The organism is Aliiroseovarius sp. xm-d-517, from assembly GCF_013283135.1.
Taxonomy (GTDB): Bacteria; Pseudomonadota; Alphaproteobacteria; order Rhodobacterales; family Rhodobacteraceae; genus Aliiroseovarius; species Aliiroseovarius crassostreae.
Window position 1 is genome coordinate 450,873 of the sequence record NZ_WBXT01000001.1, and the last position, 115,343, is coordinate 566,215.

Genomic DNA, 115,343 nt, shown 5'->3' on the forward strand with positions numbered 1-115,343 from the left:
ACGCTGATAATCCCAGCCCGCTGCCGCCATTTCATTCAGCAAATCGGACATGGCCAGGGCAAACCGATCTTCGGATGTTTTGACACCTTTGGCTTTCTTGCCCCGTGAGGGCGCGGGGATGACGCGGTATTCGTACATGGAACCTGTCTCGCTGTGTTTGGGTTCGTGGGATGTAGCATTTTGGCGGGGTTCTGACCAGCCGCCAAACAGGCGACCAGTCATCATATGGCCAAATTTTGCCAGCATCTGCATCAGCGCAGAATCGGCACGTCGCTTTGGGGCAGATCTGCAAATGTGGGATCCGCAGGGGCAAACGGGGCTGCGGCCAGACGGAGTTCGTTTGCTTCGGCCCGGGTCAGCTGTTCACCCTGCTTGCGCTTAAGCAAAACCTCGCGCGCCTTGGCATATTGGTCGCCCTGCCAGAAGATCAGGCAGCCGTTGCAGCCCTTGCCACAGCAACCATCGGTGCCGACCCGGTTGGTTTTATAGCGCATCTCACGCCCATCTTCGGCAATCGCCTCGGACAGGGCATCGCGGCGTTTTTCATAGGCTTTGGGGTTTTCTTTTCCAGTGATCTCAAGCCCTTGGGTGAGCTTATCAAAGCGGATCCGTTTCCACTGTTCATCCGTCAGCGCCTTTTCCTTGCGCATCACGGTGAAGGCCGGGAACTGCGCCTTGAGGTGGTCCAGGTCCTCATGATCAAACAGCGCAAAAGGCACGCGGATGGTGGTTCTGGTGCCGCCCTGCACCACCTCTTTCACCTCACCCGTTTCGGCATCCTCAAAATCATACATCCGCAGCAAAACGGTTTCGCGTGCGATGGGAGAGATGAACTCCAGCACTTCGCCCGCTTCGAGCTTGTTTTTCACCTCGATCAGGAAAGCGTCCTGGGTGACCTCTTTCACAACCCCGGCATATTCCCACTGCGCCAAGGACGCGGTGTGTTCGTAGTCATGTGAATAATTGGTCAGTCGGCCATTGTGGAAAGCCAGCGTGTAGCCGCGGTTCCCCACCGCCTCGAGCTCGCGCATATAGGGTTTCGGATCCCAGTTCTCGGGATCGGCGTAATAATCGTCGATGGCCATGCGATAGGCGCGGGCGACAATGGCACAGTAATATTCCGACTTGCCGCGCCCTTCGACCTTTAGGCTGTCCACACCGATTTTCAGGTATTCATCCAGCTTGGGCATGATGCACAGGTCACGCGAGTTGAGGATATAGGAGCCGCGCCCATCCTCCTCGATTGGCATGAATTCCCCGGGGCGCACGCCCTCTTCAAGTAGGAATTCAAACATATCGGCGTTGTCTTCAGTGATGTTCAGATCTTCGATCGTGCCATCCTTCAGGCGCATCCGCACGCCGTAATTCCAGCGGCAGGAATTGGCGCAATTGCCCTGGTTCGCCCCGCGTTCGGCCATGAAATTCGACAATAGGCAGCGACCGGAATAGGTCATGCACATGGCGCCGTGGACGAACGCCTCTAGCTTTACATCCGGGCATTGTTCGCGGATTTCCACCAGCTCCGGGTAAGACACTTCGCGCGCCAGCACCACAAGCTCCGCCCCCTGATCCTCCCAGAATTTCACTGACAGCCAGGAACAGACATTGGCCTGGGTCGAAATATGCAGCGGCAGTTCAGGCGCGCGGGTGCGCACGTATTGAAACACGCCGGGATCCGCAATGATCAGCCCGTCGGGCTTCACCTTGCGCACCGTGTCGATATATTCGTCGAGCTTCGGGATGTCCTTGTTGTGGCTGAACAGGTTCAGGGTCAGATAGGCGCGGCGCCCATGCTGGTGGCAGAATTCGACCCCTTCGATCACATCTTCCAGCGAGAACTGCGACTTGGTGCGCAGCGACATGTCCGGCGTGCCCAGATAGACCGCGTCAGCGCCATAAAGCACCGCCATTTTCAGCTTTCGCAGATTGCCCGCAGGCATCAGGAGTTCAGAGCGTCGTTCAGTCATATCATCATCCGTATGTTCGCGCAGTCGGCTGATTGGAAGAAATGGCAAAGGCCCCGCAGCGGGGGCCTTATACCAGAAATGTCGACAAAATCAGAGGCCCAGCTTGGCCGTCACGATGTCATTCACGGCTTTCGGGTTGGCCTTGCCGCCGGTGGCTTTCATCACTTGCCCCACGAAGAAGCCGACCAGTTTCGGGTTTTGCTTGGCCTTTTCGACCTGAGCGGGGTTGGCGGCGATCACCTCGTCCACGGCCGCTTCGATGGCGCCGGTATCCGTCACCTGCTTCATGCCGCGGGCTTCGACAATCTCGGCCGGGTCACCGCCTTCGGTATAGACGATTTCAAACAGATCCTTGGCGATCTTGCCGGAAATATCGCCCTTGGTGATGAGCGCGATGATGCCCCCCAGTTGCTCGGGAGAGACCGGGCTGTCGGTGATCGAATGATCTTCTTTTTTCAGGCGACCAAAGAGTTCATTGATCACCCAGTTTGCGGCCAGCTTGCCGTCACGCCCCTCGGCCACTTTCTCGAAAAAGGCGGCGTTTTCCGCTTCGGCGGTCAAAACGCCCGCGTCATATTCCGACAGGCCGAAATCGGTGACAAAACGCGCTTTTTTCTCATCCGGCAGTTCCGGCAGGGTGTCGGCAATCCCGTCTACCCAGTCCTGTTCGATCTCGAGCGGCAGCAGGTCAGGGCAGGGGAAGTAGCGATAATCATGCGCTTCTTCCTTTGACCGCATCGAGCGGGTTTCGTTCTTGTCCGGGTCGTACAGGCGGGTTTCCTGCACCACTTCGCCCCCGTCTTCGACAATGGCGATCTGACGGCGGGCCTCATACTCAATCGCGGCCTGAATGAAGCGCATCGAGTTCATGTTCTTGATTTCGCAGCGGGTGCCGAGATGCGAGAAATCCTGCGTCTCCATGTATTTCTCATATTGCCCCGGACGACAGACCGAGACGTTCACGTCCGCGCGCAGGTTGCCGTTTTGCATGTTTCCATCACAGGTGCCGAGATACCGCAGGATCTGGCGCAGCTTGGTGACATAGGCCGCGGCCTCTTCCGGGCCACGAATATCCGGGCGTGAGACGATTTCCATCAGCGCAACACCGGTGCGGTTCAGGTCCACGAAAGACATGTTGGGATCCATGTCATGCACCGATTTGCCGGCATCCTGTTCCAGGTGGATACGCTCGATCCGAACCTTGCGCGCGACACCCGGTGCCATGTCGACAATCACTTCGCCTTCGCCCACGATCGGGTGATACAGCTGCGAAATCTGATAGCCCTGCGGCAGGTCCGGGTAGAAATAGTTCTTGCGGTCAAAGGCCGAGAACAGGTTGATATCCGCCTTCAGTCCCAACCCGGTGCGCACCGCCTGCTCTACGCAATATTCATTGATGACCGGCAACATGCCCGGCATGGCGGCATCCACGAAAGCCACGTTGGAGTTGGGCTCGGCGCCGAACTTGGTTGATGCGCCGGAAAACAGTTTGGCGTTGGAGCTGACCTGGGCGTGGATTTCCATCCCGATAACCAGTTCCCAATCTTCCTTTGCCCCGGCAATGACTTTTGGTTTCGGGGTTTCATAGGCGAGATGATCCAACATATGTGCTTTCCCATGATTTCGTTTCCCCTGCCTTCTAGGGCAGGGCGCGAGCCGGGGCAAGGGGGCTGGCGATTGGTCTGTCGGTGGTGCGTGGCGTGGGATCAGGGCGGGGATCATCAAGGGGCGCTGCCCCTCGCGCGACAAGCGCGCTCACCCCGGGATATTTGAAACAAGAAAAAAGGGCGGCGGAACAGGCCGCCACCCTTCAGGGATTGGAAAAAGGGGTGGGTCAGCCGTTCAGAATGCGGCTGACCATTTCCTGCGTGTCCGAGGACAGATCCGGGGAGGCAAGGATCCGTTCCAGCGCCGTTTTCATCAGCGCCTGCCGGTCCACATCCCAGCGTTTCCAGGTTTCAAAGCCTGAGCTCATGCGGGCGGTGATCTGCGGGTTGACCGGATCAAGCCGGATCAGCCAGTCGGCAAAGAGCGCATAGCCCTTGCCCGAGGCGTCGTGGAAACCCGGTTGGTTCATCATCAGGGCGCCGAAGAGGGCGCGGAAGCGGTTGGGGTTTTTCCAGTTGAAATCCGCGTCTTTCGTCAGCTCAGCGGCGATTTCGGCCGCACGATCCGGGGTGCCATGGGCCACCTGCATGGCAAACCACTTGTCCATGACCAGGGCGTCGCCCTCAAACCGGTTGCGGAAATCTGCAAGCGCTGCTTCGCCTTTCTGCACGTCGAGCAGGCAGCCAAGTGCGCCCAGGCGCAGGGTCATGTTGTCGGCCTGATCATATTGTGCCTGTGCCGCAAGGCCGCCGTCCAGCCGGTTGGTGAGCTTCAGCACCTCCAGCCCAAGGGCACGTTTGCCAGCTTGTTCTGCATTGGGTTGAAACGCGTCGGTCACGGTCATTTCCGCGCTCAGCCTTGGCAGCAGGTCCTGCAGGTGTTCGGCCATTTGCTGGCGAAGGGTCTGATGGGCGTTGTATATCGCCATCGGATCGGGGGTCATTCCCGCATCTGCCAGCGTCTGTGCCAGATCATCTTGCCCCGGCAGCCCCATTGCAAGCGCCCGGAAGGCGGGATCGAGGCTGTCATCACGCAGCATCGCGGCCACGGCATCAAGATAGGCCCCGCCGGGGGTGCTCTCGCCAGTGATCATCCCGATCAGGACATCTTTTGCCAGGGTCCGCCCGGCTTCCCATTTGTTGAACGGATCGGTGTCATGGGCGAGCAGGAAGGCGCGCTCTTCGGCAGAGCTTTCGCGCTCCAAGATCACCGGGGCCGAGAAATGGCGCAGGATCGAGGGGGTGGGTTTCGCGACCAGCCCGCTGAAGCTGAAGCTTTGCGCGGCGTCTGTCACTTCGAGGATTTGCGTGCCGAGCACTTCATCCCCATTGGCGCCAAGCAGCCCAACCGCCACGGGAATATGCTGTGGCAGCTTTTCAGCCTGACCAGGTGTCGGCGGAGTTTTTTGTTCAAAATGAAGGGTATAGGTGCCATCCTCAAACCGATCTGTCACCTTCAGGCGCGGGGCGCCGGCCTGTTTGTACCAGCGACGGAACTGGGTCAGGTCACGCCCGGTGCTGCCTTCAAAGACCCGCACCCAATCTTCGATGGTCGCGGCCTCGCCATCATGGCGGGCAAAGTAAAGATCCAGCGCCTTGTAATATTCCTCATGCCCCACCAGCGTCTTCATCATGCGAATGAGTTCGGCACCTTTTTCATAGATCGTCGCCGTGTAGAAATTGTTGATTTCAACAAAACTGTCGGGCTGGACCTGATGGGCAAGCGGGCCGTTATCTTCGCGGAACTGTCGACCGCGTAGGGCGATGACATCATTGATCCGGCACACGGCCTCGGATCGCATGTCGCCGGAAAACTGCTGATCGCGGAACACGGTCAGCCCTTCCTTGAGGCTGAGCTGGAACCAATCCCGGCAGGTGATCCGGTTTCCGGTCCAGTTGTGGAAATACTCATGCGCGATGATCGCTTCGATCCGCTCGAAATTCGCATCTGTCGAGGTGTCGGGTGAGGCGAGCACGGCGGAGGTGTTGAAGATGTTCAGCCCCTTGTTCTCCATCGCGCCCATATTGAAATCGCTCACGGCAACAATCTGGAAAATATCGAGATCATATTCACGCCCATAGACCTCTTCATCCCATTTCATGCTGTCTTTCAGCGCCTGCATGCCAAAAGCGGTCTTGCCCTCGTCTCCGGGGCGCACCCAGAGTTTCAGATCGACCTCTTTGCCCGACATGGTGGTGAACCTGTCGTCGCGCGCCACCAGATCGCCTGCCACAAGGGCAAAGAGATAAGCGGGTTTTGGCCAAGGGTCATTCCATTCTGCCCAGCCATCGCCCGCGGCCACCGGGTTGCCGTTCGACAGCATCACCGGCTGGTCCCCTTCGATGCGCACCTTGAAAGGGGCCATGACATCCGGGCGATCAGGGTAATAGGTGATGCGGCGGAACCCTTCGGCCTCACATTGGGTGCAATACATGCCGTTTGACATGTAAAGCCCTTCCAGCGCGGTGTTGGCCTCGGGATTGATATCGACCTCAGCTTCCCAGACGAACGCAGCATCCGGCACGTCGCAGCGCAGGCCACCGTCAACCAGCTCCGGGGTGACGTCCTTGCCGTCGATCCTTGCGGAAATCAGGGTCAGATACTCTCCGTGCAGGAAAAATTCCCTGCTTGCGGCAGCCGGATTGGGTTTGAAGCGGATTTTCGAAGAGACACGCGTGGCGGTGGGGGCAAGCTTGAAGCTCAGCGCCACCTCCTCCACCAGATAGGCCGGTGGGGTGTAGTCGGAAAGGTGGATTTTCTGCGGTGCCTGGTTCTGGGCCTGTTCGGTCATGTCGGGGAGCCTTTGATATGTTTGGCGCTAACGTAATTCGCCCGGTGAGGGGCTGCAAGCAGAACGAATGGTGAGAGGGCGGGGCGGATTGTCAGGGCTCGCGACGGAAAAACTCACCTGTCGGTTCAGTTTCCCTTAACTGACCTGCCGAGGATTTCAATTGCCTGCCAACGCTGTTTGGGGGAGTTTGCCTGTAACAGATCGCAAAGAGAGGTGCCCCATGACCGACTATACCAACCGTGCCGGACTGTCCGTCGCTGCCGAGCTGGCCGCATTCCTTGAAGATCGGGCATTGCCGGGAACCGGGGTGGACGCGGGGACGTTCTGGTCGGGATTTGCGGATCTGGTGGCAGACCTCATGCCCAAAAACCGCGCCCTGCTGGAGCGGCGGAGCGCGCTGCAAAAGCAGTTGGATACATGGCATATCGCCCATCGTGGGCAACCACACGATCCCGTGGCCTATCGGTCTTTCCTTGAGGAAATCGGATATCTGGTGCCGGAAGGCCCGGATTTTGAGATCGGGACGGAAAATGTCGACCCGGAAATCGCCCTGATCCCGGGACCGCAGCTGGTTGTGCCGATCATGAATGCGCGTTTTGCACTCAATGCGGCCAATGCGCGTTGGGGCAGCCTGTATGACGCGCTTTACGGCACCGACGCAATGGGGGATCTGCCCGAGGCTGGGGGCTATGATGCTGCGCGCGGCGCGCGGGTGATCGACTGGGCCAAGGGGTTTCTGGACAAGGCTGTTGCGCTGGAGGGGGGCAATTGGTCGGACGTGCGTGGATTGCGTATCGAAGACGGGCTGGTGATCTCGACCGCAGGGGGCGAGGCGCGCCTTGCCACGCCGAAAAACTTCGTTGGGGCGGCGGAAGATGGGTCCGAATTTGTCTTCAAGCATAACGGATTGCATGTGGTTGTTTGTGTGGATGCCTCTCACCCGATTGGCAAGGATGACCCGGCAAATATCTCGGATGTCATCCTGGAAAGCGCCATGTCCACCATCATGGATTGCGAAGACAGTGTCGCCGCGGTGGATGCCGAAGACAAGGTGCTGGCCTATTCCAACTGGCTGGGCCTGATGCGGGGGGATCTGGAAGAAAGCTTTGAAAAATCGGGCAAGACCATCACCCGCAAGATGAACCCGGACCGCACCTATATCGACAGCGACGGGCAGCCGATCACCCTGAAGGGCCGGTCGTTGATGCTCGTGCGGAATGTGGGCCATTTGATGAGCAACCCCGCGATCCTGACCTCTGAGGGAGAAGAGATCGGCGAGGGGCTGATGGACGCAATGATCACCACGCTCATCGCCATGCATGACCTGTCGCGCACCGGCGGGAACTCGGTGACCGGGTCGGTTTACGTGGTGAAGCCCAAGATGCATGGGCCGGAAGAGGTTGCCTTCTCGGATGAGATCTTTAGCCGGGTCGAAGCGGTGCTGGGCCTGCCACGGTATACGGTCAAGCTGGGCATCATGGATGAGGAGCGCCGCACGTCTGTGAACCTCAAGGAATGCATTCGCGCGGCCAAATTTCGTGTGGCCTTTATCAATACCGGCTTCCTGGATCGCACCGGGGATGAAATTCATTCCTCGATGGAGGCGGGCCCCATGATCCGCAAGGGGGATATGAAAGGGTCGAAATGGATTGCCTCATACGAGGATCGAAATGTGGATATCGGGCTGGCTTGTGGTCTGAAGGGCAGGGCGCAGATCGGCAAAGGTATGTGGGCGATGCCCGACAGGATGGGTCAGATGCTCGCAGACAAGATCGGTCACCCGAAAGCGGGTGCCACCTGCGCCTGGGTGCCCAGCCCAACCGCTGCCACCCTGCATGCCACGCATTACCACGACATCAATGTGCTGGCCCGTCAGGAGGCGCTGCGCAAAGGTGGCGCGCGTGGGCGCCTTGATGATCTGTTGACCATTCCGGTGGCAGATGGGGTGAACTGGTCTGGCGAGGATATCCGCCAGGAGGTGGAAAACAACGCGCAGGGAATTCTTGGCTATGTGGTGCGTTGGGTCGATCAGGGGGTGGGGTGCTCAAAAGTGCCGGACATTCATGATGTGGGCCTGATGGAAGACCGCGCCACCTGTCGGATCAGTTCCCAGGCCCTCGCGAACTGGCTGCACCATGGTGTGGTCAGCGAGGAGGAGGTGATGGCAGCTCTGAAAAAGATGGCGGCGATTGTGGATGCGCAGAACGCGGAGGACCCGGCCTATCGCCCGATGGCGCCCGATTTTGAGGGTCAGGCGTTTCAGGCCGCTTGTGATCTTGTGTTCAAGGGACGGGTGCAACCGTCCGGCTATACCGAACCGGTGCTGCATGCGCGGCGCCTTGCATTGAAGGCCGCATTGGCCGGGTGAAAAAGGAAAAGTGATGACACTCACAGTGGAACAGGCGCGCGAAATCATTCGTGTGGCCAAGGAAAAGGGCCGGGATGAGGGGATGAAGCCCCTGTCGGTTGTGGTGGTGGATGCGGGCGGTCATGTGATTGCGTTTGAACGCGGCGAAGGCGCCCCTCCGGGCCGGTTCGATATTGCCCAGGGCAAGGCTTATGGCTCGATCATGCTGGGGATTGGTGGCACGGCCCAGCGCGACCGGGCTGAAGCGCAGAGCTATTTCATCCTCGCCGCCAATGGCGCCTATAACGGGCGTCTGGTGCCGGTGCCGGGGGGCATACTGGTGCGAAATGAAACCGGTGCGGTGATCGGTGCGGTTGGTGTCACCGGGGATACGTCGGAAAATGACCTGCTCGCAGGGGCTGCAGGCATTGACGCGGTGGGGCTCACCGCCGAGGGGTAAGCCCCGTTTCAGCTTCGGGTCAGGCGGTTGCCTTCAGGCACCGGCTGGCCCCAACCAGCTGATAGACCGCCGAGACGCCCACCAGCAGATAGACAATGCGCGACAGGATTGACATGTCGCCCAGCAGCGCCGCAACAAGATCAAAATTGGCAAGGCCGACAAGGCCCCAGTTCACCCCGCCGATACAGACGAGGATCAGGGTGGTGAGATGGGTATAAGTCATAACATTTCCTTTCCGTGTTTAAGAGTGGCCGCGCCATTTCTGGCGCGACCGGCCTGATATACTCGGGCCTCAATTCGCAGGGATCAGCACCTTGTCGATCACGTGGATCACGCCGTTGCTGGCGCCCACATCTGCGGTGGTGACCTTGGCGTCATTGATCATCACGCTGCCATCCATGACTTTCACGGACACGTCGCTGCCATTGACGGTGGTGGCAGAGGTCAGTTGCACCACATCGCCGGACATCACTTTTCCGGGCACCACGTGATAGGTGAGGATCGCGGTCAGTTGGTCCTTGTTTTCAGGCTTCAGCAGCGTCTCCACAGTGCCTTCCGGCAGGGCGGCAAAGGCTTCGTCCGTGGGGGCAAAGACAGTGAACGGGCCGTCGCCTTTCAGGGTTTCGACAAGGTCGGCAGCATCAAGAGCAGCCGCCAGTGTATTGAAGCTCCCGGCTGAGACCGCGGTGTCCACGATATCAGGGCCGCTTCCCGCATATGAGGTTCAGGCCGCAAGCGGGGCCATCGCAAGGGCCAGTACAAGAGTGGTGTTTTTCAGGTTCAGCGTCTTGAACGACATTGTAACGCTCCTTTTTTGGTTTGAATTTGGAGAACAATAGTTTCATGATGTGAAAGTTACTTGCGTCACAACCCACTTTTTCGTGATGTGAATAATTCTGTAATATGAGTAAAATAATCTATACCTTCTTTCCGGAGGGGCAAAAGAAACCGAAAAGGAAAGGGACATCCCCATGTTGTCAGACACGCTGATCGAGCAGATCGACGCCTATCGAATCGGCCCGAAAATCCATCAGTTGCGCACCGACAAGCGGCTGGGGCTGGCGCAGTTGGGGGAACATACCGGCCTCTCTGCCGGGATGCTGTCCAAGATTGAACGCGGTGTGGTGGTGCCCACATTGCCAACTCTTGTGCGCATCTCTCTTGTGTTCGGCGTCGGGCTGGATCACTTTTTCACGCCGGAAGATGCCCGACCGACAGCCGTGCATGTGCGCGCTGAGGACCGGATCAAATTGCCGATCGACGGGCAGGAGGGCGTGTCCTACCTGTTCGAAAGCCTGGATTTCCCGGTGCCTGATCGCCTGCTCGAAGCGTATCTGGCCGAGTTTCCTGAAATAGGACGCCCTTCAAAGCCCCATGCCCATAAAGGGGTTGAACTGGTCTATGTGATCGAGGGGCAGATCGCACTGACCATTCATGGTCGGCGCCATCTGCTTGTTCAGGGAGATGCCTTTTATTTTGATGCGGATTATGACCACCAATATGAAAATGCGACATCCGACGGCGAGCGGGCGCGGGCCCTCGTCGCGGTTGCGCCGCATTTGCCAAGTTCGGCGCGCGGGTTGTAAACTTCCTCGGGTCGAAACTCAATCAAGGCTTCGCCCGCCCTTCCTGATCTGCTATCACGCCTAAAGCGTTTCGAGATTAACTTGAGATACAAATTGATTTCGAAACGCCCGCAACATCAGTAGGTTTCGAGTGTTTCGACTCATTATTGTGTCTCAATAATAAGTCGAAACACTTTAGAAAGACGCATTAAACCGGAGCACATATGACCCGCCCCGTCATTGGTATCATCGGCAATTTCTACACCTTGAATGATCAATACCCCACCCATGCGGGCGGAACGATGAATTCAGAGGCGATCAGTCAGGTGGCGCATTGCCTGCCCCTGATCGTGCCCAGCCACCCGGATTTTGTCTGCGTGAACGAATTGCTGGATGTCTGCGACGGTTTTCTGTTCACCGGTGGGCGTCCCAACGTGCATCCCGAGGAATATGGCGAAGATCCCACCGAAGCACATGGCGAGTTTGACCGTTGCCGGGATGCGATTACCCTGCCGCTGATCCGGGCCTGCGTCGACCGCGGCCAGCCCTTCTTTGGTATCTGTCGCGGGTTTCAAGAGGTGAATGTGGCGATGGGCGGCACGCTCTATCCGGAAATCCGTGAACTTCCCGGCCGGATGAACCACCGGATGCCCCCGGATGGCACGCTCGATGAAAAGTTTGAAATCCGGCATGATGTGCATTTCACCCAAGGGGGGGCGTTTCACAAATTGCTGGGCAAAACCACGGTGCGCACCAACACGCTGCACGGACAGGGGATCAAAACCGCAGGCCCTCGTGTGGTGATCGAAGGCCATGCGGATGACGAGACGCCCGAAGCAATTGTCATCCGGGACGCGCCGGGGTTCACGCTGTCGGTGCAATGGCACCCGGAATATAAGGCGGCCGAAGACCCGGTGTCCCGCCCCCTGTTCGAAGCTTTCGGCGACGCGGCCCGCGCCTGGAAGGCGGCCAAGGTCTGAGTGTGAAACCCGTTATGGGGCGTCACCCCGCCAGCAAGAGGCGCGTTTCGTAACGGCGCAGCACGCTGCGGGCTGTCTTGCCATAGCCGGTGTTTGAGCAGCGCAGCGCGGGAAACAGGGCAAGCACCTCCTCCCTTGTTTGGGTGTCCAGGCCAGCAAGTGTGGGCCAGGCCGGGTGAAAGCTCTCGGTCGGGACCCCTTCGGAATAGATCACTTCGTGCTGATCAAACAGAAGGTGATAATAGGTCACCTCTGATGCCTCCTCGCGGTAGATGGTTTCGCCATTGATCATGTGACAGGCCGGAACAAGGACTTCGGGCGTGTCAAACAGAAGGGTCGCCTTGGGGGACTTCAATAAGATCCGGTGCTGTGGGCTGACAAGAAGCGGGCGGGAGTTTCCAATCGCGTCTTTGCAAAAGCGAATGGGGGCCAGCCTGCCTTGGGCCGCGACATGGCTCTTCCCGATCCAGAGCAGGGGCTGCAACCCATTGTCACGGGTGATGATCAGATCCCCCGGGCGCAGATCCTGAACGGGGCGCGGCCCGAATGGGGTTTCAATCTGCGTACTGCCCGCAAAACATATGATAATCTGTTCGAAATTCGTGAAGGTCACCACGGTGCCATCCGACAATGTGGCGGTGCCGGCCTCCGGGTCTGTTTCGCTGATCACCACGTCGGACCAGTCATTGACCAGGCCGTTCAGGTCCAACACGTCGATATCGCTGTTGTCGCCGTCTTCGCCGCCATCCAGGGTGATGGTCGGGCCGGAACCATCCAGCGCATCTGTCGGGTCCAGTTCAAACCGGTCCGACCCGGTCCCACCCGAAGCGGTGTCGCCCGCCCCAACATGGATCAGATCCTCTCCGTCTCCTCCATGAAGCGTGTCGGATCCCGACCCGCCGGTCAGCGTGTCATCCCCTCCGTTGCCATCGATGAAATCATCCCCGGCGCCACCTGAAAGGCTGTCATTCCCGGCAATCGGGTCGACTGGGACCGGGGTGAAACTGACCGAGGTCAGGTGATAGTCCGATCCATCCGTTCCGTCAGTCTGGGGAAGGGCGGTAAAGACGATCTGGTCAAAGTTTCCGTGGCCGGAGATGTCCACCGTGCCACTGCCTGTGCCTGCGCCCTGTTCGGTAAAGTCGCCTTCCGCAACCAAAACACCATCATTGTAGATCGCCCAGTGACCGGCCTCTGCATAGGTTGAGGTGTAGAGATTGGCAAAGCTGAAGCTTGCTTCACTTGCCTCCCCATCAAGTGTGACCGTCACGTTTTCGGACAGGCCCGAAGCAAGGTCATAGCCGATTTGCGAGGTGACCGAGCTGTCGCTGTCAGAGACAGTGCCGCTTGCCCCGAACCCGCCGCCGGAATAGGTGGCAATGTTGCTGCTGCTCGCGGTTGTCAGCGACCCGCCAACAACATTCTGCGCGGTGACCGTATATCCATTTGTGGTGTCGGTGAAATTGCCTTCGTTGATCGTGATCGGATCAGGCACGCCAGCAGAGAGGTCGTCATCGCCATAAATGCTGTCGTTGCCATCGCCCCCTTCAATCGTGTCGGATCCTGTGCCGCCATAGATCGTATCGTCGCCATAACCGGCGTCCACGTAATCGTCGCCTGCTCCGGCATCGACCACATCTGCATTGTTCCCGGCCGCGCCATCCCCCCCGTCGACCTTTTCCCCGTCTTCATCGGTGAAACTCGCGTCGATCACATCCGCGCCATCCCCTCCGGTCAGCACGTCATCTGTTGTGGAATAGCTTGGCGCAGAGGTGGCGGATGCGGATGAAATTGTATCAACCGGGCCATAGTCCGAGGTGAAATAGACATTCCCATCCGAGCCCAGATAATATGTTCCCGTCTCGGTTTCATTGGTATAGGTGGTGCCGCCATATGTGCCGCTCCAGGTCCAGCTTCCGCTGCCAAGGATTGTATCGACGTTAAAACTGGTCGTGGGGCCGACGATTGTGTCGCCACTGTCCAGTGAACCATCACCAAGTTGTACCAGATACCCCGTTGCCATAGGTTCCCCCACCATACGCGCAGATTTCGGCAGCTTGCCTGTTGCGGCTTAGATTGGGTGTGAGAAGGAAAAAAAGACTGAAAATTTTGCGAATTATCAGTGTTTCGCGGCGCTTTTTGTTTCGGATTTGAAGCGAATTCAACCGATCACGCGACCAGGTTCAGTGTGCGGGCCTCGTGATGGCGCAAGACCATGCGCGCGGTTTGGCCATAGCTGTTTGGCGCAGACCGCAGCTCTGGGAAAAGGGTAAACAACTCCTCACGCGCCGCGGGGCTGATAGCGGCCAGGCCCTGATGGCCGGGGTGAAAGCTCTCACTTGCGGTGCCTTCGCTATACACCACCTCATGCTGATCGAAGAGCAGGTGATAATACGTCACCTCGTGGCGGTCTTCTTGAAAGATCGTGCGCCCGTTGATCAGGTGCTTGGCGGGGATCATGACTTCGCTCTGGTCAAATAACAAATTTGCATCCGCCCCACGGTAGAGCATCCTGTGTTGCGGGCTGACCAGCAGGGCGCGGCTGTTGCCAAAGGCCCCCTTTGCAAAGCGAACCGGGGCAAGATCCCCCTGTCCCTTTACAGTCTTGGATCCAATCCAGCGCAGGGGCTGGACCCCGTTATCACGGGTGAGGACCAGATCGCCGGGGCGCAGATCCTGAACCGGACGGGGGCCATAGGGGGTTTCAATCCGGGTGCCACGGGTAAAGCAGATGATCAGGTTTTCGATATTGGAAAAAGTGACCACCGTGCCATCGGTCAGGGTGGCGGTGCCGTTTTCGGCGTTGCCCGGATCGAACACCACATCAGACCAGTCATTGACCAGCCCTTTGAGGTCGAGCGTATCAATGTCGCTGTCATCTGCGTCTTCGCCGCCATCCACGGTAATTGTCGGGCCAGAGCCATCCAGAGCGGCGGTCAGGTCGAGGTTGAAGATATCAGAATGGGCCCCACCTTCGGCCACGTCACCTGCGCCCAAAAGGAACTCTTCAGTGCCATCCCCGCCATAAAGATGGTCCTGACCGGCATCCCCGACCAGCGTGTCATCCCCGTCTTCCCCATAGATCGTGTCATTGCCCGCCCCGCCGCTCAGGCTGTCATCGCCGGAGATCGGGATCGGCGTGAAGTGAATGTCGGTAATGTCGACCGCATGGGTGACCGTATCGCCATTTGCATATTCAATGATGATTTGTGACACCGGGCCGGGGATCTCGACCAGCAGCGAGGCTTCCGGATTGAAGGTGTCGTAGCTGCCGTTGCCCGTTGCGGTGTTGCCGCTGACCAGAATGCCGCTGCCCGCCGTAAGGTTGACCGCCACCGGGTTCCCATCCGCATCAAAGGCGGTGATTGTGACCTGATCGATATGGTTGCCCGCAACCGCGTCAAGGTCGTTGATGCGGAAGGAAACATCAGAAACTTCTCCGGTGACATTCGCACCGGTGGCCGCCGCAAAATCAACGGTCAGGACCGCCGTTTCCGCATCGCCGTTTCCATATAGGCGGCCGGCTGAGTTGGTATCGTATCCACCAGAACCAACATATTGGGTGTTTCCGGTTTCAACCGTGAAGGTTGTGGCGTTGTTGCCCGGATCGGAAAACCCGATTGTGACATCAATCTCGCCTGTGTTTTGGGTAAACCCCCCGGTCAGATCGGTGCCTTGCGTGCCCTGATCCGTCCAGTCGAGCACCTCTTCTGCAGCAAGGGGGGTGTCGGGATGGCCGAAATCCCCATAGATCAGATCATCGCCATCCCCGGCGAGAACGGTGTCATTCCCGCCGCCTGCCTCAACCTCGTCGCCCTGACCGGAGGGGCCGGACCCGTGCCCATCGTCAATGGCGTCCCCTTCCGGGTCGCCCGCATAGCCTGCGTCGATGACTTCATTCCCGCTGGTGCCGTCAACCAGATCATCCCCCAGAAACTGGTCGGAATAGGTGAAGGCAATATCACCAGAGGAGACATCGGGCGAGCTGTCAAACTCCACCACCTCGTAAGAACGCCCCGGCACAAGCGGCACTTCGGACAGGGTGTAATATCCTGCGGCGCCCCCGGACAGGACGTGGAAGGTGGCAACCTGAAATTCCTCGCCGGTGACGGTGTCGCGCAGCGTCCACATTTCTTCGGCTTCAACCGATGCCCCGGTTGAGCTGCCCGTGCCAAGGGTGACATCTGCCGTGGCCGTCTCTCCGCCACCATCGTCACCGTCAAGTGTCAGACCTTCGATGCCGGCTTCATTGTCAGTGATGATGGCAACACCGGCAGCGGTGGCTGAACCGGACCAGGACACGGTGGCCCCAACCGTCTGTCCAAGAATGAACAGCGGGTCCGTATCATAGAACTCTAGCGTATACGTTGCCATTTTGTGTTTGCTCAGCCGTCAATTGGGGGCTGTTTCACGGACGAACCCCTCGATTGTCCCCATTTTTCGGACAATTCAGCCGAAATTTAGGCAAAATTGGCGCAAACTACGGTAAAGCTGCGATTTTTTGGCAAGAAACCGTGTGTTTCTAAAGATCTCCCATTTGGAAACAATCTGGTGGAGGGCAGCGGTTCAGCTGGAAAACTGGAACTGCTCCATCAGGGGCAGATGGCGTGCGCGGGTGCCGGTCAGGTCAAACAGGGCATTGGCCAGCGCAGGCGCGGCAGGGGGGGTGCCCGGTTCGCCAACCCCGCCCATCCGCTCCATGTTTTGCAAAAGCTTGACATGAAACCGGGGCGTGACCCCCATGCGCAGCGCGTCATAATCCGGGAAGTTTTCCTGTTGCGCCATTCCGTCAGAAAAGGTGATCTGTCCGTGGATGGCCGCTGACAGGCCGAAAACGGCGCCCCCGGTCAGTTGGGCTTCTGCGTTGAGCGGATCAAGCACCGTGCCAAGATCTGCCGCGATCCACATGTCGTTCAGGCGGATCAGCCCCTCTGCATCGCGTTCCACTTCCACCACCTGGGCCACCGCGGTGCCGAAGGTAAACCCAAATGCCACGCCACGCCCGATATTGTCCGCGGTCTTGCCGGTCCAGCCGGACATGTCGCGCACGGTTTCCAGAACCGTAGCGGAGGGGGCGTGTTGTGGGCGGATGTGGCGCAGGCGGAAGTCCAGCGGGTCCACAGCTGCCTCATGGGCCAGTTCGTCGATAAAGCTCTCGTGGAAAAAAACGTTCTGACTGGAGCCGACCGAGCGCCAAAACCCGACCGGGATCGCAACATCCGCCGCGTATCCTCTGAACCGCTGATTGGGAATGTCATAGGGCTGGTCATGCGCCCCTTCGGTAAGGGTGTTGTCCGACGGGTTCATTTCGACCCCGAGCATGTTGGTCAGAAGCTGTTTCATGATTGATGGTGCGGCCATCTGGCCGTCCAGCGCAGCAATCCGGCCGTTTTCCAGCACCCCGCGCATCCGGGCGATGGCCCCGGGGCGATAGTGATCATGGCGCATGTCTTCTTCGCGCGACCAGGTGGTCTGCACCGGGGTGCCGGGCAAGGCCAGGGCGACCCGCGTGGCGATCTCGGCAAAATCCACCATGGCGCGCCGACCAAACCCGCCACCAAGAAACGTGGTGTGCACTTCAACATTCTCGGCATCCAGCCCGGCAGCGGCTGCGCATGTGTCGCGCACCAGAACCGGGGCCTGGTTGGGGGACCAGACCTCTAGCTTGCCATCGGTGTAAAGCGCGGTGGAGTTCATCGGTTCCATCGTCGCATGGGCCAGATATGGCACGCGATATTCCGCGGTCAGGGCATCGCCTGCAAAGGCGATGTCGGCGTTCCCTTCATCGCGCAAGGTGCAGTTGGCGGGCTGATCGAAAGCGGTCTCGATCTTTTCAAAAATCGCATCGTTTTCAGCGGGGTAGGGGGTGTCTCCCCATGTGACGTCAATTGCATTCACCGCCTCGATCGCCAGCCATGTGTTGCGTGCAATCACTGCCACACCATTGCCCAGATCGACCACTTTCTCGACCCCTGGCATGGTTTCGGTAGTGCTGGCATCAAATGAGAGCATTTCGCCCCCCAGCCGCGGGGACATGCGAACGGAGGCAAACCTCATGCCGGGCAGGCGGACATCCATGCCAAATGTCGCGGTGCCGGTTGCTTTCAGGGGTTGGTCCTTGCGCGGCTGGCTTTTGCCCAGATAGCGCCATTCGGAAGGGGATTTCAGGCGGGGGCTCTGTTCCGGGTCAAGTGTGGCGGCACGTGGGGCCAGCTCTGAATAGCTGAGGCGTGTGCCATCCGGCGCAATCACATGGCCGTCTTCGGTGCGCAGACGATCCAGCCCGACATTCAATTGCTGCGACGCCGCCATGAGCAACGTGGCGCGGGCAGAGGCCCCCGCCATGCGCATCTGTTGCATTCCGTCCAGTGCGGAGGTTGATCCGCCGGTGATCTGTAGCGACAGAAGTTTCGGAAAGGCCTGCGTGAGTGAGGCCGCCCAGCCATTGGGGGCAGGGTCCTGGCTTGCTTTGTAGTGGCGATCGGTTGCCAGGGCGCTGTTGTAATAGGCCTGGGCTGCGGGGCCGTGCAGGACCGTCACGGCGTCCAGATCCACGTCCAGCTCTTCCGCCACCATTGCGGCAAGCGTGGTCATCACGCCTTGGCCCATTTCGGAATGCGGCACCACGGCGCTCACCCCGTCTTGATTGATCACCACCCATGGGTTCAATGCGCCGTCCCTTTCCGACAAGGGATTGTCAGGGGTCTTGGCCAATTGATACGCGCCAAAGGCAACGCCCCCCGCCACGGCGGTTGAGGTGACGAGAAAGGCGCGCCGGGTGAAAGTCTTCAACTTGCCCATGTCAGGAGACCTCCATCATTCTGGCCGCATCATGGATGGCGGCCCGGATCCGGGGATAGGTGCCGCAGCGACACAGGTTGCCGGACATCGCGTCGTTGATGTCGTCATCTGTCGGGGCAGGGTTTTCTGCCAGAAGAGCGGCCGCCTGCATGATCTGTCCCGACTGGCAATACCCACATTGCGCCACCTGGTTGAGCACCCACGCCTCCTGCAGGGCGCTGAGTGCTTCCGGTGTTCCGATCCCTTCGATTGTGGTTACCGGCCCGTCGATATCTTCCAGCAGCACCTGGCAAGAGCGCACCGCTTCGCCGTCAATATGCACGGTGCAGGCGCCACAGGCCGCAACACCACAGCCGTATTTCGTGCCGGTCAGGCCAAGTTCATCGCGCAACACCCATAAAAGGGGCACGTCACCGGGCAAAGTGACCTGATGAGGGGTGTTGTTGATAACAAGGGTTCGGGTCGTGGGCTGAGACATCGGGATCCTCCGCAGCGAGTAATTGCGTAATGACAAAATGAGCCTAAAGTGTCAGTAAGTCAATTGACAAAATTTGACGAAAATGTCAGATTGGCGCTTCAGACCTCTTGCCGGATTGAAAGCCAGAACATGCCCGAAACCCCTGCAGACATAACCGTCGACGACAAGCAGATGGCCATTTTGATGGCCGCGCTGGAGGTGTTCCGGCTATATGGGTTTCGCCGCTCGTCGATGGAGGATATCGCCAAGACCGCGGGCATGTCGCGGGCGGCGCTGTATCTTCACTTTCGCAACAAACAGGATCTGTTTCGCCGCCTTGTTGTGGTGTTTTTCGCCCAGGCCGTCTGTGATCTGCGCGGGGAACTGCTGCGCGATCCCTCGCGTGCGGTGACGGATACGCTGGTTGCCGGGTTGCTGGCCAAGGGGGGGGCGGGGATGGAAGCCCTGTTCAATTCGCCTCATGGGCATGAGATGATGGAAGTGAAAACCTCCGCTGCAGAGGAGGAGGTGGCCGAAGGCATGGCGCAGCTTTCCTCGGTGCTGGCGGATTGGTTCGAAGATCAGGCCGCGCTGGGGCGTGTGGTGCTGGATGTCCCGGCGAGCGAAATGGCCAGGACCCTTTTGGATGGGCTGGATGGGGTCAAAGCCAATGCGACCAGCTATCAGCAATATCTGGACGGGGTCAGCCGACTGGGGCGTGTTTTTGGAAAAGCCCTGTCGGCCTGAGGCGCCGGGATATGATTTTCTTGCCCCGCAAGCCGTCCTGTCTGCCGCCCGAATCTTCTGTCGGAAACCAGGGCGGCGAAGGGTTAAATGTCTGCCTTCCGCCCGGCCATGAACGTTGCCAGACGTGCCACCCCTTCTTTGATATCCGCCGTTGAGCGGGCATATGAAAAGCGCAGGGTCTGAGCGCCACGGCGCGGGTCGAAATCCAAACCGGGCGTGACGGCGACGCCAGCCTTCTCCAGAATTTCGGCAGCAAAGGCCCGACTGTCGTTGGTATGTTCACTGACATCGCAATAGATGTAAAACGCACCATCCGCCGGCGCAAATTTGCCAAATCCGATCTTGGGGAGTTCTTCCGTCAGAATTTGACGATTTATTGCGTAAGTATCTAGGTTTGCGTCCAACTCCTCACGTGACTTCAGTGCCGCAATTGCCGCCACCTGACTGGCATGAGGGGCGCAAATAAACATATTCTGCGCGATACGTTCAACGTGGCGGATGTGATCCTCGGGCACGACCATCCACCCTACGCGCCAACCGGTCATCGAGAAATATTTCGAGAAGGAGTTGATCACGTAAATGTCGTCAGACACTTCCAGTGCCGAAATTGCCCGACCACCATATTGCAGCCCGTGATAGATTTCGTCCGAGATGAAGCTGGTGCCCTGCGCGTGACATTTCCCGATCAACGCCTCAAGCGCACCATGGTCCAGCATTGTGCCAGAGGGGTTGGCGGGGGAGGCGGTCAACATGCCCTGAAGGCCTTCGGGAATGTCTGATGGGACCGGTTGATAACGGTTTTCGGGGGCAGTCTGCAGCCCGACAGCTTCGATGCTCATGGCTTTGAGGATCTGCCGATAAGACGGGTATCCGGGTTCGCCCAGCCCCACTTTATCGCCCGCATCAAACAAGGCGGAAAAAGCAAGGATAAACGCCCCTGAGCTGCCCGGTGTGATCACCACACGCGCAGGGTTCAGGTCAAGATTATACCAATCTTTATAAAGCGTTGCGATGCCTTCCCGAAGTTCTGGAAGCCCCAGGGAAACCGTGTATCCCAACGCGTCTTTTTCCATCTCGCGCAGCAATGCCTCACGGGCTGCCCGCGGCGCGGGCGTTGACGGCTGGCCCACTTCCATATGGATGATATGTCGCCCGGCGGCTTCGGCGGCGCGGGCGGCTTCCATGACGTCCATCACGATAAAGGGGGCCACCTGGCCGCGGGTAGATTTGCGCATGTCGGTCCTCGAATTCTGATCCGGTTTGCCGGACAGGTGCCGCGCAAATGGCGTAAAGTCAACCTGCGGTAAGGGAGGAAGGGGGCAGGCTGGGACCATCTGCCGCGCGACCTCGCGCGGGTTTGATCGGATCAGGCTTGGCGCATCGGCTGCAATCGCATATGTCGAAAGGGATTTGTCTTTTTCGGAACGAGAACCCCATGAAACGTTTTTCCCGCGCAAAACACACCCTTCTGAGCACCGCTTTGATGATTGGCACCGCCTTGCCTGCCGCCGCATTTGATCTGAGCAACATGAGCGAGGCCGAGCGAGAAGCGTTTCGCAATGAGGTGCGCGCTTATCTGCTGGAAAACCCCGAAGTGATCATGGAAGCGGTCAGCGTTCTGGAAGAGCGTCAGGCAGCGCAGGCCGCGATGGATGATCTGGCCTTGGTGCGGGTCAATGCAGAAGCTCTGTTCAACGATGGCTATTCGCATGTGGCTGGCAATCCCGACGGGGATGTGACGATTGTCGAGTTTGTTGACTACCGTTGTGGCTATTGTCGCAAGGCCTATGACGAAGTCACGGAGCTGCTGGAGAAAGACAAGGGCATCCGCCTGATCCTGAAAGAATACCCGATCCTGGGCGAAGACAGCCTGAACTCGTCGCGGTTTGCGATCTCGGCGCAACTTCTGTTTGGCGAGGATGCATATGAAAAACTGCACCCGGCGCTGATCACCCTGCGGGGATCGGCCAGCATTGGCAATCTGATCGCTTTGGCGGATGATCTCGGGCTGGATGGCAAAGCGATTGCAAAGGGGATGACGGCGGATCGTGTCGACGAAATCCTTGGCGAGAACCACGCCCTTGCGCGCCGTCTGCAGATCACCGGAACGCCTGCCTTCGTGATGGGGGAACAGCTTGCGCGCGGGTATATGCCGCTGGCGCAGATGGAGGCTTTTGTCTCGGACATCCGGTCCGCCCAATAACGCCGCGCAATACCTCCGGTGCCCCCATAACCCGGTACCATTGAGCCGGGGCAAAACAGGTGTTCAGGGGAGGGCGGTTTGCTATGATCGCCCAAACCCGCCCCTCGGCCCCAATCCTGAACGGAGCAGCCCCTTGCGTTCAATTTGTCGTTTCACCAGCTTTTTCAACTGTCTTGTGGTCTGTTTCGGTCTGCTGCTCACCCCTGCGCTGGCAGAGGGGCAGTCGACACCGGACCAAGCAGGGAAACTGTCCGCGCTGGCCCGTCTGGCGGGTGATGGGGTGACGTTGGAGGCAAACTGGCGCAGCCTTGAGCTTCAGATTGAAATGACACGCGCCGTGCCCTGGCGCGTTTTCACGCTGACACAGCCCCGACGTCTGGTGATTGATTTTTCAGAGCTGGACTGGACCGGGCTTGACCGTGAGGCAGTGCTTTATGAAAGCGACCGGATCTCGGATCTGCGGGCCGGGTTGTATCGACCGGGATGGACGCGGCTTGTGCTGGATCTGGCAGAGCCGCTGAAAATCAAGACATCACAAATGACCACGGGGGATCAGGGCGCGCGATTGCACCTGCGTCTCGTGCCGGTCTCGGACGAGGAATTTGCGCAGACCGCCGGGGCACCGGATCTGGGCGCAACCCGCCCTGCGTTCGTTTCGGGATCCGGCGATGCAGTTGGCAAACCTCACCAGCGTGGGCAAGCCGCGTTGCGGGTGGTTCTGGACCCCGGTCATGGGGGAATTGATCCGGGCGCGGAACGCGATGGTGTGGTTGAGGCGGATCTGGTGCTGACATTTGCGCGTGAGTTGCGGGATGTTCTGCGTCGGGCCGGTGGGTTTGATGTTGTGCTGACCCGTGATGACAACAGCTTCGTTTCATTGGAGGAACGTGTGACCATTGCCCGCCATGCCGGGGCTGATGTGTTCATCTCGCTGCATGCGGATGCTTTGGCACAAGGGCGTGCCACCGGGGCCACGGTCTATACCCTGTCCAAGGAGGCCACGGATCTTGCGTCCCAGAAACTGGCGGAACGTCATGACCGGGGGGACCTGCTGGCCGGGGTGAATCTGCGGGAACAGGATGATGAGGTGGCGCTTGTGCTGATGGATCTGGCGCGCAGGGAAACCACCCCCCGTTCGAGCGCCTTGGCTGATGCGCTGGTTGAAGGCATCCATTCCGCAACGGGATCGATTTACAAAACCCCCCGGATGGAGGCAGGGTTCTCTGTTTTGAAAGCACCGGACATTCCGTCGGTGTTGCTGGAACTTGGCTTTATGTCTTCGCCCAAGGATCTTGAGCGGATGACCTCGGCGAAATGGCGGTCGCAGGCTGCGGAAGGGATCCGTGACGCGTTGCAATACTGGGCCATTCAGGATGCAGCGCAGGCGGATCGTTTGCGCAAGTAATCCCCCACTGGCGTCTGTATCTTCGGATAAAAAAAGGCCACGCATATCGCGCGGCCTTTTCTTTTGATTGGCGATAAAAGCTCAGAGGCCCTTGGCGCGATAGCTTTTGGCGATCCGGTCAATTGCCACCAGATAGGCGGCCATGCGCAGATCGGGCACATCGTCGCGTGAATGCCACACGTCCCGCATGGCCTGATAGGCGGTGCGCATCGTGTCATCCAGCCCCGAGCGCACAAGTTCGAGCTCGTCTGCGCCGCGCAGATATTTCTCTTTGAACTCCGGCGTCATCGACCAGGCGTCCCCCAGGTAGCGGTCAAGCCGTTCCAGCTCGTCGATCACAAGCTGGTGACGTGCCTCTTCCTGGCGACGCTGCATCCGGCCGAACCGGATATGGCTGAGGTTCTTGACCCATTCGAAATAGGAAACGGTCACGCCGCCTGCGTTGGCATACATATCGGGGATGATCACACAGCCCTTTTTACGAAGGATATCATCGGCGCCAGCGGTGAGGGGGCCGTTGGCAGCTTCGATGATCAGCGGTGCCTTGATCCGATCGGCGTTGGTCAGATCGATCACGGCCTCCAGGGCCGCCGGGATCAGAATGTCACACTCATTTTCCAGCACCGCACGCCCGTTTTCGACATAGGTCGCGTCCGGGAAACCGGAAACCCCGCCATTGGCGCCGATCCAGTTGCGCACCGCTTCCACATCCAGCCCGTTCTCGTCGACCAGCGCGCCGTCGCGTTCAATGATGCCGGTGATCAGGGCGTGATCTTCCTCTGACAGGAATTTGGCAGCGTGATAGCCCACATTGCCAAGGCCCTGAACGATGACACGTTTCCCTTCAAGCTTACCGGACAGGCCGGCCATTGCCTTGTCTTTCTCGTGACGGAAGAACTCTCTCAGCGCGTATTGGACCCCACGCCCGGTTGCTTCGACCCGGCCCGAGATCCCGCCTGCGTGTGTGGGTTTCCCGGTGACACAGGCCTTGGCGTTGATGTCGGTGGTGTTCATGCGGGCATATTGGTCCGCGATCCAGGCCATTTCGCGTTCGCCGGTGCCCATATCGGGGGCGGGAACGTTTTGCGAGGGGTTGATCAGGTCGCGTTTGGCCAGTTCATAGGCAAACCGACGGGTGATCAGTTCCAGCTCATGCTCTTCATATTCGCGCGGATCAATGCACAGCCCGCCTTTTGAACCGCCAAAAGGCGTTTCGACCAGCGCGCATTTATAGGTCATCAGGGCGGCCAAGGCTTCGACCTCGTCCTGGTTCACGGCACTGGCGTAACGGATGCCCCCTTTCACCGGTTCCATATGTTCGGAATGCACGGCGCGATACCCAACAAAGGTGCGGATTTCGCCGCGCAACCGCACGCCGAACCGCACGGTATATGTGGCGTTACACACACGGATTTTTTCCTTCAGTCCGGGGGGGAGGTCCATGATCTCGACCGCACGGTCGAACATGATATCCACGGATTCACGGAATGAAGGTTCTTGTGTTCGGGTCATTTGATGCTCCTGACTGCTGACCGGTGACACACGCAGGGCGAATCGCACCCTGCGTCACTTTCACGCACAACCTAGGCTGCTTTGGTTAACAACACATCCCGAAAATGAGAAATGTGAACGGCTATCATTGACCTATGGGAAACAAGAAGGTGAGTGGAAACAAATGCTTGATCAGGTGTGATTGGGCCGATTTGAAGAATGAGAATGCCCTAATTTCGCCACAAGGATAAGGTTAACTCTCTCCAAGTAGGGTTTGGGTGGCGTTGGTGTCGGCGTATTTGTCGGGACCAATTTGACCTGTTTGTATTGAGGAAAGGGGATTTCATGATGCGCTTTGCAGAATGGAAAACTCGTAAAACGCGTATCGGTTCGAAGCTTGTTGATCATGTCCTGCGCTTCCAGCGGGACGAAGATGGCGCGCTTGTCGTATTCATGCTGTTCATGATCGTGGGCATGCTGATCATTGCCGGGCTTGGCGTGGATTTCATGCATTACGAAGCGCAGCGCACCCGCCTTCAGGCCACCCTGGATCGTGCCATCCTGGCCGGTGCCCATCCCGATCAGACAACAGACCGAGCGGCGGTTGTGAAATCCTATTTCGATTCCGCCGGGTTGGGGAACTACATTGATCCTGCGGATATCGTGGTGGATGCCAGTGCAACCCATAGTGAGGTCAGCGCGACTGCAAAAATGCATGTCGAGCCATTGTTGCTGCAATTGATTGACTTTAAGGGGCTGGATGCCGTTGCCGTCAGTGGTGCCCGACAAGCTGTGAAACATCTTGAGGTTTCGCTTGTTGTCGATGTTTCGGGATCCATGGGATATCAGTCCGCCAGCGGCAATACGAAGCTTTACGAGCTGAAGCAGGCGGCAAAGAAATTCTCCAACCAACTGCTGTGCAACCCGGAAGACACCAGCACCTCAACCAATTGTACCTACACGGAAAAGAATACCTCGCTGTCGCTGGTGCCTTATTCATCGCAGGTCTCGGTCGGAAAGGACCTGTTGAAACGGTACAATCTTGTGGATCAGCAGGATGACAGCCATTGCGCGACCTTCATGGATGGGGATTTTTCTGTTGCCGGGATCGACCCGAGCGCGCCCCTGCGTCAGGCTGCCAAGTATTACGGTCTGACCTATCGCAGTTGGGTGGATCCCAACGGGTGGGTTGAACCGTCAGGCTCTGCGGCCACATCCAAGGACACTTGGTGGAGCTGTTTCACGGCGCCGTGGCGGGAAATCGCCCCGCTTGAGGATTCCGCAGAGGATCTGGTTCAGGATATCGAGGCGCTGGATGCGCTTGGCGGAACCGCAATCCATATCGGGATGAAATGGGGTGTTGCGCTTTTGATGAAAGATGCAAACAGCGTCGTTCAGGGATTGATTGACGACAACATCGTCTATTCGGGTTTTGCCAGCCGCCCCTATGACCCTTCGATTGTTGAGACATCCAAGATTGTTGTGTTGATGACGGATGGATTGAACTCCTCCTATCGTCGTTTGAAAGACGGGCGGCGCACAGGTCCGTCCCCGTTCTGGCGAAACAACTCTCAGTCTTATGACAATCTGTCTGATCAAAGTATCATGTCGATCTATGATGCAAAGACGGGTCTGTATCACTGGCGCAATGTGCCGGCATCCGCCCCGCGTACCGCTGACCATCCCTATGGCAGTGGGTCTTACCGCGCCTGCGAAACGCGATACAGCTGGTCCAGTGGATATTACAATTACTGCTGGGATCAGGATGAACCCGGTTCTGCCGTGCAGCTGCGCTATGAAGAATTCTGGAAAGCAGGGTTCACGACCAAATATTTTGATCAGTTCAGTTTCCTGAGCGCACCGGGAACCAGCCTGTCGAATGCGGATCCTGACAAAGCGGTGGATCAATTGCTGCTGGACCAATGTGACGCGGCAAAAATCCAGGGGATCAAGGTCTATACGATTGAGCTTGAGACAGCCGGGGGCAGCGATGGGGGCAGCGTTCTCGAACGATGCTCCTCTGGGGCCGGATATTATTTCAAGGTTGATGGTTCCGGATTGGAACAAGCCTTTTCCGCAATCGGGCAGGACATTTCCCGTCTGCGATTGACACAATGATCCGGGTGAAGGTTTCGGGAGAGTGATGATGGCTTGGTGCAAAGGTTTGAAACGGCGGCTGAAGCGGGAAAACGGCAACGCGACCATTGAGTTCGTGATCTTTTTTCCGTTGTTCATGACAATTTTCTTCACCGCGTTCGAAATCGGGTTTTTCACCTTTCGCACCGTTCTTTTGGAACGTGCGCTGGATCTGAGCATCCGGTCTTTGCGCCTCGGAACCATGCTGCCGGCGACACCCGAAGAGATGAAGCGCAGAATGTGCAGCGAAATGATCTATTTCCCCACCTGCACAACCGATCTGTCGATTGATGTGCGCGCCCTTGACAGTTCCTGGAAACTGCCCACGGGCAAGATCGCCTGCCGAGACCGTGTGAATGGTGTTGATCCGGCGGATCTGCGGTTTGCCCCGGGCGCTGACAAGGTGCCAACCCTGGTGCGGGCCTGCCTGGTGATGGACCCGTTCTTTGCACCAACCCCCTTCGTTCTGGACTTGCCGCGGGATGCGTCGGGTGGGTCGGTCATGTCGTCCTGGTCCACTTACGTTGCGGAGCCGAAATGATGAAAAAAACGGTTCAATATCACCTGCGGTCTTTTCTGGCGCGGCATGATGGCTCGATTACGGTTGAATCCGTCATCCTCATCCCGCTTGTGTTCACCGTCTTCATGATTGGCTTTACCTTTTTTGATGTCTTCCGTGAAAAAAGTCTGACCCTGAAAGCAAACTACGCCATTTCCGATCTGATTTCGCGTGACGACAATGTGACCGAAGCGGATTTGCAGGGTTATCACAAGCTGTTTCGCTATCTGACAAACAACAATCCGGGGGCCTGGATCAGGGTGACCGAGGTTAAATGTCGTTCCGCCTGCGGCAAAGAAAGCCGGGTTCTGAGAAAGGTCTGGTCCAAATCTTATCCAGCCGCAAGTGTTCCGGAACTGACGACAACGGATATTCAGGAACGTTACAGAGAGGCGATCCCGTTGATGTATCTGGGGGAGTTTCTGATGATTGTGGAAACAAACGCAGTTTATCTGCCGATTTTTTCGGGGGAATGGACTGGCATCTTCTCACGCAACATGACGGATCTGGTTGTGACAAAGCCCCGGAACGGACCCAAGATCTGTTTTGAGAACGAAAACTGCAACCCATAAGCGGGCCAAGAGCAAGGCCGGGATCTGTGCTTTTCTGTTTTCGAGGTGAGCATTTGTGCGCAATTGCGAAGTGACCGGGCCACCCCATATCATGGACACAGCCTGATCAAGGAGGTTTCCATGTCACTTCGCCCTGTTCTGTCCCAAAATATCGCCCAGCCTACGCTTGAAGGCGCAGGCGTTCATCTGCATCGGGCTTTTGGGTTTCATGATCCGAAATCCTTTGACCCGTTTCTGCTCTTTGATGATTTCCGTTCGGATGATCCTGCGCTTTACGGGCAGGGTTTCCCCTGGCACCCCCATCGCGGCATTGAGACCATCACCTATGTGCTGGCAGGAGAGGTCGAACACGAAGACAGCCTGGGCAACAAGGGACGCCTCGGGGCGGGTGACATCCAATGGATGACAGCCGGGTCGGGCATCATGCATCAGGAAATGCCGAGCGCCAACCCGCAAGGGCAGATGCATGGGTTTCAGCTCTGGGCCAATCTTCCCAGAGAGCTGAAAATGACCACCCCCAACTATCAGGACGTGCCCGCCGCTGAAATCCCGGTGATCGAAGAAGATGACGGCACAGTGGTGCGCGTTGTTGTGGGCAGGTTCTGGGGCCGTACAGGTCCGGTAGACGGGATTGCCGCTGACCCGCTTTACCTTGATGTATCCATCCCCGCCGGTGTTACGAAATCCCTGCCGATTGATACCCGCCGTCAGGCCTTTGCCTATGTGTTTGAGGGGGCCGGAGCTTTCGCAGATGCCGCTGCCCCCCAGGGGATTTTGCTTGAAAAGGAAGTGGGGGGACGTGAGGTGAATATTCGGGATCTGTCCGGAAATCGCACCGTGGTCCGGTTCGGGGCCGGTGATGAGGTCCGGGTGCAGGCTGGTCCCGACGGACTGCGGTTTCTTCTGGTGGCAGGGGCACCGATCCGCGAGCCGGTGGCCTGGCACGGCCCGATTGTGATGAACACCAAAGACGAGCTTCGCCAGGCCATGTCTGACCTCAGGAACGGGACCTTTATCGCTCCCCGCAGTTAAACCTCCGAAGGGAAAAGCTACGCAGCGGTGCGCACCGGAGAGGGGGGGCGAACAGAAGCGATTGCTAAACCTTTCGGAAATGTTACTAATGGTCGGAAATTCGCCGAAAAGAGTCGTGAAACAGACGATGCAACTGCTTGATCTCCCGCCCGTGTGGTTGTTGGGCCTGCTGGCCGGGACCTATGCGTTGCATCTTGCTTTGCCCCAGGTCGGGTTTGGCCCATTGGCACTCCCGGAACTGGGGGCGGTGTTCATCATGCTTGGGATTGGTTTGATGCTGTGCGCCATGTGGGAGTTTCTTCGCGCGCGCACAACCATCATGCCACGCGCAACCCCGACCGCATTTCTGCAGCGCGGCATCTACCGTTTCTCTCGTAACCCGATCTATCTGGGGGATGCGCTGGTGTTGCTGGGGGCAGTTCTGTGGTGGAACATCGCCCCTGCCATCCTCTTTGTTCCTCTGTTTATCTTTTTGATAAATAAACGATTTATTGAAGGGGAAGAGGCTGGGTTGCGGGCGCTTTACGGGGCTGAATTTGAGGAATGGAGCAGAAAGGTTCGTCGCTGGATTTGACAGGTTTTTGAAACAAAATTGTCGCAGCGCGGCAAAAAACGTTAGGATGTTACGCTGCGTCTGCGTATCTTTGCCAAGATTACAGCGTAGATTGCATGAATAACTAGGGATGTCCGGCGGCATGGACCGGTGGGCCATCGCTAAGATGGGAGAAGAGGAAAAGACACGTGAAGATTGGTGTTCCCAAGGAAATATTTGAGGGCGAAAACCGGGTCGCGATGACCCCTGAAAGCGCCAGAATGCTGCAGAAGCTCGGCTATGAATGCCTGATTGAAACCAAGGCAGGGCTTGCTGCCGGGTTTTCAGATGAGCTTTACAGGGAGGCTGGTGTAGAGATTGCCAAAACCGCGGCAAGCCTCTGGAAAGAAGCAGATATCATCGCCAAAGTGCGCCAGCCGAATGATACGGAACTGAAGCGTCTCACCAAGGACAAGACGCTGATCTCCTTCTTCAATCCCGGCGGAAACGAAGATGGGATGGAGAAGGCGAAAAAATCTGGTGCCAATGTGATTGCGATGGAGATGGTTCCACGTATTTCGCGTGCCCAGAAAATGGACGCTCTGTCATCCATGGCGAATATCGCGGGCTATCGCGCGGTGATCGAGGCGGGCAACAACTTTGGCCGTTTCTTCACCGGTCAGGTGACCGCTGCCGGTAAGGTTCCGCCCGCCAAGGTTCTGGTTGTGGGCGCCGGTGTGGCTGGTCTGGCCGCAATCGGCACCTCGACCTCGTTGGGGGCAATCACCTATGCGTTCGACGTGCGCCCGGAAGTGGCCGAACAGGTTGAATCGATGGGGGCGGAATTCGTCTATCTCGATTTCGAAGAAGAACAGCAGGATGGTGCTGCCACCGGTGGTTATGCGTCCGTGTCGAGCCCTGAGTTCCGCGAAGCGCAGCTCGCGAAGTTCCGTGAACTGGCGCCCGAGGTGGACATCGTGATCACCACCGCGCTCATTCCGAACCGCGAAGCGCCCAAGCTGTGGCTTGAGGACATGATCAAGGCGATGAAACCCGGCTCGGTGATCGTTGACCTTGCAGCCGAGAAGGGCGGCAACGCCGAAGGTACCGTGATGGACGAGAAGATTGTCACCGACAATGGTGTGACGATCGTCGGCTATACCGATTTCCCCTCACGCATGGCCACGCAATCCTCATCGCTTTACGCCAACAACATCCGCCACATGATGGCTGACCTGACCCCTGAAAAGGACGGGCAGATCAACCACAATATGGAAGATGACGTGATCCGCGGTGCAACCGTGACCTTTGAGGGGGAGATCACCTTCCCGCCACCGCCGCCCAAGGTGCAGGCGATTGCCGCCAAGCCGAAAGAGGTGGTTCCGGAGTTGACACCGGAAGAGAAGAGAGTGTTGGAAGTTGCTGAATTCAAACAGCAAACCAAAAATCAGGTCACGCTTCTGGCCATTGGTGGCGCACTCCTCCTCGGGGTTGGTCTTGTGGCTCCGGCCAGCTTCATGCAGCACTTCATCGTGTTTGTTCTGGCCGTGTTCGTGGGCTTCCAGGTGATCTGGAATGTGGCGCATTCGCTGCACACACCGCTGATGGCGGTGACCAATGCGATCTCGTCGATCATCATCCTGGGGGCGCTGATGCAGATCGGCACCAGCTCGGCCCTGGTGGTCATCCTTGCCGCGCTTTCGGTCTTCATGGCCGGGATCAACATTTTCGGCGGCTTCCTTGTGACACGGCGCATGCTCGCCATGTTCCAGAAATCTTAAGGGGGTAGGGATCATGGAATTTGGTTTCACCACAGCTGCATATGTTGTTGCAGCAGTTCTGTTCATCCTCTCCCTTGGCGGTCTGTCGGGGCAGGAAAGCGCAAAACGCGCGGTTTGGTATGGTATTGTCGGCATGGCGCTGGCGGTGTTTGCCACGCTTATCGGTCCCGGTGCGGGCTTTTGGTGGCTGTCGATCATCCTGATCGCCATTGGCGGCGTGATCGGCACCTATGTGGCACAGCGCGTGCAGATGACCGAGATGCCGCAGCTTGTGGCCGCGATGCACTCTCTGGTGGGTCTGGCCGCAGTGTTTGTGGGCTTCAATGCGCATATCGAACTGGTCAATGTGCTGGGCATGGAGGAGGCCGCCAAGAAAGGCCTCGAAGGGTTTGCGGCGCTCATTGCCAAGAAGGACATCGTTGAACAGAACATCCTGCGGGTTGAGCTGTTTCTGGGGGTCTTCATTGGGGCCGTGACCTTTACGGGATCTGTGATTGCCTATGGCAAGCTGGCGGGCAAAGTGACCTCGGCCGCCGAAAAGCTGCCCGGTGGGCATGCGCTCAATGCCGGGGCTGCGATCCTGTCGCTGGTCTGTCTTGTCTGGTATTTCAATTCCGGTGGCATCCTGCCGCTGATCATCATGACGCTGGCAGCGTTCTTCATCGGCTACCACCTGATCATGGGGATCGGTGGTGCGGACATGCCGGTGGTTGTGTCGATGCTGAACAGCTACTCGGGCTGGGCCGCGGCCGCAATCGGCTTCTCGCTGGGCAATGACCTTCTGATCGTGGTCGGCGCGCTGGTGGGCTCCTCTGGTGCGATCCTGTCCTACATCATGTGTAAGGCGATGAACCGGTCCTTCATTTCGGTGATCCTGGGCGGTTTCGGTGGCACCACCGGTCCGGCGATGGAGATCGAGGGCGAACAGATCGCGATCGACGCTGACGGCGTGGCCGCAGCGCTTGAGGATGCCGATAGCGTTGTGATCATTCCCGGCTACGGTATGGCTGTGGCACAAGCCCAGCAGAACGTGGCGGAACTGACCCGTCGTCTGCGCGCCAAGGGCAAGAACGTTCGCTTTGCCATTCACCCGGTTGCGGGTCGTCTGCCCGGGCATATGAACGTGCTCTTGGCAGAGGCCAAGGTGCCGTATGACATCGTGCTGGAAATGGACGAGATCAATGATGACTTCCCGGAAACGGATGTGGCCATCGTGATCGGGTCAAACGACATCGTGAACCCAGCCGCCCAGGAGGATCCGAACAGCCCGATCGCCGGGATGCCGGTTCTGGAATGCTGGAAAGCCAAACAGGTGTTTGTCTCGAAACGCGGGCAGGGCACCGGGTATTCCGGCATCGAGAACCCGCTGTTCTTCAAAGAGAACACGCGCATGTTCTATGGCGACGCAAAGCAGTCGCTTGATACGCTGCTGACGATGATCTCCTGACCGGTTATGAAATCAACACAGCGGGCGCCTTCGGGCGCCCGTTCGCATTTCAAAGCTCTTGCCCGGCCCCGGAACGGGCGCTAAGGCAATTGAGGTCAGGTTGATGGGTTTCTCTTTGGTGAAGCGCGCCCACCACCCAAACAGCTTTAGGCAAACACATGTCACAAGGTTTTGGTCTTTTTCTTAAACTCGCCTCCGTGGGTTTCATCCTGTCGATGCAAAGCCTGATCAAGACGCTGGAGGGGGCGTTGCCGCCGACCGAGGTTGTGTTTTTCCGCGCATTTCTGTCGATCCCCTTTCTGCTTGTCTGGATCGGAGGGCAAGGGCGGCTGCATGTTGTGCTGAAGACGGAAAACCTGCGCGGCAATCTGATGCGGGGCCTGATGGGGGCCTGCGCAATGAGCCTGACCTTTGCCGCCATCACCTACTTGCCTTTGCCCGAAGCCACAGCACTTTTTTTCGTTGCCCCGATCCTGACCACGATTTTCGCGGCGATCTTTTTGAAAGAGCAGGTGCGGCTTATTCGGGTGAGTGCAGTGGGGGCGGGGCTGATCGGCGTGCTGGTGATCCTTTGGCCCCAGCTGGGTGGGGTGGCAGGCGCCAGCGATGAGGCGGCAGCGCAGCGCAGTCTGGGGGCGATGCTGGCCCTGGGCGCGGCCTGTTTCATAGCGGGCGCCAAGATCCTCGTGCGTCGCCTTGTCGGGCGGGATCACCCGTCGACTGTTGTTCTCTATGCTGCTTTGACCGCATCGGCGGCGGCGCTTTTGACGCTTCCCTTCGGATGGCTCTGGCCCACCGGCCCGCAATGGACCGTGCTGTTTGGTGCGGGATGTCTTGGGGCTGCGGGGCAGGCGCTTTTGACCACCGCATATAAATATGCGGATGCGTCGACAATTGCGCCTTTTGACTATTCGTCGATGATCTTTGCGATCCTGTTTGGCTATCTGTTCTTTTCGGAACTGCCCAGTCTGCAGACCCTGATCGGTGCGGGGATTGTGATTGCGGCAGGCGGGGTGATCTTGTGGCGCGAAGCACAGGTTCGCGGCTCTGCCCCGTCCTGAGTGGCGCGCGCGGATCTTTGCGCATGGCATGGTGAAAGCCAGATAAAGTGCTGGCAGCAAAGGGAAATCTGCGCTATGATTTTCACAATCCTCCGCAAGCAGACGGGGACCTCCGGTTGGGCCGCAGAGCCTGAAGTCAATAAAAAGCCGGGGAAATCAAAAGAGAACGAGCGGTTTTTAAAGCAGTGACAGGCGGCGATCATGACTGAAATGGTATATGGTGCGATCCCGAAGCGGGATGGCGATCCAATTCTTCCCCGTTGGTGGCGGACAGTGGATCGGTGGTCCGTGACCTGTGTTCTGGCGCTGTTTGGTTTGGGCATCCTGTTGGGGCTGGCCGCATCTCCGCCGCTGGCCGAGCGCAACGGGCTGGACCATTTCCACTATGTCGAACGGCAATTGGTGTTCGGGGTCGTGGCGCTGGTTGCGATGTTTGCCACCACGATGATGAGCCCGATAATGGTGCGCCGTCTGGGGGTGATCGGGTTCGCCTTTGCCATGGTTGCGGTGATGATGTTGCCGGTGCTGGGCACGGATTTCGGCAAAGGGGCGGTGCGCTGGTATTCGCTGGGCTTTGCCTCGGTGCAGCCGTCCGAGTTTCTCAAGCCCGGTTTTGTGATCGTGGCCGCCTGGCTGATGGCCGCCAGTTACGAATTGAACGGACCGCCGGGAAAGGCAATGTCACTGGGGCTTTTGATGGTGATCGTGGCTTTTCTGGTCACCCAGCCGGATTACGGCCAGACCGCGCTGATCGCCTTTGCCTGGGGGGTGATGTATTTCCTTGCCGGTGCGCCCATTCTGGTGCTGGTTTCCCTTGTGGGGCTGACTGTGCTGGGCATGAGCGTCGCGTATAACAACTCAGAACATGTTGCCCGCCGTATTGACGGGTTCCTGAACCCGGAGGTCGATCCGACCACCCAGCTGGGCTATGCCACCAATGCCATCCGCGAAGGCGGGTTCTTTGGCGTGGGCGTGGGCGAGGGGCAGGTGAAATGGTCCCTGCCGGATGCCCATACGGATTTCATCATCGCGGTCGCGGCCGAGGAATATGGCCTTCTTCTGGTGCTGGTCATTATCGCGCTTTATGCCACCATCGTGGTGCGCAGCTTTATGCGACTCATTCAGGAACGCGATACGTTCATCCGCCTGGCGGGGGCTGGACTGGCCTCGATTTTCGGGGTTCAGGCGCTGATCAATATGGGGGTCGCAGTGCGCCTTCTACCGGCCAAAGGCATGACTTTGCCCTTCGTGAGCTACGGCGGATCATCGCTTATTGCAGGCGGCGTGGCTTTGGGTATGCTCCTGGCTTTCACCCGCACACGGCCGCAGGGCCGGATGCAGGATGTCTTTAACCACCGTCACTGAGCAGGCCGAAAACATGTCAGACACGCAACCTCTTCTTGTGATCGCCGCCGGAGGGACCGGGGGGCATATGTTTCCCGCGCAGGCCCTGGCTGAAGCCATGTTGCGCAAGGGATGGCGGGTCAAGCTGTCCACGGACGCCCGCGGCGCCCGCTATACAGGCGGATTTCCCCATGTGGTTGAGGTGGAAGAGGTCAGCTCGGCCACATTTGCCCGTGGCGGTATCGTGGCAAAAGCACTGGTGCCGTTGAAAATTGCCGGGGGCGTTCTGTCCATGGCCCTGCGTCTGCGGCGCGATCGCCCTGCGGCGGTGGTGGGCTTTGGCGGCTATCCCTCCATTCCCGCGATCGGGGCCGCCTGGATGCTGGGCCTGCCTCGGATGATCCATGAACAGAACGGCGTTCTCGGGCGGGTGAACAAACGCTTTGCCACCCGGGTTGATGTGGTTGCCTGCGGCACATGGCCCTCCGCTTTGCCCGAGGGGGCGGGGGCGGAGCACACGGGAAACCCGGTGCGTGCTGCGGTTCTGGAACGCGCTGGCGCGCCTTATATCGCGCCTGGCGATTACCCGATGTCGATCCTGGTCATGGGCGGAAGTCAGGGCGCGCGGGCATTGTCGGACACTGTCCCGGCTGCGATTGCCGCTTTGCCGGGGCATCTGCTCCGGCATGTCTCGGTCAGCCATCAGGCGCGGGACGAAGATCATGACCGGGTGGTCGCCTTTTATAACGAACATGGTATCCGCGCCGATGTGCAGCCGTTCTTCACCGATATCCCCCGCCGCATGTCCGAAGCGCAGCTTGTGATCAGCCGGGCGGGGGCCTCCTCGGTGGCAGATATTTCGGTCATCGGGCGCCCGTCGATCCTGATCCCCTATCCCCATGCCACCGAAGATCACCAGACCGCCAATGCGCGCGGGCTGGTGGATGCGCAGGCGGCGATCCTCATTCCCGAAAGCAAACTGGATCCGGGTCTTCTTTCGGTCCAGATTGCCAATGTATTGGAACACCCCGAGGGCGCCAGCCAAATGGCGCGCGCCGCGCTTTCGCAGGGAATTCCCGATGCCACCGCGCGCCTTGTTGCGCTGGTTGAAACGCTTACAGGACAAACACAATGAACGCAGCCGCTACCAAACTGCCCACCGAAATGGGTGCAATTCACTTCGTCGGTATCGGCGGTATCGGCATGTCGGGCATTGCCGAGGTCTTGCTTAACCATGGTTATCGGGTGCAGGGGTCGGACCTGAAATCAACCAAGATCACCAAGCGGCTGGAGGATCTGGGGGCTGAGGTCTTTATCGGACAGAAAGCAGAAAATCTGGAACATGCCGAGGTTGTGGTGATTTCCTCGGCGATCAAACCGGGCAATCCCGAACTGGACACCGCCCGTGCCCGTGGCCTGCCGGTGGTGCGCCGGGCTGAAATGCTGGCTGAACTGATGCGCCTGAAATCCAATATTGCGGTGGCCGGAACTCACGGCAAAACCACAACCACCACCATGGTGGCCGAGCTTCTGGTTCACGGCCATATCGACCCCACGGTGATCAATGGCGGCATCATCCATGCCTATGGATCCAACGCCCGCATGGGGCAGGGCGAATGGATGGTGGTTGAGGCTGATGAAAGTGACGGGACCTTCAACCGCCTGCCCGCGACCATCGCCATCGTCACCAATATCGACCCGGAGCATATGGAGCACTGGGGTGATTTCGATACGCTGCGCCGGGGCTTTCTGGAATTTGTGTCCAACATCCCGTTCTACGGGCTGGCGGTCTGTTGCACCGATCACCCCGAGGTGCAGGCGCTGGTGGGGAAAGTCACCGACCGGCGGGTTGTGACCTATGGGTTCAACGCGCAGGCAGATGTGCGGGCCGTGAACCTTCATTACAAAGGTGGCATTGCGCATTTCGACATCGAACTGCATTCCGAAGGCAGCCGGATCGAAGGCTGCACCCTGCCGATGCCCGGCGATCATAACGTGTCAAACGCCCTGTCCGCCGTGGCCGTGGCCCGCCATCTGGGCATGAAACGAGATGAAATCCGCGCAGCTCTCGCGGCCTTTGGGGGCGTGAACCGGCGCTTTACCAAGGTAGGAGAGGTGAACGGGGTCACCATTATCGACGACTACGGCCACCATCCGGTGGAAATTGCCGCCGTCCTGAAAGCGGCCCGTCAGGCCAGCGAAGGGCGGGTCATCGCGGTGCATCAGCCGCACCGCTACACGCGGCTTCATGATCTGTTCGAAGATTTCTGCGCCTGTTTCAACGAAGCGGATGTGGTGGGTATTGCGGATGTATTTGCCGCAGGTGAAGAGCCGATTGTAGGCGCGTCCCGTGACGATCTGGTGGCGGGCCTCGTGCGTCATGGCCATCGCCACGCCCGTGCGATTTCCTGCGAAGAGGATCTGATTGACCTGGTCCGGGATGAGGCGAAACCCGGTGATATGGTGGTCTGTCTAGGCGCCGGCACGATCAGCGCCTGGGCCAACGCCCTGCCGGGCAAGCTGAATGCATAACCCGGCCGGACAGCACCGCGCATGAGCCTGCCGCTGATCCTTGCCTGCCTTTGGGTGGTGATTGCAACCTTGGTGGCCTTTTTGCCGATGAGGGCGCAATTTGCACCGGGTGCGGCGCTCTTGCTGGCGGGTCCGGTGCTGATTGTTTGGATCGGCGCCACCCATGGCTGGCTCTGGACCGTGCCCGCGACTTTTGCCATCCTGTCGTTGTTTCGCCGCCCGCTCTCTTACCTGCTTCGTAAAGTGGTGACAAAATCATGAGCTGGACCCTGCTTCTTGCCTGCCTCTGGATCATCGGTGCTAAGCTTGCCTCGATGCGGCCATCTGCGCGCAAACACTGGCCGTTGGCCTATGCGCTGATGCCTCTGGGCGCACCCATTGTGGCGCTTGCCTGGTGGGAGCACGGGGCCGGTGCTGCTCTGTTTGTTCTGGCCATCGGCATGGTTGTCTTACGCTGGCCCGTGATTTATCTGGGGCGACGGATTGTGAAACTCATCAAAGGGGCAGGGGATGGCGCGGCCTGATCAGATTGATATTCGAGGGCAGTTGATGGCCGAGCGCGAATTGGCCGGGCTGACCTGGCTGCGTGTTGGCGGTCCGGCTGAGTGGCTGTTCATGCCGGCAGATGAGGATGATCTGGCCCAGTTTCTGACCCAGCTCGACGCGGATATCCCCGTCTTTCCGATGGGGGTCGGGTCGAACCTGATCGTGCGCGACGGTGGCATTCGCGGCGTGGTGATCCGCATGGGACGCGGGTTCAATGAGATTTCCATCGACGGGGCGCGTGTCACCGCTGGCGTTGCGGCCCTTGATGCACATGTGGCGCGCAAGGCGGCTGCAGCAGGGCGGGACCTGACCTTTCTGCGCACCATCCCCGGAGCGATTGGCGGGGCCGTGCGGATGAATGCGGGCTGTTATGGCGCATATGTGGCGGATGTCTTTTTCAGCGCGCAGGCCCTTACCCGGATGGGGGAGCGGGTCACGCTCACCGCGGAAGATCTGAACTTCCAGTATCGCCAGACCGATCTGCCCGATGGGTGGGTGATCACCAGCGCCACCTTTGAGGCCCCCGAGGGCGACCCGGAGGAGCTGGCCGCCCATATGGATGCTCAGCTGAAAAAGCGTGACGAAACGCAACCGACCAAAGATCGCACTGCCGGCAGCACTTTTCGCAATCCGGCAGGGTTCAGCTCAACCGGGCGCGCTGACGACAGCCATGAGCTTAAGGCTTGGAAAGTGATTGATGAGGCGGGCCTGCGGGGCGCCACCCTGGGGGGGGCACAGATGAACCAGATGCATTCCAACTTCCTGACCAATATTGGCAATGCCACCGCTGCCGACCTTGAAGGCTTGGGCGAAGCGGTGCGAAAAAAGGTTTACGATCATAGCGGGATACAGCTAGAATGGGAAATCATGCGCGTAGGCGAACCGGCACAAAAATAATCGGGCCACGCGCGTGGGAAAAGCACGGCTTTTCCGATATTTGAAGAGGCAGAGCAGCCTCCTGAAAATTCATTGGGCATTGCTTCCGGGCAGGGGGTAACTGTCTGAATAACAGGGTCAATTTGGCCCGGGACAGAGGCATTATGACGGGCAAGGCAAAACAGGCAGCCCCAAAGGTCGTGGTCTTGATGGGTGGCCCCTCGGCGGAACGCGAGGTGTCGCTGACCAGTGGGCGTGAATGCGCCGAGGCCATGCGGGGGGAAGGCATTGAGGTGATCGAGCTGGATGCCGGCCCCGATCTGGTGGAGCGCCTGAAAGATCTCAAGCCCGACGTGGTATTCAACGCGCTGCATGGACGCTGGGGCGAAGATGGCTGCGTGCAGGGGATCTTGGAATGGATGGGGCTTCCCTATACCCATTCCGGGGTGCTGGCTTCTGCCCTTGCGATGGACAAGGAACGCGCGAAAGAAGTGTTCCGTGCTGCGGGTCTTCCGGTCATGACCTCGGTTCTGGCGGACCGGGACGAGGTGAAGTCGCGTCATGTGATGGCGCCGCCCTATGTGGTCAAACCCTATAATGAAGGCAGCTCGGTCGGGATTTATATCGTCAGTGATGGCGCGAATACCCCGCCGCAACTTGCCGATAGCATGCCGCAGACCGTGATGGTGGAAACCTATGCACCGGGGCGCGAACTGACCACCACCGTCATGGATGGCAGGGCGCTGGCCGTGACCGATATCATCACCGATGGCTGGTATGATTACGACGCAAAATATGCCGAGGGGGGCTCGCGTCACGAAATCCCCGCCAACATCCCTGCCGAGATTGAAGCCGCGTGCCTCGACTACGCGCTGCGGGCCCATGAGGCGCTTGGATGCAAGGGGGTCAGTCGCACCGATTTCCGTTGGGACGAGGCGCGCGGGCTTGAGGGGCTGGTTCTGCTTGAGACCAATACCCAACCGGGTATGACCCCGACCTCGCTCGTCCCTGAACAGGCCGCCCATTGCGGTATGAGCTTTGGCCAGCTGTGCGCCTGGATGCTGGAGGACGCGTCATGCAATCGTTGACGCACAGGTCGAAACCGCCGGTGTCCCCGTCCGGGCATGGGGGGGCGCCAGCGCGCCGCGACCCCGCGCCGTCCCGCATCGCCTACAAGATCAATCGCCTGTGGCTGACGCCGCTCTTTCGCGCCACCCTGCGGGTGGGGCTGCCGGTGTTTCTGATCCTGCTGATGGCGGGGTGGTATTTCTCAAACCCCACCAATCGTTACGCGATTGGTGAAAAAATCACCGATATCAAAAGGTCCGTGCAGGAGCGCCCGGAATTCATGGTCAAGCTGATGGCCGTGGAAGGGGCGAGCCCGATAGTGGATGACGCGGTGCGCGTGCTTCTGCCAATCGACTTCCCGATCTCCTCGTTCGATCTTGATCTTGAGGTGATGCGCGAAGAGATCATGAAGCTGGATGTGGTGGCCAATGCGGAGCTGCGCATTCGTCCCGGGGGGGTGCTTGAAGTTGTGATCAGCGAACGCGACCCCGTTGTGGTGTGGCGATCACAGGGGCAGCTTGAGCTGCTGGACCGGTCCGGTCACCGGGTCGCCAGCCTGACAGCTCGCGCCGCCCGCGCCGACCTGCCGATGGTCGCAGGGGCTGGCGCGGACAAGGCGGTGGACGAAGCGCTTCGTATCATTGCGACCGCAGGACCGCTTGCCGACCGGCTGCGGGGCCTCGTGCGCGTGGGGGAACGGCGCTGGGATCTGATGCTGACCAAGGATCAGCGGATCATGCTGCCGGAAAATCAGCCGGTTTTTGCGCTGGAACAGGTCTTGGCTCTTGATCAGGCCCAGGACCTTCTGGCGCGCAATGTGACTGCCATAGATATGCGAACCCCTCTGCGCCCGACGCTGCGTCTTGGATCCGACGCAACCGAAGAGCTGCGCCGGATCAGGGGATTTGAAACAGAAGAGGCCACCGAATGACCGATCTTTACGTTCAGCAGCGCGCCATGCGATCCATGCGCGAAGCAGCGATGCAGCGCGGTGTGATTGCCATTCTCGATGTGGGAACCTCCAAAATTGGCTGCCTTGTCTTGCGGTTTGACGGCAGCGAGCAGTTTCGCGAAGGGGACGGTGTCGGCAGCCTGGCCGGGCAAAGCGCCTTTCGGGTGATCGGAGCGGCCACAACCCGCTCACGCGGTGTGCGCTTTGGTGAGATCGACGCCATGGCCGAAACCGAACGCGCCATCCGTACCGCAGTGCAGGCCGCGCAGAAAATGGCCAATGTGCGGGTGGATCACGTCATTGCCTGTTTCTCCGGGGCCAATCCGCGCTCTTACGGGCTGGCGGGGGCCGTGGATCTGGGCGAACGCGCGGTCAGTGAAGATGATGTGGCGCGCGTGCTGGCCTCTTGTGATGTGCCGGATTTTGGATCCGGGCGAGAGGTGCTGCATGCCCAACCGGTCAATTTTGCACTCGATCATCGCTCTGGCCTGTCCGATCCGCGCGGGCAGGTGGGCAGCCGCCTTGCGGTGGACATGCATCTGCTGACGGTTGACAGCGCCGTGGTGCAGAACCTGTGTTACTGCATCAAACGTTGTGATCTGGAAGTGGCCGGTCTGGCCAGTTCGGCCTATGTCTCGGGCATCTCAGCCCTTGTTGAAGACGAACGAGAGCTGGGGGCGGCCTGTATTGATCTGGGCGGTGGGGCCACGGGGGTCTCGATTTTCATGAAAAAGCACATGATCTATGCCGACAGCGTGCGGCTGGGCGGAGATCATGTGACCTCTGACATTTCAAAAGGACTTCAAGTATCCCTCGCAACTGCCGAAAGAATAAAGTCTTTTTACGGTGGCGTTGTGGCGACGGGCATGGATGACCGCGAGATGATCGAGATCGGTGGGGACACCGGGGACTGGGAACATGATCGGCGCACCGTCAGCCGGGCCGAACTTATTGGCATCATGCGCCCGCGGGTTGAAGAGATCCTGGAAGAGGTGCGCGCCTGTCTGGATGCCGCCGGGTTTGACCATTTGCCCAGTCAGCAGATTGTTCTGACCGGCGGGGGCAGCCAAATTCCCGGCCTGGATGGCCTCGCGCCGAAAATCCTCGGTCAGCAAGTGCGCATTGGGCGCCCGCTCCGGGTGCAGGGGCTGCCGCAGGCGGCAACGGGGGCCGGATTTGCCTCTGCCGTGGGTCTGTGCCTGTTTGCGGCGCACCCGCAGGACGAGTGGTGGGATTTCGAAATTCCCGCAGAGAGTTATCCCGCCCGCAGCCTGAAGCGCGCGATGAAGTGGTTCAAGGACAACTGGTAATCCCAAAATCTTGTGTGAGTGGCGAAATCCTGCTGATAAAACAGCGGGTTTTCCCACATTTTGCGTCTTTCACTTCAATTGGGGCGTGACGACCATACTGCTTTTGCGGTATTGTGGCTGAAAAGAGGCAGTCACCGGCGATTCACGCCGACAAGAACACACCATGCTGACGCAGGACAAAGACGCCGCGCAGCACGCAGATTAACAGGCGGACAGATCATGACATTGAACCTTACCATGCCTGGTCAGGAAGAATTGAAACCTCGGATCACGGTGTTTGGCGTGGGCGGTGCTGGTGGCAACGCGGTCAACAACATGATCGAGAAAGAGCTTGAGGGCGTCGAGTTTGTCGTCGCCAATACCGACGCTCAGGCGCTGCAACATTCGCGCGCCAAGGACCGCATCCAGATGGGTGTGAAAGTGACCGAAGGGCTGGGCGCTGGCGCCCGTGCCACGGTTGGGGCGGCGGCAGCCGAAGAAAGCATCGAACAGATCGTGGATCATCTGGCCGGGGCACATATGTGCTTCATCACGGCTGGTATGGGCGGTGGCACCGGGACCGGGGCTGCGCCGATCATTGCGCAAGCCGCGCGGGAACTGGGTGTTCTCACCGTTGGTGTTGTCACCAAACCGTTCCAGTTCGAAGGCGCCAAGCGGATGAAACAGGCCGAAGACGGTGTGGAGCAGCTGCAGAAGATGGTCGATACGCTGATCATCATCCCCAACCAGAACCTGTTCCGTCTGGCCAATGAAAAGACCACCTTCACCGAAGCCTTCTCGATGGCTGATGACGTTCTGTATCAGGGCGTGAAAGGCGTGACCGACCTGATGGTCCGCCCGGGCCTGATCAACCTCGACTTTGCCGATGTGCGCGCCGTGATGGACGAAATGGGCAAGGCGATGATGGGCACCGGTGAGGCGACCGGCGAAGATCGCGCGGTTCAGGCAGCCGAGAAGGCGATTGCCAACCCGCTCCTGGATGAGATTTCGCTGCGTGGCGCCAAAGGTGTGCTGATCAATATCACCGGCGGTTATGACCTGACCCTGTTCGAACTGGACGAAGCTGCCAACCGTATCCGCGAAGAAGTGGATCAGGATGCCAATATCATCGTGGGCTCGACCCTCGACAACGATATGGAAGGCGGGATGCGCGTTTCGGTTGTTGCCACCGGTATCGACGCTGTTGAGGCACCGCAGGAAGTGCCGGTGCCACGTCGTCGTCTGGCTGAACCGCTGCAAACGCCGCTGGCCGTGGAAGAAAAGTTCGAGGCTCCGGTTGAAGCCGCTGCAGCCCCGGCTGAGCCGTCGCTGTTCGGAAACGACCTGAATGCAACCGAAGCTGCTGCAGAAGAGCAGGCGGAAAACGTCTTCCCGGCAGAAAGCGCCGGGGGTGATTTGCCGCCGCCGGCCTACCAGCCGCAACCGGCTGTTGCGCAGGCGCCTACTCAGGCACCGGTCCAGTCCGCACCGGTTGAGCATTACTACGAAGACGAACCTGCCGTGGCGCAGTTCACCGCCCCCAAACCCCCGGCACCGGGCACTCCGTCACCGGAAGCATTGGCCCGTCTGCAGGCTGCGGTTCAGAACCAGCCGCGCGCCGCTGCCCAGCCGCAACCGGACGCTCGCCCCACGGCGCAGCCGCACTCTGCTGAAAAGCCGCGCTTTGGTATCAACTCGCTGATCAACCGGATGACCGGAGCGGGTGCTGCTGAGGGTGCTGCCGCCCGTCCCGAGCCTGCGGTGGAAGCGCCTATCGCACGTCCGGCCCAGCAACCGCAGATGGATGCGGAACAGGAAAAAGTGGAAATTCCCGCTTTCCTGCGTCGTCAGGCCAACTGAGCCCTGTTTCTGGTTCGGCAATTCCTTGCCGATCTGGGATGTGAATGCGAAATGCGGCCGCCACAGTGCGGCCGTTTTTTATTTTATTAACAATATGATAGCTTGATCCGATTTGAGGCGAGGACCGGAGGTTTACCAATAGGTCATCATGTTTCAAACCGTTACAAATGATTGAATTGTTGTTCGTCGCGTGAAGCTTTACCCAAAAGGCGCGGAATGGGGTCACTCCCCGACAGGAGCCGCAAAGCCAATCTAAGAGGTGCTTCGTGCAAACCACGCTTACCAGCTCTGTTACCTTTTCGGGCACCGGTCTTCACTCCGGGCGCCCCGTGCGCATGACTGTGCGACCGGCTTCGGCGGAATACGGGATCTGGTTCAAACGCGTTGATATTCACGACCAGGACAATCTGATCCCGGCCCATTGGGCATCGGTGGTTCCGTCGCGCCTGTGCACCCTGATCCGCAATGATGCGGGGACCGAAGTGTCGACCATCGAACATATCATGGCCGCACTGGCGGGCTGTGGAATTCATAACGCCCTGGTGGAGATTGATGGACCGGAAGTGCCGATTCTCGACGGCAGCTCGTCCCGCTTCGTTGAGGGGCTGATCCGCGCTGGTGTGCGTGAGCTGAATGCCCCTGTCCGTGTGATCAAGATCCTGTCACCGGTCGAATATCGTGAAGGGGACGCCTGGGCCAGACTGGTTCCCGCCGAAGGGTTCGAGATGGATTTCCATATTTCCTTCCCCGATGCTGCCATTGGCACACAGGACAAATCCCTGAACCTGTCCAATGGCAATTTCGTGCGCGAGCTGTCCGATTGCCGGACTTTCTGTCGTCAGGCAGATGTCGATGCGATGCGCGCCGCCGGGCTTGCCCTTGGGGGCACCTATGAAAACGCTGTTGTGGTGGATGGGGATGATGTTCTCTCTCCGGGGGGGCTGCGTCGCAAGGACGAAGCTGTGCGCCACAAAATGCTGGACGCTCTGGGGGATCTGTATCTCGCAGGGGCGCCGTTGATGGGGCGCTATATCGGTCACAAAGCGGGCCACGCCATGACCAACAAACTGCTGCGCGCCCTGTTTGATCAACCCGAAGCCTGGCAGCTTGTGATGCTCGGCCATGAGGCTGCGCAATTGTTGCCGGGGGTAGGGGTGGTGAAATCCGACCTGCCGATGACCGCCTGAACCCCGCGCTTCGGGCCTTTCTGTTCAACCCGTCCGGAACCGCCAAGAGGCCGATCGGCGACAAGTCGCGAAAAACCCGCGTAAGGCCATTTTGCACCGCAAAATTCTGTGCTAGGACATGCCAGTAGCGGGGAATTTTCCGATCTTCGAATTGAGTTACGGGGTAGGCGCCTATTATGATCAGTGTCCATCTGATGAAAGCCGTTTCTGCGGTTGTTGTGACCGGGGTTTTGCTGTCCGCCTGTTCGGGAGGCGGCAGTGCCAGCTCGGCCGGGGGCGGTGGATGGTTCACGGGTATTTTTGGCGAATCCCAACGACCCGTTGAAAAACCGATCGAGGAATGGACCGCTGAAGAGATCTTCAAGCGCGGCGAATATGATCTGGAACGCGGTAAACCCAAGCTTTCCGCCAAATGGTTTGGCGAGGTAGAGCGCCTTTACCCCTATTCCCAATGGGCCAAGCGCGCGCTGATCATGCAGGCCTTCTCCTATCACAAGAACAAGGAATATGAACTGTCCCGCGCCACTGCGCAGCGGTTCATTGACACTTATCCGGCGGATGATGACGCCGCCTATGCACAGTATCTTCTGGCGCTCAGCTATTACGACCAGATTGATGAAGTGGGGCGCGACCAGGGCCTGACCTTCCAGGCGCTGCAGGCCCTGCGCGCGGTGATCGAGATCTACCCGGACACGGAATATGCAAAATCGGCCATTTTGAAATTTGATCTCGCCTTTGATCACCTTGCTGCCAAGGAAATGGAAATCGGTCGGTATTATCTCAAGCGCAAGCATTATGTGGCGTCGATCAACCGGTTCCGGGTTGTGGTGGAAAAATTCCAGACCACCACGCAGGTGGCCGAGGCTCTGCACCGCTTGGTGGAAAGCTACCTTGCCCTTGGTCTGACAGATGAAGCACAGACCGCAGGGGCCATTCTCGGGCACAACTTCCAGTCCACCGAATGGTATGAAAGCAGTTATCGCCTGCTGACACAGTCCGGGCTGGAGGCCGCACCGAAAGGTGACAATTGGCTGACCGCGATCCATCGCCAACTGATCCAGGGCAAATGGCTCTGATAGCGGCGAATGGGGGCATCCGCATGAAAGGCATGGCCTGATGCTGCGCGGTCTGGATATCCGCGACATTCTGATCATCGACCGGCTGGAGCTTGAGTTTCAGCCGGGTTTGAACGTGCTGACCGGGGAAACCGGGGCGGGAAAATCCATCCTGCTCGACAGTCTTGGCTTTGTTCTGGGCTGGCGTGGGCGTGCGGATCTTGTGCGCTCCGGGGCGGATCAGGGTGAGGTGACGGCCGAGTTCGACCTGCCGCAAGATCATCCCGCCCGTGCCGTCTTGGCCGAGGCCGGTATCGAGGCCGATGACGAGGTGATCCTGCGCCGGGTCAATCGCGCCGATGGGCGCAAAACGGCTTGGGTCAATGATCGCAGGGTCTCAGGCGATGTGTTGCGCGCGCTCTCCGACTGTTTGATCGAATTGCATGGCCAGCAGGATGATCGGGGCCTTCTGAACCCGCGCGTGCACCGCCAGCTTCTGGATGCCTTTGGTGGGTTGGAGGGAATGCTTTCTGACACCCGCAGCGCCTGGCGCAATCTGTCCTCCGTGCAGACCGCTCTGGTAAAGGCCCGCGCTGCGCTGGAGGCGGCTCAGGCGGAAGAGGATTTCCTGCGCCATGCGGTTGAGGAACTCGACAAACTCGACCCGCAACCCGGCGAAGATGCCGAACTGGATCAGCGCCGCCGCATGATGCAGGCGTCCGAAAAAATTGGCGAGGATATCCAGCGTGCCCATCAGGCCATGGGGACAATGGGAGAGGGGGCCGAGGCCCGGATGGGGGATGCGCTGCGCTGGCTCGAAGGGGTGATCGATCAGGCCGGGGGCAGTCTGGATGAACCGATTCAGTCACTTGGCCGTGCCATGGCGGAACTGGCCGATGCCATTGCGGGTGTCGAAACAACGCTTGACCAGCTGACCTTCAACCCCCATGAGCTTGAAGAGATCGAAGAGCGCCTTTTTGCAATCCGCGGTCTTGCCCGTAAGTATCAGGTGCAACCCGATGAACTGGGCGCCCATGCCGAGGTGCTGCGTGAGCGTCTGAACGCGCTTGACGCCGGGGTCGATCAGATTGCCGCCCTGGAACGCGCGGTGGCCGAGGCCCAGGAAAGCTATGACCTTGCGGCGACGGCCCTGCATGCCGCGCGACAGAAGGCGGCCCGTTCTCTTGACAGCGCCATGGGCACGGAACTCGCTCCGTTGAAAATGGAACGCGCCGTGTTCGCCACCCAACTGACACAGACAGATCCGGGACCGGAGGGGACAGATGTCGTCACCTTCACCGTGGCCACCAATCCGGGGGCACCGTCCGGCCCTCTGAACAAAATCGCCTCCGGTGGCGAACTGAGCCGTTTCCTGCTGGCGCTCAAAGTTTGCCTGACCCGCGACGCCGATGGGCTGACAATGATCTTTGACGAAATTGACCGTGGGGTCGGGGGCGCCACTGCTGATGCGGTGGGCCGTCGCCTGAAATCCCTGTCTGACGGAGGGCAGGTGCTGGTGGTAACGCACTCACCGCAAGTGGCTGCCCTCGGTGATCATCACTGGCGGGTGCAAAAGTCGGTGACAGATGGCATGACCCTGTCCACCGTGGTGCCGCTTTGCGCAAAAGATCGCGTGGATGAAGTCGCCCGGATGATTTCAGGCGATACGATCACCCCCGCTGCCAAAGCCGCGGCACAGGAACTCCTGAACGGATAAGCTGCCGCCCTTATTTTCTGGTTAGAAATATCCCGGGGTGAGCCTCAAAGAGGCGAGGGGCAGAGCCCCTTGGTGCGGCAGTCCCGAAGCGCGAGTGACAGATGAGGGGGCTACAGCATTTCGGGATAAATCTGACACGGAGGTTCGTTGCGAAAGCCCACGACTTTGATACCTCTTGCTGCGGTTCGGCCTTTCCCGTCTCAGGTTGACGCCGAAACGCGTCAGGTTACCCGTGAACCGGTGGAACCAGTTTCCCCGGGTTCAGAATGCCCTTCGGATCAAGCGCCTGTTTCAGCGTCCCCATGACCCCCCAGGCCGGTCCATGTTCCGCTTCCATCAGGCCCAGTTTGCCCATGCCAACCCCATGTTCCCCCGTGATCGTTCCGCCAAGGGAAATCGCCCGGTCCGCCATGCGTTTCACAAGGCCCTTTGCCGTTGTCCAATCCTCCTTGTTGCCCTCTTCCAACAACAAAATTGCATGGAAATTCCCGTCCCCCACATGCCCTAAAATGGGGCCGGGCATATGTGAGGCCGCAATATCCTGCCGGGTTTCCTCAACCGCCTGCGCAAGTTTCGAGATCGGCACACAGATATCCGTTACCATCGCCTTGGCGCCGGGTTTCAGTGCTGTCAGGGCATAAAAGGCGTTGTGGCGGATCTTCCACAGCCGGTTGCGGTCCTCTGTGCGCGTGGCACTTTCAAATCCGGTGGCCCCAAAATCGCTGGCAATATCCGAGAAATCCTGCACCGCGTCTGCCACGGCATTGTCACTGCCATGAAATTCAACAAAAAGATGCGGGCAGAGCGGCAGGTCGAGACCGGCATAGCGATTGATGGCACCGGTGCTGGCTTCGTCCAGAAACTCGATCCGGGCCACAGGAATGCCCATCTGGATCACCTGCTGCACGGTGGCGACAGCTGACGCCAGATCGGGAAAGGCGCACACGCCCGCGCTGATCGCCTCAGGTGTGCCATGCAGGCGCAATGTCAGCTCGGTGATCACGCCCAGGGTGCCTTCTGCGCCCAGCATCAGGGCGGTCAGGTCATAGCCTGCGGCTGATTTGGCCGCGCGCGAGCCGGTTTTGATCACCTGACCATCCGCCAGCACAACGGTCAGGCCAAGGACATTGTCACGCATGGAGCCATAGCGCACGGTTGTGGTTCCCGAGGCACGGGTTGAGGCCATGCCGCCCAATGTGGCATTTGCGCCGGGGTCGACGGGGAAAAACAAACCCGTCGCCCGCAGCTCTTCATTCAGCGCTTCGCGGGTCAGCCCTGGTTCCACCACGGCCACCATGTCGCCCGGGTCCGCCTGGATCAGACGGTTCATCCGCGACAGGTCAATGACCACCCCGCCTTTCAACGGAATGGTATGCCCCTCAAGCGAGGTTCCGACCCCGAAAGGGGTCACGGCGATGTCGTGTTTGTGACAGAGGGTCATGATCCGGGACACTTCGTCGGTGCTGATTGGCCAGACGACCAGATCAGGCAGAACCATCTCGAAATGCGTTTCAGAACGCCCGTGTTCCATCAGATCGGGCTTGGAGCGGCTCATCCGATCGCCTAGAAACGAAGTAAGCTCGGTCAAAACGGCGTCGATGGACATCCATCCTCTCCCAATTAGCAGCCGAGACAGACTAGCCTGCTTGGGCGAACGGGAAAAGGGTCGGGTAAAGTTTTGGTAAAGTTTAATCAAATAAAAGGGTTAATTCTCAAAACACTACAGCGGCAAATTCAAGCATTGTCAACGGGTTGGAAACTGTTGCTGGAAAAAGGCCCGTCTCAGGTGCAATTCTGGCTTATCGCGCTGGTGATTGGCGTGGTCTCCGGGGCCGCGGCACTTGGGTTCCGAAAGGGAATCGAATGGCTGCAGGCCACGCTTTATGGCACGGATGACCTTGCCCATCTGCACAGCTTTGCATCGACCCTGCCATGGTACTGGATCCTGATCCTGCCCGCGCTCGGTGGATTTGCAGTTGGGATCATTCTGAACTGGTTCACCCATGATGGCCGGGTGCGTTCGGTGGCGGATGTGATCGAGGGGGCAGCCCTTTGGGAGGGGCGGGTGGAAAAGCGCGCGGGGATCGGCTCGGCCCTGGCCTCGTTCATCACGCTCTCAACCGGGGGATCCACCGGACGTGAGGGGCCGGTTGTGCATATGGCCGGTGTTGTCTCAAGCTGGATTGCCAACCGGATCAAGGCAGATGGCGTCACGGGCCGTGACCTTTTGGGCTGCGCCGTGGCCGCCGCCGTTTCTGCCAGTTTCAATGCCCCCATTGCGGGGGCCCTGTTTGCGCTTGAAGTGGTGTTGCGCCATTTTGCCATGCATGCCTTTGCGCCGATTGCCATTGCTGCGGTGGCCGGGACGGTGATCAACCGGCTGGAATATGGTGGGATGACCGAATTTGTGCTGCCTTTGGAAGGGAGCCTCGCTTTTTATGTAGAACTGCCGGCTTTTCTGATCCTGGGCATCCTGTCTGGCTTTGTCGCCGTTGTCTTCATGCGGGCGATCTTTATGGCGGATGATGTTGGAAATGACCTGCAGAAATGGCTGCGCCTGCCAAATGTCCTGCGTCCGGCGCTGTCCGGCCTGATCCTGGGGATAATAGCGATTTTCTTCCCGCATATCATTGGTGTGGGCTATGAGACCACCTCACTTGCCCTGACCGGTCAGATGGTCTGGCATGAAGCGGTGGTGCTGGCGGTGGTCAAGGTGTTTGCGGTGGCGGTCACCATGGCCGGACGGATGGGGGGCGGGGTGTTCTCGCCGGCGCTTATGATGGGCGCGCTGACCGGGCTTGCTTTTGGCATTATTGCCACGGCCATTTTCCCGGACGTCTCCGGGTCGGAAACGCTTTATGCCCTTGCTGGGATGGGGGCGGTGGCGGCCGCGGTGCTGGGTGCGCCGATTTCCACCACGATGATTGTCTTTGAACTGACAGGCGACTGGCAGACCGGGATCGCTGTGATGTGTGCGGTGTCTCTCTCCACCGCGCTGTCCAGTCGTCTGGTGGACCAGTCTTTCTTTCTGACCCAGTTGGAGCGACGCAATATCCACCTTGCCGCCGGGCCGCAGGCCTATCTTTTGTCCATGGTGCGCGTGGCTGCGGTCATGCGCGAGCTTGATCACAAGCGATCACCGGACGAGGCCGATTGCTGGGAATTGATCGAGCAGGGGGTCTATGTGGATGGCAATGCAACGCTGGAGGCGGTGATGCCGGTTTTTGAGGCAACGGGGGCCGTATTTGTGCCGGTTGTGACCCTTGGCGGAGAGGGGGACGCGCCGGATCTTTGGGGCACGATCCACCATGTGGATGCGCTCAAAGCCTATAACAGGGTGCTTGCACAAACCGCGCAGGAGGAACATTCCTGAGGGAGTTCAGCGCGTTTCCGCAACGGTGGAACTGTCGTCGAAGGATGTGCAGGAAGGGGCGCTGCCCCTCGCCTCTTTGAGGCTCACCCCGAGGTATTTTTAGCAAGAAAAACGATGGAGGCCGTTGACGTTTCACAGGTTTTCCAGCCGAAGGTCAGGTTGCTGCAGATTGCGGTGGCTTCGGGGTCATGTCTTGGTCAGGGCGCGGGTCAGGGCGCAAAACGCCTCGAGGTCGATCTCTTCGGCCCTGGATGTGGGTTTGATCCCCACCGAAGTCAGGATGTCTTCGATCTCCGGATGCAGCCCTTTGAGCGAGGCGCGCAGCATCTTGCGGCGTTGGTTGAAGGCGGTGGCCACCACTTTCTGCAGCTTGTCGGCATCCGCCTCGAAGCGGGGCTGCGGCAGGGCTGCCAGATGCACTACGGCGGAGCGGATTTTCGGCGGTGGGGTGAAGGCCTCGGGCGGCAGCTCCATGACAATTCGGGCATCGGTGCGCCACTGGGCCAGAACCGCAAGGCGGCCATAGGCCTTGGAGCCGGGCTGGGCGACGATGCGCTGCGCCACTTCTTTTTGGAACATCAAGGTCAGGCTGGACCAGGCAGGGGGCCAGGTTTTGGGGGTCAGCCAGCGCACCAGAAGTTCTGTTCCGACATTGTAGGGCAGGTTGGCCACAACGCGGATTGGCGGGGTGAGATGTTCCAACGGATCCAGTTCCAGCGCATCCGCATTGATCACGTCCAGCCGACCTGGATAGGCGGCCTGGATCTCTCCCAACGGGCCAAGGGCGCGGCTGTCTTTTTCAACGGCAAGCACTTTGCGCGCGCCTTCAGCGAGAAGTCCGCGGGTCAGCCCGCCGGGGCCGGGCCCCACTTCCAGAACGTCACAGGATGTCAGATCCCCCGCCTGTCGGGCGATTTTCGAGGTCAGGTTCAGATCAAGGAGGAAATTCTGCCCGAGCGATTTTTTGGCGGTCATGCCATGGGTGGCGATCACTTCGCGCAGCGGGGGCAGCCCGTCGATCTGGGTCATCAGCGTGTTCCGTCCTTGTGGTTGGTGTTGCGAAGGCCCACCTTGCGGGCGTTTGCCATGGTCCAGCCCATCCGCAATGCTGCAATCAACGAACTGGGGTCGGCTTTTCCCTGTCCGGCGATGTCAAATGCCGTTCCATGATCAGGAGAGGTGCGCACAAAGGGCAGACCCAGTGTCACGTTCACTCCTCCGGCGAAATCAATGGTTTTGATCGGGATCAGGGCCTGATCGTGATACATGCAGATCGCGGCATCATAGCCTTTGCGGGCCGCAGCATGAAACATCGTGTCTGCCGAGCGCGGGCCGGACAGATCCAGCCCTTCGCTACGAAGCTCATCCAACAAAGGCGAGATCATCGTGATCTCTTCCATCCCCATTGCGCCCCCTTCACCGGCATGCGGGTTCAGCCCGGCCACCGCAATCCGCGGTGTTGCAAGGCCGAAATCCCGGATCAGGGCATCATGGGTTGTGCGAATAACCTGGGCAAGCCTGTCCCGGCTGAGGGTGGAGGGCACCTCGCTGAGGGGAATGTGAATGGTCGCAGGCACGACGCGCAGCCCCTCACAGGCCAGCATCATCACCACTTCGGCCCCACCCGCCAGATCCGCAAGGAATTCGGTGTGCCCCGGAAAACGGAACCCGGCGCCATCCTTGAGCGCTTTCTTGTGGATGGGGTTGGTGCAGATTGCCGATGCTTCACCTTCCTGCACCAGACGGACCGCCCGGGCGATCACGTCGACGACGTGTTGCGCATGTGCACCCGAAGGGGTGCCGGGGGTGCGGTCGGGTCCGAAATCATGGCGCATGACCGGCAGATCTTGGGTGTCATGAGCCTCGGCCGGCGTGCTGATCTCCGTGAATTTGCAGCCTGCAGGCAAATGGTTCGGGTCACCTATCAGAAAAAACGGGACCTCCCCCCTGAGCGTCTCAAATGCCGCTGGGGCCAGCTCCGGGCCGATGCCCGCTGGCTCACCCATCGTCAGGGCAATGGGGGCCAGACGGGAAAGATCAGAGGTCATTTCTGTGCAAGATCCTCAATATAGGCTTCTGCCCGCAATTCTTCCAGATAACCGGTGGCAAGGGCACCCAGACGCTGGTTTTGCAACTGGGTGCGAATGTCGTCACGGCTGAGTTCTTCTGGAAGTTCCCGTGTGCGGCTGCACAGCATCAGGAAAATCTGGTTCTGGCCTGACGGTGTGGTCAGCGCAAAAGAGCTTTCACCTTCGTCCAGCTTCGCCAGTTCAATCGCGTAATCGGCTGGAAGCTCCGAGACCAGTTTCGTATCGCGCACGAGCTGTTCTTCCGGTTGACCCTGGGCCACTTTGTAAAGGTCGTTGCAGCTGTCAACGCGGGTGCGAATCTCGGCGGCGCTCGCCAGCGCTTCCGGGGTTCCGGCACCCGGGATCAGGTAAGCGGCGTAATCAATCAGCACATCTTTCGGGGCAGGGGCTTCGATTTCTTCGATGGCACGCATCTGAAACAGAGCAATGCCGTTCTGGATTGGCAGCGGTGCTGTCACTTCCCCCGGGGCCAGAGGCAGGATCTGGGCTGCAAGGGCAGGGGGAAGGTTGGACAGGTCCATCCAGTCCAGCCGACCTGAACGCCCTTTTGAGGGGGCTGCGGAATAGCGTCGTGCAGCGGCCGCAAAGGCGGGCAGGGTGTCAATTTCCGCAAGCTGCAATGCGCGCGCGCCGGATGCCTCTTGGCTTTGTGGTGTATTGGCGGGAAGGATGATTTCGGACAGCAGCACCCGCACCCCGGCCTCAGGGCCGGTTTGTGCCAGACGGCGGTCGATATCTTCCTCGGTGATCCTTACCTCGCGGCGAAACCGTTCACGGGCGAACTTCCGCCACACCAGCCCGGCCGAGACAAAATCGCGGAAGGTTTCCATGGCCACGCCGCCCTGCGCGATGGCCAGTTCGAATTTTTCCAAGGGCATGTTGAACCGCTTGACGAATTCTTCCATCCCTTCGGTGAGCTCCGCATCGCTGAGGGCCACGCCCGCACGGGCGGCAGCTTCGCGTTGCAGCGCTTCGGTGAGCAGCTGTTCACGGGCAAGTTCAGCCCTGTCGCCGGGCGCACGCAGCAAGGTCAGATAAGCGATCCGCTGGGACATCTCATAGGTGGTGATCACCCGGTCATTGACCTGCAAAGCGGGCGCAAACAGGTTCTGGGCATGGGCGACAGTGACCGGTGTCATTGCGGGCAGGGGCGAGAGCATCGCTGCCATGACCAAAGGGGTTGTCAGAGCGCGGCGCAGGCGTTTGATGCGGCCGTTTTTTCCATGCGTTGCCATGGGAAAACCCGATGAAATAGCGTGTGTCATGTCTTGTCTGCTCTTCCGGTTATTCATCGTTAACAAGGGGCTTGGCCGCGAACATCTTGCGGGTCTGCGGGTATATTGCCCAAAGCGGCCTCAGGATGCCAGCCCGATCTGCCCCCTGACAGGGAGAGGCGGATGATTGTCGCCGCTTGAGGGGGCAGGGTCACTGCAGGCATCTGCGCGCGGCTCCCTTCGGGGCCCCACCAAACCCCAACAGCTCGACCTGAAGGCCAAGTTCCGTGGTGGGTGTAATGGTTTGTGAGGCGGTGAACCGGCGCGAGACGGCCAGATCGACCTGCAGGCATTCATTGCGATATTGCAGCCCAAGCTGGCCCTTGGTGACCTGATTGGCCGAAAGGTCAACATCGCCTTCCGCGCTGATGCGCCAGCCATCGGTCAGTTGATACCCGCCTGTCAGGCGCAGCTCGTGGATCGAGGCGTCACGGTTTTCATCGGGATCCGCGACAACCCAGAGATGGGCTGCACTCAGGTTCCAGTCTTCCTGGATATAGGCAAAGCGGCTTTCGGTCTTGGCAACTTCGAACTGGTCATTGATCAGCGCACGGCCCTGTAGGGCAAGGTTTGCCCCGAATTGCAGCTGCGCTGCGATCAACCAGTCCGAACTGTCGCCGGACAGGCCGGAGGCGTTGGAGAACGAATTATTCCCGTCAAACCGGAAAACACGCCCGATGCCGATTGTCGAGGCCCAGCCGGTTGGGGAAAAGCGGCTCCATTTCACGCCAATATTGGCCCGTGTGCCCTCTTCTCGCCGGTCAAACCCAGGATACCGGGACATGTCGAACAGGTTGTTTTCGTCAAATTCGACATAGGTGCTGTCTTCATTGGGCAAGGTGGCGCCGATCCGATCACTCCAGACCAGCTGCAGCACCGGTTCGATCACATCGACGCTTCCATTGGCGGAGACCCGCGACAAAGGCCAGCGCAGCGTGGCGGCGACGGAGGGGGTGGCAAAACTTTGGTTGGGATCAAAGCTGCTGTCTTGGTTGATCCAGTAATTTCCCCAGTCAATCCCGGTTTCCAGGGACGTGATCATCCCGCCCCTGAGCATCCAGTCGCGTTTCCAGTGAAAGGACGCTCCGACATGGGTCACATCGCGCCCCTTTGGGCCGTCCAGGGTGCTTTCCCGGAAATAGGACCGCGCGGAGAGCTTATATTCGGCGACGCCCCCAAGAAGAACCGGATCAAAGCGGCGTTGATACAGAAACTCCAGCTGGGCGAAGGGGAGTTGATCTGAAATGGCCCGTTCCGAGGCGCGCAGGCTTTCATGTCGGGTGATGCCGGCAAAGATGAACTCATCCCGACGCCCACGCGACACTTCAAGCGCGTTGCGCAGCCGGTCGGCACTGGAGTAGTCGTAGTCGTTCAGATAGCCGGGGTCCGAGACCTCCTGAAGGGTGAAATCAAGTTTGAAATCCTGCGGAAGGTCAAACGATCCCTCTCCGAACACATAGAACCGGGTCTGCTCTCTCCGAATGTCGTCATTGCTGACCGCACCGTTGAAAGACAGGTTGCCGTTGTGAAACGCCTGGCGATAGCGCCATTCCAGAGTTCTGGATCTGGTGGCGATGAACGGGGCCAGCGTCAGGTCCGCATGATCGCCCAGCCGAATGAAATAAGGCAGCCTGACCCCGGTGCCGAAACTGCTTCGCGTGCGCAGTTTTGGGGCCAGAAAGCCGGTTGCGCGCTTGAGGGTCGGATCGGGAAGGCGCAGGCGTGGCAGGAACAGGATCGGAACATCCGCAACACGCAGCTGGGCATTGTGGAAGTAAAGCTGGCGCTCCTGTTCGTCATGCACGACCTTTTCGGCCCGGATCTGCCACAGCGGCACCGGCGATTTGGCGCAGACCTGACAAGAGGAGGCCACGATCTTGTTCAGCTGGGTATAGCGGCCCTGCACGCGGTTGATTTCGACGGCGGCAATTTGCAGCTGCTGGTTCAGAACCAGGCGTGCAGATCGCAATATCCCGTTGCGTAGATCGGAGGATAGCTCGGCCGCACTGGCCAGGATCAGCTGGTCTTCACCGTTTTGCAACACGATCGGGCCGCTGATGGTCAGCCGGTCGGTGGTCTTGTCAAAGGAAATGCTGGCCGCGGTCAGCGTGGTGCCCGCGAAGTGGACCATCACATTGCCTTCGGCCAAAAGCCCGCTATTGCCCTGAACCGTGATACGGTCTGCCACCAACAGGGCAGGGGCAGAGCTGTCCGCGACGGGGCGGGGCTGCGCAAAGGTTGTCGGAGGGGTTGCAAGGCCAATGGCCGTGGCCAGACCGGCAATCAGGGCCAGCTTGCTGATACGGCCAGACCACAGGTCGGATATGGTGAACATTACCCATCCTCCAGATGCAGCAGAAATCCGAGCGACAGAAGGATCCCCGAAATAGGGGTGGTCCAGGCGGCAAAAATCACCGGGATCTGTCCGTTCTCGCCCAGGATCTGCGCGAAATTACGAATGAAATAAAAGCCAAACCCAAGAACAAGCGCCGACACAACCATGATGCCGGTGCGTCCGAACCGGGTGTGACGCATGGTGAACGAGGCGCCGATCAGCACCATGGCCACCAGAAACAGCGGGGTGGAAAGCTCGATCTGCAACCAGACCTGATGCAGGCGGGGGGAAAACCCTGCCTCTTTCAACCGGGTGATAAAGCTGGGCAGATCCCAGATTGAGATATTGGAGGGCTTGCCGAAACTGTCGCGAATCTGTTCCTCGGTCAGGTTTGTGGCGATCCAATAGGCGGGCAGCACCAGTGCCTCACCTTCGGGGTTGTCGGACAGGTCAAAATTCCAGACCTTGGCCGCGCGCAGCGCCCAGCGGCCCGGTTCCAACGTGGCCTGTCGGGCGGACACGCGTTTGGTCGGCACGCCATCGGAAGAAAACGAATAAAACGTCACATCCTGCAAGCGGGTTCCGTCATTGTTTGACTGGCTGGCACGGATCACGATCTGCCCTTGCTTGTTGCCTTGCCGCAACCAGACCCCGCCTTTTGAAACAGAGGAAATGGACCGGCTTCCGCCGGAATATTCTGCCGACAGGCGCTCATATTTCTTTTGGGTTGCCGCAGAAATCGGGTTGAAAACCAGCAGCGCCACAACCCCGATCAGGAAAACCGTGACCACAGGGGAAATCAGGGTGATCATGGCCGATCGCCCCGACGCGCGCGTCACCACCAGCTCGGAGCTGCGCGCAAGGCTCAGGAACATCCAGATGGTTGCCAGAATAGTCACCAGGGGCAGGATGCGATACATCCACATGGGCATGTTCAGAAGTGTCAGCCCCAGAACCTCGGTGAAGCCGACCTGGCTTGCGTCGAATTTGCGCATGCCCTCAACCATATCCAGCAGCACAAACACCAGCCCCAGCACCACCAGCATGGTGACAAAGGAAAACAGGAAACGGCGGGCGAAATAGAGGTGCAGCCTCATGCGGGCCCCTCCTGTGCGGTGGTCCGGGCCAAAAGCCTGGCCGCTTTCCGGCGTTTGCGGATGGCCAGGAATGAGGGGCGCGTGGCGCTCCATAATACCATGAAATTGAACAGCAGCCCGCCAATGGACGCCAGATAGATCAGCGGCAGGGCGCCGTCGGTCCGGCGGGCGATATCAAGCATCGTGTTGTCGAGTGTTTGGAAACTGGCCACCACGCCGATGGAAATCACCACCTGACGCCACATGCCAAACCGGCTGAAGCCGCCTGCAATCAGCATGGAATAGCCAGTCAGGGCAGCGACAATGACATAAAGCGCCTGAGCATTGCGGAAATGCGCCTCGGCGCGAAGAGCGGTTGCGCTTTGGCGGGTTTCGGCAATCAGGGCTTCGGTGGGAAACAGCATTTCATGGGTGTAAAGCTGGCGGATCTTGCGTTTGCCAGCAATCGGATCGGAAATCAGCGCAGAAATGTCATAGGTGAATTCTTCGAACCCGGTGGTGGTCAGTCGGCCATCGGGCGACAGGATCTGCGCCAAACCGTCAAACATCAAAAGGCGCGGGCCTTCGGCGGTGTTCAGGACAAGCGCCCGCTGGGCGGTATAGGTGGCCAGGGTCCCGCCCTCAGATTTCTCGCGCTCATCGGATAGGAACAGGTCCAACAGCTCCCCCTCGGCCGTAATTTCGCGCACATACAGGGTGATCCCGGAGGTAGGGTGCACGAAACTGCCTTCGATCAGGAAGCGCGATGTCACATCAGACGAGATTTCCGCCTGCCTCTGGGCAAAGCTCAGCTGGCTTTTGGGGGAAAGGTAATGGGTCAGCACCAGCATGAACGCAGCCCCCATGACCCCGAAGATCAGCACCGGGCGCGCCAGTCGGAACGGGCCGAACCCGGTGGCCTGTGCGACCACCAGTTCGCTTTCGGAATTCAGCCGGTTGATCACCACAACCGAGGCCGTAAAGGCGGCAATCGGCAGCACAAACACGATCACGCTGGGCAGAATCATGGTCGAGATTTCAAGAAACACCAACGCCGTTTCGCCGGAAGAGATGATATAGTCGAACAGGCGCACCGCCCGGTTGATCCAGAAGATCAGAACCAGGACCAGACCGGCCAGCCCGAACAGCACCAAGAGCTGTGACAAGATATATCGATCCAGCCTGGCCAAATTTCCCCCAACTCTTCCCAATTGCCACATGCGATAGATTACAACATCTTCAAGCGGTTCTAGCGGATTGGTGCGGGCGGGAAAACTGCTATCTGGCCTTTGTTTGCTCTGACAGGTAGGAATGGCAAAAGAATGCCGCCCCCGGATGAAAAACCGGAAGGATTTGCAAGCGGAGAATGCCCCCTTCGAATCGCGGCGGTTTTGATCAATAGTCACGGTGGCGCGAACCGGTTGCAGGTTCAGTTGCGCCTCATTTGTTGCCCTTTGGAAGGAGTTCCCATGGCCACCCCGATCACCCCCCGCTTCATTGCCACCGACCTTGATGCCATTGCGACCCATGGCGGACGAATCGTGGTGATCGTTTCCGAGCCCGGAAAGCTCGACCCGGCCGCCCGCCGGGTGAACAAGCTCATGCGCGGTGCGCTGGCGCGATTTGCCTCAAGCGAGCGGTTTGAAAAGATGAAAGAGGGGGAAGCAGCGGAGCTGGCCTGGCCCACAGGTCTTGCCGCCGAGGCGGTTCAGGTGCTGCGCCTGTCAAAACGGTCCAAGGGCAATGCCATGCGCAAGGCTGGTGCGGTCATTGGTAAATCCCTGCTGGGCAAGGAGGTTCTGGTGCTCGCTGGCAATCGTCGGTTTGCTGACGAACTTGCGCTTGGGGCCTGCCTTCGCGCCTATGAATTCGTGGACCACATGTCCAAAGACGCCCAAGAAGGCGGCGCGTTGACCGTGATGGTCTCTAAGCCGGAAACCTTTGACGGCAAGGCAGAGCTGGCAGCCGCCCTGACTGATGGTGTGTTCTTCACCCGCGATCTGGTCAACGAACCCTCAAACATCCTGACCACCACCGAATTTGCCGACCGTCTGGTGGCGTTGAAAGAGCTTGGGGTTGAGGTCTCGGTCCTGGACGAGCCAGAGCTGGAAAAACTCGGTATGCGGGCGCTGCTGGGGGTCGGGCAGGGATCGGAAAGCCCGTCCAAGGTTGTGGTGATGAAATGGAATGGCGGTGAGAAAGACGCAGCCCCGCTGGCGCTGATCGGCAAAGGCGTGGTCTTTGACACCGGCGGGATCAGCTTGAAACCTGCGGCTGGCATGGAAGATATGACCATGGATATGGGCGGTGCGGGCACCGTCGCGGGCGCAATGAAAGCAATTGCCGGGCGCAAGGCCAAGGCAAATGTTGTCGGTGTTGTGGGGCTTGTGGAGAACATGCCTGATGGTCGTGCCCAACGCCCCGGTGACATCGTGACATCCATGAAGGGGGACACGATCGAAGTGATCAACACCGATGCCGAAGGGCGTTTGGTTCTGTGTGACATCATGTGGTATGCGCAGGAAACGTTCAGCCCGATGGGGATGATCGACCTGGCCACCCTGACCGGCGCGATCATCATCGGCCTTGGGCATGAAAATACCGGTGTGTTCTCAAACGATGACCCGCTTTGCAACGCGATGTTGAAGGCGGCGCAATCCGAAGGCGAAGGTGCTTGGCGCATGCCGCTGGGGGATGCCTATGACAAGCTGCTGAAATCGAACAAGGCGGATATGAAAAACGTCGGAGGCCGCGCCGCAGGGTCGATCACCGCAGCCCAGTTCCTGCAACGTTTCGTCAAAGAGGGCACCCCCTGGATTCACCTCGATATCGCCGGCACGGCGCAGACCGCAGGGGACACCACCTACGCGCCCAAAGGTGCCACCGGTTGGGGCGTTCTGGCCCTGAACCGTCTGGTGTCAGACCTGTTCGAAGGCTGATCCCATGTCTCAGGCGGCGGAGAATTCGGAGGGAAAAGACATCGCGCCAACAGGTGGCGAGGTCTTTTTCTACCACATGACCCTGACGCCGCTTGAGGCCACGCTGCCCGTGCTTCTCACCCGTTCGCTGCAAAATGGCTGGCGGGTGCTGGTGCGGGGGCGCAACCCGGAACAGCTGACCTGGCTGGATGAGAAACTCTGGCTGTCCCCGGAGGACGGGTTCTTGCCTCATGGGCGCGCCGGGGGGACGCATGATGCAGACCAGCCGGTGCTGCTGACCGAGGGGCAGGACAACCCAAACGGGGCCAACACGCTGATTTCAGTGGACGGGGCCGCGGTGAGCCCCGAAGAAATGACCGGGATGGAGCGTGTTTCCATCCTGTTTGATGGCAATGACCCGGACGCGGTCGCACATGCCCGCACCCAGTGGAAAGCGGTTGTGGCGGCGGGGTGCATTGCAAAATACTGGTCCCAGGACAGTGGACGATGGGAGCTGAAAGCAAGCTCCTGATTGGCGGCCCCCCCGTTATTTTCATCCGGTCCATTTCACCCCGGTTGCGTTTCGGCTGCGGGCACGGGTGGGCCGGGGCCCGTGAACCGGGCCCTGTGAACAGGAACGGTGAAGCTGGATGGAAGGGGGCCAAGCGGGACCGAATGCGCCCACTTGCCGAAGGCCAGCGGTTCAGCGCGTCAGCACCAGCTGGTCGCGGCGGATCTCGATCTTGTCAAAGCGTTGCAGATAGCTGTTTCCAAGAAGAGATTGCGGCATCTCACCTTCATTGACCCAGACCTCAACCCCGTAATCGGTGATCCCTTCCAACTCAACCCGGGCAATATTGGCCGGGGCCGTCCGGGTGGTTCCATTGGCGGTCAGCGCGCGGCCAAAATAGCGCAGGCTGGATGGATCAACCCCGGCGCGCTCGGCATCCTCTTTGGTCAATACGACATTGCTCGCGCCCGTATCAACAATGAAATCAATCGGTTGCCCGTTCATCTTGAGCTGAATGTAGAAATGTCCATCAAAGGCTCGGGGCAACACAACCTGCCCGGAGGTCTCAATAAAGCTTTGTTTGGGGGAAATGTCATTTCTGATGTCATTCCACAACCCAACCCCAGCCATGGCGCCAATGAAGATGAACACCCAGATCAGGGCATGGCGCAGGGTTTGTCCGAGGTTGAACCGGTTTTCGGAGATGAAATACCCGGCCACCGCTGTCAGCAGCAGCGCGAGATAGGCCAGACGTCCAATGTCATCAGCGGTCATTGCATTCCTCCGTCCCCGAAATATAGGAACGGTGCGTGGAATTGTCATCGGGGCGGGGCAAAATTGTCGCCTCGTGCCGTGTTTTGCTGTCTCGGTCACAGGCCAAAGACGCAATCTTTTCCATACGGTTGTCTGATCTCAGTCAGCCCATGCCAAACAGGCCAAAATCCTTCAGCCCGTCCAGCACAAACTGCACCGCCAACGCGGCAAGAAGCATGCCAAGCAGGCGCGTCAGCACCGTGATCCCGGTTTCACGCAACACCCGTTCAAGCAGGTTGGCGGCAAAGAAAAAGACCAATGTGATCAACAGCACCATCGCCATGACCACCAGGGCAAGCATCACACCGGAATACCCGTCCCCTTCGCCGGATAACAGGATCATGGTGGCGATCGCCCCCGGACCTGCCATCAACGGCATGGCAAGGGGAAAGACCGACGGGTCATCTTCGGCATCAATGGTTTTCTCGGACGTGTCCTTGCGCCGTTTGGTGCGCCGCTCAAACAGCATATCGAGCGCGGTCAGCAGCAATAGGATCCCACCGGAAATACGAAAAGCGGCCATGGAAATGCCCAAAAACCCAAGCACATTGTCGCCAAGAAAGGCAAAGAGGGTGAGCAATACACCAGCCACCCCCGCCGCCCGCAACGCAATCACCCGGCGCTGGTGCGTGTTCATCCCTTGCGTCAGCGCAAGGAACAGCGGTGTCAGACCAATGGGGTCCATGACCACAAATAATGTCACGAAGGCCGGTAGGAAATACTGAAGATCGACCATCAAGCCTCTGCTTTCTCAAGGTTTTCCTGCGCCACCATCCACAGCTCCTCTGCGCGGTCCAGCCCGTTCATCACCTCGGCGTGTTTTTTCTGCCAAAGGGCGATTTCATCGGCTTTGCTGCCATCATAGAGGGTCGGATCCGCCAGTTTCTGATCGAGTTTATCTCGCATTTCCAAAAGCTTGTCCACGCGTGCCTCGCATTTGCGCGCCTCGGCTCTCAGGGCCAGCAAGGTATCCCGATCCGCGCGCTTGGCTTTTTCAGGTGCAGGTTTGGCGGGTTTCTTGGGGGTGTCCGAGGTCAGAAGGAGCTTGCGATAATCCTCCAGATCACCGTCAAACGGGGTGACGCGCCCTTTGCTCACAAGCCACAGACGATCCGCCACCAGCGACAGAAGATGCATGTCGTGACTGACCAGGACCACCGCGCCGGAATAGGCGGTCAGCGCCTCGACCAGGGCTTCGCGGCTTTCGATATCAAGGTGGTTGGTGGGCTCGTCAAGGATCAGAAGATGTGGCGCGTCCAGCGTGGCCAGAAGCAGGGTCAGCCGTGCTTTTTGTCCCCCCGACAGGCGCCGCACCTCGGTTTCGGCCTGTTCTGCGCCCAGGCCAAATCCCGACAGACGCGCGCGATGCTTTCCGGGCAATTCATCCGGGCGCAGGCGGCGCAGGTGCTCAATCGGCGTTTCATCGGGGTAAAGTTCGTCCATCTGATGCTGGGCAAAATAGCCGATCCGCAGCTTGGCGGATTTCACCATGCGGCCCGATTTCAGTTCCAGCCGGTCGGACAGGAGTTTCGACAGGGTGGATTTGCCCTGACCATTCTTGCCCAGAAGCGCGATCCGGTCATCCTGATCAATGCGCAGGCTCATCCGTGACAGAATGGTGGTCTCCCCATAGCCGGTTTCCGCGCCCTCCATGTTGATGATCGGAGGAGAGAGCTCTTCAGGTTCGGGGAAGCTGAACGCTTTCAAAGCCGCCTCTTGCGGCGTGGTGATCGGTTTCAGCTTTTCGATCATCTTCAGGCGCGACTGGGCCTGAACGGCTTTTGATGCCTTATAGCGGAAGCGGTCCACATAAGATTGCAGATGGGCCTTGCGTGCGGCGATCTTCTTGTTTTCGCTTTCCGCCGCCGCAATCCGCGCAGCCCGGGTTTCCGCGAATGTGTCATAGGGGCCGGAATAATAGGTCAGCTTGCGATCTTCGAGATGCAGGATGCCGCCCACCGCGCGGTTCAGAAGGCCCCGGTCATGGCTGACGATGATCACCGTATGGGGATATTTCGCCAGATATTGCTCCAGCCACAGCGCGCCTTCAAGATCGAGATAGTTGGTCGGTTCATCGAGCAGCAACAGATCGGGCTGGGAAAACAGCACGGCGGCCAATGCCACCCGCATCCGCCAGCCGCCGGAGAAATCGGCGCAGGGCAGGGCGTGCTGGTGGTCGTCAAACCCAAGCCCTTTCAGGATGGAAGAGGCGCGTGCTTCGGCGCTCCAGGCGTCAATATCTGCCAGGCGGGTCTGAATCTCGGCAATGCGTGTGGGATCGGTTGCAGTCTCGGCCTCCTGCATCAAGGTCGCACGCTCGGTGTCGGCCGCCAGAACCGTGTCCAGAAGTGAGGTGTCGCTGGCCGGAACCTCTTGGGCAACGCCGCCAATCCGTGCGCCTTTGGGCACCGAAATTTCACCGGTTTCCAGCGTCAGCTCGCCCCGGATCAGCCGAAATAGCGTGGTTTTCCCGGTGCCATTGCGCCCGACAAGACCCACCTTGTGGCCGTCGGGGATGGTGGCCGAGGCATGTTCGATCAGCGGGCGACCTTCGACCGCATAGGAGATATCAGAAATCTTCAACATGTTTCCCATGTGCCTGACCGCAGGCAAGGCGTCAATCGGCTCTTTTCAGACCGGCTTAGGCATGTTACGGGGGCGACCAAAGACATTGCCGATCCCGGCACCCGTGAAACATGCAGATAAATGAGGACCGACATGGCCATTCAACGCACCTTCTCGATCATCAAACCCGATGCCACCAAACGCAACCTGACCGGCGCCATCAACGCCAAGATTGAAGCCGCTGGTCTGCGCATCATCGCGCAAAAGCGTATCCACATGACCCAGAAACAAGCCGAAACCTTCTATGGTGTGCACAAAGAGCGCCCCTTCTTCGGTGAACTGGTCGAGTTCATGATCTCGGAACCGGTTGTTGTGCAGGTTCTGGAAGGCGAAGACGCGATCAAAGCCTACCGCACCGTGATGGGCGCCACCAACCCGGCTGACGCTGACGAAGGCACCATCCGCAAAGAGTTCGCCCAGTCGGTTGGCGAGAACTCGGTGCACGGTTCGGACGCTCCGGAAACCGCCGCAGAAGAAATCGCTTACTTCTTCTCGGGTCTGGAACTGGTGGGCTAAGCCACAGGTTCGATCCAGGTGATCAGCCCGGCCCCGGTAAGGGGTCGGGTTTTTTTGTGCGTGGCCCAGTTCATATCGCGTGTCAGCGCCGGGCGCGGACACCAATCTCGTCGAGGATCCGTTCAAAAGCCGCGTCATGGGCCAGATCGCTGATGGCCCCATTTTCCACCCGCGCCTTGATCTTGTCGAACCGCTTGCGCAGCTTGGCTTTCTCAGCACCCTGACAATCGTTCCATGGCCGACCCTGAAGTCCCATCACCATGGCGTAATATCCGATGAAATGTGGGGTGTGCCCGCTGTCGAGCAGCCGGAAATAGGCTTCATCCGGCCCAAGAGAGCGCAGCTCCTCCGCGCTGGTGATCCCGGCGCCGGCAAAGGCGTCATCGGAGGCGGGGCCGAGATTTCGAATGCTGGAAACAGGGTTGCTCATAGCCCGCAGATTAGCCTGAAATTCCGGCGGGAAAAAGGATCAGATACTGGCCCAGTCGGTGAAAACCACATCTGTTTCTTTGTCCTGAGGCGTGAGTTTCGCCTTGTCGCGTTTCGATGGCGGGGTAGGGTCGGATTTGTGCATCCGGCGCTCAGTTGCACCTTTTGGGTCAGGGGTACGGATCTTGGTCATGCTGCCTCTTCCTCCCCCCGGATCACTGTTTTTGCACAGGTTAAGGTTAACGCGGAAATGAGGCGGAAATGTGGCAAATATCTTGCGGTACCCCATTGCAATGTCTGGTTGCGGCGGGGCAAACCCGTCTTCCCGAGGTCATTCAGGGCGTTGAGTTCAAAGACGGGATCAAGCAACTTCAAACTATTGCCTGACGACGGCTGTCACCAACTTTTGGGTATTCCTCCAGTTCAACGACGCCTCTGTTTGTCTCATGCTCGAATGTAACTGTTACCATAGCTTTCACTCTCGCGTTGATTGCCTACTGTTTTCTGCGACCGTCTGAAATTTTAATGGTATCAAAATAAACACCGTCACGTTCTACTGCGTTGCTGGTCAAGAATTTGTTGCTTGAAATGAAAAGAAGCTCATCATTTCCGCGGCACTCAAGCATCTCACCAAAGACTTGGTTTAACATTTGTTCGTTATGATAACGTCGCACTAAGCTGGGCATTAATGGGCTATCAAGCAGATAATACTCGTGATCCTCTGCGCATCTGGCTAAGATTTTTGCAGCAGAATTCCAAAATTCCTTCTCAGGGCATCCCTCAAACTCCAAACAGGTCGAAACGAGGTCAACAGCTCTTTTCAGAAGCGCTTCAGGCCTTTTATCGGAATCGAATTTCTGGGCGCGCGGCGTCACGCCAGTACCGCCACCCACGGTTGGTATAAAGACGTCAAGTTGGTCATCAAAGGTTAGCTGAAGGATGTCGCGTTGGTCTTTTTGGGCGGTGGAGACCACGACGGGTTGTTGAACGCAAATTGACTTCACTTCAGATCCCGCAAAACCGGTGACGACGCAGCTCATCCCCCCTTCGGCAGGCTCACCAGCGGCGACAGATACTCCTACCAATAGGATTGCAGCCCCATGTCTGACGTCAGACAGCATACGTCGCTGTTACAGCATTGCTGTAGACACTGTTTTCTTCTTCAGCCATAAATCAGCTCTCTTCAATTCACTTTTGATCAACTAAAGTTAGGATCCCCCAAAGATAGGCGACCGGAATGACAATAGGGACAAGCCGTGTCGTCCAAACAGAATATCTTATTGATTCCACCCACCAATCCGGATTTTCAATCAAAAGATAAAGAGCATAGCTTTCAACAACCGCGCATAACAATGTCCATTTCAGCACATTCTTTCGCTTCTCTCGCCATGCCCATCGAATTCGATCAAGAAATGACATTCCACTTTTCATGACAGTCCACCTTTTTGCCGCATATTCTATTATCCTGAGACATTTCCCCCATCAACGCTTCTGCCAAATACAGAGATCGCCTAAGTCGCTGTTGCAGCATTGCTGTAGACACCGTTCTCTTCGTTCAGCCATAAACTAACTCTCTTCAATTCGTTTTTGATCAACGAGGGTAAGAACACCCCAGATATAAGTGAGCGGGAGTATTAGCGGGAGCAACCTTATTATCCAAACAGAGTAAAGTCGTCCTTCCACCCACCATTCTGGATGCACAAACAGAACGTAGAGCGCAAAAATTTCCAAAATTCCATAGACTAGCGTTATCCGAGCTACCAAACGTGGTTTTTCTCTGAGAGCCCATTTCAGTCGGTCGATAAGTGACATTTTTTGCTCATATATATTTATCCATTCCCAATATTTTCGCCCATCTAAAGCTTCCGCCGACGAATTAATACGTCACCCTGTTTTGAAACATCAGCGCATGGCGTGTCTCATCAGAAATCGCCCGCTCCACAATCTTGCGCACTTTGTCTGAGCTACCCCCTGACATTCGGACACTGACGTAAGCTACGATTTGTTGTCTGCTGGTCTTCGATGAGAAGGAGATCAGAGATGTCGAAACGGAAGAACCATTCGCCGGAATTCAAGGCGAAGGTGGCGCTTGAGGCGCTGAAGGGTGAACAGACGGTCGCTGAGTTGGCGAGCCGGTTTGGCGTCCACCCGACGATGATCCACAGTTGGAAGCGGGCGCTCTTGGAAGGTGCGTCCGGCGTCTTTGAGCGCGGCGGCAAGAAAGCCCCTGAGATTGACGAGGAGCAGGTCAAGGAACTGCACGCGAAGATCGGGGAGCTGGCCGTGGCCAACGATTTTTTGTCACGAAAGCTCAAGCCGTGGATCGGCAAGTGAGACGGAAGATGGTTGAGCCTGCCAATCCCGACCTGTCCATCGGCAGGCAGTGCAAGCTGCTGTCGATCTCGCGCTCGTCGTTCTACTACCAGCCCAAGGGCGAGACGGCGCTGAATCTGATGCTGATGCGTCAGATCGACGAGCAGTTCCTGGAAACGCCGTTCTTTGGTGTCCGGCAGATGACCTGGCACCTGCGCAATGAGGGCCATCTGGTGAACGAGAAGCGCATCCGGCGGCTCATGCGGCTGATGGGCCTGATGCCGATCTACCAGAAACCCAACACCAGCAAGGCAGCGAAGGGGCACAAGACATATCCTTATCTGCTGCGAGCTTTGCGAGTGGGTCGGCCCAATCAGGTCTGGGCAGCAGACATCACCTACCTGCCGATGCGGCGCGGGTTCCTGTATCTGGTGGCGATCATCGACTGGCACACCCGCAAGGTGTTGGCCTGGCGCATATCGAACACACTGGAGGCGGACTTCTGCGTCGAAGCGTTGAACGAGGCCATCGCCAGGTTTGGCCCACCCGAGATCATGAACACCGACCAGGGCAGCCAGTTCACGTCCTGCGCCTGGACCGACAGCTTGCGGCGATCAGGTGTCCGCATATCGATGGACGGCAAAGGGCGCTTCCTCGACAACATCTTCGTGGAACGCCTCTGGCGGAGCATGAAATACGAGTGCGTCTATCTGCACGCCTGGGAAACCGGATCAGAGGCGAAAGCCGGCGTCGGTAAGTGGATCGAGTTCTACAACCGCAAGCGCCCCCATTCCGCCCTTGGCGGCAAACCCCCAGCCGTGGTCTATTGGCTGAGAAAAAACAAAACCAAACCCGATCAGCAGGAGCAGAGAGTAGCTTAACTTACGCCCGACACTGTCCAAACTTCGGGGAGTAGCTCAGTCGCCGCTAAACGGAATATAGCCAAACCGACTTTCCGCATGTGTTTCGCGGGCAAGGTCAACGATTTTCGGATTGTCAGCATGATCCCGCAGCACAGGAAAACGAAGCGGCTGGCTTGGCGGGCTTTCAGGTTCGGGAACGTTCAAAACGCTGGAAATGGGCTGCACGGATCACCTAACACAAACTTCGCGCATAGATTGAATGGCTTTCCGGGACGATGTCAATGTCGCTTGAGTGATGATCGCTCATCTCGAAACCGGGGACATAATCGCGCTGACCAGGGAAATTCACCTATCGCAATAGTGCCACAGGCGAACCTGCTTCCAAATGCGTCCCATGAGTTTTGGCGCCTGAATTGATCAACCCGATGCAAGATACAAAAAAGCCCTCAAGCTGTTGAGCTTAAGGGCTTTTCTTGGCTCCGGCGGTAGGGATCGAACCTACGACCAATTGATTAACAGTCAACTGCTCTACCGCTGAGCTACGCCGGAACTGAGCCGGTGTATAGCTTTCGCCGTTTCCCGCTGCAAGAGGGGAAATTCACTTTATTTCGAAAATTATTCAAGCCCGAGATTGAGCCCCGCCGGTGAAAGGGGAACCGGGATTTGGGTGATATTGTCAGTGGTTATCAGCTTGATTTCCGGGCCAATCACATCCGTGCGAAACAGGCCCGGCTTGGCGATAAGGGCCAGGCGGATCCCGAGACGCCCTTGTGCGACGGGATCGTCAAAGGCCACCGCCTGCACCGTTCCGTTTTGAAGACCCCGGCGCACGGAATGGCTGATATAGGTTGCGATCAGCTCTGGAAAAGTGCTGTTTGTCACGGCGGCCAGCCCCATGGCGCCTTCAATGGCGGGGGCGCTGCCGATGATCATGTTGGCGTCGGGAGTGGTCGCAAGCGCCGCTTCGGTGGCACGAAGCTGTTCGCGTGCGCCTGTGTCCGAGCGTCCGATCCGTGCGATCTTTACAGCCGAAGCGGCCATCGCTTCTGCCAGACCCTTTTCCAGCAGGGGGGACCAGCCCGACGCGGCCGGACCGGTGATCAGAAGGGCGGTTCGGGTGGGGCCGCCCGCCGGGTATCGCGCCGAAAGGTGGCGCCCGATGGCCCGGCCCATATCGGTCCAGTCGACACCGACGCTGCCGCTGAGGGCAGGGGAATGCAGGGCGTTGACCAGGGCAATGACCGGCACGTCCCGCGCGGTGCGGTCTACCGCCTCCAACAGGCGCGGATCGTCAGCGGACACGGCCCCCAGCAGGATGGCGCGTGCCCCGGAGCGCACGCAGCTGTCCAATAGGTCGATCTGGCGGATCAAGGCGTGATAGCCACCACTTTCAAAGGTCAGCAAGCCGACATTCTGCGCGCGGGCTTCCTCGATCAGCCCATGTCCCACGCTCAGCCAGTATTCGTCTTTGAAATGAGGGACCACCACGCAGATCTGCGCGGCCTCGGTCGGGGGTGGAGCCTCTGACACCGGGGATTGTGCCCGGATCGGATCCGCGACAGAGAGTGCCATGACGGACAGGGCCATGATCACGATTGCGGCTCTCAATTTTGCGCCATAAGCTTGCCCCATGAAGCCTACCCGTTTTGACCAGCAATTGCTGCGTGCGTTTTCGTTTATTGTTGGCCTGTCATTTCTGGCCAGCCTGATTGCGATTGCGTCAAATGTCTATCTGTCCACTCAGCAAAGATCCTTGATACAGGACAATATGCCCGCCGGGGCGCTGGCGCGAAAGATCGTTGATGCGTCCAGTTTCATCACCGCTCTGGCCCCGTCCTTTTCAGATGTGCAGTCCCAGACGGATCTGGATCGTCTGGTTGGCGCGCTTGAAAATGAACTTGCCGGGATTGAAGGTGATTTGTCAGAGCTGGAGGACCTGTTTCCGAAAGCGGCCCGCACCGAAGATCTGGCTGTGCTCGATGGGGTGCGCGATACGGTCAAGGCCCTCACCGCGATCAGCCATCGTCGGTTGCTGGCGCGTGACCTGCTTGAGCAGCGTCAGGCGCAGACCCAGGAGCGCATGGCCCGTCTGGGTGAAATCCTCGCGGGGCAGACCGATATTGCGCGGGTTGGGGTGACCACTACCATTGCCGATCTTTTCAACACGGGGAACGGCACGTCCCAGGACTGGCGAACCAGGCTCAATCATCTCGCTGATGTGGATTTCTTTTCCTATGACCGCCATGTCGAGCTGAGCGATGCGATTGAAAAAGCCCGTATTCTGATGTTGCAGGTGCCCTTTCAGATCAGTCCGAACGGGCTGCAGCTCCTGTCTGAACAGATCGGCAGGGAAATCGCGTTTTCGCAAAACAGGATCCGTTTTGTCACCTCACGCACCGCGCGCACGGATATGGCGCTTCTGCTCGATCAGCTGCAACAGGAGTTGCGCGATGGCGGCAGTGTTGCGTTGCAGTCCGAGGTGATCCGGGCGCGCGGGGATCTGGCCAACCAGGTTCAGGTCCTGCGCGGCCAGACCAGCGCGGTGGGGCAGATCACCGATACGCTGATGCAGGCGGTGCAGAGCCGGGTGCTGTCTGCGCAGAAAGAGGCGCAGGCGCTCAGTCGTGACATCGCCTTTGGGCTGATCCTCCTGATGGGGGGGCTTGCGGTGGCTGCGGTCTTTTCCTGGCGTTTTGCCCGCAACAACGTTGTGCGCAGGCTGCGTGTGGTGGCGGAACACATCGACGCCCTGGCGCATGAGGATTACGGGCGGGATATCCCGGTATCCGGGCCGGATGAGATTGGCAATATGGAACGGTCGTTGCACGTCCTGCGCGGGCGGGCCGCGCGGGCGCGGGCCCTTCGTGACGAGCTGGAAACAACCGTTCAGGAACGCACCGGGCAGATCGTGACGGAGATGAAAGCCCATGATGCGGCGCGGGCCGAGGCCGAAGCTGCCAACCGCGCCAAATCCGAATTCATGGCAATGATGAGCCATGAGATCCGCACCCCGCTCAATGGGGTGATAGGCATGCTGCGCCTGTTGGAAAGCGAGATGCCGAATGAGCGGCAGGGCGGCAAGCTGACAACAGCCCGTGTCTCTGCAGAACATTTGCTGACCCTGACCAATGACATTCTGGACTATGCCAGCACGGAAAGCCGGCGCTTGCAGCTTCAGGATGTGCATTTTGCGCTGAGCGACCTGATGGGGCAGTTCGCCACCTATCTTTCCGCCGGGTGCGAGGCGAAAGGTCTGGGATCCGGCGTGGTCCTGTCACCGGCTGCGCCAGAGTTTCTGAAAGGGGATCTGGCCAAGATCCGGCAGGTGGTTGTGAACCTTCTGTCCAATGCGATCAAATACACGCCCGAGGGGCGGGTGGATCTGCTTGTGGATTATGCGCAGGACGTTGAACGTGGTGGATATGTTCTCAGTTTTCAGGTGGTGGATACCGGGATCGGCATCGCCGCGTCGGATCTGGATTATATTTTCGACGCCTATGGACGTGGGCAGGTTCGGGATGTGGGCAATATCCAGGGCATGGGGCTGGGCCTGTCAATCTCGCGCCGCCTGACCGAGATTCTGGGCGGGTTGCTCAGTGTCGAAAGCGAACCGGGGCAGGGCGCCCGCTTTACCCTGACCGTGCCGCTTCAGACCGGGGATGCGGCCGAGGTTGACCAGCACCTCGAAACTGCCTTGCGGGCGAAGCTTGGTAAAACCGTGCTGCTGGTCGAAGACAATGCGGTCAACCGGATGGTGGCGCGCGGATATCTGGATCGGTTGGGCTGTCAGGTGATCGAGGCTGAAGACGGGGGGCAGGCGTTTGATCTGGCGGCCAAGAATAGGGTCGATCTGGTGCTGCTTGACCTCGACCTGCCTGATATGCCGGGGCAGGAGGTTGCCTCCGGGCTGCGCGCGGATCTGCACCCTTGTCCGCCGATTGTCGCCCTGACCGCCCATAATATCACGGACACGCAGGAGGAGCGGGAGCGACTGGGAGTCGACGGTATTTTGACCAAACCTGTCTCCCCTCGGGCACTGGTCGCTTTGCTGGATAAAGCCGCTGCGGATGAGGCAGAGCCGCACTCGGCCGACGCGGTGCACCAGAGTTTGCCAGACGAAAACGCCACCCTGACGGGTCTGAGGGAAGATGTGCAGGAATTGGGACAAGAGCTTGTCGAAGACATTCTGTCGGAGTTTTTTTCTCGTGCGGAAGACGCCCGTGAAAGCATTTTCTTGGCGCTGGGGGAGAATGACCATGAGGCCGCGCGCAAGGCAGCCCATCGCCTCAGGGGGGCGGCGTCGAATTTTCACCTGACCCACCTGTGCCGTCTCCTGACTGACATCGAAGAGCGGTCGCGCGATCAGGCGGAGATATCCGATTTGCGGTCCCGTTTTACCGATGTGTTTCAAACATCCATGGCGCAGATTTCTGCGGCCGCAGGGGCCTTGAACCTACGCTCTGACACTCAGTCGTCGCCGGGGACAAACAGGTAACCTTCGCCATGCACCGTCAGGATGAATTCGGGCTGTGAGGGATCCGTTTCGATCTTCTTGCGCAGCCGCCCGACCAGGACGTCAATGGTGCGGTTGTCCGGCGCCCATTGGCGGTGCTGTATCAGATCCAGCAGCCGGTCCCGTGACAACACCACGCCCGGATGCCGTGTGAAGGCGTGCAGCAGCTCGAATTCCGCGCGGGTCAGGGGCTCGTTTGTGCCATCTTTCCCGACCAGCCTTCGACGCATATGGTCAAATCGCCATGGCCCGATTTGGGCCACCGGTTCAGGGGGCGGGGTGACTTGGCTAAGGTCGCTGATCCGAACCAGAAGGTTCTTGATCCGGGCAAACAGCTCTCGTTTGTCGAACGGTTTGGTGACGTAATCATCTGCCCCCATTTCCAAACCGATGATCCGGTCGATCTGATCATCACGCGCGGTCAACAGGATGATCCCTGCCTTGGATTTCGCGCGCTGTTCGCGGGTAATGGTCAGTCCATCTTTGCCATCAAGGTTGATATCGACAAGCAGCAGGTCCGCCGGGTCGCGCGCAAGGATCTCTTCCATCTGCGCTGCGTCTTCGGCTTCTGAGACGCGATACATCTGTTTGCGCAACTGGGCGCCAAGGCGGCGACGGGTCACGCTGTCGTCTTCAACGATGAGGATATGCTGGGCCATATCTTTTGTTAGCCAATAAAACAGCAGCTTCCCAGCCAAATTTACATTCTTTAACATCTTCGCACCGCCTGTTTACCGGCCTTGGAAGACCGGTTCACACGGGCTTTCTAAGGTGGGGGCAATCGGAATTTCCTGAAGACAGGAGGTCAAAATGTCTTATTCCACCCCGACCCGCCGCGCGTTCCTGCAAGGCAGCGCCGCCGCCTTTGGTGCCACCAGCCTGATGGGGTCCACCGCCCTGGCGTCGATCGACCCGAACAGTTTTTCGGACCGCGTCTTTCACGCCAGCCATTTTGGCCCGTTCGAAGCTGTTGTGCGTGACGGCAAGCTTGTCGGCATCAACACGATGATGGAGCTGGATGCCCGGCCCACCGAAATGCTGACCTATGGTGTGATGGACCGCACCTATGACAAGACCCGGATCAACTATCCCATGGTGCGCAAATCCTATCTGGAAGGATGGGAGACAGGCGACATCAAGCCCGAACTGCGCGGGCGCGAAGAATGGGTGCGTGTCGATTGGGACACCGCCTGGTCGCTGGCGGCCAAGGCGTTGCTGGACACCGCCTCCAACCACGGAAACGAAGCCATTTTCAGCTCGTCTTACGGCGGTTGGTCAAACGCGGGCGTGTTCCGCCCCAACGTGCTGCAGGGCCGTCTGCTGAACCTGATGGGCGGTTGCACCAACACTGCAGGGGACTGGTCCGCCGGTGCCGGTCAGGTTGTCATGCCACATATCATTGGCGACATGGAGGTCTATTCGGCGCAGTCCGCATGGGAAACCATTCGCGACAACACTCAGGTCTTCGTTCTGGTCGGCTGTGACCCGATCAAGAACAACCGGATCGAATATCGCGTGGCCGACCACGGAATGTATGCCCATTGGGAAGAAATCCGCGACAATGGCGTGAAATTCATCTCGATCAACCCGCAACACACCGCAACAGATACGTTCCTGGGCGCCGAGCGCACCGCGATCATCCCCAACACCGACACCGCGCTGTTCCTGTCCATGGCGTATCACGCGCTGGAAAACGGCTGGGATGACCAGGAATACATGGCGAAATACACGGTCGGTGCCGACAAGTGGATTGCCTATGTGAAAGGGGAAACGGACGGTGTGCCAAAAACACCCGCCTGGGCCTCGGCAATCACCGGTATTGATGAACAGCAGATCAAGGATCTCTGTGAAACGATTGCCACCAACAACACCTGCATCGCGGGATCCTGGGCCATTCAACGTGCCCAGCACGGTGAGATGGCCTATTGGTCCATCGTCAACTTCCAGGCGCTGCTTGGGAAAATCGGTAAACCGGGGCAGGGTGTTGGCTTCAGCTGGCACTATGGCAATGGCGGTATGCCGCAAGGGGGCAATGCCACACCCGTTGGCATGAGCCAGGGCCGCAACTTCGTCAAGAAGATCGTGCCCGCCTCGCGCATCACCGAAGCGCTGGAAAATCCGGGAATGGAGTTCTTCTATAACGGACAGACCAACCAGTATCCCGACATCAAGATGATCTTCAACGCCGGCAACAACTTCATGTCGCACCAGCAGGACACCAACCGGTTGATCCGTGCGCTGCAGAAGGTGGAAACGATCGTGTCCGTGGATGTCTGGTGGACCGCGGCCACCCGTTGGGCCGATATCGTGTTCCCGGCGTCCTCGACGCTGGAACAAGATGACATCACCTCGGGCGGCACCTATTCGAATGACCGCGTCTACGCGATGAAGAAGGTGATCGAACCCATCGCCGACAGCAAACCGGATTATGAGATCTTCGAAGGTCTGGCCGACAAGCTGGGGCTGTGGGCACAATTCACCGACAGCGAAGACAAGATGTATCACATCAAGCTCGCCTATGAAGCCTCGGGTGCTGCAAAAGACCTGCCGTTTGAGGAGTTCTGGGAAAAAGGCTATGCCCGTATGCCGGTGCCCGCCGAGGCCCGTAAATGGACCCGCCACGGCGCCTTCTACGACGACCCGGAGGCGAACCCGCTGCATACCTCGTCTGGCAAGATCGAAATGTTCTGCGACACCATCGCCAGTTTCGAGCTGGAAGACTGCCCCGGCATGCCGATGTGGATGGAGAAACACGAATATCTTGGCAATGCCAAAAAAGGCCAGCTGCATGTCGTGTCACCCCACCCGTGGTTCCGCCTGCACAGCCAGATGGCCAACTCGGAACGTCTGCGTGACCTTTACATGGTGCAGGGGCGTGAGCCGGTGCGCATCAATGCTCAGGACGCAGCGGAACGTGGCATCGAAGACGGGGATCTGGTCGAGCTTTACAACAAGCGCGGCACGGTCATCGCGGGCGCCGTGGTGTCGGATGACATCATGCCCGGCGTGGTCTCGATCTACGAAGGCGGCTGGCCGCAACTGGACAGCAAGGGCCGCGACAACTCGGGTCTCGCCAACTTCCTGACCTCGACCCAGCGTGCATCGGGCCTGTCGGAAGCGACCACTGCCAACACGGCCCTGATCGAGATGCGCAAATGTGAGGACCCGGAAGGGCCGAACCGCGCCTATGAGCCGCCGGCCATCATCGACGATATGGACGTGGCAGAGATCGACAGTGACAAGCTGGGCCTGGAACGGCTGGAAGCCCTGACCTCTGCGCTTTACGCCGACATGACCCCCGGCGAAAAGATGTTCTTCGAACGCTGCACCGTCTGCCATGCGCCGCGTGAAGTGACCCACTACACCCAGCAGCAGTGGAAAGGCATCGTGCCCTCGATGTTTGAACGCGCCGGTCTGGATGACGGGGAACGCGCGCTGGTGATGGAATATCTGATGACCAATGCGGCAGATGCCAAGTGATTGATGATCAAAACTAAAACGGACAGGGGCGCGGTTCCTCACGCCCCTGTTCATCGGTCAGACAATCCCTGTGTTGCTCTGACCCCAGGCTTTCGGAGCACACTCTCCTCCCCGAAAGCAAAGCTCCGCCCTCGTCCCGGGCGGAGCTTTTTTCATAAGCGGGGGGTGGACAGCGTTTCGTCCGGACCAAAGGGGTGTGTCCCGCGCCGCCGCCTGTGGTAAACCGACCGTCAATCGAATCACGCCCAAGGATATCGCTGAGGATGGCGCAGATGACCTCCGGACGGGCGGACATGAAAACGGAGCTAACGCTTTGACACATAACGCACAAAAGGCTGCGCGTTTAAGCGTGGCGCCGATGATGGATTGGACCGATCGCCATTGTCGTTACTTTCATCGGCTGATGAGCCGCGAGGTTCTGCTGTATACCGAGATGGTGACATCCCCGGCGCTGGTGCGAGGGGGGGCGCTGCACCTGCTGGATCATGATGACACCGAACATCCGGTTGCCTTGCAGCTGGGAGGATCTGATCCAAAAGAGCTTGCCGCCGCGACAACACTTTGCGTTGAGCGCGGCTATGACGAGGTGAACCTGAATGTGGGTTGCCCGTCCGACCGGGTGCAATCGGGAACATTTGGGGCGGTTCTGATGCGCAATGCACCTTTGGTTGCTGATTGCGTTTCGGCCATGTTGGATGCATCTCAAGGCGTTGATATCACGGTGAAATGCCGAATTGGGGTGGATGATCAGACCCCCGAAGAGGTGCTGCCGGATTTCCTCGAAAAGATCTCGGCCACCGGGGTGACACGGATCACGATCCACGCGCGCAAGGCCTGGCTGAAGGGGCTCAGCCCCAAGGAAAACCGAGATATCCCGCCGCTGGACTACCCGCTGGTCCATCGGATGAAGCAACAATTTCCGCATCTGCATCTTTCGATCAACGGCGGGATCACCACGCTGGAAGAGGCGCAGGACCACCTGACGCGGATGGATGGGGTGATGATTGGCCGCGCGGCGTATCACAGCCCGGGTGAGGTGCTCTTGACCGCCGACCGAGATATCTATCATGCTGATGTAAAACCGAAATCCGGGCATCAGGTGGTTGAGGAGATGTATCCCTATATCGAACGCCAATTGGCGCAGGGCCTGCGGCTGAACGCGATTACCCGCCATATGCTGGGGCTGTTCAGCGGGCGCCCCGGTGCGCGTATGTGGCGGCGCAGCTTGTCTGAAGAAGCACATAAATCTGGGGCCGGGATTGACGTGGTGCAAAAGGCCCTGTCCTATGTGCCTGAAACCTAAAGCGTTTCCGAGTGAATGAGGGAGCATATCTTCCGTCGGAAACGCCCAGAACACTGACATCTTCCGGGTATTTCGACTTTTGTCATGATCCGGCACAACACCGAACCGCTTTCAAAGAAATAGGATCCTTCCATGCCTGACACTTTCCTGCTGATCCAGATGGCGCTGCTGTTGCTGATCATCGGGGCCGGCGCAGGTGTGTTGGCGGGACTGCTGGGGGTCGGCGGTGGTATCGTTCTGGTGCCCGCCTTTTATTACGCTTTCTTTACAATGGGATACGCGTCTGATCAGCTGATGCAGCTGTGCCTTGCCACATCGCTTGCAACCATTGTCGTGACCTCGCTCCGTTCGGTTCTGTCCCATCACAAGAAAGGGGCGGTGGATTGGGATGTGTTGAAAAGCTGGGCGCCGGGCATTGTCATCGGGGCGGTGATCGGGGTGCTGGCCGCAGCGGAACTCCGCTCCAGTATCCTGCAGATGATTTTTGCAATTTTAGCTTTGATCGTAGGAGGTTATCTGAGTTTCGGGCGCGCGGACTGGCGTCTTTCGGATGAGATGCCGAAAGCGGGTCGGCGGGCCGTTCTGTCCCCGTTGCTGGGGTTCCTCTCTGTTCTCATGGGGATCGGGGGGGGGAGTTTTGGGGTGCCGGTCATGACGTTGCACGGGTTTCCCATTCACCGGGCGGTTGCCACGGCGGCCGGGTTCGGATTGATCATCGCACTACCCTCGGTGATCGGCTTTCTGTTTGTGCCGGTGGCGATCGCACCGCCCCTGACCTTGGGTGCAGTGAATATTCCGACCTTCCTTCTGGTGATTATTATGACAATGATTACAACGCCATACGGCGTGAAGATCGCCCACTCGATGAACCCGAAGCCGCTCAAGAAACTGTTTGGTATCTTCCTCATTCTGGTGGCTCTGAACATGCTGAGAAAAGCTCTGGGCCTGTGACTGGGGCTGTGACAGGGACTATGACTGCGTCCAAGATTGCAACCATGAGAGAGCAATATCACAAGCGCGGCTGGTTGTGCTTTCCACACGACAAGGCCGTGCAGGCGTGGGTCCGCTCAGCCCAGCCCTTTGCGCGCAGGGCGTGTGAAGATCCACACCAGATAAGCCATTGGCTTCGTTGCGGAAAAACATGGTTTGTCGGGGTGAATGCCTTGCCCAATAATGGTGAGGGGCGGCTTGCCGATGGGGGGCCGTTGCAGGGGGCGTTGCGGGCCTTTGTTACGGCGGAACATGGCTGGTATCCGCTGGATCGTGGACAGGTCTCCATCACCTATCCCGGCTATCCAAAACGCGATGAGGGCGAGACGGAGGCCGCGCATCGGTTCCGGCGCAACCGCGCCTCGGCACATATCGACGGGGTCAAGCCAGAGCTGGCAGACGGCCAACGCTGTGTCGACGAAGCCCATGCTTATGTGATTGGAATTCCACTAAATAATTGTGGGGCAGGGGCGAGCCCTCTGGTTGTCTGGGACGGGTCCCATCTGATCATGCGGGCCGCGTTTGAAACCGCGTTGCAAGGGGTGCCCCCCGAACGGATGCGCCGCCACGACATCACAGAAATCTACCGGGACGCGCGGGCCAGGGTTTTTGAAACCTGCCGGAAAGTAGAGGTTCAGGCCGGGGTGGGGGAAAGCTATCTTTTACACCGCTTCACCCTGCATGGGGTTGCCCCCTGGCAAGAGGGCGCCAAGGCCCCACAAGAAGGGCGGATGATCGCCTATTTTCGCCCCGAATTTCCCGGCGGCATCGCTGACTGGCTGACCCTGCCCTGACGGGCGGGGGAGAGAAAACTTTAAAGTTTTTTCAAGTTCCAGAAGGCAAAGTTTAATCTTTTAAAGCTGCGCGACCCGAAATGTTAAAGATTTTGAAGCGGCTCAGCCCTGAATGGCCCCATCGCGCAGGAAACCCGCGACCGTTTCCGGGCGAAGGGCGCGTTTGGTCATGCCGTCCTGTTCCAATGTCACAATCACGCTTTCCGATCCGCACATCAAACTGCCCTCTACAAACACGCCGTACTCCATCACGAAAGAGGTGTTGCGGAAAGATTTGCAGCGCGCGGTGATCACGTAATTGTCGCCCAGATGCATCGGTTTGAAATAGCGCGCATAGTTCGTGGCCAGCACCACCTGCGGGTCGCCATCGGAATAGGTCGAAACATGGTAATGGGCGAAAAACGGAATGCGGATCGATTCAAACCAACGGAAATAGGCCACGTTATTGACGTGGTTGAGCGCGTCCAGCTCGTGAAACCGCACCCGGTCTGCAAGCCCGTAATGCCAGCCCTCCGGCACGCCCACGGATTGCATCTGCGCGGCATTCAAAGGGGTCACCAGCGGGATATGGGCGAAGGGGTCGGACTGGAGTGTAGGCTGGGACACGGCAGAAAATCCTCAATAATATCAATATGCAACGTGCGTGAGCACGTATCATCAATGTGCGGGGGGATTGGAGCGGGTAGCGGGAATCGAACCCGCACCTTAAGCTTGGGAAGCTCGCATGATACCATTTCACCATACCCGCGCTCGCGGACTGAGGTATGCGAACGCAAAGCGGACGTCAAGGAGGAAACCCTGACGCCCGGGTGATTTTTTATCTGGATCTGCTTGTGCGGTTATCCCCGGCGGCGCCGACGCCGTCCGCCGCCTTCGCCATCCCCGCCGCCGGTGTTGAAGCTGGGTTCGGGCAGGTCAACAACAGAGCGCAGGGTCGGGAAAGGATCCGAGGAGTTCGGCATCGCAGACGCATTGACGAAATGCTCCTGAAACCGGGGTTCAACCGCCGTTTCGATCTTTTCGATCTGCCGTACGAGGGCCTCGATCTCGCTCCGCGCGTCGCGATTGAGAAGCGCAATCCGCGCGCCGGTGCCGGCCGCATTGCCCGCAGAGGTTACCTTGTCCAAAGGCGCATCCGGGATCATGCCCAGAACCATCGCGTGTTTGGCCGAAATATGCGCCCCAAAGGCACCGGCCAGCACCACGCGGTCCACGTTTTCCACGCCGCGTTTGTCCATCAGCAACCGTGCGCCGGAGTAAAGCGCCGCCTTGGCCATCTGAATGGCGCGAATGTCGCCATTGGTCACGGTGATCGGTTTGTGGTCCTCGTTCCCGTCCCACAGGCGATAGGAATTGGTGCGCCCATCAAGGAAGCAACGGGATGTGCCGGTCTGCTCTGCTGAGCCGATCAACCCGCCCGCATCCACCAGCCCGGCGATGCGCATCTCGGCAATCACCTCGATAATGCCGGATCCGCAGATGCCGGTGATGCCGGTGGTGGCAATGGCGGCGTCAAACCCTTCTTCATCCGACCACAGCTCAGACCCAATCACGCGAAAGCGCGGTTCCTTGGTGACCGGGTCGATTTCGACCCGTTCGATGGCGCCCGGTGCTGCGCGTTGCCCGGAGGAGATCTGCGCCCCCTCAAAGGCAGGACCAGTGGGGGAGGAGCAGGCCAGGACGCCGTTTTTATCGCCCAGCAGGATCTCGGCATTGGTGCCCACATCGACAATCAGCACCTGGTCTTCGGACTTGTTCGGGGCCTCTGACAGGGCGACACCGGCGGCATCCGCCCCCACATGGCCAGCAATACAGGGCAGAATATAGGCGCGCGTGCCGGGGGCGATGGTCAGGCCCAGATCCGCCGCCGTCAGTTCCAGCGCGTCCGAGGTCGCGAGCGCAAAGGGCGCTTGCCCCAGTTCAAACGGGTCGATGCCCAAAAACAGGTGGTGCATGACCGGGTTCATCACGAAAACCGCATCAAGGATCTGCGTTTTCTCGATCTCCGCTTCCTTGGCGATGTCATCCACAAGGTCGTTCAGCCCGGCGCGCACCGCTTCTGTCATTTCCAGATCACCACCGGCATTCATCATTGCGTAAGACACCCGGCTCATCAGATCTTCACCAAACCGGATCTGCGGGTTCATCAGGCCGGAGGAGGCCACCACTTCGCCCGTCGACAGGTTGCACAGATGGCCTGCGATGGTGGTGGAGCCAAGGTCCACGGCAAGGCCAAAAACAGGCCCCTCGAAATAGCCGGGCCACAGGGCGACCACACGGGGGGTGCCCCCCGAATGCGGGCGGTGAATGGCGGCGGTCACCTTCCATTCGCCCTTGCGCAGAAGGGGTTGCAAAGGGCGCAGCAAATGGGTGTCGATCTCAAGTGCTGCGTGTCCGGTGGCGGATTTCAGCGCGGTCAAAAGCCGCTCCAGATCACCGGAAGGCTTGTGCATATCCGGCTCTTCCACCTCGACATAGGTCAGGTGAATGGTCGGGTTCAGCGTGATGTCGCGCAGTTCGGCGCGCTTGCGCACCACCTGTTTGTGAACCTGACTTTCCGGCGGCACGTCGATCACTACATCGCCCTGCACCTTGGCCTGACATCCCAGGCGCCGCCCTTTGGGCAGGCCGCGCAGGTTGTCATAACGTTCCTCGACCTTGTTCCAGTCGGACAGGGCGGTCTCGCTGACGGTCACCCCATGTTTGGGGAACTCGCCATAGCTCGGAGTGATCTGGCATTTCGAACAGACGCCACGCCCGCCACAAACCGAATCGAGATCCACCCCAAGCTGCCGTGCCGCAGTCAGAACCGGGGTGCCAACGGGAAAATGCCCCCGTCGGCCGGAGGGGGTGAAAATGACCAGCGGATCCTTCTCGTTGCCCGAGGTCGGACCGGTGTTCGAAGAGGTGTTTTCCTGAGACATGTCGCGCGTTTGTCCTGTTGTAGTCCGTTATCTGGAACCAATCTAAACAGGCCACAGGCCGCCGCAATGGCGAAAGGCGGCATAAATGGCCCAACAGCGGCAAAAGCCGTGAAATTGCGCCATTTTTCCACTCTGTTGCGACGGATATCAACCGGGTGGCAAACCGGGGGAGCTGAGGTTGATCAGGGGCGCGAAAATCCCGCCCCCAATCTGGGTGCCTTAGGCCAAATATGGACCCCGCGCGCCCTTCCTCTTGCCACAAATATCCCGGGGTGAGGCCGAAGGCCGAGGGGCAGCGCCCCTTACGCCTCCAGCCAGTTCAGAATGTCCTGCCGGTGCTCATCCAGCAACGGGGCGGCGGCGTGATCATTGTGATCTGCCATTGCGCTCATCTTGATCGGATTGCCCGCCGCCTTGAACGTGCCGCCATCGGGGGCGGGCAGGTCCAGCACCATGTTGCGGGCCAGAATCTGCGGGTCCTGCATCACCTGCGCCACGTTCTGAATGGGGGCGCAGGGGATCCCGGCTGCGGTGAGTTTTTCCAGCCAGTAGGAAACCGGGTGGTCCAGCGTGATCAGCTCGATCCGGCGCCGGAGCTGCATCACGTTCTGGCAACGGTCAAGATTGGACCTGAACTCGTCCCGCTCCGCCAGTTTCGGTTTGCCCAGCTCAGCGCAAAGCCGCTGGAACAGGGCGTCATTGCCACAGGCGATCACGAATAACCCGTCTTCGGCATGGAACGCCTCAAACGGTGCGATGGACGGGTGACGTGCCCCCGATGGTCCCGGCGCCACACCGGTTTCGTTTGAAATCGCAACCGCATGTTCGAGGATCGCCAGTTGGCTGTCGAGCATGGCCACGTCCACTTTCTGCCCTTCGCCCGTGCGTTCGCGGTGGTAAAGTGCAGCCAGAAGCCCATGCCCCAGGAACATGCCCGCAACGATATCCCCAACGGACGCGCCCACACGCACCGGTTCGCGGTTCTTTTCGCCGGTGATCGACATCACGCCGCCCCGCGCCTGCACCACCATGTCATAGGCCGGTTTCAGTGCCTCGGGGCCGGTATGTCCAAACCCGGAAACCGCCCCATAGATGATCCGGGGAAACCGCGCGTGCAGATCCTCCCAGCCATAGCCCAGCCGTTCCATCACGCCGGGACGATAGTTTTCCATCACCACGTCGGCACGGGTCAGGATCTTGTCAAAGATCTCTCGATCGTCATCCTGTTTGAGGTTGAGTGCAATGGATTGCTTATCGCGGTTGATGGTGGCGAAATAGGCGGAATGCCCATCGCGGAAGGGCGGGAAATGGCGGGTGTCATCCCCGATCCCGGGCATTTCAACCTTGATTACCTTCGCGCCGAGATCGGACAGGATCATCGAGCAATAGGGGCCGGCTAGCACATGGGTGAGGTCCACAATAGTGATGCCGTCCAGCGGCCCCTTTGGGGAATGTGACATGAAAAAAGTCCTTCTGTTCGCGGGTTTGGCGGACAGTTAGCGCTCGCGCAACGTGTTGACCTTGAGGGAAATCAAGTTTCTGGCGGGGTTGACGTGAGGAAAGGGAATGCCCGTCATGCGCGCGCTGCAAGGCGCCCTCAATGATCGTGGGATGCCCAGTGACAACGGTCAAATTCCGCATAAGCCACAAGGGTGTCACTTTGGTTCGGCCCAACCAGCCGTGAACAGCCTTCCAACACGGTTTCGCTTTCAAAGACGCTGAGAATGCCCCCGTCCTGATGCGGGCTGCAGAGCTGTTCTGCCGGGCCAAGCCACCCTGTAAGGCGCGCGCCGCCCTTTGGTGTGACGGCAAAGAAATGATCCTGTTGCGTCGCATTGGTCACGCAGCTCTCCGCCTGGGCCGGGAAAGCGGGCAGGAGCAGCAGGGCCATGAAAGAGAAGGGTGAAAAGACGTGTTGCATGATGCCAGCGTCGCCCCCACAGCCGAACCTGTCCAGTCACAGACCATCGCAATTCGGTGATGTGAGTTGTGCCCCTGTGAAGTCGCAACAGGCTAGGCTGGGCCTATTTCCAAAACTGAGTTCGGGAGGAATTGTGATGAAACGAATAAGTTTGCTGGCACTCGCCGCCGTGATCGGATGGGGGGCCATGGCCAGCGCACAGGATGCGCCATTTGGCAGTGATGAAGATGCCGCCTATGCCGCCGCCCTGTGGCAGGCAATGCTGGACCAGCGCCTGGCCGGGGAGGGGATGATCCGTGGATTTCCCTATGAAGGCATCGAACCCCACGGCCTGATGTTGGAGACATTTTACAGCACGGCAGACGTGAACGGGCATCAGGGGGCCTTGATCGTGAAACGGAACTTTGGCCCGGAAGGGGTTGAAATCGATCAGGTTCTGACGGATCCGGGCAAGCATCTGGGGGCCTATACGGTGATGTTTCAGCGTGAAAAAGGCTATGATGACGACAATCAGAACTGGTTCTGGGTGAAATATCTGCCGGACGGATCGCTGGACATGAACCCGAAGGGAATGCGGCTGGCTGGTCGGGTTGCCAAAGGGGCGGATGCGGGGTGTATCGCCTGTCATTCCGGTGAAGATGATTACATTTTCACCACCGACGCCCCGGTCGCGATGGACACCATGATGAAGTGACGTGGGTCTGATGCAGGCCTGATAAAGCGTTGCCACATTGCCGGTGCAACAGCGTGATGTAGATAAGCCGCGCCTCATGTGATGAAGGCGGGGGTTTCCCATTATTGTGCTGACCCAACAGGAAACACCTTAGCGGGCGAGCGCGCGCAAATGGGCGCTGGATAACAGATCTGGTCGATAGAAAAAGAGGCCCTGCCTGGGCAGGCGGGCCTCACAAACTCGTATGTCAAAGGGCGCCGTGATCAGCTGACCGGGTTGCCCATTTTGTCATAGGTCACTTCCGGCATGATCGGGGCCGGCTCGGGCTCCGGCTGCGATGCGCAAGCGGCCAGGGTTGCAACAACAAGAAGAAGTGCGGCTGCGGATTTGATGGTCATGTTCTTTGCCTCTTTTATGCAGGTGATCACGCCTTGCGATGTCAGTTCGCCGCAGGCTGGACCAAGCTGAAAGGACCAGGCCCCTGCGGCCTCACAAGGTGCCACCGAGGAAATCTTAACCCTTTGGTGAGATATTGCAATGATTGAGTGTGTTGCCATCCCTTGGTCACCCCGATGTCATCCGGGGCGCAAAATGGGGAAGCAACATCGAAAAGAGCAGCCCGGTCATGGACAAAAGAGAAGGGCCCGCACAGGCGGACCCTTTTTATGTGTTTTGGCAGATTTGCGCCGCGTTACCCGCGGGGAGCCTAATGCGCCGCGTTAGCCGCGACAGGCCTTTTGCGCCGCGTTAGCCGCGGCAGGCCCAATGCGCCGCGTTAGCCGCGGCGACGACGTCCACCGCGACGGCCACCAGCACCACCAGCGGCATCGCCAGCCGGTTTGTTGAAGGCGATCCAGGCGGCGCCGCCATCGTCGTTGTTGGTCAGGAAGTTGGCGGCGCGGATCGCTTCCATTTCCTTACCAGCACGCGGCTTGGTCGAGCCCAGACCAAACACCTGACAGAAGGTCTCGTCGTCCATATCGGCCGGGATAATGATGCCCTTGGCTTCGATCTCGGCCTTTTTCTCGGCCAGTTTTTTCGGGCCAACCGGCAGGGCAACCGGGTTCATGATCGCAGAGGTCATGCCGGTCGCCATCGCCATCGGCAGGAAGGCGTTGTTGATGCCGTGACGGTTCGGCAGGCCGAAGGAAATGTTCGAGGCACCACAAGTGGTGTTCACGCCCAGCTCGTCACGCAGGCGACGGTTCAGTTCAAACACCTGCAGGCCAGCGGTGCCCATGGCGCCGATCGGCATCACCAGCGGGTCCACCACAATGTCATGGGCCGGGATGCCGAAGTCAGCCGCGCGTTCCACGATCTTCTTGGCCACCGCAAAGCGCACTTCCGGATCTTCCGAAATGCCGGTGTCGTCGTTGGAAATGGCCACAACCGGCACATTGTATTTCTTGACCAGCGGCAGAACCACTTCCAGACGCTCTTCTTCGCCGGTGACGGAATTGAGCAGCGGGCGGCCCTTGGCAGCCTCAAGACCAGCTTCCAGTGCGCCGGGAACGGAGCTATCGATGCAGAGCGGGCAATCGGTCACGGCCTGTACGACCTCAACCAGTTTGCGCATCAGGTCCGGCTCAACAAAGTTGTTGTCGGCATAACGCGGATCTTCGGCCATCTTGTTCGAGAACACGGCGCCCGAGTTGATGTCGAGGATGGTGGCGCCAGCGGCAACCTGCGCTAGCGCGTCGGCTTCCACGCGCGAGAAATCGTCACGCTCCAGCTCTTCGTTCAGGATCTTGCGGCCGGTCGGGTTGATGCGCTCGCCGATCACGGAAAACGGCTGGTCAAAGCCGATGATCGAGGTTTTGGTGGCGCTTTCGACGATGGTACGGGTCATTAATTATTATCCTTTGGTCGCGTTTACGGGGGCGGTGGCGTCACCGCCATTGTTGATGGCCCAGTTGGCATTGGTCTTGATGCCGCCCAGCGGGAAGAAATGGACCTTTTCAATGTTGAAATCGGGGTTGGCCGCCTTGTAGTTGGCCAGTTCGTTCAGCACATCGGTCGGCTCATACGGCAAAAGCAGCTTGGACACGTCCATCGCGCGTTTCTGCAGCACTTTCAGCGACGGGCCAACACCGCAGGCAATGGCAAATTTGATCAGGGTCTGCAGCTTGGCAGGGCCGGCGATGCCGATATGGACCGGAATGTCGATACCTTGCGCTTTCAGCCCGTTGGCCCAGTCGATGATCGGACCGCCGTCAAAGGCGAATTGGGTGGCGAGCGCCATCTTGGCGTCGGTGCGCTTGGAAAACTCCTGTTTCCACGACAGCGCCTCATCCACGTTCTTGCGCGACCCGTCCGGGTCGATATCCTTGTTGCCTTCCGGGTGGCCTGCAACATGCAGACGGTCGAAGCCGTGCTTGTCGAAAAGACCGGTTTCCAGAAGCTGCATCGAGGAATGGAAATCGCCGTGCGGCTGGGCCACGCCGCCCGCCAGCAGCAGCGCCTGTTTCACATTGGCCTCACCCTGATAGCGGTTGATCCAGTCAGCAAGCGTCGCTTCGTCCTTGATGATCCGGGCGGGGAAATGCGGCATCACGTCAAAGCCTTCGCCGTTGATGCGCTTGGCGGTCTCGACCATTTCCTCGATCGGGGTGCCCTCGATATGGGCGATATAGACGCGGGTGCCTTCCGGCAGCAGGTCGCGGAAATCCTCGACCTTGGCGGCGGTGCGCGGCATCACCTCAATCGAATAGCCTTGCAGGAAAGCTTCGAGGGCGGGGCTTGCAGTCTTGACGTCATCCGACGCCTTCTTGCGGAAATTCAACAGCGCCATGGCTGCCTCCATCAGCTTGGGCCAGGACATCTTATGCCCGGCCATCGTTGGCAATCAGCGCCTTGAGACGCTCCTGATCATATTCCGCGTCGATGCGTGCAGCTTCCGCCTTGGCAATCTCCTGCGGGTCTCCCTCCAGAGGATAGGGGGCAGCCTTGCGCCATTCCGCCAGATAGGCGTCGCTGTCACGCGCGCCCACCTTCATCGCAGCCCGGTCAATGGCCTGTTCAAATCGCTCGGGCAGGGCGGCCTTGGCCCCCCGGCGCCCTTTGCCGACGATGACTTGTGCGGGCATGTCCCGCCAGTAAACGATCGTGACGTCAGGCATCGTGCGATTCTCCCTCTCTCCTGGTTGTTCCGTTCTAAAACCGCCCCCCGGTTTCGAGCGGACGTTTTTCGACACAGGGTGATCCACAAGCGACTTCCATGTCGGTTTTGCATGCTGTTGGATACGTCAAATCTGCCGCCATCACCACTCCGGGGCGTGCAAAAACCTGCCACAACGCCGTGAAACTTTCTCATCATCTTTATCAATCAAGCGCGCGTCGGGGATTGCGCAATTCTTTGCCGACGCCTATCTTGAAGGCAACTTGAATAGGAGGGCGTTTCGTCATGACGCCCAAGCGTCCCAATGGTGCGGGCGCGTTCCCGAAAGCGGTTGCAACCCCCGCGCCGAAATCGCCGGATCCATCCGGGCTGTATGCCGCCCTGGATCTTGGCACAAACTCGTGTCGGATGCTGATTGCCCAGCCAAAGGGCAGTCAGTTTCACGTCGTGGACAGTTTTTCGAAATCCGTGCAACTGGGCAAGGGGCTCGAAGCGTCGGGCAAGCTCAGCCGTGCCTCCATGGCGCGCACCGTGCAGGCGCTGCGCATCTGCCGCAAGAAGCTGATCAAACATGATGTCAAGCGTATGCGCCTTGTGGCGACCGAAGCCTGCCGCCGTGCCCAGAATGCGCGCAGTTTCATGAATTATATCCGCCGGGAAACCGGGCTGAAGATGGAGATCATCAAGCCCGAGGAAGAGGCGCGCCTGGCCGTGGTCTCCTGTGCGCCGCTGGTCTCAACCCGGACCGAACAGCTTCTTGTCGTCGATATTGGCGGTGGCTCAACCGAGCTGGTCTGGCTGGATCTGTCGAAAGTGCCGCCGCTGGAGCGGCCCAAGGCGATCATGCGGATGGGGCGGGGGTTCCTGGGCGATGCCGGCCCGTTCCCGCAGGCCACCGTGGTGGACTGGATCTCGGTGCCTTTGGGGGTCGCGACGCTGCGTGAGATGTTTGACGATGTGGATGACGACGCCGGGCGCTATGCGCTCATGTCGGTGCATTTCGAAGAGCAGCTGGCCGATTTCAGCCCCTTTTATCATGAACCGCCCCGCGAGGGGTTTCAGATCATCGGGACCTCGGGCACCGTGACCACCGTGGCCGCCACCCATCTGGGGCTGCGACGCTATGATCGCAACAAGGTGGATGGGCTGCGCATGACCTCTGAACAGATCGAGAAGGTCATTCATGGCTATCTTGCGCTGGGACCAAACGGGCGGCGGATGAATTCCCATATCGGGCGGGATCGGCAATCGCTGATCATGTCGGGTTCGGCGATCCTGCAGGCGCTTTTGCGCGTCTGGCCCACGGATCGCTTGTCAGTGGCGGATCGCGGCCTTAGAGAGGGCATTCTTTATTCGCAAATGTCCTCGGACGGTGTTTTGGAAGACGGACCATTCTGATGTCGGATCAAACTGGAAATAATGGCGGCTCTGGTGAGGGCGAGGGCAGCGACGGCGCTGGTGGCGCTGGTGAGGCGGGCAAATCCGCCGGGCGCAAATATTCGAAACGCACCCGCAAATCCTCGGGCCGGGGGCAGCGCGACCTGACGGTGAAGGTGAAAACCGCCCGTGGGCGGCGCAATTCCTCAACCCGGTGGCTGCAGCGCCAGCTGAACGACCCTTATGTGCAGCGCGCGCGGGCCGAAGGCTATCGCGGTCGCGCGGCCTTTAAGATCATGGAACTGGACGATAAATTCCGTTTCCTGGTCAACGGCGCGCGGGTGGTGGATCTGGGCTGTGCGCCGGGCGGCTGGGCCCAGGTTGCGGTGCCGCGCATCAATGCGCTTGGTGAGAAACCGGGCAAGCGGATCGGCACGTTCCTGGGAATTGACCTGCAAGAGGTTGAACCGCTGGCCGGGGCGGAGTTCCACCAGCTCGATTTCATGGAAGAGGGCGCGGACGACCAGATCAAGGACTGGCTGGGCGGTCGGGCGGACGTGGTGATGTCGGATATGGCGGCGGCCAGTTCCGGTCACAAACAAACCGACCACCTGCGTATTATCGCGCTGTGTGAGGCGGCGGCCTATCTTGCCTTTGACGTGCTGGAAGAGGGGGGCACGTTCGTCGCCAAGGTGCTTGCCGGTGGGGCAGAGGCCGAGCTGCAGAAGATCCTCAAGATCCGGTTTGACAAGGTGCGCTATATGAAACCGCCCTCAAGCCGGTCGGACAGTTCCGAGAAATTTGTGGTGGCCACCGGTTTCCGGGGCTAGTTCCGGGGTTAACGGCATTTTGCCCAATCGAAGACCGTTTTGATTGGGCCGTTCGATTGGGCAGTCCGATTGGGCAGTGTGTCATGCGCTTTGCGGGATCGTTTCGGGACGCGTGGAAATCGCAAAGCGCGCGGTTGCAGGGTCCGCTTTGTAATACCCCTCCAGCTCGTCCAGCCGGTGTGTGAGCGCGTTCACGCTGTCGATCACGTAGCGCGCTTTTTCATCTGACATCAAATAGCTGAAATTAAGCCGCACCCAGCCCGGTTTCTCCAGTTCATGCCCCTGTTGCAGTGCGCAGAACAGGGCGTCGGAGCCGGTCTGGTCGATCCCCAGCAGCGCGTGGGCATAAGGGCCCGCACAGGCGCAGCCGCCGCGCACCTGAATGCCGTAGACGTCGCTCAGCATTCGGGTGAACAGCTGGTGATGAAACGGGCGGCCGTCCGCGCGTTTCACCAGAAAGGAAAAGATCGGCAGCCGGTTGGGGTGATCTGTGCCCAGCAGCACCAGCTGCGGATTGTCGGCCCAACCGGTGATGGCCATCTCGTTCAGGTCGGCTTCGCGGGCAGAAATCCTCTCCTGCCCAACCGCCTCCTTGACCAGAAAGGCGAGGGCTGCGCGAATGTCGCCCACCACATTTGGCGTGCCGGCTTCTTCGCGTGTGGCAAGCGTGTCGGAATAGCTGTGTTTCCAGGGAGAGACAAAGCTGACAGTGCCGCCCCCCGGCAGGCTTGGCGCGTGGCACCTGACCGCTGCGTCCCGCACGATCAGCAGGCCGGACGCGCCCGGACCGCCTGGAAATTTATGCGGTGAGACCACCACTGCGTCTTTCTGGCAATCTGGCGCAGGGGCCATGTCAATCGGCAGATAAGGGGCGCCACCCGCATAATCCCAGACCGACAGCGCGCCATGTGCCTTCAAAAGCCGCGTCACCGGATCGGGGTCCGTGATCACGCCGGTCACATTGGAAGCGGCTGAAAAACTGCCGATTTTCACCTCGGCATCTGCGTGGGTGACAAGGGCTGCCTCAAGGGCTGCCAGATCCGGCCCTCCTGCCGGGGCTTCGGGGATTTCCACAACCTCTGCAGCGGATTCGCGCCACGGAAGGATGTTGGAGTGATGTTCATAAGGTCCAATGAAAACAACGGACTTCCGCGCTTTATTCACACCAAACAGGGACACGATCCGGTTCAGGCCCGCAGTGGCCCCGGCCCCCGCAAAGATCACTGAGCAATCGTCGGCACGGGTGATCCGCGTGATTTCGGCGCGCGCCTGCGCGCGCATTCGGGTCATATAGGCACCGCAATAGGAGGCCTCGGTATGGCTGTTGGCATAGAAGGGCAGAACGTGATCGCGGACAAAGTCTTCGACCAGTGTCAATGCCCGCCCGGACGCCACGTAATCGGCATAGGTCAACGTGACATCCCCGAACAGGCCGGGAATTTTCACCCCATCCCCAATAACGGAATTGCGGAGCTTTGACATCCCGTCGGCCCGCCGCAAAAGGGATTTGAAGATCTCGATACTCATATTACGTTCCCTGACGTCATTTCTGTCTTGGGGAATTTCACCATTGGTTAGACGAGATTTTGAACGTAATATCTGCGTGAGATTGGAAAATATGATGAAATTGACCACATGAATGGCATAAAAGTAGATCAGAAAGATCATGAGATTCTGGCGATCCTGCAGCGCGATGGCGCCATTTCCCAGCGCGAACTGGCCGAACGGGTGGGGCTGTCGCAAAACGCCTGCTGGCGGCGGTTGCAAAGCCTGAATGCGATCGGGGTGATCACCGGCAATACGGTGCGGCTGGACCGGGAAAAACTTGGCCTGAAGCTGGTGGTTTTTGTGCTGATGCGCACCCGGCACCATTCATCCGACTGGCTGAAGAATTTTCGCAGGGCAGTGCTGAACGTTCCGGAAGTTGTTGATTTCTTTAGGATTGGTGGGGATTACGACTATCTGGCTAAAGTGGTGACCGAGGATATCCAAAGCTATGATCAGGTCTATCAACGCCTGATTTCCACGGTCGAACTGGACGGGGTGACCTCATATTTCTCAATGGAAACCATTGCCGAGCAGCGCCCCTATCATATCTGAACAGGCGGCTTCACCGGCATCCTGTATCACCGGCTGCGGTATCGGGACACGAAATTGGCGAGGATCTGTTCCGGCACCACCACATTGGCGGCATGCACCATGTCGATCAGGGACTGGGCTTCTTCCGGTGGGAAATAGCCGTGATGTTTATAGATGCCGATACGGGTTTCGAACCCATGTGCATCGGCCTCGGGGTGGAACTGGGTGGCATAAACATTCTGGCCAAAGCGCACCATCTGGAACGGGCAATCGGGGGCGCTGACCAGATGGGTACAGCCTGCGGGCAGGTGCTGCATCGCTTCCTTATGGCCGACAAATGCCTCAAACTCCTCGGGTAAACCGTTGAGAAGTGGGTCAGTTTTTCCATCATCCGTCACGCGGCAGGGGGTTGCCCGCACGGGTTCGCCATAACGATCCTTGGAGATCGCACCCGGTTCAAGATGGTGGCCGAGGATGCCGATCCCATAACAACAGCCCAGAAATGGCATGTCGCGGGCGGTGATTTCCGGCATCAAGGACAGGCATTCTGCTTCGATCTTGGCCTCAATCGGTTTTTTCTTTTCCGGCGCGTCCGAAACACAGCCGGGTCCGCCCCCGACAATGACGCCGGAATAGGCATCAAGGTTCAGATCCGCAGGCAGGTTGTCCTGATCCAGGCGAATGCGATGCACCTCGTCACGCGACAGATTCCCTTTGCTCAGAAAGGCCTGAAACTCGTCATCCGAGGCATCGGTTTCGGGGCGCAATTGCAAGATCAGAAAGGGTTTCATCTGGGGCCTTCGGGTCAGAGGGGAAAGTTTGCACGACACTGCCTGATCGGGGCGATGAGGGCAATGGGCTGATCATGGCCGAAATGCGGGATGCGGCGTTTTGATACATGGTCTGGAATTTGCAAATGAGATAATATATGAATGAATGAATATGAGTCGGTGCTGCGCGAACCACCGGCAGGGGAGAGCCAGCCATGAACACAATCCTGAAAAGGGTGGTCTGGGTCGTTATTGGGGTGATGTTCGCGCAGATCTCCTTGGCCGAAACCGGATCAAACGGGGCGAAGGTCCCCGAGAAACCGCCCGCAATTCCAACATCTTCTACCGCTGACCACAGCACGTTTGAGGCCTTGAAAGGCCCGTTCGCCTCAGGGCCTGAGGTGACAAAAGCCTGTCTGACCTGCCACAATGAGGCGGATGATCAGATCATGCATTCGATCCATTTCAATTGGAATTACGAAAGTGCATCGGGCCAGACGCTGGGCAAATCCAAAGTGATCAATGCGTTTTGTGGCAATGTGGCGGGGAATGAACCGCGCTGCACCTCGTGCCATGCGGGCTATGGCTGGGATGACATGTCGGTCACACCCGCTGATGCGGGGGTCGCGCCGGACTGTCTGGTTTGCCACGACCGATCCGGCCAATATACCAAGACCGCCACCGGGGCAGGGCACCCCCCGCTGGATCCGGTCAAGCCGGGCACCAAAACCATCACCGGGCAGCTTGCCTGGGCGGTGGATCTGGCCAAATCGGCACAATCGGTTGCCATGCCGGGGCGCGACAATTGCGGCAACTGCCATTTCTATGGCGGCGGCGGGGACAATGTGAAGCACGGCGATCTCAGCTCAGCGCTTTATAACCCGTCGAAACAGGTGGATGTGCATATGTCGCCCGAGGGCGAGAATTTCACCTGTTCCACCTGTCATGTTGAGGAAAAGCACGACTGGGCCGGATCACGTTATGACACGGTGGTCACATTGCCGGAGCACCCGAAGCCCGGCGCCGGCCGCACGACCGCGACCTGCGAAAGCTGCCACTCAGATGCACCGCACCCGTTGAATATCAAAGGCGTAAAGCTGAATGATCACACGGATAAACTGGCCTGTCAGACCTGCCACATCCCGGAATTTGCCCGCGGTGGCGTGGCCACAAAGACCTATTGGGACTGGTCGGCCGCAGGGCGTATGGGACCGGATGGCAAACCGATGCATGAGGACAACTGGGTGCAGTCCGATGGCAAGAAGCTGCACACCTACCTGTCCACCAAAGGGATCTTCGACTATGGCGAGGACGTGGTGCCGCATTACGACTGGTTCAACGGTCACGTGGAATATGCAACGGATGAGGTGATCGACCCGTCCAAAGTGGTTGAGGTGAACCGTCTGAACGGCACGCCGGGCGCCACGGACAGCCGGATCTGGCCGTTCAAACGCATGGAGGGCCGTCAGGCCTATGACACGGCGTCGAACAAACTGACCTATTCACAGGTCTGGGGGCCAACCACCGATACCGCCTTCTGGACCAATTTCGATTGGGGCAAGGCGATCAAGGCCGGGATGAAGGCGGCCGGGCGTGAGTATTCCGGGCAGTTCGATTTCACGGACACGTATATGTATTGGCCGATCACCCATATGGTGGCGCCCGCAGATCAGGCTCTTGATTGTGCAGCCTGCCATGCAGAGGACGGCCGGTTGGACGGGATCGCGGCGGTTTACATGCCGGGCACGGATCCGCGCGGCCCATTTGGCCTTATCGGCATGGCGATCTTTGCCCTCGCCCTGCTTGGCGTCACGGGCCATGCGCTGCTGCGTCTGGTTGGCCGCAAATCGAAAGGGACACCGTCATGAGCAAACGTATCGTCAAGGTTTACCCGCGGTTTGAGCGCCTGTGGCACTGGACGCAGATGGCGCTGATCATGGTGCTGATGGTGACCGGGTTCGGGATGAACGGGGTGCATGACCTGCTGCCCTTCGGACCGGCGGTCATGTTTCACACCATGGCGGCGCTTGCGCTGCTGCTGGTGTGGATCTTTGCCACGTTCTGGCTGTTCACCACCGGCACCTGGAAGCAGTTTGTCCCGCAGCTTGATGGATTGCTGCAGGTGGCCCGGTTCTATGCCTATGGTGTCTTCAAGGGGGAAAAACACCCCTATAAGAAACTCTATTGGCGCAAGCATAACCCGTTGCAGATATTTGCGTATTTCGGGTTGAAAATGTTTGTCTTCCCGATGATCTGGGGCACCGGCCTGATCTATCTGACCTATAATTTCTGGGCCGAGGGGGATGCGAGTTTCACGCTTTACGTGGTGGCCAATCTGCATCTTCTGGCCGCCTATGTGATCGCAGCTTTTGTCGTGGTGCATGTCTATATGCTGACCATTGGCCACGGGTTCCGTGAACATGTCCGGCCCATGATCAGCGGGTATGAAGAGGTGGACCTGACGCCGGAGCAGGAGGCCTATCTGGAGGCCAATGAACCGGATCGCCTGATGCCGCGTGAGGGTTGAGTGCATCAGGGCGATCAGAGGGTGACCCCCTGGGCTGAGGGGGCGCCCCGGTGAAGAACGCGGGATCCGAAAGGAGCCCGCGTTTCGCATCTGCGACCCGTGCGCAGCACCCCGTGCCGGGGCAGACAGTCTCAGATATCCCGTTCCTGCAACCTGCGAAAAAAGCGGCTCACGTAAAAAAGGCTCACCGGGACGGGAGCCTTTGAAGGGGTCTTCAGGATGTCGATCAGGGGGGGGCGTGGGCTGGGCTCAGCGTCCCCAGGTGCGCACGGTGCCGCAATCCATATGCACGAAATTGGAACCGGTATATTTTCCAACCCCTCCGCCACGGCAGGCGGCTGCGGCTTTGAACATCTGGTTCACGCTGCGTGATTTCAGGCGCAGATCAGCAGCCTGACCCTTCATATGCAAAGAGTTCTTGGCCACCCCACGCGACTTGCTGCGCAACATGGCGTTGGTCTGCGGCGAGCGGTAGCCCGACAGCATCATATAGGGCTCACGCACATCCATCAGCCCATGGGCGGCGGCCATGATATCGATGGTACGGGTGTCCATCCTGACCGACCGGTCCACGCGCCAGTCGCGCATGAAGTGATTGATTTCCTGAAGGGATTCTTTGATGTATTTGCCTTCGACCCAATAGATCATATTGATCGATTCACCGGTGCGGCCGGAATACATGGCAATGCGGCGCACATCGCCGCCGCCACGCAGAAAGCCTGCGGCATTGGCATACATCGGAGCGGCAGATACGGCCGTAGCGGCAAAGGCGCCCAGCAATCCGCGGCGTGTCAGCAGGGTGGAAGAATTCCGCTCGGTCGAAAGATCAGTCGAAACCGTCATAGTCATAGTTCAGCGTGTCCCGTCGCTTGCCTGTCCTCTGATCCCGCCCTTCTGGAGGGGCGCGTGATCGTCGTCCTATTGCTACCTTTTTCCCCTCAGGTGCGTCTGTTTTATGGCACAAGTCGAATCGCAAACCAAGGGAAGTTTTAACACCGGGGGCGTTTTCAAGACTGGTCGGCAAAATTTTGCTGAAAATGGAAAATAACTGGTTAACCGTGACCAAAACGCGCCAGTTCTTCGAAATTCCCTTGCGATTGTTAAATTGCTTCTCAGATTTCGGTTTTGTGAGTGGACAGTCCCAGAGGGATTTAAGACAATTCGCCGGTCTTTCGGATTATTTGGTATCAACGGGATTGATATGACAACTCTATCACTGCGAAATTCTCGTGCTTTTTCTGCGCATCTGGTTCTGGTTTGGGCGCTTAGCCTTTCAGTGGCGGTCTTTGCCACGGTGTCCGGGGCCCGGGCCCAGTCCAGCCCATCTGCCTTTGCACAGGCCGTGGCCGAGGCGGCTGCGCGCGACGCATCGGTGGCGGCTTTCTACAAGGCCAATGGCTACAAGGCGATCTGGACCGGGACCGGTGGCAAGGATCGGTCGCGTCGCAAGGCGCTTTTGCAGGCCTTGTCCCAGGCAGGGGATCATGGATTGCCGGCATATGAGACCGATCTGCTCAGAACCAACCTTGGGCAGGTGAAAAGCGTGCGGGATCTGGGCAAGCTTGAGGTTCAGATGTCAAAGCTGTTTCTGCGCTATGCGCGGGATGTGCAGACCGGCATTGTAAAACCTTCCAGCATCGACAGCGGAATCGTGCGCGATGTGCCGCTGCGGGATCGGGCACAGCTTCTGGCCGCGTTTGCCAAATCAAGCCCGGCGGGGTTCTTGAAGGCCCTGCCACCGAAAGCACCGGAATATGCCCGGTTGATGAAGGAAAAGATCCGGCTCGAGAAGCTGCTCGCGCGCGGGGGCTGGGGGCCGAAAGTGCCTGCCAAGTCCCTCAAACCGGGCCAGTCCGGAAAGGCCGTGGTGGCGCTGCGCGACCGGCTGCAGGCGATGGGCTATCTGAAACGCTCTTCTACCCAGACCTATGATGTGGCGATCCAGAAGGCGGTTCAGCTGTTCCAGCGCGATCATGGGCTGCTCACCGATGGCGTGGTTGGCGCCGGCACCATGAATGAGATCAACGTGCCGGTGCAAAAACGTCTGGTGTCGGTTATCGTGGCGATGGAGCGGGAACGCTGGATGAATATCGAGCGCGGCAAACGCCATATCTGGGTGAACCTGACCGATTTCACCGCGAAGATCGTGGATGGCGGCAAAACCGTTTTCCGCACCCGATCCGTGATCGGTAAGAATGTGAAAGACCAACGCAGCCCGGAGTTTTCCGATGTGATGGAATTCATGGTGGTCAATCCGACCTGGAACGTGCCGCGTTCTATTGCCACCAAGGAATACCTTCCGATGCTGAAAAAGAACCCCAATGCGGTCAGCCATCTGAAGCTGATCGACAGCCGGGGACGCACGGTCAATCGTGGGTCGGTGGACTTCACGCAGTTCACGGAAAAGAGCTTTCCCTTTGCGATCAAGCAAGCCCCGTCCGGGCGCAATGCTTTGGGGCTGGTCAAGTTCATGTTCCCGAACCGGCATAATATCTATCTGCATGACACCCCGTCGAAAAGCCTGTTTTCACGGGAAACGCGTGCCTTCAGCCATGGGTGTATCCGCCTGAACGACCCGTTTGATTTCGCCTACGCGCTGCTGGCGAGACAGACGAAAGACCCGAAAGGCGTGTTCCACAAGGCGCTGAATTCCGGCAAGGAAACGCGTATTGATCTGCAAGAACCGCTGCCGGTGCATCTGGTCTATCGCACGGCGGTCATGCCGGCCAAGGGGCGGGCCAATTACCGCCGCGACGTTTATGGCCGGGATGCCAAGATTTGGCAGGCCCTGAGCAAAGCCGGGGTGGCGCTTCGGGCCGTAGACAGTTAAATCCAGTCATAAGAGATGCCAGGCCACCGGTTTGACAACGGGGCGCAAGGGGGACCTCGCGCCCCTTTTTACGTCCGCCGGGGTCGAAATGCCGACCCCTGACCTGCCGGTCCCAAAGGAGAAAAGACATGACATTCACGCTTGCCGAAATCGCCAAGGCGCTTGGAACCGAGGTGCAGGGGCGCGGGGATATCGCGCTTGACGGGGTGCGCGAACCTGCTGATGCGGGGCCGGAGCATCTGGCGCTGGCAATGGACCCGAAATATGCGGACGGGTTTGCGCAAGGGGCCGCGCGGGCGGCGCTGTTGTGGGAGGGTGCGGACTGGCAGGGGCTGGGGTTGGACGGGGCCATCTGTCTGAACCGGGGCAAGGCTGCGATGCCGCTTCTGACCCGTGCGCTTGACCCCGGTATGGGCGTGGCGCCTGGGATCCATCCAACCGCTGTGGTGGATGACACCGCCCAGATCGGTGAGGGGGCATGCATCGGTCCTTTTGTCGTGATCGGTGCCGGGGTGGTGATTGGAAAAAACGCCACCATCGGGGCCCATGTCTCGATCGGATATGACACGAAAATTGGCGATGCGGCGGTTTTGCATCCCGGCGCGCGGATTGCGCATCAATGCCGGATCGGCGACCGGTTTGTGCTGAACGCCAACGCGGTGATCGGCAGTGACGGGTTCTCATTCGTGACGCTGGACCGCGAAAGTGCCGTGGAAAAGATGCGCGGAGATATGGCCGAAGGGGAACAGGCCGGGGCGGTTCAGGGCAGCGCCCATTGGGCACGTGTGCATTCCCTCGGCGGGGTTGAGATCGGGGATGATGTCGAGGTTGGCGCCGCTTCTACCATTGATCGCGGCACCATTCGGGCCACAAAGATCGGAAATGGCACCAAAATCGACTGTCAGGTGCAGGTGGGTCACAATGCGGTTGTGGGCGAACATGTCATGATGTGCGGCAATGTGGGGGTCTCCGGCTCTGCCCGGATTGGCAACCGGGTTGTGCTGGGGGGCAAGGTCGGTGTCAGCGACAATATCTTCATCGGTGACGACGTGATTGCCGGGGGGGGCACCAATATCTACACCAATGTTCCTGCGGGGCGCGCGGTTCTGGGCAGCCCTGCGGTGAAGATCGAAACCGAAATGGCCATCCGGCGCGAATTGCGCCGTCTGCCACGCCTGGCCCAAACCCTGCGCGACCTTCAAAAAACTGTTTCAAAGCTCGTGGATAAGGACGGATAAAGGCCCCCGTTCCCCTTGAAGCGGTAGGGGGGCATACCCTAATTTATGGCTGGAACGGGCCAAGGACAGGAGCTGATATGTCTGACACAAGGGACCGGGTGATTGCGATCATCGCTGAACAGGCCGTGCTGGAGCCGGGGGATGTGCGCCCCGAGCAGACGCTAGAGGAGCTGGGCATTGACAGTCTCGGACTGGTCGAAAGTATCTTTGCCATCGAAGAAGCCTTTGATATTTCAGTGCCTTTCAATGCCAACGACCCAGACGAAAGCGGGTTTGACATCTCTTCCGTGGCGGCGATCATCACGGCTGTCGAAGGCTTGATTGCAGCGCAGGCAGCCTGAACCTCATGCGGCGTGTTGTGATCACCGGTCAGGGGACTATCAATGCCCTTGGCCGAAATGTTGCCGAGACGATGGAGGCGATGCGCGAAGGGCGCTGTGGCATTTCGGATCTCGATTTTCGCGATGTGGACCGCCTGTCGATCCGGATCGGTGGGCAGATCAAGAATTATGACCCGGAAACCCATTTCAACCGCCAGAAGATTTCGCTTTATGACCGGTTTACCCAGTTCACGCTGCTGGCCGCACAAGAGGCGGTGACCCAGTCCGGTCTGGTGTTTTCCGGGGATCTTGCCACCCGTTCCGGTGTGGTGCTGGGCACATCGGGCGGGGGGATGAACACGCTCGATGAAAATTACCGATCCGTCTATGAGGATGGCAAGAACCGGGTGCATCCCTTTGTGGTGCCCAAGCTGATGAACAACGCCGCCGCCAGCCATGTGTCGATGGAATGGAACCTGAAAGGGCCAAGCTTTACCGTCGCCACCGCCTGTGCCAGTTCAAACCATGCGATGGGGCAGGCGATGCAGATGATCCGGTCTGGCATGGCGGATGTGATGGTGACGGGCGGGTCCGAGGCGATGCTGTGTTTCGGGGGCATCAAGGCCTGGGAAGGGCTTCGGGTGATGTCACGCGATGCCTGTCGCCCGTTTTCCGCCAACAGGAACGGCATGGTGCAGGGCGAAGGGGCCGCGGTGTTCGTGTTCGAAGACTATGAACACGCGCGCGCGCGCGGCGCTGAGATCATCGCCGAAGTGGCCGGTTTTGCAATGTCATCCGATGCGGCTGATATCGTGATGCCCTCTCGCCAGGGGGCTGCACGGGCCATCCGGGGCGCGCTCAGTGATGCGCAGATGAACCCCGAGGATGTTTGCTATATCAACGCCCATGGGACCGGAACCGCAGCCAATGACAAGACCGAATGCGCGGCGGTGGCAGATGCCTTTGGCCATCATGCGGATGACCTGATGATTTCCTCGACCAAATCCATGCATGGGCACCTGATCGGGGGCACCGGCGCGGTAGAGCTTCTGGCCTGTATCATGGCGCTGAGGGACGGGGTGATCGCGCCCACAATCGGGTATCAGGAGCCGGACCCGGAATGCGCGCTGGATGTGGTGCCGAACGAGGCGCGCGAAGCACGGGTCGAAGCGGTGCTGTCCAATGCTTTTGCGTTTGGTGGGCTGAACGCGGTGCTGGCCTTGCGGCGCGCGCCCTGAGCGTCAGTTTGGTTCGCCCGGTTAAATTGCCCACTGTTAATTGCCACAGTTAATTGCCCAGTGCGCGACCCAGTCTGTTTTACAACGACGAGCAAAATCGTTTCGACGTTCACCTGAGACAGGGAAAACGCGCGACGCTTTAACAGAAAACGCCGCCTGAAAGGGCGGCGTTTTTAGGTGTGTTGAAAGTCGGTGGCGTTACTGCGCGACAGGCTGCGCCAGCGCGTCATAGGCGGCGGTAAAGCCGGTCAGCGACATGTCCAGATTGACCTTCTGGTTGGCTGCTGCTGCGGGGACGATGGTCACCGTGGCCTTGGCGCCCTTTTTGAACGCAGCGATTTCGGCCGCGGTAAAGCCGATATTGGCCACGCAGCCCGGCTGAGAGCAGAAGCGGAACGGGTAGCGGCGGGTCTGCGCGCCATCCACCGAGATGGTCAATTGCTGGGTCAGCAAGGTTTCCAGCGGCACCACAACCGTTGCCCCCGCAGCAGCCTGGCCCCCTTCGGGCAATTTGCCCAGAGAGACTTCTGCAACCGAATTGCCACCTTCATCTTTCAGCAGCTGATAGATCTGGCAGGGATCGTCCCCGTCGGGATTGTTCAGGCATTTCACCTCCCACTCACCATGGGTGGAGGCGATATACGGCGCGCCGGGTTGCAGCTCGGCATCGGACACTTCGGTGCCCATATCCGGCCCATCCTGCACAGTGTCGGTGCTGTCCTGTGTCACCTCTGCGGCTTCCGGTGCGGTGGCATCGGTGCTTTCTTGCGCCATCGCTGCCGTGCCAAGGGCGAGAATCGCGGCAATTGACAGGGGTTTCAACAGGGGTTTCATCAAATCAACCGTCATCATATTCCGTCTTTTCCAACGTCTTTTGTTTCAGTTGCGCATGGCTTAGCACGAGGCGTCAGGGCTGTCAGGTGGAAAAGAAAACCGGGTTTGACCGAGGGGGGATTTTCGCTGATCCCCTCGCTGAGGCTGAGAATTGAATGGAAAGGGTAAGTGACGGTTTACAAAAGAAGAAAAGGACCCGGCAAATGCGGATCCCTTTCTAATTCTCTCCCTGCCGGACTGACCGGCTTATGGGGGGACGCTATGTCACTTGGTCGCAGTGGTCAAGACTTGAATTTGATCTGGATCATAAAAAATGCCGCATGCGGGGCCGCATGCAGGTCGGTCCGATAAAAAAGCCGCGCCCGAAAGGCGCGGCAGTCTGACAGGGAGGAAGTCTTCCCGGGGCGCGTGCCCATCGGGAATGATTTCACCCTTTCACAGAAGGGTTAATTTTGTATTGTCAGGGAGAACGGAATTGGAACACCCGACCGTGCGGGCGCAACACCCGCCAGCGGCGCGTGAATTAGACAGGCAGATCAGATGAGTGAAACGATTTTCATTGGTGGCGGTGGCGAAGGCTACGGCGCGGCGCAAACGCTCTTGCTGAAATATGCCAACCGGCATGGGCTGGTGGCGGGGGCCACGGGCACCGGCAAGACGGTCACGCTTCAGATCATGGCCGAAAGCTTCGCCGCCCAGGGCGTGCCGGTGTTCCTGTCGGATGTCAAAGGCGATCTGTCCGGTCTTGCCGTTGCGGGGTCGGAAAGTTTCAAACTGCATGAGGCCTTCACCTCTCGGGCTGAAAAGATCGGGTTCACCGATTACGCCTATCAGGCCTTCCCGGTGACCTTTTGGGACCTTTATGGCGATCAGGGCCATCCGATCCGCACCACGGTGACGGAAATGGGGCCCTTGTTGCTGGCACAGCTTCTGGAATTGACCGAAGCGCAGGAAGGGGTGCTGAACATTGCCTTCCGCGTGGCCGATGAACAGGGGCTGCCTTTGCTTGATCTGAAGGATCTGCAGGCGCTTCTGGTCTGGGTTGGAGAGAATTCCAAAGATCTTTCCCTGCGGTATGGCAATGTCTCCACGGCCTCGGTGGGGGCCATTCAGCGCGCGCTTCTGGTGTTGGAAAATCAGGGCGGGCACAAGCTGTTTGGGGAACCCGCACTGGAGCTGTCGGATATGATGCGCACCGACACGGATGGGCGCGGGCGCATTTCGATCCTGGCCGCGGACAAGCTGATGGCCTCTCCCAAGCTTTACGCCACCTTCCTGCTTTGGCTTTTGTCGGAACTGTTTGAGGAACTGCCCGAGGTGGGGGACCCCGACAAGCCCAAGCTGGTGTTTTTCTTCGACGAGGCGCATCTGCTGTTTGACGATGCCCCCAAGGCGCTGGTGGATAAAGTCGAACAGGTGGCCCGCCTGATCCGGTCGAAGGGCGTAGGCGTTTATTTCTGCACCCAGAACCCGGCGGATGTGCCCGAGGATATTCTGGGCCAGCTTGGCAACCGGGTGCAGCACGCGCTGCGCGCCTTCACCGCCAAGGACCGCAAGGAGCTGCGCCAGGCGGCGGAGACCTATCGCGACAATCCCCGCTTTTCCACCGAGGATGCCATTCGTGAAGTTGGCGTGGGCGAGGCGGTCACCTCGTTTCTGGAACGCAAAGGGGCACCGGGTATGGTGGAGCGCACGCTGATCCGCCCGCCCAGCTCGCAGCTTGGCCCGGTGGATGCAGCGACCCGTCAGGCGTTGATCAAAGCCTCGCCGATTGCTGGCAAGTATGAGGATCTGAAAGATCGCGAAAGTGCCTTTGAGGTGCTTCAAGCCCGTGCCGACAAGGCGGCGCAAGAGGCCGAAGAAGCCGAGCGCGCCGAGGAGGAGGCCGAGAGCGTGGCAGAACGCGACTATCGCGCCGGACGGCGCTATTCCGGCACCCGTGTCGGTCGCTCCACCGCGCGCAAGCCCAAACGCAAATCCGAAGACGGGTTTGGGTCAGCGATTGCGACCGCCGTGATCAAGGAGCTTAAGGGCACAACCGGGCGGCGCATCGTGCGCGGCATTTTGGGCTCGTTTTTCAAAGGGCGGTGAGCCGCGGCGCACCATACGAGCGTTTCGCGCGCTCCTCCACAAACCAGCCTTTCAGGTTTTTGGCGGAACGCTTTAGCTAAAAAGATGTAGTGCCAATTGGCGCAATCGCCCCTGAAACAGGAACGGGCCACATCCGAAAAGGTGGCCCGTTTTTTGTTGTTCAATCCAAAGCCCGGGTAAAATCGCGCCCTCGGGCCTGCCACAAACCTTAATCACGGTTGCGGTGGAATACCCCAAAAAGCAGGGTTTATTGGACTGAAATCGGACCTTTGCACGATAATGTTGTCCCCAGAACTATTGGCGCTCTTGTCCGAGCAGCCGGTAAAAAACAGGACTAAACCAATCACAACGAGCGATACATTTCTCATGACACCCTCCTTGATTGAAAGGATCAGTATCCTCTGCGCCATGGTGACGGATCAAGCTGGCCAATCTGTTAGCCCGCCCCCGGTTGGGCGGTATTGGATGAGGGAGGAGGCGGCGAAGATGTGAAAAGCGTTTCAATTCTCCCCCGTCACAAGAGAGACCGAAACGCTTTAAAGGGGGCGGATTTTCAATTCGGCAATCCGGTTGCCATCGCGTCGGAGCACCTCAAACCGGAACCCGTGAAAGCTGAACACCTGGCCTTCGCTGGGGATCATCTGGGCTTCGTGAATGACCAGACCTGCAATGGTGTTGGCCTCGTCATCAGGCAATTGCCAGTCGCGCGCGCGGTTCAGGTCGCGGATCGTCATAGCGCCGTCAATCAGGTAATGCCCATCCGGGGTGCGGGTGATTTCTTCCTCATCCGCCGAGTCGAACTCATCGGTGATTTCGCCGACGATTTCTTCCAGAATATCCTCAAGCGTGATCAGCCCTTCAAGGGAGCCATACTCATCCACCACCAGCGCAAAATGGGTGTGGCGATGCAGGAACTGGCGCATCTGGTCGTCGAGCGTGGTGGTTTCGGGGATGAAATAGGGTTCCATCACCACCTGCATCACGTCGAAATCATCCAGTGATTTCCCCGAGGACTGAAAGGCATACATGGCGCGGCTCAGATCCTTGGCGTGAAGCACACCAATGATGTTTTCCTGCTCGCCACGATAGACCGGCAACCGGGTATGGGGAGAGGCGAGGATCTGTTCCAGAACGTCAAGCGCCGGGGCGTCGGCGTCAATCATCTCGATCTTGGAACGATGCAGCATAATCTCTTCGACCGCGCGATCCCCCAGATCCAGCGCCCCTAACAACCGGTCGCGATCTTCCTTTTCCACGGCCCCTTCCGAATGGCCCAGCGTGATGGCCCCGGCGATTTCTTCGCGCACTGCCAGGATCTGGCTGTCCGGATCGGTTTCGACCCCAAACAGGTTCAGAACACCCCGCGTGATTGCGCGCACGGCGGCCACGATTGGTGAAAAGATCAAGATCACCACCGCAATCGGCCCCGAGGCCGCGCCGGCGGCGGCTTCGGGCCGGGTGATGGCATAGGTTTTGGGCAGCACCTCGGCAAAGATCAGCACCAAGAAGGTCATCACCAGCGTGGCCAGCGCCACGCCGCTGTCGCCAAACAGGCGGGTGAAAAGGGCGGTTGCTAGCGAAGTGGCAAGGATGTTCACCAGGTTGTTGCCCAGCAGAACCGATCCGATCAGCCGCTCATTATCCTCGGTGATCTCCAACGCGCGCTGCGCCCCGCGTTCGCCACGATCCGCCCGCGAGCGCAGCTTGCCGCGCGACGCAGCGGTCAGCGCGGTTTCCGAACCTGAGAAAAAGCCTGACAGCACCAGAAGCGCCAGAATGGCGGCGGAGGTGATCCAGAAACTGGTGTCGAGCATGTTGAGGCCTTTGTGATCATTGCGAAGCTGGGCGAATTGCCTATAGGTCTTATGGGGACAAGAACGCTTGTTTTCAAGGGAGTGACCAATGGATCATCAGACAGAAACGCATCCCGGTGCCCAGGAAATTCCAACCGGCGCGGGGGCAAGTGATCCGGCGCGGCTTTTGGCCCGTTTCGCCCACGCGCCCCTGACCGGGGCCGGGGAGGCGCTTGAAATGATGTGCCTGTCCCTGCTGGACTGGGCGGCCGTCTCTATCGCAGGCGCGCGTGAGCCGGTCTCAGAGATCCTGCGCGACATGGGGCTTGAGGATGGAGGGCAGGCGCAGGCCAGTGTCATCGGTTCGGCCACCCGTCTGCCCGCCCGTGCCGCCGCACTGATCAACGGAACCACCAGCCATGCGCTTGACTATGATGACACGCATTTTGCCCATATCGGCCATCCGTCCGTGGCCGTGATCCCCGCCGCGCTGGCCCTGGCTGAGGCGGAGGGTAAGACCGGGCAGGAGATGCTGGAAGCGGCCCTGATCGGGGTGGAAGCGTCAATCCGTGTCGGGATGTGGCTGGGGCGATCACATTACCAGACCGGGTTTCATCAGACCGCCACGGCGGGGGCGTTTGGTGCGACGCTGGCGGGGGCGCGCCTTTTGGGGCTTACTGAGGCGCAGACCCTGCATGCGCTTGGCCTTTGCGCCACCCGTGCCGCCGGGTTGAAAAGCCAGTTTGGCACCATGGGCAAGCCCTATCACGCGGGTATGGCCGCCCAAACCGGGGTGGAGGCGGCCCGTGCTGCCCGCGCCGGGTTTCTGTCGACCCCGGACGGGTTGACCGCTGAGCAGGGCTTTGGTCCGACCCATGCAGGTGAGGGCAATATGGGGGCGTTTGAGGGGATGGGCACGCAGTGGCAGATCCTGTCGATCAGTCACAAGTTTCATGCCTGCTGCCATGGCACCCATGCGATGATCGAGGCGCTCTCACCGCTGATGCTGCGGCCCGATCAGGTGGTGTCGATCGAATTGCGCACCCATCCTCGCTGGCTGAGCGTGTGCAATATTCCGACCCCGGCGACCGGGCTTGAGGTGAAGTTTTCCTATGCCCATGTGGCGGCGATGGTGATCAGCGGCTGTGACACGGCGGCGCTGAACAGTTTCTCGGATGCGCGGGCCAGGGACCCGGAATTGCAGGCGCTTGCACGCAAACTGCATGTGATCGGGGATGACGCGGTCAAGGAAACAGAGGCGCAGCTGGTGATTGACACTGTCACGGGGCGCCGCACGGCAGAGCATGATCTGGATACGCCTGTGCCTCTGGACACGCGCCGTCGCAAGCTGCGGGCCAAGGCGCGGGCGCTGACCGGTGGGGCAGGCGGCGGGCAGGGGGACCGGCTCTGGTCCGCCATTCAGGCTGAGACTGGCCCGGACCTCGTGGCATTGGCACGGCTGTTACGGCTGGCCTGAGTTAGAACAACAGCGGGACTGGCCGCAGGAATGACAAAGGCGGAGACCCGAAGGTCCCCGCCTGTCCCTGCGGTGTCGGAAGTGTACAACTCGCGCAGGGCAGGCCCCTCTTGGTCAGGAGTGAGGGGCCGGTCTGGTGGGCCGTGTTACGATGTGAAATCGTAGGCCCGTTCACCATGGGCCGAGAGGTCAAGCCCGTTGGTTTCGGTTTCCAGATCCACGCGGATCGGGGTGATCAGGGCCACAAGCTTGACCAGTGCGAGGGTGACCACGAAGGTAAAGACCCCGACGATGACCAGCGCGCCGATCTGCGCAACCCACGCCCCATGTCCAAAGGCGGCGATCATGATCGTGCCGAAGATCCCGCCGACACCGTGCACGGCAAACACATCCAGCGTGTCGTCGATCTTCATCTTGTTGCGCACGAAATTCACCGCTTCCTGGCAGAGCACCCCTGCGACCGCCCCGATGATCAGCGCCTCAACCGGGCCGACAAAACCAGAGGCTGGGGTGATCGAGGCCAGCCCCGCAATGGTGCCGGTCACAATGCCCACAAGGGAAGCCTTGCCGTATTTGATCCGTTCCCAGATCGCCCAGGTAAGCGACGCGGTGGCGGCCGAAATATGGGTGACGGTGATCGCCATCGCCGCGCCGCCATCCGCCGCCAGCTGAGAGCCGCCATTGAAGCCGAACCAGCCGACCCACAACATGCCCGCCCCAATGAACACCAGCCCCGGCGCGTGCGGTGGGGTGGTGCGATGTTTGCGCGGCCCCAGCACATAAGCGATGATCAGCGCGGCAATGCCCGCGGTTTCATGCACAGTGATGCCACCGGCAAAATCCTTGGTGCCGACCGCTCCGAAAATGCCGCCATCCGACATCATCCCGCCGCCCCAGATCCAATGCACCACGGGCGCATAGACAAGGAGCATCCACAGGCCCGAAAAGGTCAGCACAAAGCCAAAGCCCACCCGTTCAACATAGGCGCCGACAATCAGCGCGGGGGTGATCACGGCAAAGGTCATCTGGAAGGCAAAGAACAGGATTTCCGGCAGGGTACCGGACAGGCTGTCGGTGGTCACACCGTTCAGAAACGCTTTGCCCAGCCCGCCCCAAACGCCGTGATCGGATCCGCCAAAGGCAATCGAATAGCCCAGTACGAACCAAAGCACGCTCATCAGACAGGCAATGGCGTAGACATGCATGAAGACCGACAGCACGTTGCGCGCCCGCACCAGCCCACCATAGAACAGGGCAAGCCCCGGCAGGGACATGAACAGCACAAGGGCTGTCGCAGTTAAGATCCAGGCGGTGTCAGCGGCATTCATTGGTGTCCCCTTCACATGCAATTTCGCAATTGCCTATGGAAATGGCGCAAAACCCGCGCGCTGAGGACAAAGAGCGTGGAATTTAGCCGCGAAAATCAGAGGTTTTTACACCTTGCTCAAAAATAAGGCGTCTTGCCTGCCCGTTTGGCGCAGGAACGGGCAGTTGCGGAAAGGGGCATTGCCGGATATGCCGCTTTGCCTTGCCGGGTGACTGATGATTGCCGTGAAGGGAAGGGGGGGGGGTGAGGCCTTGGTGACGATTTGCGGAATGGCCCCGAAGTTGGACCGTGTGGTGTAGTGACACTTCACCAAATGTGGCCGCCCCGTTGTTTTCTAACTATGCAGCCGGACCATTTAGGCAGAGGAGGCGCACAGAAACCTCGATACCAACTTGATAGGAAGCGTCAAAACCCATCATCCTTCCTCATCAAGCGAATGAAAATTAACGCTTTTCCACCACGTCTTGAAAATATCCTGTCCGAAAATCACGATAAAAAGGGATGCGATTCCGAGTATCCCCACAATCGAATTCCTGTTTGATGAGAGCAGAAAAAGAGCAAAGAACAGGCTAGATGCAGCAACTTTTTCTTTCCATTTCGTTGTCAAGGCTCGTCGTATAGAGTTGCTCTTTTTCAATATCGTCTTCTGGAAGTGCCGCAATAGAAGTGAAAATGTTGCAGCGCCAGCTATGTCTACTGGTGCTGGATGCTCATTTTCCATTAATCATTCTTTCTTGAAAGTTTGCTAAATATCAGTGACAGCAAAGCTTGAGTTAGACTGTAAAGACAAATCGCTGCAGGAAAATAGTAGGCTCCCTTCCCGGTTTGTCCTGCGTACCAAAAACCCGCCAAACCTCCGAGAGGGACAGCTACATTGAGCTACTCCCCGAAGTTTGGACAGTGTCGGGCGTAAGTTAAGCTACTCTCTGCTCCTGCTGATCGGGTTTGGTTTTGTTTTTTCTCAGCCAATAGACCACGGCTGGGGGTTTGCCGCCAAGGGCGGAATGGGGGCGCTTGCGGTTGTAGAACTCGATCCACTTACCGACGCCGGCTTTCGCCTCTGATCCGGTTTCCCAGGCGTGCAGATAGACGCACTCGTATTTCATGCTCCGCCAGAGGCGTTCCACGAAGATGTTGTCGAGGAAGCGCCCTTTGCCGTCCATCGATATGCGGACACCTGATCGCCGCAAGCTGTCGGTCCAGGCGCAGGACGTGAACTGGCTGCCCTGGTCGGTGTTCATGATCTCGGGTGGGCCAAACCTGGCGATGGCCTCGTTCAACGCTTCGACGCAGAAGTCCGCCTCCAGTGTGTTCGATATGCGCCAGGCCAACACCTTGCGGGTGTGCCAGTCGATGATCGCCACCAGATACAGGAACCCGCGCCGCATCGGCAGGTAGGTGATGTCTGCTGCCCAGACCTGATTGGGCCGACCCACTCGCAAAGCTCGCAGCAGATAAGGATATGTCTTGTGCCCCTTCGCTGCCTTGCTGGTGTTGGGTTTCTGGTAGATCGGCATCAGGCCCATCAGCCGCATGAGCCGCCGGATGCGCTTCTCGTTCACCAGATGGCCCTCATTGCGCAGGTGCCAGGTCATCTGCCGGACACCAAAGAACGGCGTTTCCAGGAACTGCTCGTCGATCTGACGCATCAGCATCAGATTCAGCGCCGTCTCGCCCTTGGGCTGGTAGTAGAACGACGAGCGCGAGATCGACAGCAGCTTGCACTGCCTGCCGATGGACAGGTCGGGATTGGCAGGCTCAACCATCTTCCGTCTCACTTGCCGATCCACGGCTTGAGCTTTCGTGACAAAAAATCGTTGGCCACGGCCAGCTCCCCGATCTTCGCGTGCAGTTCCTTGACCTGCTCCTCGTCAATCTCAGGGGCTTTCTTGCCGCCGCGCTCAAAGACGCCGGACGCACCTTCCAAGAGCGCCCGCTTCCAACTGTGGATCATCGTCGGGTGGACGCCAAACCGGCTCGCCAACTCAGCGACCGTCTGTTCACCCTTCAGCGCCTCAAGCGCCACCTTCGCCTTGAATTCCGGCGAATGGTTCTTCCGTTTCGACATCTCTGATCTCCTTCTCATCGAAGACCAGCAGACAACAAATCGTAGCTTACGTCAGTGTCCGAATGTCAGGGGGTAGCTCATACATCGGTCCAGCGCCTACGGAACACGGGGAAATCACACTGGTACCCGTCTGCATATACAACCCGGACACACTTTTTCTTGGTCACCGGATCGTTCTTCATATTCGTCGCCTTGCGGGCGATTGCTTGGCGAACCCAATCACGAGTGGTTCTCGGTCCGTTGGCATCGTCCTGATCGAAAACGATGCCAAGGTCGATGTCGTATCGGCTTTCCTGATCGGATTCCGGCGGTTGGGTCATGGTCTTCTGGGCGTAACCACCTTGATTGATGGTTTCTTTGAAGGCTGGCTTTTCCAGTTCTTCTAGGCCCTTCTCGATACGATCAAGATTGGTTTCGCGTCGACGCTTCATGTCCGCGCGCTGGTCGTTGCTCAGCCGGACGTGTTGGTTGTGAAAGCTGGAAATTCGCTTTGAAAAATCATACATCTTGGACACCTGCCTCTGTCGTTCCCCTGTATCTGGTGGGCGCGCCGACGAAATTCAAGGGGATTGGGCCGGAAAAGAATCGGAGAACAAATCGTGTATTCACTGTTGCCTTGGAGATGGATCGGTTCCGCTGTCGCATTGATTGTGGCGGTCTCGCTTTACGCCGACGACATTGGTCTGCTGTTGGGTTTTACGGTAACCGATCAACACCTCATCCGATACCTTCCTCCCGTGCTCTTGGGTTTCCTCGCCGGGTTTTTCGGGCCCACCGGCTACTGGGCGCCTTGGCGGGTAGTGTGGCGCTTGATACCCGCTCTCAATGGATGGCTACCTGACCTGAATGGAGTATGGCTGGGGACAACTGGCTCCAATTGGCCGACGATCAAGAAGATGCTGGATGGGGCGCAGGCATACTCGGTCATTAACAAAGAAGAGTTGCACTCAACGCAAGAACAGGTGGATGCTATGGCCGTTCAAGTAACGGCCTCCTTGTTCCGATTGAAGGTCGAGGCTGGCCTCAGTTCGACCGACGGGCGTTCGCATTCGATTACCGCGAAGCCCCACCGGGATCAGCACTCCGGGCGGATACATCTCACATACGTCTATGAACAGACTTCGCCAAATCCGGCCATCACAGACGAGGAAAGACATATGGGTGCTGCCGACCTGACCATCGACCCTGACAACTTCGACGTAGCCGAAGGAGTGTATTGGACCCGAAGGAATTGGCAGATAGGGCTCAATACAGCAGGGCGCCTTGAACTGCACCGATCCACTCAACGCAAGGAAAAGGGCAAATCTCTACGTCAATATGCGGCGGAGGAGAAAAATCGTTTAGAGGCAGATAGTTAGCGAAATAACATGGCACTGGGTCACAAATGATCCACAAACACCGATCCGGGCAGTGTTTTCTGTACTTATTCTGTACTCAGAAAGAAAAAGGACTTAGCGGGCGAGCGCTAAGTCCTTGAAATCTTTGGCTCCGGCGGTAGGGATCGAACCTACGACCAATTGATTAACAGTCAACTGCTCTACCGCTGAGCTACGCCGGAACTGAGCCGGTGTATAGCTTTCGCCGTTTCCCGCTGCAAGAGGGGAAATTTCGATTTTTTCAGATGCGGCGGAAAAAATTTGTGTCGGCGCTCAGAGCGCCCTCATGTCCTACGAGGTCGCGTGTTGTGAGGTCGATCAGATGGGCAAAGACATTGCGCTCTGCGGCGGGCAGCAGGGCCGGGGGCGTGTCGGTATAGATTGCCCGGGTGAGGTCGACAATTGTGCGCGGACGGGTGGGATCAAGGGCGTTCAGAATGTCGGCCTCCCGGCTTTTTCGGTGATGTATCAACCAGTTGATCCGCTCGGCCGGGTCTTCAACCGGGGCGCCGTGACCGGGGTAATAGACGCGATCTTTGCGGGTGCGCAGCATTTCACATGAGGCCATGAAGGCGGTCAGGTCGCCGTCAGGCGGGGAGACGAGCGAGCTGGCCCAGCCCATGACGTGATCGCCGGTGAAGACCGCGCCGCCCGTGTTTCCGGTGGTGGCAAATGAGATGTGATTGGCGAAATGGCCCGGGGTCCAGAGGGTTTCAACGGTCAGGCCGCCCACTGTCAGCTGATCGCCATGGGCAAGGCAGATGTCTGGGGTGAACCCGGCGTCCACCCCTTCGCCCCCCGAATGCAGCCCACGCGCAACGAGATCCTTCATCACCTCGCTGCGGCCTGCTTTTGCGTCCCCGAATGCGTAGACCTTTGCACCGGTCAGATCGGCCAGCGAGCGGGCCAGCGGCGAGTGATCGAGATGGGCGTGGGTCACCAGCACGTGAGTGACCCGTTCCCCCGGCTCAAGGGCTTCGAGAATGGCCATAAGATGGGTGCGGTTTTCCGGCCCCGGATCCAGAACCGCCACATCCCCGGTCCCGAGCACATAGGTATTGGTGCCCCAATAGGTCATCGGAGAGGGGTTGGGGGCGAGAATGCGCCGGATACCGGGCTCCAGCGTCATCATGGCACCGGCCTGCGGGGCGTCGACTTGGGTCTGGTCAGTCATCTGGAGCCTTTCTTTTTTCGCCATAAGGCCGGTGCGGCGCGACAATGGCAAGACCGCAGCAGGTGTGACAGGTGCAAACGCAGCGTCGCCTGCTGCCGGCGACTTGCAAATGCGGGCTTTCAAATGCGCGGGCAAACACAGTAGGGTCGGGCCATGTTTACCTGGCTCAAACAATTCATGCCGAAAAGCCTTTATGGCCGTGCGGCGCTGATTCTGATTGTTCCGATCGTGTCGTTGCAACTGGTTGTGTCGGTTGTGTTCATTCAGCGCCATTTCAACCGGATTACAGAACAGATGACCTCGGCGGTGGCGGCGGAGCTGGACTATGTGCAGCGCCTGGTGGACGAGGCGCCGAACCGGGATGAGGCGCTTGCGGCGATCACACCGCTGAGCGTGCCGCTTGCCCTGCGCATCACCCTGCCGGGGGAGGCCGTGCCGGATCGCCTGGCCATCACCGACCTGACCGGTTTTACGGTTGACCGGGTGTTGCGCGAAAACCTGACCGGGTTGCAGGGGGTTGATCTGAAAAGCGACCGAAGCGTTGTGTTGCTGGGCTTTGCCACCCGCTACGGGCAGATGGAGGTGGCGTTTTCGCGCAGGCGGGTGTCTGCAACAAATCCGCATCAACTGCTGGTTCTGATGGTCGGAACCGGGTTCCTGATGACCGTTGTGGCCTTTTTGTTTCTGCGCAATCAACTGCGCCCGATCCTGCGACTGGGGCGTGCGGCTGAGGCGTTCGGCAAGGGGCAGGTTGTGCCCTATCGCATCTCCGGG

At 59.0% G+C, this 115,343-nt stretch carries 97 protein-coding genes, 3 tRNA genes and 1 pseudogene (2 of these 101 cut by a window edge); 52 read left to right on the plus strand and 49 right to left on the minus strand.

Annotated elements, in window-relative coordinates:
* The 4 genes from XMD517_RS15830 to pepN form a co-directional block, all read right to left on the minus strand.
* Positions 1–138 carry the 5' portion of a DUF4177 domain-containing protein gene (locus XMD517_RS15830; RefSeq protein WP_173488068.1) on the minus strand. 234 nt of this gene lie to the left of the window's left edge, so only the first 138 of its 372 coding nucleotides appear in the window; its start codon is at positions 136–138; its stop codon lies off the left edge, out of view.
* A 113-nt stretch (positions 139–251) separates the two neighbouring features.
* A complete protein-coding gene (locus XMD517_RS02185) occupies positions 252–1,967 on the minus strand; it encodes a U32 family peptidase C-terminal domain-containing protein (RefSeq protein ID WP_173487232.1) in 1,716 nt (571 codons plus the stop codon).
* A 90-nt stretch (positions 1,968–2,057) separates the two neighbouring features.
* Positions 2,058–3,572: an Asp-tRNA(Asn)/Glu-tRNA(Gln) amidotransferase subunit GatB gene (gene gatB, locus XMD517_RS02190; RefSeq protein WP_173487231.1), complete on the minus strand. Its 1,515-nt coding sequence runs from the start codon at positions 3,570–3,572 to the stop codon at positions 2,058–2,060.
* Between the two features lie 229 nt (positions 3,573–3,801).
* Complete coding sequence (gene pepN / locus XMD517_RS02195; RefSeq protein ID WP_173487230.1) at positions 3,802–6,366, minus strand: aminopeptidase N; 2,565 nt, start codon at positions 6,364–6,366, stop codon at positions 3,802–3,804.
* Between the two features lie 220 nt (positions 6,367–6,586).
* Between pepN and XMD517_RS02200 the strand changes: the two genes are divergently transcribed.
* Positions 6,587–8,734: a malate synthase G gene (locus XMD517_RS02200; RefSeq protein WP_173487229.1), complete on the plus strand. Its 2,148-nt coding sequence runs from the start codon at positions 6,587–6,589 to the stop codon at positions 8,732–8,734.
* A 13-nt stretch (positions 8,735–8,747) separates the two neighbouring features.
* Complete coding sequence (locus XMD517_RS02205) at positions 8,748–9,173, plus strand: heme-binding protein (protein WP_173487228.1); 426 nt, start codon at positions 8,748–8,750, stop codon at positions 9,171–9,173.
* 19 nt (positions 9,174–9,192) lie between these two features.
* On the opposite strand, the gene XMD517_RS02210 is transcribed toward XMD517_RS02205, so the two are convergent.
* Positions 9,193–9,396 carry a DUF378 domain-containing protein gene (locus tag XMD517_RS02210; protein ID WP_173487227.1) on the minus strand — a complete coding sequence of 68 codons (204 nt, stop codon included), beginning with the start codon at positions 9,394–9,396 and terminating at the stop codon, positions 9,193–9,195.
* 69 nt (positions 9,397–9,465) lie between these two features.
* A pseudogene (locus XMD517_RS02215) lies at positions 9,466–9,885 on the minus strand (fasciclin domain-containing protein); the annotation flags it as partial.
* A gap of 259 nt (positions 9,886–10,144) precedes the next feature.
* On the opposite strand from XMD517_RS02215, the gene XMD517_RS02220 reads away from it, so the two are divergent.
* Together XMD517_RS02220 and XMD517_RS02225 are read left to right on the plus strand one after the other, a co-directional pair.
* On the plus strand, positions 10,145–10,759 hold the full coding sequence (locus tag XMD517_RS02220; RefSeq protein ID WP_173487225.1) for a cupin domain-containing protein: 615 nt from the start codon (positions 10,145–10,147) through the stop codon (positions 10,757–10,759).
* Between the two features lie 203 nt (positions 10,760–10,962).
* Complete coding sequence (locus tag XMD517_RS02225; RefSeq protein ID WP_173487224.1) at positions 10,963–11,718, plus strand: gamma-glutamyl-gamma-aminobutyrate hydrolase family protein; 756 nt, start codon at positions 10,963–10,965, stop codon at positions 11,716–11,718.
* A 22-nt stretch (positions 11,719–11,740) separates the two neighbouring features.
* Here the strand turns inward: XMD517_RS02225 and XMD517_RS02230 are convergent, their stop codons facing one another.
* From XMD517_RS02230 to XMD517_RS02245, 4 genes are all read right to left on the minus strand, one after another.
* Complete coding sequence (locus XMD517_RS02230) at positions 11,741–13,741, minus strand: Hint domain-containing protein (protein ID WP_173487223.1); 2,001 nt, start codon at positions 13,739–13,741, stop codon at positions 11,741–11,743.
* 146 nt (positions 13,742–13,887) lie between these two features.
* The gene (locus XMD517_RS02235; protein WP_173488067.1) at positions 13,888–16,092 is read right to left on the minus strand and encodes a Hint domain-containing protein; all 2,205 of its coding nucleotides are present in this window, start codon (positions 16,090–16,092) and stop codon (positions 13,888–13,890) included.
* A 192-nt stretch (positions 16,093–16,284) separates the two neighbouring features.
* Positions 16,285–18,519, minus strand: a complete 2,235-nt coding sequence (locus XMD517_RS02240; protein WP_173487221.1) for a molybdopterin cofactor-binding domain-containing protein — start codon at positions 18,517–18,519, stop codon at positions 16,285–16,287.
* Between the two features lies 1 nt (position 18,520).
* Positions 18,521–18,997, minus strand: a complete 477-nt coding sequence (locus tag XMD517_RS02245) for a (2Fe-2S)-binding protein (protein ID WP_173487220.1) — start codon at positions 18,995–18,997, stop codon at positions 18,521–18,523.
* A 129-nt stretch (positions 18,998–19,126) separates the two neighbouring features.
* Here XMD517_RS02245 and XMD517_RS02250 point away from each other — a divergent pair, with 129 nt between their 5' ends.
* Complete coding sequence (locus tag XMD517_RS02250; protein ID WP_173488066.1) at positions 19,127–19,723, plus strand: TetR/AcrR family transcriptional regulator; 597 nt, start codon at positions 19,127–19,129, stop codon at positions 19,721–19,723.
* Between the two features lie 83 nt (positions 19,724–19,806).
* Here the strand turns inward: XMD517_RS02250 and XMD517_RS02255 are convergent, their stop codons facing one another.
* Positions 19,807–20,958 carry a pyridoxal phosphate-dependent aminotransferase gene (locus tag XMD517_RS02255; RefSeq protein ID WP_173487218.1) on the minus strand — a complete coding sequence of 384 codons (1,152 nt, stop codon included), beginning with the start codon at positions 20,956–20,958 and terminating at the stop codon, positions 19,807–19,809.
* A gap of 200 nt (positions 20,959–21,158) precedes the next feature.
* Between XMD517_RS02255 and XMD517_RS02260 the strand changes: the two genes are divergently transcribed.
* Positions 21,159–21,926, plus strand: a complete 768-nt coding sequence (locus XMD517_RS02260; RefSeq protein ID WP_173487217.1) for a DsbA family protein — start codon at positions 21,159–21,161, stop codon at positions 21,924–21,926.
* A gap of 133 nt (positions 21,927–22,059) precedes the next feature.
* A complete protein-coding gene (locus XMD517_RS02265) occupies positions 22,060–23,331 on the plus strand; it encodes an N-acetylmuramoyl-L-alanine amidase (protein WP_254449785.1) in 1,272 nt (423 codons plus the stop codon).
* 81 nt (positions 23,332–23,412) lie between these two features.
* On the opposite strand, the gene XMD517_RS02270 is transcribed toward XMD517_RS02265, so the two are convergent.
* The gene (locus XMD517_RS02270) at positions 23,413–24,843 is read right to left on the minus strand and encodes a Glu/Leu/Phe/Val dehydrogenase (RefSeq protein WP_173487216.1); all 1,431 of its coding nucleotides are present in this window, start codon (positions 24,841–24,843) and stop codon (positions 23,413–23,415) included.
* 324 nt (positions 24,844–25,167) lie between these two features.
* On the opposite strand from XMD517_RS02270, the gene XMD517_RS02275 reads away from it, so the two are divergent.
* From XMD517_RS02275 to recN, 21 genes are all read left to right on the plus strand, one after another.
* A complete protein-coding gene (locus tag XMD517_RS02275; RefSeq protein WP_173487215.1) occupies positions 25,168–26,940 on the plus strand; it encodes a TadE/TadG family type IV pilus assembly protein in 1,773 nt (590 codons plus the stop codon).
* A gap of 28 nt (positions 26,941–26,968) precedes the next feature.
* The gene (locus XMD517_RS02280) at positions 26,969–27,499 is read left to right on the plus strand and encodes a TadE/TadG family type IV pilus assembly protein (protein ID WP_173487214.1); all 531 of its coding nucleotides are present in this window, start codon (positions 26,969–26,971) and stop codon (positions 27,497–27,499) included.
* A complete protein-coding gene (locus tag XMD517_RS02285) occupies positions 27,496–28,089 on the plus strand; it encodes a TadE/TadG family type IV pilus assembly protein (protein WP_173488065.1) in 594 nt (197 codons plus the stop codon). The genes XMD517_RS02280 and XMD517_RS02285 overlap by 4 nt, the downstream gene beginning before the upstream one ends.
* A gap of 120 nt (positions 28,090–28,209) precedes the next feature.
* Complete coding sequence (locus XMD517_RS02290) at positions 28,210–29,121, plus strand: pirin family protein (RefSeq protein WP_173487212.1); 912 nt, start codon at positions 28,210–28,212, stop codon at positions 29,119–29,121.
* A gap of 127 nt (positions 29,122–29,248) precedes the next feature.
* Positions 29,249–29,695: an isoprenylcysteine carboxylmethyltransferase family protein gene (locus XMD517_RS02295; protein ID WP_173487211.1), complete on the plus strand. Its 447-nt coding sequence runs from the start codon at positions 29,249–29,251 to the stop codon at positions 29,693–29,695.
* A gap of 167 nt (positions 29,696–29,862) precedes the next feature.
* A complete protein-coding gene (locus tag XMD517_RS02300; RefSeq protein WP_173487210.1) occupies positions 29,863–31,434 on the plus strand; it encodes a Re/Si-specific NAD(P)(+) transhydrogenase subunit alpha in 1,572 nt (523 codons plus the stop codon).
* 13 nt (positions 31,435–31,447) lie between these two features.
* A complete protein-coding gene (locus tag XMD517_RS02305; RefSeq protein ID WP_173487209.1) occupies positions 31,448–32,881 on the plus strand; it encodes an NAD(P)(+) transhydrogenase (Re/Si-specific) subunit beta in 1,434 nt (477 codons plus the stop codon).
* Positions 32,882–33,039: 158 nt separating this feature from the next.
* Positions 33,040–33,942, plus strand: coding sequence for a DMT family transporter (locus XMD517_RS02310; RefSeq protein ID WP_173488064.1), 903 nt, complete (start codon positions 33,040–33,042; stop codon positions 33,940–33,942).
* A 201-nt stretch (positions 33,943–34,143) separates the two neighbouring features.
* Positions 34,144–35,307, plus strand: coding sequence for a putative peptidoglycan glycosyltransferase FtsW (locus tag XMD517_RS02315; RefSeq protein WP_173487207.1), 1,164 nt, complete (start codon positions 34,144–34,146; stop codon positions 35,305–35,307).
* A complete protein-coding gene (locus tag XMD517_RS02320; protein ID WP_254449881.1) occupies positions 35,285–36,421 on the plus strand; it encodes a UDP-N-acetylglucosamine--N-acetylmuramyl-(pentapeptide) pyrophosphoryl-undecaprenol N-acetylglucosamine transferase in 1,137 nt (378 codons plus the stop codon). The genes XMD517_RS02315 and XMD517_RS02320 overlap by 23 nt, the downstream gene beginning before the upstream one ends.
* Positions 36,418–37,818: a UDP-N-acetylmuramate--L-alanine ligase gene (gene murC / locus XMD517_RS02325; RefSeq protein WP_173487206.1), complete on the plus strand. Its 1,401-nt coding sequence runs from the start codon at positions 36,418–36,420 to the stop codon at positions 37,816–37,818. Before XMD517_RS02320 ends, murC begins: the two co-directional genes overlap by 4 nt.
* 21 nt (positions 37,819–37,839) lie before the next feature.
* Positions 37,840–38,079, plus strand: coding sequence for a DUF2484 family protein (locus tag XMD517_RS02330; protein ID WP_173487205.1), 240 nt, complete (start codon positions 37,840–37,842; stop codon positions 38,077–38,079).
* Positions 38,076–38,342, plus strand: a complete 267-nt coding sequence (locus tag XMD517_RS02335) for a DUF2484 family protein (RefSeq protein WP_173487204.1) — start codon at positions 38,076–38,078, stop codon at positions 38,340–38,342. The genes XMD517_RS02330 and XMD517_RS02335 overlap by 4 nt, the downstream gene beginning before the upstream one ends.
* Positions 38,329–39,261: a UDP-N-acetylmuramate dehydrogenase gene (gene murB, locus XMD517_RS02340; protein WP_173487203.1), complete on the plus strand. Its 933-nt coding sequence runs from the start codon at positions 38,329–38,331 to the stop codon at positions 39,259–39,261. Before XMD517_RS02335 ends, murB begins: the two co-directional genes overlap by 14 nt.
* A 143-nt stretch (positions 39,262–39,404) precedes the next feature.
* The gene (locus tag XMD517_RS02345; RefSeq protein ID WP_173487202.1) at positions 39,405–40,328 is read left to right on the plus strand and encodes a D-alanine--D-alanine ligase; all 924 of its coding nucleotides are present in this window, start codon (positions 39,405–39,407) and stop codon (positions 40,326–40,328) included.
* A complete protein-coding gene (locus tag XMD517_RS02350; protein ID WP_173487201.1) occupies positions 40,316–41,239 on the plus strand; it encodes a cell division protein FtsQ/DivIB in 924 nt (307 codons plus the stop codon). The genes XMD517_RS02345 and XMD517_RS02350 overlap by 13 nt, the downstream gene beginning before the upstream one ends.
* Positions 41,236–42,570 (plus strand): cell division protein FtsA, encoded by a 1,335-nt coding sequence (gene ftsA, locus XMD517_RS02355; protein ID WP_173487200.1) that lies wholly within the window; start codon positions 41,236–41,238, stop codon positions 42,568–42,570. The genes XMD517_RS02350 and ftsA overlap by 4 nt, the downstream gene beginning before the upstream one ends.
* 219 nt (positions 42,571–42,789) lie before the next feature.
* Positions 42,790–44,409 carry a cell division protein FtsZ gene (gene ftsZ / locus XMD517_RS02360; protein WP_173488063.1) on the plus strand — a complete coding sequence of 540 codons (1,620 nt, stop codon included), beginning with the start codon at positions 42,790–42,792 and terminating at the stop codon, positions 44,407–44,409.
* A 266-nt stretch (positions 44,410–44,675) separates the two neighbouring features.
* Positions 44,676–45,596, plus strand: coding sequence for a UDP-3-O-acyl-N-acetylglucosamine deacetylase (gene lpxC, locus XMD517_RS02365; RefSeq protein WP_173487198.1), 921 nt, complete (start codon positions 44,676–44,678; stop codon positions 45,594–45,596).
* Between the two features lie 176 nt (positions 45,597–45,772).
* Positions 45,773–46,672, plus strand: coding sequence for an outer membrane protein assembly factor BamD (locus XMD517_RS02370; RefSeq protein WP_173487197.1), 900 nt, complete (start codon positions 45,773–45,775; stop codon positions 46,670–46,672).
* A 40-nt stretch (positions 46,673–46,712) separates the two neighbouring features.
* Positions 46,713–48,368 (plus strand): DNA repair protein RecN, encoded by a 1,656-nt coding sequence (gene recN, locus XMD517_RS02375; RefSeq protein ID WP_173487196.1) that lies wholly within the window; start codon positions 46,713–46,715, stop codon positions 48,366–48,368.
* A gap of 226 nt (positions 48,369–48,594) precedes the next feature.
* Here the strand turns inward: recN and XMD517_RS02380 are convergent, their stop codons facing one another.
* Positions 48,595–49,974 (minus strand): FAD-binding oxidoreductase, encoded by a 1,380-nt coding sequence (locus XMD517_RS02380; protein ID WP_173487195.1) that lies wholly within the window; start codon positions 49,972–49,974, stop codon positions 48,595–48,597.
* A gap of 135 nt (positions 49,975–50,109) precedes the next feature.
* Here XMD517_RS02380 and XMD517_RS02385 point away from each other — a divergent pair, with 135 nt between their 5' ends.
* Positions 50,110–51,741 carry a chloride channel protein gene (locus XMD517_RS02385; RefSeq protein ID WP_173487194.1) on the plus strand — a complete coding sequence of 544 codons (1,632 nt, stop codon included), beginning with the start codon at positions 50,110–50,112 and terminating at the stop codon, positions 51,739–51,741.
* 186 nt (positions 51,742–51,927) lie between these two features.
* On the opposite strand, the gene rsmA is transcribed toward XMD517_RS02385, so the two are convergent.
* The 6 genes from rsmA to XMD517_RS02415 form a co-directional block, all read right to left on the minus strand.
* Positions 51,928–52,770 (minus strand): 16S rRNA (adenine(1518)-N(6)/adenine(1519)-N(6))-dimethyltransferase RsmA, encoded by an 843-nt coding sequence (rsmA, locus tag XMD517_RS02390; RefSeq protein WP_173487193.1) that lies wholly within the window; start codon positions 52,768–52,770, stop codon positions 51,928–51,930.
* Complete coding sequence (gene pdxA, locus XMD517_RS02395) at positions 52,770–53,789, minus strand: 4-hydroxythreonine-4-phosphate dehydrogenase PdxA (protein ID WP_173487192.1); 1,020 nt, start codon at positions 53,787–53,789, stop codon at positions 52,770–52,772. Before pdxA ends, rsmA begins: the two co-directional genes overlap by 1 nt.
* A complete protein-coding gene (locus XMD517_RS02400; RefSeq protein WP_173487191.1) occupies positions 53,786–55,066 on the minus strand; it encodes a peptidylprolyl isomerase in 1,281 nt (426 codons plus the stop codon). The genes pdxA and XMD517_RS02400 overlap by 4 nt, the downstream gene beginning before the upstream one ends.
* A gap of 190 nt (positions 55,067–55,256) precedes the next feature.
* The gene (locus XMD517_RS02405) at positions 55,257–57,440 is read right to left on the minus strand and encodes an LPS-assembly protein LptD (protein WP_173488062.1); all 2,184 of its coding nucleotides are present in this window, start codon (positions 57,438–57,440) and stop codon (positions 55,257–55,259) included.
* Complete coding sequence (lptG, locus tag XMD517_RS02410) at positions 57,440–58,537, minus strand: LPS export ABC transporter permease LptG (RefSeq protein WP_173487189.1); 1,098 nt, start codon at positions 58,535–58,537, stop codon at positions 57,440–57,442. Before lptG ends, XMD517_RS02405 begins: the two co-directional genes overlap by 1 nt.
* Positions 58,534–59,682: an LptF/LptG family permease gene (locus XMD517_RS02415; RefSeq protein WP_173487188.1), complete on the minus strand. Its 1,149-nt coding sequence runs from the start codon at positions 59,680–59,682 to the stop codon at positions 58,534–58,536. The genes lptG and XMD517_RS02415 overlap by 4 nt, the downstream gene beginning before the upstream one ends.
* A 303-nt stretch (positions 59,683–59,985) precedes the next feature.
* On the opposite strand from XMD517_RS02415, the gene XMD517_RS02420 reads away from it, so the two are divergent.
* Positions 59,986–61,455: a leucyl aminopeptidase gene (locus XMD517_RS02420; protein ID WP_173487187.1), complete on the plus strand. Its 1,470-nt coding sequence runs from the start codon at positions 59,986–59,988 to the stop codon at positions 61,453–61,455.
* Positions 61,456–61,459: 4 nt separating this feature from the next.
* Complete coding sequence (locus XMD517_RS02425; protein WP_173487186.1) at positions 61,460–61,966, plus strand: DNA polymerase III subunit chi; 507 nt, start codon at positions 61,460–61,462, stop codon at positions 61,964–61,966.
* 171 nt (positions 61,967–62,137) lie between these two features.
* Here XMD517_RS02425 and XMD517_RS02430 read toward each other — a convergent pair whose 3' ends face one another.
* The 3 genes from XMD517_RS02430 to XMD517_RS02440 form a co-directional block, all read right to left on the minus strand.
* A complete protein-coding gene (locus tag XMD517_RS02430) occupies positions 62,138–62,719 on the minus strand; it encodes a TIGR02281 family clan AA aspartic protease (RefSeq protein WP_173487185.1) in 582 nt (193 codons plus the stop codon).
* Positions 62,720–62,861: 142 nt separating this feature from the next.
* Entirely contained in the window at positions 62,862–63,494 is a 633-nt protein-coding gene (locus tag XMD517_RS02435) for a MarC family protein (RefSeq protein ID WP_173487184.1), read from the minus strand.
* Positions 63,494–65,344: an ABC-F family ATP-binding cassette domain-containing protein gene (locus XMD517_RS02440; protein WP_173487183.1), complete on the minus strand. Its 1,851-nt coding sequence runs from the start codon at positions 65,342–65,344 to the stop codon at positions 63,494–63,496. The genes XMD517_RS02435 and XMD517_RS02440 overlap by 1 nt, the downstream gene beginning before the upstream one ends.
* Positions 65,345–65,476: 132 nt before the next feature.
* On the opposite strand from XMD517_RS02440, the gene ndk reads away from it, so the two are divergent.
* Positions 65,477–65,899 (plus strand): nucleoside-diphosphate kinase, encoded by a 423-nt coding sequence (ndk, locus tag XMD517_RS02445; RefSeq protein ID WP_055192699.1) that lies wholly within the window; start codon positions 65,477–65,479, stop codon positions 65,897–65,899.
* A gap of 82 nt (positions 65,900–65,981) precedes the next feature.
* Here the strand turns inward: ndk and XMD517_RS02450 are convergent, their stop codons facing one another.
* The 4 genes from XMD517_RS02450 to XMD517_RS02465 all read right to left on the minus strand — a co-directional run bounded on the left by XMD517_RS02450 (position 65,982) and on the right by XMD517_RS02465 (position 67,759).
* Positions 65,982–66,329: a TfoX/Sxy family DNA transformation protein gene (locus XMD517_RS02450; RefSeq protein WP_173487182.1), complete on the minus strand. Its 348-nt coding sequence runs from the start codon at positions 66,327–66,329 to the stop codon at positions 65,982–65,984.
* 39 nt (positions 66,330–66,368) lie between these two features.
* Complete coding sequence (locus XMD517_RS02455; RefSeq protein WP_173487181.1) at positions 66,369–66,521, minus strand: hypothetical protein; 153 nt, start codon at positions 66,519–66,521, stop codon at positions 66,369–66,371.
* A 301-nt stretch (positions 66,522–66,822) separates the two neighbouring features.
* Entirely contained in the window at positions 66,823–67,449 is a 627-nt protein-coding gene (locus tag XMD517_RS02460; RefSeq protein ID WP_173487180.1) for a hypothetical protein, read from the minus strand.
* Positions 67,450–67,516: 67 nt separating this feature from the next.
* On the minus strand, positions 67,517–67,759 hold the full coding sequence (locus XMD517_RS02465; RefSeq protein WP_173487179.1) for a hypothetical protein: 243 nt from the start codon (positions 67,757–67,759) through the stop codon (positions 67,517–67,519).
* A gap of 609 nt (positions 67,760–68,368) precedes the next feature.
* Here XMD517_RS02465 and XMD517_RS02470 point away from each other — a divergent pair.
* Positions 68,369–69,522, plus strand: a protein-coding gene (locus tag XMD517_RS02470) for an IS3 family transposase (RefSeq protein ID WP_371732405.1) whose coding sequence is annotated in 2 segments (ribosomal slippage) — positions 68,369–68,636 and positions 68,636–69,522 — 1,155 coding nt in all. Because the reading frame shifts where the segments join, the coding sequence is not laid out codon by codon here.
* Positions 69,523–69,978: 456 nt separating this feature from the next.
* On the opposite strand, the gene XMD517_RS02475 is transcribed toward XMD517_RS02470, so the two are convergent.
* Both XMD517_RS02475 and torT read right to left on the minus strand, forming a co-directional pair.
* Positions 69,979–70,053, minus strand: a tRNA-Asn gene (locus XMD517_RS02475).
* A 66-nt stretch (positions 70,054–70,119) separates the two neighbouring features.
* Positions 70,120–71,136 carry a TMAO reductase system periplasmic protein TorT gene (torT, locus tag XMD517_RS02480; protein ID WP_173487610.1) on the minus strand — a complete coding sequence of 339 codons (1,017 nt, stop codon included), beginning with the start codon at positions 71,134–71,136 and terminating at the stop codon, positions 70,120–70,122.
* On the opposite strand from torT, the gene XMD517_RS02485 reads away from it, so the two are divergent.
* On the plus strand, positions 71,135–73,999 hold the full coding sequence (locus tag XMD517_RS02485) for an ATP-binding protein (protein WP_173487611.1): 2,865 nt from the start codon (positions 71,135–71,137) through the stop codon (positions 73,997–73,999). The genes torT and XMD517_RS02485 overlap by 2 nt on opposite strands.
* Here XMD517_RS02485 and XMD517_RS02490 read toward each other — a convergent pair.
* Positions 73,972–74,676, minus strand: coding sequence for a response regulator (locus XMD517_RS02490; protein ID WP_173487612.1), 705 nt, complete (start codon positions 74,674–74,676; stop codon positions 73,972–73,974). The genes XMD517_RS02485 and XMD517_RS02490 overlap by 28 nt on opposite strands.
* Before the next feature lie 151 nt (positions 74,677–74,827).
* Between XMD517_RS02490 and XMD517_RS02495 the strand changes: the two genes are divergently transcribed.
* From XMD517_RS02495 to XMD517_RS02510, 4 genes are all read left to right on the plus strand, one after another.
* Positions 74,828–77,497 (plus strand): molybdopterin-dependent oxidoreductase, encoded by a 2,670-nt coding sequence (locus tag XMD517_RS02495; protein WP_173487613.1) that lies wholly within the window; start codon positions 74,828–74,830, stop codon positions 77,495–77,497.
* Between the two features lie 313 nt (positions 77,498–77,810).
* On the plus strand, positions 77,811–78,800 hold the full coding sequence (gene dusA / locus XMD517_RS02500; protein ID WP_173487614.1) for a tRNA dihydrouridine(20/20a) synthase DusA: 990 nt from the start codon (positions 77,811–77,813) through the stop codon (positions 78,798–78,800).
* Between the two features lie 132 nt (positions 78,801–78,932).
* Positions 78,933–79,751 carry a sulfite exporter TauE/SafE family protein gene (locus tag XMD517_RS02505; RefSeq protein WP_173487615.1) on the plus strand — a complete coding sequence of 273 codons (819 nt, stop codon included), beginning with the start codon at positions 78,933–78,935 and terminating at the stop codon, positions 79,749–79,751.
* Between the two features lie 203 nt (positions 79,752–79,954).
* Positions 79,955–80,584: a hypothetical protein gene (locus XMD517_RS02510; RefSeq protein WP_368493381.1), complete on the plus strand. Its 630-nt coding sequence runs from the start codon at positions 79,955–79,957 to the stop codon at positions 80,582–80,584.
* Between the two features lie 102 nt (positions 80,585–80,686).
* On the opposite strand, the gene XMD517_RS02515 is transcribed toward XMD517_RS02510, so the two are convergent.
* The 5 genes from XMD517_RS02515 to XMD517_RS02535 form a co-directional block, all read right to left on the minus strand.
* Positions 80,687–81,190, minus strand: a complete 504-nt coding sequence (locus XMD517_RS02515; RefSeq protein WP_173487617.1) for an acyl-CoA thioesterase — start codon at positions 81,188–81,190, stop codon at positions 80,687–80,689.
* 68 nt (positions 81,191–81,258) lie between these two features.
* Positions 81,259–81,332, minus strand: a tRNA-Gly gene (locus XMD517_RS02520).
* 91 nt (positions 81,333–81,423) lie between these two features.
* Positions 81,424–83,508, minus strand: coding sequence for an ASKHA domain-containing protein (locus XMD517_RS02525; protein ID WP_173487618.1), 2,085 nt, complete (start codon positions 83,506–83,508; stop codon positions 81,424–81,426).
* Positions 83,509–83,810: 302 nt separating this feature from the next.
* On the minus strand, positions 83,811–84,968 hold the full coding sequence (locus XMD517_RS02530) for a CaiB/BaiF CoA-transferase family protein (protein ID WP_173487619.1): 1,158 nt from the start codon (positions 84,966–84,968) through the stop codon (positions 83,811–83,813).
* A gap of 137 nt (positions 84,969–85,105) precedes the next feature.
* Positions 85,106–85,429 (minus strand): hypothetical protein, encoded by a 324-nt coding sequence (locus XMD517_RS02535; RefSeq protein WP_173488277.1) that lies wholly within the window; start codon positions 85,427–85,429, stop codon positions 85,106–85,108.
* A gap of 136 nt (positions 85,430–85,565) precedes the next feature.
* Between XMD517_RS02535 and XMD517_RS02540 the strand changes: the two genes are divergently transcribed.
* Positions 85,566–86,123, plus strand: a complete 558-nt coding sequence (locus XMD517_RS02540) for a hypothetical protein (protein WP_173487621.1) — start codon at positions 85,566–85,568, stop codon at positions 86,121–86,123.
* A gap of 242 nt (positions 86,124–86,365) precedes the next feature.
* Here XMD517_RS02540 and XMD517_RS15775 read toward each other — a convergent pair whose 3' ends face one another.
* From XMD517_RS15775 to XMD517_RS02555, 4 genes are all read right to left on the minus strand, one after another.
* Positions 86,366–86,500 (minus strand): hypothetical protein, encoded by a 135-nt coding sequence (locus XMD517_RS15775; protein WP_256415891.1) that lies wholly within the window; start codon positions 86,498–86,500, stop codon positions 86,366–86,368.
* A 377-nt stretch (positions 86,501–86,877) separates the two neighbouring features.
* The gene (locus tag XMD517_RS02545; RefSeq protein WP_173487622.1) at positions 86,878–87,951 is read right to left on the minus strand and encodes a methyltetrahydrofolate cobalamin methyltransferase; all 1,074 of its coding nucleotides are present in this window, start codon (positions 87,949–87,951) and stop codon (positions 86,878–86,880) included.
* 6 nt (positions 87,952–87,957) lie between these two features.
* Positions 87,958–88,893, minus strand: coding sequence for a methylenetetrahydrofolate reductase (locus XMD517_RS02550; protein WP_173487640.1), 936 nt, complete (start codon positions 88,891–88,893; stop codon positions 87,958–87,960).
* A gap of 31 nt (positions 88,894–88,924) precedes the next feature.
* The gene (locus XMD517_RS02555) at positions 88,925–89,221 is read right to left on the minus strand and encodes a virulence factor (protein ID WP_055192016.1); all 297 of its coding nucleotides are present in this window, start codon (positions 89,219–89,221) and stop codon (positions 88,925–88,927) included.
* 284 nt (positions 89,222–89,505) lie between these two features.
* Here XMD517_RS02555 and XMD517_RS02560 point away from each other — a divergent pair, with 284 nt between their 5' ends.
* Positions 89,506–90,618, plus strand: coding sequence for a Ppx/GppA phosphatase family protein (locus tag XMD517_RS02560; RefSeq protein WP_173487623.1), 1,113 nt, complete (start codon positions 89,506–89,508; stop codon positions 90,616–90,618).
* A complete protein-coding gene (locus XMD517_RS02565; RefSeq protein WP_173487624.1) occupies positions 90,618–91,427 on the plus strand; it encodes an RlmE family RNA methyltransferase in 810 nt (269 codons plus the stop codon). Before XMD517_RS02560 ends, XMD517_RS02565 begins: the two co-directional genes overlap by 1 nt.
* A gap of 81 nt (positions 91,428–91,508) precedes the next feature.
* Here the strand turns inward: XMD517_RS02565 and XMD517_RS02570 are convergent, their stop codons facing one another.
* Positions 91,509–92,954, minus strand: coding sequence for an aminotransferase class V-fold PLP-dependent enzyme (locus XMD517_RS02570; RefSeq protein WP_173487625.1), 1,446 nt, complete (start codon positions 92,952–92,954; stop codon positions 91,509–91,511).
* A 108-nt stretch (positions 92,955–93,062) separates the two neighbouring features.
* Here XMD517_RS02570 and XMD517_RS02575 point away from each other — a divergent pair, with 108 nt between their 5' ends.
* Positions 93,063–93,527, plus strand: coding sequence for an Lrp/AsnC family transcriptional regulator (locus XMD517_RS02575; RefSeq protein WP_173487626.1), 465 nt, complete (start codon positions 93,063–93,065; stop codon positions 93,525–93,527).
* 26 nt (positions 93,528–93,553) lie between these two features.
* Here the strand turns inward: XMD517_RS02575 and XMD517_RS02580 are convergent, their stop codons facing one another.
* Positions 93,554–94,297, minus strand: a complete 744-nt coding sequence (locus XMD517_RS02580; protein WP_173487627.1) for a glutamine amidotransferase — start codon at positions 94,295–94,297, stop codon at positions 93,554–93,556.
* 194 nt (positions 94,298–94,491) lie between these two features.
* Between XMD517_RS02580 and XMD517_RS02585 the strand changes: the two genes are divergently transcribed.
* Positions 94,492–96,144, plus strand: a complete 1,653-nt coding sequence (locus XMD517_RS02585; RefSeq protein ID WP_173487628.1) for a tetrathionate reductase family octaheme c-type cytochrome — start codon at positions 94,492–94,494, stop codon at positions 96,142–96,144.
* Positions 96,141–96,803, plus strand: coding sequence for a cytochrome b/b6 domain-containing protein (locus XMD517_RS02590; RefSeq protein WP_173487629.1), 663 nt, complete (start codon positions 96,141–96,143; stop codon positions 96,801–96,803). Before XMD517_RS02585 ends, XMD517_RS02590 begins: the two co-directional genes overlap by 4 nt.
* Before the next feature lie 249 nt (positions 96,804–97,052).
* Here the strand turns inward: XMD517_RS02590 and XMD517_RS02595 are convergent, their stop codons facing one another.
* Positions 97,053–97,652: a DUF882 domain-containing protein gene (locus XMD517_RS02595; protein ID WP_254449823.1), complete on the minus strand. Its 600-nt coding sequence runs from the start codon at positions 97,650–97,652 to the stop codon at positions 97,053–97,055.
* 352 nt (positions 97,653–98,004) lie between these two features.
* On the opposite strand from XMD517_RS02595, the gene XMD517_RS02600 reads away from it, so the two are divergent.
* From XMD517_RS02600 to XMD517_RS02615, 4 genes are all read left to right on the plus strand, one after another.
* Positions 98,005–99,633, plus strand: a complete 1,629-nt coding sequence (locus XMD517_RS02600) for a murein L,D-transpeptidase (protein WP_173487630.1) — start codon at positions 98,005–98,007, stop codon at positions 99,631–99,633.
* 128 nt (positions 99,634–99,761) lie between these two features.
* A complete protein-coding gene (locus XMD517_RS02605) occupies positions 99,762–100,871 on the plus strand; it encodes a UDP-3-O-(3-hydroxymyristoyl)glucosamine N-acyltransferase (RefSeq protein WP_173487631.1) in 1,110 nt (369 codons plus the stop codon).
* A 77-nt stretch (positions 100,872–100,948) separates the two neighbouring features.
* On the plus strand, positions 100,949–101,212 hold the full coding sequence (locus XMD517_RS02610) for an acyl carrier protein (RefSeq protein WP_173487632.1): 264 nt from the start codon (positions 100,949–100,951) through the stop codon (positions 101,210–101,212).
* Positions 101,213–101,217: 5 nt separating this feature from the next.
* A complete protein-coding gene (locus XMD517_RS02615) occupies positions 101,218–102,429 on the plus strand; it encodes a beta-ketoacyl synthase (RefSeq protein ID WP_173487633.1) in 1,212 nt (403 codons plus the stop codon).
* Between the two features lie 198 nt (positions 102,430–102,627).
* On the opposite strand, the gene XMD517_RS02620 is transcribed toward XMD517_RS02615, so the two are convergent.
* On the minus strand, positions 102,628–103,281 hold the full coding sequence (locus XMD517_RS02620) for an invasion associated locus B family protein (RefSeq protein ID WP_254449824.1): 654 nt from the start codon (positions 103,279–103,281) through the stop codon (positions 102,628–102,630).
* Between the two features lie 522 nt (positions 103,282–103,803).
* On the opposite strand from XMD517_RS02620, the gene XMD517_RS02625 reads away from it, so the two are divergent.
* A complete protein-coding gene (locus XMD517_RS02625; protein ID WP_173488278.1) occupies positions 103,804–105,354 on the plus strand; it encodes a helicase HerA-like domain-containing protein in 1,551 nt (516 codons plus the stop codon).
* Positions 105,355–105,890: 536 nt separating this feature from the next.
* Here the strand turns inward: XMD517_RS02625 and XMD517_RS02630 are convergent.
* Complete coding sequence (locus XMD517_RS02630; RefSeq protein ID WP_173488279.1) at positions 105,891–107,168, minus strand: HlyC/CorC family transporter; 1,278 nt, start codon at positions 107,166–107,168, stop codon at positions 105,891–105,893.
* 88 nt (positions 107,169–107,256) lie between these two features.
* On the opposite strand from XMD517_RS02630, the gene XMD517_RS02635 reads away from it, so the two are divergent.
* A complete protein-coding gene (locus XMD517_RS02635) occupies positions 107,257–108,624 on the plus strand; it encodes an MmgE/PrpD family protein (RefSeq protein WP_173487637.1) in 1,368 nt (455 codons plus the stop codon).
* A 146-nt stretch (positions 108,625–108,770) separates the two neighbouring features.
* On the opposite strand, the gene XMD517_RS02640 is transcribed toward XMD517_RS02635, so the two are convergent.
* From XMD517_RS02640 to XMD517_RS02655, 4 genes are all read right to left on the minus strand, one after another.
* The gene (locus XMD517_RS02640) at positions 108,771–109,952 is read right to left on the minus strand and encodes an ammonium transporter (RefSeq protein WP_173487638.1); all 1,182 of its coding nucleotides are present in this window, start codon (positions 109,950–109,952) and stop codon (positions 108,771–108,773) included.
* Between the two features lie 414 nt (positions 109,953–110,366).
* Positions 110,367–110,672 (minus strand): hypothetical protein, encoded by a 306-nt coding sequence (locus tag XMD517_RS02645; RefSeq protein WP_173487639.1) that lies wholly within the window; start codon positions 110,670–110,672, stop codon positions 110,367–110,369.
* A 193-nt stretch (positions 110,673–110,865) separates the two neighbouring features.
* Positions 110,866–112,019, minus strand: a protein-coding gene (locus XMD517_RS02650) for an IS3 family transposase (RefSeq protein ID WP_371732405.1) whose coding sequence is annotated in 2 segments (ribosomal slippage) — positions 110,866–111,752 and positions 111,752–112,019 — 1,155 coding nt in all. Because the reading frame shifts where the segments join, the coding sequence is not laid out codon by codon here.
* Between the two features lie 77 nt (positions 112,020–112,096).
* Positions 112,097–112,525, minus strand: coding sequence for a cyclic GMP-AMP synthase DncV-like nucleotidyltransferase (locus XMD517_RS02655; RefSeq protein ID WP_173487394.1), 429 nt, complete (start codon positions 112,523–112,525; stop codon positions 112,097–112,099).
* Between the two features lie 93 nt (positions 112,526–112,618).
* Between XMD517_RS02655 and XMD517_RS02660 the strand changes: the two genes are divergently transcribed.
* On the plus strand, positions 112,619–113,377 hold the full coding sequence (locus XMD517_RS02660) for a hypothetical protein (protein WP_173487395.1): 759 nt from the start codon (positions 112,619–112,621) through the stop codon (positions 113,375–113,377).
* Positions 113,378–113,502: 125 nt separating this feature from the next.
* Here XMD517_RS02660 and XMD517_RS02665 read toward each other — a convergent pair.
* Both XMD517_RS02665 and XMD517_RS02670 read right to left on the minus strand, forming a co-directional pair.
* Positions 113,503–113,577 (minus strand) — tRNA-Asn (locus tag XMD517_RS02665).
* Between the two features lie 59 nt (positions 113,578–113,636).
* Positions 113,637–114,569: an MBL fold metallo-hydrolase gene (locus XMD517_RS02670; RefSeq protein WP_173487407.1), complete on the minus strand. Its 933-nt coding sequence runs from the start codon at positions 114,567–114,569 to the stop codon at positions 113,637–113,639.
* A gap of 153 nt (positions 114,570–114,722) precedes the next feature.
* On the opposite strand from XMD517_RS02670, the gene XMD517_RS02675 reads away from it, so the two are divergent.
* On the plus strand, positions 114,723–115,343 hold the 5' end (the start) of the coding sequence (locus tag XMD517_RS02675; protein ID WP_173487408.1) for an ATP-binding protein. It continues 693 nt past the right edge of the window; the window shows 621 of its 1,314 coding nt (coding positions 1–621); it begins with the start codon at positions 114,723–114,725; its stop codon lies beyond the right edge, outside the window.

Coding starts and splice junctions, on each gene's coding strand:
- XMD517_RS02455 (WP_173487181.1), bottom strand. CDS start 66,521: ATGACCAAGATCCGTACCCCTGACCCAAAAGGTGCAACTGAGCGCCGG.
- XMD517_RS02425 (WP_173487186.1), top strand. CDS start 61,460: ATGTCTCAGGCGGCGGAGAATTCGGAGGGAAAAGACATCGCGCCAACA.
- XMD517_RS02625 (WP_173488278.1), top strand. CDS start 103,804: ATGAGTGAAACGATTTTCATTGGTGGCGGTGGCGAAGGCTACGGCGCG.
- XMD517_RS02235 (WP_173488067.1), bottom strand. CDS start 16,092: ATGGCAACGTATACGCTAGAGTTCTATGATACGGACCCGCTGTTCATT.
- XMD517_RS02670 (WP_173487407.1), bottom strand. CDS start 114,569: ATGACTGACCAGACCCAAGTCGACGCCCCGCAGGCCGGTGCCATGATG.
- XMD517_RS02595 (WP_254449823.1), bottom strand. CDS start 97,652: ATGACTATGACGGTTTCGACTGATCTTTCGACCGAGCGGAATTCTTCC.
- XMD517_RS02605 (WP_173487631.1), top strand. CDS start 99,762: ATGACATTCACGCTTGCCGAAATCGCCAAGGCGCTTGGAACCGAGGTG.
- gatB (WP_173487231.1), bottom strand. CDS start 3,572: ATGTTGGATCATCTCGCCTATGAAACCCCGAAACCAAAAGTCATTGCC.
- XMD517_RS02580 (WP_173487627.1), bottom strand. CDS start 94,297: ATGAAACCCTTTCTGATCTTGCAATTGCGCCCCGAAACCGATGCCTCG.
- XMD517_RS02400 (WP_173487191.1), bottom strand. CDS start 55,066: ATGGCAACGCATGGAAAAAACGGCCGCATCAAACGCCTGCGCCGCGCT.
- XMD517_RS02335 (WP_173487204.1), top strand. CDS start 38,076: ATGAGCTGGACCCTGCTTCTTGCCTGCCTCTGGATCATCGGTGCTAAG.
- XMD517_RS02210 (WP_173487227.1), bottom strand. CDS start 9,396: ATGACTTATACCCATCTCACCACCCTGATCCTCGTCTGTATCGGCGGG.
- pdxA (WP_173487192.1), bottom strand. CDS start 53,789: ATGACCTCTGATCTTTCCCGTCTGGCCCCCATTGCCCTGACGATGGGT.
- XMD517_RS02465 (WP_173487179.1), bottom strand. CDS start 67,759: ATGAAAAGTGGAATGTCATTTCTTGATCGAATTCGATGGGCATGGCGA.
- XMD517_RS02315 (WP_173487207.1), top strand. CDS start 34,144: ATGACTGAAATGGTATATGGTGCGATCCCGAAGCGGGATGGCGATCCA.
- XMD517_RS02370 (WP_173487197.1), top strand. CDS start 45,773: ATGATCAGTGTCCATCTGATGAAAGCCGTTTCTGCGGTTGTTGTGACC.
- XMD517_RS02600 (WP_173487630.1), top strand. CDS start 98,005: ATGACAACTCTATCACTGCGAAATTCTCGTGCTTTTTCTGCGCATCTG.
- XMD517_RS02230 (WP_173487223.1), bottom strand. CDS start 13,741: ATGGCAACGGGGTATCTGGTACAACTTGGTGATGGTTCACTGGACAGT.
- XMD517_RS02435 (WP_173487184.1), bottom strand. CDS start 63,494: ATGGTCGATCTTCAGTATTTCCTACCGGCCTTCGTGACATTATTTGTG.
- XMD517_RS02380 (WP_173487195.1), bottom strand. CDS start 49,974: ATGTCCATCGACGCCGTTTTGACCGAGCTTACTTCGTTTCTAGGCGAT.
- XMD517_RS02575 (WP_173487626.1), top strand. CDS start 93,063: ATGAATGGCATAAAAGTAGATCAGAAAGATCATGAGATTCTGGCGATC.
- XMD517_RS02485 (WP_173487611.1), top strand. CDS start 71,135: ATGAAGCCTACCCGTTTTGACCAGCAATTGCTGCGTGCGTTTTCGTTT.
- XMD517_RS02305 (WP_173487209.1), top strand. CDS start 31,448: ATGGAATTTGGTTTCACCACAGCTGCATATGTTGTTGCAGCAGTTCTG.
- XMD517_RS02205 (WP_173487228.1), top strand. CDS start 8,748: ATGACACTCACAGTGGAACAGGCGCGCGAAATCATTCGTGTGGCCAAG.
- XMD517_RS02525 (WP_173487618.1), bottom strand. CDS start 83,508: ATGTCTCAGGAAAACACCTCTTCGAACACCGGTCCGACCTCGGGCAAC.
- XMD517_RS02440 (WP_173487183.1), bottom strand. CDS start 65,344: ATGTTGAAGATTTCTGATATCTCCTATGCGGTCGAAGGTCGCCCGCTG.
- XMD517_RS02620 (WP_254449824.1), bottom strand. CDS start 103,281: ATGATGACGGTTGATTTGATGAAACCCCTGTTGAAACCCCTGTCAATT.
- XMD517_RS02430 (WP_173487185.1), bottom strand. CDS start 62,719: ATGACCGCTGATGACATTGGACGTCTGGCCTATCTCGCGCTGCTGCTG.
- XMD517_RS02590 (WP_173487629.1), top strand. CDS start 96,141: ATGAGCAAACGTATCGTCAAGGTTTACCCGCGGTTTGAGCGCCTGTGG.
- XMD517_RS02405 (WP_173488062.1), bottom strand. CDS start 57,440: ATGTTCACCATATCCGACCTGTGGTCTGGCCGTATCAGCAAGCTGGCC.
- rsmA (WP_173487193.1), bottom strand. CDS start 52,770: ATGACCCAGATCGACGGGCTGCCCCCGCTGCGCGAAGTGATCGCCACC.
- XMD517_RS02245 (WP_173487220.1), bottom strand. CDS start 18,997: ATGTCTCAGCCCACGACCCGAACCCTTGTTATCAACAACACCCCTCAT.
- XMD517_RS02570 (WP_173487625.1), bottom strand. CDS start 92,954: ATGAGTATCGAGATCTTCAAATCCCTTTTGCGGCGGGCCGACGGGATG.
- XMD517_RS02345 (WP_173487202.1), top strand. CDS start 39,405: ATGACGGGCAAGGCAAAACAGGCAGCCCCAAAGGTCGTGGTCTTGATG.
- XMD517_RS02280 (WP_173487214.1), top strand. CDS start 26,969: ATGGCTTGGTGCAAAGGTTTGAAACGGCGGCTGAAGCGGGAAAACGGC.
- XMD517_RS02560 (WP_173487623.1), top strand. CDS start 89,506: ATGACGCCCAAGCGTCCCAATGGTGCGGGCGCGTTCCCGAAAGCGGTT.
- XMD517_RS02585 (WP_173487628.1), top strand. CDS start 94,492: ATGAACACAATCCTGAAAAGGGTGGTCTGGGTCGTTATTGGGGTGATG.
- XMD517_RS02495 (WP_173487613.1), top strand. CDS start 74,828: ATGTCTTATTCCACCCCGACCCGCCGCGCGTTCCTGCAAGGCAGCGCC.
- XMD517_RS02255 (WP_173487218.1), bottom strand. CDS start 20,958: ATGCGCAAATCTACCCGCGGCCAGGTGGCCCCCTTTATCGTGATGGAC.
- XMD517_RS02565 (WP_173487624.1), top strand. CDS start 90,618: ATGTCGGATCAAACTGGAAATAATGGCGGCTCTGGTGAGGGCGAGGGC.
- ndk (WP_055192699.1), top strand. CDS start 65,477: ATGGCCATTCAACGCACCTTCTCGATCATCAAACCCGATGCCACCAAA.
- XMD517_RS02545 (WP_173487622.1), bottom strand. CDS start 87,951: ATGACCCGTACCATCGTCGAAAGCGCCACCAAAACCTCGATCATCGGC.
- XMD517_RS02610 (WP_173487632.1), top strand. CDS start 100,949: ATGTCTGACACAAGGGACCGGGTGATTGCGATCATCGCTGAACAGGCC.
- XMD517_RS02630 (WP_173488279.1), bottom strand. CDS start 107,168: ATGCTCGACACCAGTTTCTGGATCACCTCCGCCGCCATTCTGGCGCTT.
- XMD517_RS02200 (WP_173487229.1), top strand. CDS start 6,587: ATGACCGACTATACCAACCGTGCCGGACTGTCCGTCGCTGCCGAGCTG.
- ftsA (WP_173487200.1), top strand. CDS start 41,236: ATGACCGATCTTTACGTTCAGCAGCGCGCCATGCGATCCATGCGCGAA.
- pepN (WP_173487230.1), bottom strand. CDS start 6,366: ATGACCGAACAGGCCCAGAACCAGGCACCGCAGAAAATCCACCTTTCC.
- XMD517_RS02540 (WP_173487621.1), top strand. CDS start 85,566: ATGAAACGAATAAGTTTGCTGGCACTCGCCGCCGTGATCGGATGGGGG.
- XMD517_RS02330 (WP_173487205.1), top strand. CDS start 37,840: ATGAGCCTGCCGCTGATCCTTGCCTGCCTTTGGGTGGTGATTGCAACC.
- XMD517_RS02220 (WP_173487225.1), top strand. CDS start 10,145: ATGTTGTCAGACACGCTGATCGAGCAGATCGACGCCTATCGAATCGGC.
- XMD517_RS02350 (WP_173487201.1), top strand. CDS start 40,316: ATGCAATCGTTGACGCACAGGTCGAAACCGCCGGTGTCCCCGTCCGGG.
- XMD517_RS02320 (WP_254449881.1), top strand. CDS start 35,285: ATGTCTTTAACCACCGTCACTGAGCAGGCCGAAAACATGTCAGACACG.
- XMD517_RS02550 (WP_173487640.1), bottom strand. CDS start 88,893: ATGGCGCTGTTGAATTTCCGCAAGAAGGCGTCGGATGACGTCAAGACT.
- XMD517_RS15775 (WP_256415891.1), bottom strand. CDS start 86,500: ATGACCATCAAATCCGCAGCCGCACTTCTTCTTGTTGTTGCAACCCTG.
- XMD517_RS02645 (WP_173487639.1), bottom strand. CDS start 110,672: ATGGAAAATGAGCATCCAGCACCAGTAGACATAGCTGGCGCTGCAACA.
- recN (WP_173487196.1), top strand. CDS start 46,713: ATGCTGCGCGGTCTGGATATCCGCGACATTCTGATCATCGACCGGCTG.
- XMD517_RS02555 (WP_055192016.1), bottom strand. CDS start 89,221: ATGCCTGACGTCACGATCGTTTACTGGCGGGACATGCCCGCACAAGTC.
- lptG (WP_173487189.1), bottom strand. CDS start 58,537: ATGAGGCTGCACCTCTATTTCGCCCGCCGTTTCCTGTTTTCCTTTGTC.
- XMD517_RS02310 (WP_173488064.1), top strand. CDS start 33,040: ATGTCACAAGGTTTTGGTCTTTTTCTTAAACTCGCCTCCGTGGGTTTC.
- XMD517_RS02635 (WP_173487637.1), top strand. CDS start 107,257: ATGGATCATCAGACAGAAACGCATCCCGGTGCCCAGGAAATTCCAACC.
- XMD517_RS02225 (WP_173487224.1), top strand. CDS start 10,963: ATGACCCGCCCCGTCATTGGTATCATCGGCAATTTCTACACCTTGAAT.
- XMD517_RS02295 (WP_173487211.1), top strand. CDS start 29,249: ATGCAACTGCTTGATCTCCCGCCCGTGTGGTTGTTGGGCCTGCTGGCC.
- XMD517_RS02505 (WP_173487615.1), top strand. CDS start 78,933: ATGCCTGACACTTTCCTGCTGATCCAGATGGCGCTGCTGTTGCTGATC.
- murB (WP_173487203.1), top strand. CDS start 38,329: ATGGCGCGGCCTGATCAGATTGATATTCGAGGGCAGTTGATGGCCGAG.
- ftsZ (WP_173488063.1), top strand. CDS start 42,790: ATGACATTGAACCTTACCATGCCTGGTCAGGAAGAATTGAAACCTCGG.
- XMD517_RS02490 (WP_173487612.1), bottom strand. CDS start 74,676: ATGGCCCAGCATATCCTCATCGTTGAAGACGACAGCGTGACCCGTCGC.
- XMD517_RS02615 (WP_173487633.1), top strand. CDS start 101,218: ATGCGGCGTGTTGTGATCACCGGTCAGGGGACTATCAATGCCCTTGGC.
- XMD517_RS02270 (WP_173487216.1), bottom strand. CDS start 24,843: ATGACCCGAACACAAGAACCTTCATTCCGTGAATCCGTGGATATCATG.
- XMD517_RS02185 (WP_173487232.1), bottom strand. CDS start 1,967: ATGACTGAACGACGCTCTGAACTCCTGATGCCTGCGGGCAATCTGCGA.
- murC (WP_173487206.1), top strand. CDS start 36,418: ATGAACGCAGCCGCTACCAAACTGCCCACCGAAATGGGTGCAATTCAC.
- XMD517_RS02530 (WP_173487619.1), bottom strand. CDS start 84,968: ATGTCACATTCCCCAAAGGGGCCGCTGGACGGCATCACTATTGTGGAC.
- XMD517_RS02260 (WP_173487217.1), top strand. CDS start 21,159: ATGAAACGTTTTTCCCGCGCAAAACACACCCTTCTGAGCACCGCTTTG.
- XMD517_RS02250 (WP_173488066.1), top strand. CDS start 19,127: ATGCCCGAAACCCCTGCAGACATAACCGTCGACGACAAGCAGATGGCC.
- XMD517_RS02640 (WP_173487638.1), bottom strand. CDS start 109,952: ATGAATGCCGCTGACACCGCCTGGATCTTAACTGCGACAGCCCTTGTG.
- torT (WP_173487610.1), bottom strand. CDS start 71,136: ATGGGGCAAGCTTATGGCGCAAAATTGAGAGCCGCAATCGTGATCATG.
- XMD517_RS02450 (WP_173487182.1), bottom strand. CDS start 66,329: ATGAGCAACCCTGTTTCCAGCATTCGAAATCTCGGCCCCGCCTCCGAT.
- XMD517_RS02460 (WP_173487180.1), bottom strand. CDS start 67,449: ATGCTGTCTGACGTCAGACATGGGGCTGCAATCCTATTGGTAGGAGTA.
- XMD517_RS02290 (WP_173487212.1), top strand. CDS start 28,210: ATGTCACTTCGCCCTGTTCTGTCCCAAAATATCGCCCAGCCTACGCTT.
- XMD517_RS02240 (WP_173487221.1), bottom strand. CDS start 18,519: ATGGGCAAGTTGAAGACTTTCACCCGGCGCGCCTTTCTCGTCACCTCA.
- XMD517_RS02655 (WP_173487394.1), bottom strand. CDS start 112,525: ATGTATGATTTTTCAAAGCGAATTTCCAGCTTTCACAACCAACACGTC.
- XMD517_RS02535 (WP_173488277.1), bottom strand. CDS start 85,429: ATGCAACACGTCTTTTCACCCTTCTCTTTCATGGCCCTGCTGCTCCTG.
- XMD517_RS02420 (WP_173487187.1), top strand. CDS start 59,986: ATGGCCACCCCGATCACCCCCCGCTTCATTGCCACCGACCTTGATGCC.
- XMD517_RS02275 (WP_173487215.1), top strand. CDS start 25,168: ATGATGCGCTTTGCAGAATGGAAAACTCGTAAAACGCGTATCGGTTCG.
- XMD517_RS02285 (WP_173488065.1), top strand. CDS start 27,496: ATGATGAAAAAAACGGTTCAATATCACCTGCGGTCTTTTCTGGCGCGG.